At 61.6% G+C, this 82,656-nt stretch carries 74 protein-coding genes and 5 pseudogenes; 32 read left to right on the top strand and 47 right to left on the bottom strand.

All coding sequences use genetic code 11. The features are described from left to right. Positions 1–368: hypothetical protein (locus C5L10_RS34195; protein ID WP_205837101.1), on the top strand; the 368-nt coding region annotated here is incomplete at its 5' end. A 280-nt stretch (positions 369–648) separates the two neighbouring features. After that, positions 649–927, top strand: coding sequence for a BrnA antitoxin family protein (locus C5L10_RS27730; protein ID WP_105432294.1), 279 nt, complete (start codon positions 649–651; stop codon positions 925–927). A gap of 289 nt (positions 928–1,216) precedes the next feature. On the opposite strand, the gene C5L10_RS27725 is transcribed toward C5L10_RS27730, so the two are convergent. From C5L10_RS27725 to C5L10_RS27715, 3 genes are all read right to left on the bottom strand, one after another. Further along, on the bottom strand, positions 1,217–3,433 hold the full coding sequence (locus tag C5L10_RS27725) for a 3-hydroxyacyl-CoA dehydrogenase NAD-binding domain-containing protein (RefSeq protein ID WP_105432293.1): 2,217 nt from the start codon (positions 3,431–3,433) through the stop codon (positions 1,217–1,219). A 174-nt stretch (positions 3,434–3,607) separates the two neighbouring features. After that, the gene (locus C5L10_RS27720; protein ID WP_105432292.1) at positions 3,608–4,816 is read right to left on the bottom strand and encodes an acetyl-CoA C-acetyltransferase; all 1,209 of its coding nucleotides are present in this window, start codon (positions 4,814–4,816) and stop codon (positions 3,608–3,610) included. A gap of 108 nt (positions 4,817–4,924) precedes the next feature. Then, positions 4,925–6,718, bottom strand: a complete 1,794-nt coding sequence (locus C5L10_RS27715) for an acyl-CoA dehydrogenase C-terminal domain-containing protein (RefSeq protein ID WP_105432291.1) — start codon at positions 6,716–6,718, stop codon at positions 4,925–4,927. A gap of 492 nt (positions 6,719–7,210) precedes the next feature. On the opposite strand from C5L10_RS27715, the gene C5L10_RS27710 reads away from it, so the two are divergent. The 3 genes from C5L10_RS27710 to C5L10_RS27700 all read left to right on the top strand — a co-directional run bounded on the left by C5L10_RS27710 (position 7,211) and on the right by C5L10_RS27700 (position 13,107). Continuing rightward, entirely contained in the window at positions 7,211–11,128 is a 3,918-nt protein-coding gene (locus C5L10_RS27710; RefSeq protein WP_105432290.1) for an SEL1-like repeat protein, read from the top strand. Positions 11,129–11,377: 249 nt separating this feature from the next. Beyond that, entirely contained in the window at positions 11,378–12,304 is a 927-nt protein-coding gene (locus C5L10_RS27705) for a sulfite exporter TauE/SafE family protein (protein ID WP_105432289.1), read from the top strand. Beyond that, positions 12,304–13,107: a TIGR02186 family protein gene (locus C5L10_RS27700; RefSeq protein WP_105432288.1), complete on the top strand. Its 804-nt coding sequence runs from the start codon at positions 12,304–12,306 to the stop codon at positions 13,105–13,107. The genes C5L10_RS27705 and C5L10_RS27700 overlap by 1 nt, the downstream gene beginning before the upstream one ends. On the opposite strand, the gene C5L10_RS27695 is transcribed toward C5L10_RS27700, so the two are convergent. After that, on the bottom strand, positions 13,108–13,626 hold the full coding sequence (locus tag C5L10_RS27695; RefSeq protein WP_105432287.1) for a helix-turn-helix domain-containing protein: 519 nt from the start codon (positions 13,624–13,626) through the stop codon (positions 13,108–13,110). Between the two features lie 94 nt (positions 13,627–13,720). Here C5L10_RS27695 and C5L10_RS27690 point away from each other — a divergent pair, with 94 nt between their 5' ends. The 4 genes from C5L10_RS27690 (at position 13,721) to C5L10_RS33890 (ending at position 16,250) form a co-directional block, all read left to right on the top strand. Continuing rightward, entirely contained in the window at positions 13,721–14,281 is a 561-nt protein-coding gene (locus C5L10_RS27690; RefSeq protein WP_105432286.1) for a dihydrofolate reductase family protein, read from the top strand. Between the two features lie 123 nt (positions 14,282–14,404). Then, entirely contained in the window at positions 14,405–15,361 is a 957-nt protein-coding gene (locus tag C5L10_RS27685; RefSeq protein ID WP_105432285.1) for an alpha/beta fold hydrolase, read from the top strand. Positions 15,362–15,444: 83 nt separating this feature from the next. Further along, positions 15,445–15,882, top strand: a complete 438-nt coding sequence (locus C5L10_RS27680; RefSeq protein ID WP_105432284.1) for a universal stress protein — start codon at positions 15,445–15,447, stop codon at positions 15,880–15,882. Positions 15,883–15,998: 116 nt separating this feature from the next. Continuing rightward, the gene (locus C5L10_RS33890; protein WP_172717214.1) at positions 15,999–16,250 is read left to right on the top strand and encodes a hypothetical protein; all 252 of its coding nucleotides are present in this window, start codon (positions 15,999–16,001) and stop codon (positions 16,248–16,250) included. A 140-nt stretch (positions 16,251–16,390) separates the two neighbouring features. Here C5L10_RS33890 and pdeM read toward each other — a convergent pair whose 3' ends face one another. Next, the gene (pdeM, locus tag C5L10_RS27670) at positions 16,391–17,131 is read right to left on the bottom strand and encodes a ligase-associated DNA damage response endonuclease PdeM (protein ID WP_172717215.1); all 741 of its coding nucleotides are present in this window, start codon (positions 17,129–17,131) and stop codon (positions 16,391–16,393) included. 32 nt (positions 17,132–17,163) lie between these two features. Then, the gene (locus C5L10_RS27665) at positions 17,164–19,698 is read right to left on the bottom strand and encodes a ligase-associated DNA damage response DEXH box helicase (protein ID WP_105432281.1); all 2,535 of its coding nucleotides are present in this window, start codon (positions 19,696–19,698) and stop codon (positions 17,164–17,166) included. Positions 19,699–19,792: 94 nt separating this feature from the next. On the opposite strand from C5L10_RS27665, the gene C5L10_RS27660 reads away from it, so the two are divergent. Beyond that, on the top strand, positions 19,793–20,293 hold the full coding sequence (locus C5L10_RS27660; RefSeq protein WP_105432280.1) for an Rrf2 family transcriptional regulator: 501 nt from the start codon (positions 19,793–19,795) through the stop codon (positions 20,291–20,293). Positions 20,294–20,339: 46 nt separating this feature from the next. Continuing rightward, a complete protein-coding gene (locus C5L10_RS27655; RefSeq protein ID WP_105432279.1) occupies positions 20,340–20,804 on the top strand; it encodes a carboxymuconolactone decarboxylase family protein in 465 nt (154 codons plus the stop codon). 33 nt (positions 20,805–20,837) lie between these two features. Here C5L10_RS27655 and C5L10_RS27650 read toward each other — a convergent pair whose 3' ends face one another. Together C5L10_RS27650 and C5L10_RS27645 are read right to left on the bottom strand one after the other, a co-directional pair. Further along, entirely contained in the window at positions 20,838–21,479 is a 642-nt protein-coding gene (locus tag C5L10_RS27650) for a YitT family protein (RefSeq protein ID WP_046635608.1), read from the bottom strand. A 105-nt stretch (positions 21,480–21,584) separates the two neighbouring features. After that, positions 21,585–22,523, bottom strand: coding sequence for a class I SAM-dependent methyltransferase (locus tag C5L10_RS27645; protein WP_105432278.1), 939 nt, complete (start codon positions 22,521–22,523; stop codon positions 21,585–21,587). Between the two features lie 127 nt (positions 22,524–22,650). Between C5L10_RS27645 and C5L10_RS27640 the strand changes: the two genes are divergently transcribed. From C5L10_RS27640 to C5L10_RS27630, 3 genes are read left to right on the top strand one after another with little or no spacing between them, the layout of a single operon-like run. After that, a complete protein-coding gene (locus C5L10_RS27640; protein ID WP_105401683.1) occupies positions 22,651–22,917 on the top strand; it encodes a DUF6460 domain-containing protein in 267 nt (88 codons plus the stop codon). Position 22,918: 1 nt separating this feature from the next. Beyond that, complete coding sequence (locus C5L10_RS27635) at positions 22,919–23,407, top strand: CAP domain-containing protein (RefSeq protein WP_105432277.1); 489 nt, start codon at positions 22,919–22,921, stop codon at positions 23,405–23,407. Between the two features lie 3 nt (positions 23,408–23,410). Next, entirely contained in the window at positions 23,411–24,769 is a 1,359-nt protein-coding gene (locus C5L10_RS27630) for an MATE family efflux transporter (protein WP_105432276.1), read from the top strand. Here the strand turns inward: C5L10_RS27630 and C5L10_RS27625 are convergent. Both C5L10_RS27625 and C5L10_RS27620 read right to left on the bottom strand, forming a co-directional pair. Then, on the bottom strand, positions 24,745–25,836 hold the full coding sequence (locus C5L10_RS27625; protein ID WP_105432275.1) for a quinone-dependent dihydroorotate dehydrogenase: 1,092 nt from the start codon (positions 25,834–25,836) through the stop codon (positions 24,745–24,747). The genes C5L10_RS27630 and C5L10_RS27625 overlap by 25 nt on opposite strands. Continuing rightward, the gene (locus C5L10_RS27620) at positions 25,833–26,183 is read right to left on the bottom strand and encodes a DUF952 domain-containing protein (protein ID WP_205837100.1); all 351 of its coding nucleotides are present in this window, start codon (positions 26,181–26,183) and stop codon (positions 25,833–25,835) included. The genes C5L10_RS27625 and C5L10_RS27620 overlap by 4 nt, the downstream gene beginning before the upstream one ends. A gap of 82 nt (positions 26,184–26,265) precedes the next feature. Here C5L10_RS27620 and C5L10_RS27615 point away from each other — a divergent pair, with 82 nt between their 5' ends. The 3 genes from C5L10_RS27615 to C5L10_RS27605 all read left to right on the top strand — a co-directional run bounded on the left by C5L10_RS27615 (position 26,266) and on the right by C5L10_RS27605 (position 28,308). Then, positions 26,266–26,685: a hypothetical protein gene (locus C5L10_RS27615; RefSeq protein WP_105432274.1), complete on the top strand. Its 420-nt coding sequence runs from the start codon at positions 26,266–26,268 to the stop codon at positions 26,683–26,685. A gap of 87 nt (positions 26,686–26,772) precedes the next feature. After that, complete coding sequence (locus tag C5L10_RS27610; RefSeq protein WP_105432273.1) at positions 26,773–27,420, top strand: response regulator transcription factor; 648 nt, start codon at positions 26,773–26,775, stop codon at positions 27,418–27,420. Positions 27,421–27,642: 222 nt separating this feature from the next. Further along, a complete protein-coding gene (locus tag C5L10_RS27605) occupies positions 27,643–28,308 on the top strand; it encodes a helix-turn-helix transcriptional regulator (RefSeq protein ID WP_105432272.1) in 666 nt (221 codons plus the stop codon). 33 nt (positions 28,309–28,341) lie between these two features. On the opposite strand, the gene C5L10_RS27600 is transcribed toward C5L10_RS27605, so the two are convergent. Further along, a complete protein-coding gene (locus C5L10_RS27600; RefSeq protein ID WP_205837099.1) occupies positions 28,342–29,217 on the bottom strand; it encodes a transporter substrate-binding domain-containing protein in 876 nt (291 codons plus the stop codon). Positions 29,218–29,556: 339 nt separating this feature from the next. On the opposite strand from C5L10_RS27600, the gene C5L10_RS27595 reads away from it, so the two are divergent. From C5L10_RS27595 to C5L10_RS27580, 3 genes are all read left to right on the top strand, one after another. Further along, positions 29,557–29,829, top strand: coding sequence for a DUF982 domain-containing protein (locus tag C5L10_RS27595; protein WP_105432271.1), 273 nt, complete (start codon positions 29,557–29,559; stop codon positions 29,827–29,829). A gap of 684 nt (positions 29,830–30,513) precedes the next feature. After that, entirely contained in the window at positions 30,514–30,783 is a 270-nt protein-coding gene (locus C5L10_RS27585; protein ID WP_105432269.1) for a hypothetical protein, read from the top strand. Positions 30,784–31,111: 328 nt separating this feature from the next. Next, positions 31,112–31,954 (top strand): DMT family transporter, encoded by an 843-nt coding sequence (locus tag C5L10_RS27580; RefSeq protein ID WP_105432268.1) that lies wholly within the window; start codon positions 31,112–31,114, stop codon positions 31,952–31,954. Between the two features lie 191 nt (positions 31,955–32,145). Here the strand turns inward: C5L10_RS27580 and repC (C5L10_RS27575) are convergent, their stop codons facing one another. From repC (C5L10_RS27575) to repA (C5L10_RS27565), 3 genes are all read right to left on the bottom strand, one after another. Continuing rightward, a complete protein-coding gene (gene repC / locus C5L10_RS27575) occupies positions 32,146–33,420 on the bottom strand; it encodes a plasmid replication protein RepC (protein WP_105432267.1) in 1,275 nt (424 codons plus the stop codon). A gap of 153 nt (positions 33,421–33,573) precedes the next feature. Further along, a complete protein-coding gene (repB, locus tag C5L10_RS27570; RefSeq protein ID WP_105432266.1) occupies positions 33,574–34,575 on the bottom strand; it encodes a plasmid partitioning protein RepB in 1,002 nt (333 codons plus the stop codon). A 4-nt stretch (positions 34,576–34,579) separates the two neighbouring features. Further along, the gene (repA, locus tag C5L10_RS27565; RefSeq protein ID WP_105432265.1) at positions 34,580–35,773 is read right to left on the bottom strand and encodes a plasmid partitioning protein RepA; all 1,194 of its coding nucleotides are present in this window, start codon (positions 35,771–35,773) and stop codon (positions 34,580–34,582) included. Between the two features lie 732 nt (positions 35,774–36,505). Between repA (C5L10_RS27565) and C5L10_RS33885 the strand changes: the two genes are divergently transcribed. After that, on the top strand, positions 36,506–36,832 hold the full coding sequence (locus C5L10_RS33885) for a hypothetical protein (protein ID WP_172717213.1): 327 nt from the start codon (positions 36,506–36,508) through the stop codon (positions 36,830–36,832). Between the two features lie 770 nt (positions 36,833–37,602). Here C5L10_RS33885 and C5L10_RS27550 read toward each other — a convergent pair. Beyond that, positions 37,603–38,481: an MBL fold metallo-hydrolase gene (locus C5L10_RS27550; protein WP_105432263.1), complete on the bottom strand. Its 879-nt coding sequence runs from the start codon at positions 38,479–38,481 to the stop codon at positions 37,603–37,605. Beyond that, on the bottom strand, positions 38,474–39,973 hold the full coding sequence (locus tag C5L10_RS27545; protein ID WP_105432262.1) for an aminotransferase class V-fold PLP-dependent enzyme: 1,500 nt from the start codon (positions 39,971–39,973) through the stop codon (positions 38,474–38,476). The genes C5L10_RS27550 and C5L10_RS27545 overlap by 8 nt, the downstream gene beginning before the upstream one ends. A gap of 98 nt (positions 39,974–40,071) precedes the next feature. Between C5L10_RS27545 and C5L10_RS27540 the strand changes: the two genes are divergently transcribed. Both C5L10_RS27540 and C5L10_RS27535 read left to right on the top strand, forming a co-directional pair. After that, positions 40,072–40,554, top strand: coding sequence for an Lrp/AsnC family transcriptional regulator (locus C5L10_RS27540; RefSeq protein ID WP_105432261.1), 483 nt, complete (start codon positions 40,072–40,074; stop codon positions 40,552–40,554). A gap of 255 nt (positions 40,555–40,809) precedes the next feature. Beyond that, positions 40,810–42,681, top strand: a complete 1,872-nt coding sequence (locus C5L10_RS27535; RefSeq protein ID WP_105432260.1) for a methyl-accepting chemotaxis protein — start codon at positions 40,810–40,812, stop codon at positions 42,679–42,681. A gap of 350 nt (positions 42,682–43,031) precedes the next feature. Here the strand turns inward: C5L10_RS27535 and C5L10_RS27525 are convergent, their stop codons facing one another. The 8 genes from C5L10_RS27525 to C5L10_RS27490 form a co-directional block, all read right to left on the bottom strand. Then, positions 43,032–44,588: a flotillin family protein gene (locus tag C5L10_RS27525; RefSeq protein WP_105432259.1), complete on the bottom strand. Its 1,557-nt coding sequence runs from the start codon at positions 44,586–44,588 to the stop codon at positions 43,032–43,034. 22 nt (positions 44,589–44,610) lie between these two features. After that, entirely contained in the window at positions 44,611–46,089 is a 1,479-nt protein-coding gene (locus C5L10_RS27520; protein ID WP_105432258.1) for an aldehyde dehydrogenase family protein, read from the bottom strand. 12 nt (positions 46,090–46,101) lie between these two features. Next, positions 46,102–47,445 carry an ATP-binding cassette domain-containing protein gene (locus tag C5L10_RS35025; RefSeq protein ID WP_105432257.1) on the bottom strand — a complete coding sequence of 448 codons (1,344 nt, stop codon included), beginning with the start codon at positions 47,443–47,445 and terminating at the stop codon, positions 46,102–46,104. Further along, positions 47,438–48,169, bottom strand: a complete 732-nt coding sequence (locus tag C5L10_RS27510; protein ID WP_046606564.1) for an ABC transporter ATP-binding protein — start codon at positions 48,167–48,169, stop codon at positions 47,438–47,440. Before C5L10_RS27510 ends, C5L10_RS35025 begins: the two co-directional genes overlap by 8 nt. Continuing rightward, positions 48,166–49,107: a branched-chain amino acid ABC transporter permease gene (locus C5L10_RS27505; RefSeq protein WP_105432256.1), complete on the bottom strand. Its 942-nt coding sequence runs from the start codon at positions 49,105–49,107 to the stop codon at positions 48,166–48,168. Before C5L10_RS27505 ends, C5L10_RS27510 begins: the two co-directional genes overlap by 4 nt. After that, positions 49,104–49,970, bottom strand: a complete 867-nt coding sequence (locus tag C5L10_RS27500) for a branched-chain amino acid ABC transporter permease (protein ID WP_105432255.1) — start codon at positions 49,968–49,970, stop codon at positions 49,104–49,106. The genes C5L10_RS27505 and C5L10_RS27500 overlap by 4 nt, the downstream gene beginning before the upstream one ends. A 63-nt stretch (positions 49,971–50,033) precedes the next feature. Next, entirely contained in the window at positions 50,034–51,236 is a 1,203-nt protein-coding gene (locus tag C5L10_RS27495) for an amino acid ABC transporter substrate-binding protein (protein ID WP_105432254.1), read from the bottom strand. A 44-nt stretch (positions 51,237–51,280) separates the two neighbouring features. Next, a complete protein-coding gene (locus C5L10_RS27490; protein WP_105432253.1) occupies positions 51,281–52,726 on the bottom strand; it encodes an aldehyde dehydrogenase family protein in 1,446 nt (481 codons plus the stop codon). 145 nt (positions 52,727–52,871) lie between these two features. Between C5L10_RS27490 and C5L10_RS27485 the strand changes: the two genes are divergently transcribed. Next, positions 52,872–53,795 (top strand): helix-turn-helix domain-containing protein, encoded by a 924-nt coding sequence (locus C5L10_RS27485; protein ID WP_105432252.1) that lies wholly within the window; start codon positions 52,872–52,874, stop codon positions 53,793–53,795. 153 nt (positions 53,796–53,948) lie between these two features. Here the strand turns inward: C5L10_RS27485 and C5L10_RS34540 are convergent. The 3 genes and pseudogenes from C5L10_RS34540 to C5L10_RS27475 form a co-directional block, all read right to left on the bottom strand. Next, a pseudogene (locus tag C5L10_RS34540) lies at positions 53,949–54,217 on the bottom strand (VapC toxin family PIN domain ribonuclease); the annotation flags it as partial. Then, positions 54,207–54,947, bottom strand: coding sequence for an autoinducer binding domain-containing protein (locus C5L10_RS27480; RefSeq protein WP_105432251.1), 741 nt, complete (start codon positions 54,945–54,947; stop codon positions 54,207–54,209). The gene C5L10_RS27480 and the pseudogene C5L10_RS34540, both read right to left, overlap by 11 nt. Positions 54,948–55,040: 93 nt before the next feature. After that, a complete protein-coding gene (locus tag C5L10_RS27475) occupies positions 55,041–55,745 on the bottom strand; it encodes an autoinducer binding domain-containing protein (protein ID WP_172717212.1) in 705 nt (234 codons plus the stop codon). Between the two features lie 243 nt (positions 55,746–55,988). Here C5L10_RS27475 and C5L10_RS27470 point away from each other — a divergent pair, with 243 nt between their 5' ends. From C5L10_RS27470 to C5L10_RS27455, 3 genes are all read left to right on the top strand, one after another. Further along, a complete protein-coding gene (locus C5L10_RS27470) occupies positions 55,989–56,354 on the top strand; it encodes an acyl-homoserine-lactone synthase (protein ID WP_172717211.1) in 366 nt (121 codons plus the stop codon). 147 nt (positions 56,355–56,501) lie between these two features. Then, on the top strand, positions 56,502–57,695 hold the full coding sequence (locus C5L10_RS27465; RefSeq protein WP_105432248.1) for a DUF1173 domain-containing protein: 1,194 nt from the start codon (positions 56,502–56,504) through the stop codon (positions 57,693–57,695). A 699-nt stretch (positions 57,696–58,394) separates the two neighbouring features. Continuing rightward, a complete protein-coding gene (locus tag C5L10_RS27455; RefSeq protein WP_105432247.1) occupies positions 58,395–58,673 on the top strand; it encodes an HU family DNA-binding protein in 279 nt (92 codons plus the stop codon). Between the two features lie 69 nt (positions 58,674–58,742). Here C5L10_RS27455 and C5L10_RS27450 read toward each other — a convergent pair whose 3' ends face one another. From C5L10_RS27450 to repA (C5L10_RS27385), 13 genes and pseudogenes are all read right to left on the bottom strand, one after another. Continuing rightward, positions 58,743–59,072 (bottom strand): hypothetical protein, encoded by a 330-nt coding sequence (locus tag C5L10_RS27450; RefSeq protein ID WP_105432246.1) that lies wholly within the window; start codon positions 59,070–59,072, stop codon positions 58,743–58,745. Between the two features lie 56 nt (positions 59,073–59,128). Beyond that, entirely contained in the window at positions 59,129–59,452 is a 324-nt protein-coding gene (locus C5L10_RS27445; RefSeq protein WP_105432245.1) for a DUF736 family protein, read from the bottom strand. Between the two features lie 610 nt (positions 59,453–60,062). Further along, positions 60,063–60,479 (bottom strand): annotated as a pseudogene (locus C5L10_RS27440) (hypothetical protein). Then, on the bottom strand, positions 60,469–60,729 hold the full coding sequence (locus C5L10_RS27435; protein ID WP_105432244.1) for a type II toxin-antitoxin system prevent-host-death family antitoxin: 261 nt from the start codon (positions 60,727–60,729) through the stop codon (positions 60,469–60,471). Before C5L10_RS27435 ends, C5L10_RS27440 begins: the two are co-directional and overlap by 11 nt. Positions 60,730–60,809: 80 nt before the next feature. Beyond that, a complete protein-coding gene (locus C5L10_RS27430) occupies positions 60,810–61,751 on the bottom strand; it encodes a DUF2493 domain-containing protein (protein ID WP_105432243.1) in 942 nt (313 codons plus the stop codon). 325 nt (positions 61,752–62,076) lie between these two features. Continuing rightward, the gene (locus C5L10_RS27420) at positions 62,077–63,126 is read right to left on the bottom strand and encodes a toprim domain-containing protein (RefSeq protein ID WP_105432242.1); all 1,050 of its coding nucleotides are present in this window, start codon (positions 63,124–63,126) and stop codon (positions 62,077–62,079) included. Between the two features lie 12 nt (positions 63,127–63,138). Further along, a complete protein-coding gene (locus C5L10_RS27415) occupies positions 63,139–63,762 on the bottom strand; it encodes a strawberry notch-like NTP hydrolase domain-containing protein (RefSeq protein WP_105432241.1) in 624 nt (207 codons plus the stop codon). 112 nt (positions 63,763–63,874) lie between these two features. Next, positions 63,875–65,065: a DUF932 domain-containing protein gene (locus tag C5L10_RS27410; protein ID WP_105432240.1), complete on the bottom strand. Its 1,191-nt coding sequence runs from the start codon at positions 65,063–65,065 to the stop codon at positions 63,875–63,877. A gap of 73 nt (positions 65,066–65,138) precedes the next feature. Further along, positions 65,139–65,795 carry a hypothetical protein gene (locus tag C5L10_RS27405; RefSeq protein ID WP_105432239.1) on the bottom strand — a complete coding sequence of 219 codons (657 nt, stop codon included), beginning with the start codon at positions 65,793–65,795 and terminating at the stop codon, positions 65,139–65,141. Positions 65,796–65,868: 73 nt separating this feature from the next. Then, entirely contained in the window at positions 65,869–67,974 is a 2,106-nt protein-coding gene (locus C5L10_RS27400; protein ID WP_105432238.1) for a ParB/RepB/Spo0J family partition protein, read from the bottom strand. 347 nt (positions 67,975–68,321) lie between these two features. Next, on the bottom strand, positions 68,322–69,629 hold the full coding sequence (gene repC / locus C5L10_RS27395; protein ID WP_105432237.1) for a plasmid replication protein RepC: 1,308 nt from the start codon (positions 69,627–69,629) through the stop codon (positions 68,322–68,324). Between the two features lie 194 nt (positions 69,630–69,823). Then, on the bottom strand, positions 69,824–70,825 hold the full coding sequence (gene repB, locus C5L10_RS27390) for a plasmid partitioning protein RepB (RefSeq protein ID WP_105432236.1): 1,002 nt from the start codon (positions 70,823–70,825) through the stop codon (positions 69,824–69,826). After that, on the bottom strand, positions 70,822–72,036 hold the full coding sequence (gene repA / locus C5L10_RS27385) for a plasmid partitioning protein RepA (RefSeq protein WP_105432235.1): 1,215 nt from the start codon (positions 72,034–72,036) through the stop codon (positions 70,822–70,824). Before repA (C5L10_RS27385) ends, repB (C5L10_RS27390) begins: the two co-directional genes overlap by 4 nt. Positions 72,037–72,764: 728 nt before the next feature. Between repA (C5L10_RS27385) and C5L10_RS34525 the strand changes: the two are divergent. Continuing rightward, positions 72,765–72,989: pseudogene (locus C5L10_RS34525) on the top strand (hypothetical protein); the annotation flags it as partial. A gap of 759 nt (positions 72,990–73,748) precedes the next feature. Next, positions 73,749–74,884 (top strand): annotated as a pseudogene (locus tag C5L10_RS35020) (IS256 family transposase). 151 nt (positions 74,885–75,035) lie between these two features. Here C5L10_RS35020 and C5L10_RS33880 read toward each other — a convergent pair. The 3 genes and pseudogenes from C5L10_RS33880 to C5L10_RS34510 all read right to left on the bottom strand — a co-directional run. Further along, the gene (locus C5L10_RS33880; RefSeq protein ID WP_172717210.1) at positions 75,036–75,194 is read right to left on the bottom strand and encodes a hypothetical protein; all 159 of its coding nucleotides are present in this window, start codon (positions 75,192–75,194) and stop codon (positions 75,036–75,038) included. Between the two features lie 199 nt (positions 75,195–75,393). Further along, on the bottom strand, positions 75,394–76,311 hold the full coding sequence (locus C5L10_RS27370) for a recombinase family protein (RefSeq protein WP_105432234.1): 918 nt from the start codon (positions 76,309–76,311) through the stop codon (positions 75,394–75,396). Positions 76,312–76,693: 382 nt separating this feature from the next. Next, positions 76,694–77,250: pseudogene (locus tag C5L10_RS34510) on the bottom strand (integrase); the annotation flags it as partial. Between the two features lie 126 nt (positions 77,251–77,376). Here C5L10_RS34510 and C5L10_RS27355 point away from each other — a divergent pair. Beyond that, a complete protein-coding gene (locus tag C5L10_RS27355) occupies positions 77,377–77,757 on the top strand; it encodes a hypothetical protein (protein ID WP_105432233.1) in 381 nt (126 codons plus the stop codon). A 270-nt stretch (positions 77,758–78,027) separates the two neighbouring features. On the opposite strand, the gene C5L10_RS27350 is transcribed toward C5L10_RS27355, so the two are convergent. Further along, positions 78,028–78,180 (bottom strand): cold-shock protein, encoded by a 153-nt coding sequence (locus C5L10_RS27350; protein ID WP_105436959.1) that lies wholly within the window; start codon positions 78,178–78,180, stop codon positions 78,028–78,030. Between C5L10_RS27350 and C5L10_RS34750 the strand changes: the two genes are divergently transcribed. Further along, a complete protein-coding gene (locus C5L10_RS34750) occupies positions 78,142–78,267 on the top strand; it encodes a hypothetical protein (protein ID WP_256384739.1) in 126 nt (41 codons plus the stop codon). The genes C5L10_RS27350 and C5L10_RS34750 overlap by 39 nt on opposite strands. 84 nt (positions 78,268–78,351) lie before the next feature. On the opposite strand, the gene C5L10_RS33875 is transcribed toward C5L10_RS34750, so the two are convergent. Then, the gene (locus C5L10_RS33875; protein WP_172717209.1) at positions 78,352–78,852 is read right to left on the bottom strand and encodes a hypothetical protein; all 501 of its coding nucleotides are present in this window, start codon (positions 78,850–78,852) and stop codon (positions 78,352–78,354) included. 184 nt (positions 78,853–79,036) lie between these two features. On the opposite strand from C5L10_RS33875, the gene C5L10_RS27340 reads away from it, so the two are divergent. Beyond that, positions 79,037–79,600 carry an alpha-ketoglutarate-dependent dioxygenase AlkB gene (locus C5L10_RS27340; protein ID WP_172717208.1) on the top strand — a complete coding sequence of 188 codons (564 nt, stop codon included), beginning with the start codon at positions 79,037–79,039 and terminating at the stop codon, positions 79,598–79,600. A 568-nt stretch (positions 79,601–80,168) separates the two neighbouring features. Here the strand turns inward: C5L10_RS27340 and ampC are convergent. Together ampC and C5L10_RS35015 are read right to left on the bottom strand one after the other, a co-directional pair. Next, the gene (gene ampC / locus C5L10_RS27325; RefSeq protein WP_105432229.1) at positions 80,169–81,362 is read right to left on the bottom strand and encodes a class C beta-lactamase; all 1,194 of its coding nucleotides are present in this window, start codon (positions 81,360–81,362) and stop codon (positions 80,169–80,171) included. A 1,193-nt stretch (positions 81,363–82,555) separates the two neighbouring features. Continuing rightward, positions 82,556–82,642, bottom strand: coding sequence for a DUF982 domain-containing protein (locus tag C5L10_RS35015; RefSeq protein ID WP_371411978.1), 87 nt, complete (start codon positions 82,640–82,642; stop codon positions 82,556–82,558). Positions 82,643–82,656: the final 14 nt, after the last annotated feature.

Here is an 82,656-nt window from a genome sequence, read left to right as displayed (position 1 = left end):
GGCGGGGAGCTGTAATGGCGGAACTTGGCTTGGCCAAGCCGCAGCCGGAACGTGGCAGCCTGAACAGTCCCTTTCGATGGCGTGACCGCCTTCATAGCACAGATGCAGGAGTTCCTTCCTGCTTTGCGGGAGATGAAGGCGATGCGTCAGGCTTCCGCCTGAACATCACGATCTGGCGGTTGTGGACCGGCGCGACATCCGACGCTGGCGTGGTGGAGACGAGATGGCGTTCAAGCACGTCTGCCGACTTTGACGCCGCGGCTAATCGCCAGCGGCGCCGGAAGGCGCCGGTTTCGGAAAGCATTTTCCTCCTTCATTATTCCTCCTGCCTCGAACCCGGTATACATTATGGCAATATACATCGATGATCGATTGGAACAGATTACCGGATTCGAGGGGACGGAGGAAATGCCCGTAAGAGTGCCGACAAACACGACGTCAGCCAGAGCGAAGCGAGTCGGTGTTTTTTAACGAACCGCTGCTGATGGTGCCCGCTCTGAGGCATAGTTTTTCACAGCAGCACGTTCATGCGCTTGGTCGCACCGATGACGGAAGGTTGCTCCATATCACCTTCACGCTTTGGGGCAAACGAAACGACAATCCGGGTGATTTCCACCCGGGATATGAGCCGGAAGGAGCGAAGCTATTATGAGCAGAAGGCCTGATCCCGTGGCGCACTTCAGTACCGAAGCCGAAGAGCGGGCTTATTGGGAACGCCATGATTCCGCCGATCATATCGACTGGAGCAAGGCAGCGAACGTGCGATTGCCGAACCTGAAGCCGTCGTCCACGTCAATTTCGTTGCGCCTGCCCAACTCGCTTCTGGAGCAGATCAAGGTCGCCGCTGGCAAGCGTGGTGTCCCATACCAGTCGCTGATCAAGATCTGGCTTACCGAGAAGATCGATACATCTGGAGCAAAGCGATAATCGCTCGAGCCGGCTCGGGACACGGCAATGAGGGATCCCGGTCGGCCAGGACGTGGCGGCCGGAAGCCTCAGCCGCTAGAACCCCAATAGATCGGCCGTGAGCACGATTTTGCCTCCTATCGGTACAAAAGGCGCACGGGGTCGATCTTCGCCAAAGAGTGCGCCTATTGTATCCACGCAGCCGCCGACGGCGACGAGCATTGGGGGCCTGGTTCCCCAGACGCCGCAGCCGTTCCATACGACCAGCACGGCCCGCTCCGGCCTGTCCTTGGAACGTTTGTTCGCAGCCTTACGCCGCCTCCCCCACCTTCGCGTATGGATCGAACCGGCCATAAAAGGTCTCGCCCTTCGCCGCCATGTCCTTCAGGAGCGGCGTCGGCTTGAAGTGCGGGCCGTAGCTTGCGGCTAGCTTTTCGCAGAGCGCGACAAAGTTCTTCACGCCCATGCCGTCGATGTAGGAGAGCGTGCCGCCGGTATAGGGGGCGAAGCCGAAGCCGAGGATGGAGCCGACATCGGCTTCGCGCGGATCGGTGACGATGCCTTCCTCGACGGTGCGGGCGGCTTCGAGCGCGATCGTCACCAGCAGGCGCTGTTTCAGGACGTTGATATCCACCTCAGAGGCCTTTTTCTGCGGATAGAGGGTCTTTAGCTCGGGCCAGAGGAATTTCTTGGCGGGCTTGGCCGGGTATTCGTAAAAGCCCTTGGAATTCTTGCGGCCGCGGCGGTCGAACACGTCGACCATCTGGTCGACCAGCGCCATGTGCTCCGGCTTGACCGCATTGGGGCCGAGATCGGCGATCGAGGCCTTCATGATCTTCTGGGACAGATCGACGGCCACCTCGTCGTTGAGCGACAGCGGGCCGACCGGCATGCCGGCCATTTTCGCGGCATTTTCGATCATCGCCGCCGGCACGCCTTCGGTCAGCATGTCATAGGCTTCGTTGATATACCGGAAGACGCAGCGGTTGACATAAAAGCCGCGGGTATCGTTGACGACGATCGGGGTCTTCTTGATCGCGGCGACGAAATCGAGCGCCACGGCCAGCGCCTTGTCTCCCGATTTTTCGCCGAGGATGACCTCGGTCAGCATCATCTTTTCGACCGGCGAGAAGAAATGCACGCCGATGAACTGGTCGGCCCGCTTCGAATTCTCGGCAAGGCCGGTGATCGGCAGGGTGGAGGTGTTTGAGGCAAAGATGGTGGTTTGCGGGATGACCGCTTCCACCGCCTCGATGACCGCCTTCTTCACGGCGCGATCCTCGAACACCGCCTCGACGACGAGGCTTGCATCGGACAGCGCCTGGTAATCCGGCGTCGGGGTGATCAGCGAGAGCAGCTTTTCGCCCTCTTCCTTGGTCATCCGGCCCTTGCCCACCTGGTCCGCCACCAGCTTTTCGGAATGGGCCTTGCCCTTGTCGGCTGCTTCCTGGGTCTGGTCGATGAGGGTGACGGGAATGCCGGCGGCGGCCGTCACATAGGCGATCGAGGCGCCCATGAAGCCTGCGCCGACAACGCCGACCTTGGAGAATTCCGTCTTCGGGATACCGGCCGGGCGGCGGGCGCCCTTGCCGAGTTCCTGCATCGAGACGAACAGCGAGCGGATCATCGAAAATGCTTCGGTGGTGCGCAGGATCTCGGTGAAATACCGCTGCTCGACCTTGAGGCCCGTATCGAAGGGAAGCTGCAGGCCTTCATAGACGCATTTGAGGATGGCAAGCGCGCCCGGATAGTTGCCGGCGCTTTCGCGGCGCAGGATGGCGGGGGCGGCGGGCCACAGTTGGGCTGCGGCCGGCGTCCAGATGCCGCCGCCGGGGACTTTGAAACCCTTCTCGTCCCAGGGGGCGATGGGCTTCAGGCCGTCCTTGATCATCTGCTTGGCGGCGTTGATCAGCTCGGCGGGTTCGACGACCTGGTGCACGAGGCCCATGGCCTTGGCGCGCTGGGCGGTCAGTGACGAACCCGTCGTCATCATCTGCAGGGCATCCTGAGCGTTCGCCAATCGCGGCACGCGCTGGGTGCCGCCGGCGCCCGGGAAGATGCCGACCTTGACTTCCGGCAGCGCGATTTTCACCGACTTGGAATTGGCAGCGACACGGCCGTGGCAGGCGAGGGACAGTTCGAACGCGCCGCCCATGCAGGTGCCGTTGATCGCAGAGACCCACGGTTTGCCGTTGGTCTCGACCTTGCGCCACAACCACGACATGCGCCCGGCGGCATCGAACAGTTTTTGGGCGGCGGCGGCCGGATCCCTGGCCTGTTCCTCGGCGAGCATCGAGAACATCGACTTGATCATGGTAAGATCGGCGCCGCCGGAGAAGGACGACTTGCCGGACGTGAACACGACGCCCTTGACCGCCGCATCCGCAACGGTCGCGTCGACGATCGCGTCGATCTCGTCCATCACCTCCATGGTGAAGACGTTCATCGATTTGTCGGGCATGTCCCAGGTAACGAGAGCAATGCCGTCGGCGTCGGTTTCGACGGTGAAGTTCTTGTAGGTGCTCATGATGGGATTCCTCTTCCCTGAAATTTCTGTGGCGTGCCGAACCGCCCCCTCACCCGGCCTCCGCTTCGCTCGGCCACCCTCTCCCCAAGGGGAGAGGAGGATCGGAGGCGTTGCGGCAATCCCTCTTCTCCCCTCGGGGAGAAGGCGCCGGCCGGCGGATGAGGGGGTTTCCCCTCAAACTCTCTCGATAATCGTCGCGGTGCCCATGCCGGCGCCGATGCAGAGCGTGACCAGCGCGGTGTCGAGATCGCGGCGTTCCAGCTCGTCCAGGACGGTGCCCAAAATCATCGCTCCGGTGGCGCCGAGCGGGTGGCCCATGGCGATGGCGCCGCCGTTGACGTTGATCCTGTCGTGACTGATCTCGAACGCCTGCATATAACGGAGAACCACGGCGGCGAAGGCTTCGTTGAGCTCGAAAAGGTCGATATCGGAGATCTTCATGCCGGAGCGGGCAAGCAGCTTTTCGGTGACGTCGACCGGGCCGGTCAGCATCAGCGCCGGGTCGGAGCCGATATTGGCGAAGTGGCGGATGCGGGCGCGGGGTTTCAGGTTCATGGCTTCACCGCCGGCCTTCGAGCCGATCAGCACGGCTGCGGCGCCGTCGACGATGCCCGACGAATTGCCGGCATGGTGGACGTAGTTGATCCGCTCGATTTCGGGATGAGCCTGGATGCCGACCGCTTCGAAACCGCCCATTTCGCCCGGCATCTGGAAGGACGGGTTGAGCGAGGCCAGCGACTGCATGTCGGTGGTCGGCCGCATGTGCTCGTCGCGGTCGAGAATGGTCAGGCCGTTCTGGTCCTTGACCGGAATGACCGAGTTCTTGAAGTAGCCGGCGTCCCAGGCCTTGGCCGCGCGCCTCTGGCTCTCGACCGCATAGGCGTCGACATCGTCGCGGGTAAAACCGTATTTGGTGGCGATCAGGTCGGCCGAGACGCCCTGCGGCATGAAGAAGGCGGGGAAATTGACCGACGGGTCCATGTACCAGGAGCCACCGGACATGCCCATGCCGACGCGCGACATGCTCTCGACGCCGCCGGCAATGACGATGTCGTCGGACCCGGCCGCGACCTTGCCGGCCGCGAAGTTGATCGCGTCGAGGCCCGAGGCGCAGAAACGGGAGATCTGCATGCCGGGCGCCCTGGTGGAATAACCGGCCTCGAAGGCAGCGGCCTTGGGGATGACGGCGCCGGCATCCATGACCGGATCGACACAGCCCATGATGATGTCGTCGACGGTGGCGGTATCGAGGCCATTGCGGTCGCGGATCGCTTCCAGCGTCTTGGCGGCGAGACGCACGGACGGCACTTCGTGCAGCGCCCCGTCCTTCTTGCCGCGGCCGCGCGGCGTGCGGACGTGGTCGTAAATGAAGACTTCGGTCATGGTGTCATCTCCCTGGGTGGCAATTTATATTGCCTCAAATCTCGGACATGGGAGAGAAGACCCTCCCCGGCCCTCCCCACAAGGGGGAGGGAGCGCGCCGGCGCAAAATCAAAACGCGTCGGCGGCCAGTTCCATCACGCTGTCGGCGCCGGCTTCGATGCGGACTTTCCGCATCGCGGTTTCCGGCATGATCTTTTCCATGAAGAACTTCGCCGTGACCAGCTTGTTCTTCAGGTACTCGGCGCGGGCGTCGCCGGCGGCAAGTCCGGTCTGGGCCGCCTTGGCGATCTTGGCCCACATGTATCCGAGCGTCACGATCCCGAACAGGTGCATGTAGTCGGTCGAGCCGGCGCCGGCATTATCGGGCCTGGCCATGGCGTTCTGCATGAACCACATGGTGGAGGCCTGCAGGTCGTTCAAGCCCTTCTTGAGACCCTTGGTGAAGGGCGCCATGTTTTCATCAGTGCGGTTCTCCTCGCAGAAATCGCCGATCTCCTTGAACATGGCCATGACGGCGCGGCCGCCGTTGAGCGCCAGCTTGCGGCCGACGAGGTCGAGCGCCTGGATGCCGTTGGCGCCTTCGTAGATCATGGTGATGCGGGCATCGCGAACATACTGGCTCATGCCGTGTTCCTCGATATAGCCGTGGCCGCCGAAGACCTGCTGCGCCATGACGGCATGCTCGAAACCCTTGTCGGTCATCACGCCCTTCAAGATCGGTGTCGCCAGGCCGAGGAGATCGTCGGCGTTCTGGCGCTCGGCCGCATCCGGCGAACGGTGGGCGATGTCGGATTTCAGCGCAGTCCACAGCAGGAAGGCCCGGCCGGCCTCGTTGAAGGCGCGGATGGTCATCAGCGTACGGCGGATGTCCGGATGAACGATGATCGGGTCGGCCTTCTTTTCCGGCACCTTGGCGCCCGACAGCGAACGGCCCTGGATGCGTTCGCGGGCATAGGCGACGGCGTTCTGGTAGGCGGTCTCGGCAATCGACAGGCCCTGCAGGCCGACGCCGAGGCGCGCCTCGTTCATCATCACGAACATGGCGGCAAGGCCCTTGTTCTCAGGCCCGATCAGGAAGCCGGTCGCCTCGTCATAGTTCATGACGCAGGTGGAGTTGCCGTGAATGCCCATCTTGTGTTCGATCGCGCCACAGGTCGCGCCATTGCGCTTGCCCAGTGATCCGTCGGCATTGACCAGGAACTTGGGGACGATGAAGAGCGAGATGCCCTTGGTGCCCTCGGGCGCGCCTTCGATGCGGGCGAGCACCAGATGGACGATATTGTCGGTCATGCCGTGCTCGCCGGCGGAGATGAAGATCTTCTGGCCGGAAATCTTGTAGGACCCGTCGCCTTGAGGCACCGCCTTCGACCGCAGAAGGCCGAGATCCGTGCCGCAATGGGGTTCGGTGAGGTTCATCGTGCCCGACCAGGTGCCGGCGACCATGTTCGGCAGGTAGGTCTTCTTCTGCTCCTCGGAACCGTGCACGAGGATCGCGGCAATCGCACCCTGGGTGAGGCCAGGATACATCATCAGCGACATGTTGGCGGACGACATATATTCGCCGACGGCGGCATGCAGCGTGTAGGGCAGGCCCTGGCCGCCGAATTCCTCCGGCACGGCAAGGCCGATCCAGCCGGCCTGGCAATACTGATCATAGGCCTGCTTGAAACCCTTGGGCACCGAGACCGTGCCATCCTCGTGACGGATGCAGCCCTCCTGATCCCCTGAGAGGTTCAGCGGAAAAAGCACATCCTCGGCCACCTTTGCAGCCTCCCCGATGATCGCTTCCAGCATGTCGGGCGTGGCATCGGCAAAGCCCGGCAGATTGCCGTAGCGCTCAAGGCCGAGCACATCGTTGAGAATGAAAAGCGTGTCGTTTACCGGGGCCTTGTACACTGGCATGTCGAGCTTCCTCCAAATCCTCGTCGGTGGATCGCCCGGTGCCTTCGGCTCTCGGAAAGATCCGCATTCTTTCTCCCACAAATAATTGACGTTCGCGTAAACGTCAATTGCGTGCAGCGGGAACTTTAACGATCTCCACCATCGCCGTTCCTCCGTCCCGCGCATAGTCTTAACGGGCCGAACAGTTGTGAAGCTGGATGGGAAAGCGCGAAGATAGAGCCGGCAGGCGGGAACGTCATCACCGCAAAGGACACCGAGCGTGTCGAAAAGGTTAAAATGTTCGTTCGGGTTAACGACTTGTTTACTACGTTTAAGGAAATAGTGGGTTCTCTGGCGACGCGGTCCATTTACCTCAAGATGTCCCGCGTCCGCTGAAATGGCAAGTCCTGCGTAAGGCATCTCTAATATATGGCCGATTGGCGGGAATTCCGTATCCCCTGAAACAAGGTCGTCACGAGAGCCAGCAGGTACAACGTCGAAACGAGCGAGCACATGAACGGATCACGATCGAGCCCTTCCCGTCCCGGCGACCGCTCTTCCCTGGATGCGTTGAACCGCACCATCGAAGGGCTCGAGGCGCGTATCGAGGGGTTGATGTCGGGCACTGCACGCGACGGCCGGGCGCCCAAGCCTGCCGATCCGCGCCAGGAGCGCCGGCCCGCCCCGGCTCCTGCCTATCGCGAACCGCCACTCGCTAGCGACCCGCTCGCCCAGATCCGCGAGCGCCAGCGCATGCTCGAGGCCAGCCGCGACCGTGCCGCTCTCCCCGAGCGTCCGCGAACTCCCGAGCTGCGTCGCGAAGAGCCACGTTATGCCGAACCTCGCCGGACCGAGCTGCGCCCGCCGGAAGCCTACCGCCCGCCGGCCCGTCAGGCCCCGGTCCGCGCCGAAGCACCCCGTTACGCCGAAACGCGCCCCATCGCGCCCGCACCGCGCCGCGAAGAACCCCGCCGCCCGGCCGCACCGCCGCGCTTGCCGGCGCCGCAGCAGCCGACCGACAACGGCATGCGGGACATCGCCCAGGCGCTGGTCAGCCTACGCCAGGAGCTGAAGCAGGATATTTCCGACAGCGTCGGCCGCGAGATGACGGCGTTGCGCTCCGAGATCCGTTCGATCAGATCCATCGCCGAAGACCAGAACTTCACCGAGGACCTGCGCGGGGACCTTGCCCGGCTTGCCGAAGGCATCAGCCAGCTCGGTCACCAGGCGACGCCGGAGGCCGCCGGCTTGCGCCACGAATTCGAGGAACTGCGCGCCGTCATGGGCGGCCTTGCCCGCGAAGATTCCGTGCGGCGGATGGAAACCCGCTGGCAGGGACTCGAGGATCGCATGCACGGTCTCGACTCCACGGCCCTGCGCGAAGAGCTCGTCTCGCTCGCCTACCGCATCGACGACATCAAGGGCCAGCTTGGCGAAATGAGCGACAGCCCGGTGATCCGGGCGCTCGAACAGAAGCTGATCACGGTGGCGAGCGCCATGGAACAGCTCGGCTCACGCATGCAGCCGAACGATTCGGTCATCGCCGAACAGTTCGCGACATTGGACGAGCGGCTGGACGAGATCAGCCGGGCGATTGCCGCCGGCAGCCGCGCCTCGTCCTCAGCCTCGATCGACCAATCCTTCCTGCAGCGGCTGGACGGTCGGATCAGCGCGCTCGCCGACCAGATCGATGCGATCAGCCGGGCGACCCATACCCGGTTCGATCCGACCGAAGCGCTGTCCGCCCGCATCGAGGCCTTGACCGGCCGCATCGAGGAACTCACCGACGAACAGGCTGCAATGCGCCTGGAGGAACGGCTCGAACAGCTTTCGCTGATCCTGGAACAGGCCCAGAAGCCTTCCCAGGACCCGGATCTTTCCGCCTATCTGGCCGATATTTCGCGCAAGATCGACGGTCTGGAGCAGGGTAGCGTCAGTGACGTGCTTGCCGAACGGCTCGACTATCTTGCCCGCCGGATCGAGGAAGTCGGTCACCAGCCGCAGGCCCAGTCGGCGATCGACGAAAACGCCTTCGGGCGGATCGAAGACCGGCTGACCGACATTGCCGCCCGGCTTGACGAGGCAACGGCGTCACCGCGCGGCGACGATGGCGCGCTTCGCAGTCTCGAAGACCAAATCGCCCATCTTTCGGTGCTGATCAGCCAGCCACAGCAAGGTGCCGGCGCCCTTCCCGCTGAATTCGAAAACCGCATGACGGCGCTCGAAAGCTATATGGCGACCAATGACGAATACATCATCGAGGCCGCCCGCCAGGCGGCCGAGACGGTGGTGGAAGCCTATTCGCGAAACGGCGTGGCGGGCGGCCCGGGCGTCGCTGCCGACATGGCGGCACTTTCGGCGCTTGCGGACGACCTTCGCCATCTTGAAGACCTGACCCGGCATTCGGACGACCGCACCCACCAGACATTCGAAGCCTTGCACGGCACACTGGTGCAGATCGCCGACCGCCTGGACGGCATGGAAGAACGGCTTGTTGCCTCCGCGCATGCGGAGCGCGATCGCCATCATGAAGAACCGGCTCGTTACGAAACCCGCCCTGCCCCGGCCATGCCGGCGGCCGCGCAGCTTTCCGTCGCGGCAGCCGAAGAGCTGATGCGCTACGAGCTGGCTGAGGCCGAGGCGGACGAACAGCCGGCAGCGGCCTTCGGTCACCGTGCAAAAGCCCCGGAAGAAGCGCCGTCCGACGAAACGGTGCTTCGCGCCGACTATGCCGACACGAAAACCGCCACAAAGGACAATCCCACCCGGGAGAAGGCCGCCAAGTCCAGCCTTCTGACCGAGCTTTCGCGCCGCTTCCTGCCGGGCGGCAAGGCCGAGGCGCCGAAGGGTGGCCGAACCGTCATCGAGCCGACGCCGCCACTCGACCCCTCCGACGTGCTGCCGGCGGATCGCGAAAACGACCTCCTGGAGCCCGGCTCCGGCGCACCCGACGTCAAGAAGATCCTCGAGCGGGTTCGCGCCAGCCAGGTCGCCGGTGAATTCGACACCGACCGGACGAGCGCCGCGGAACGCGCCGACTATATCGCGGCCGCCCGCCGCGCCGCCAAGGCCGCTGCCCAGGAAATCGATCCTTCGCAGGGCGGTTCGCCCTCCAAGGATTTGCGCAAAGCCGCCAAGGCTTCCGCCAACAAGGGTTTCGGCGCGATGCTTTCGCAGCATCGCCGTCCGATCCTGATGGCCGTCGGCGCCGTGCTTCTGGTGCTGATGGCGATGCCGCTCGCCAAGACGCTGACAAGCGGCACGAAGGCTCCCGCAGCGCCTTCCCCGACGATCGAGACCCCTGCCCGGCCGGCCGCACCGGCCAATATGAGCGGCAGCAACGGGATCCCGACCGTCGAGGATCAGGCGGCGACCGACGGCGCCGAAAGCGACGCGGATATCGCCGCCGCGCCGACGCGACCCGTCGAACAAGCGCCAGCCCCGGCGATGGCCAGCCATCTTACCGATCCGCGCCCGGCGACGGGCCAGCCCTCCGCGATGGAACCGGCCGGCAACCCGCTTCCGGCCCAGAACAGCTTCGCCGCCGTGCCCAAGGCCGATGCTCCGGCCGCGATCGTGGTGCCGGTCGGCATCGAACCGAAATCGCTTGCCGACGCGGCCGCTGCCGGCGACGCGAACGCGCTTTTCGAGATCGGCGCTCGTTTCACCGACGGAAAGGGCGTCAAGAGCGACCTCTCGGAGGCCGCCAACTGGTACAAGCTCGCCGCCGACCGCGGCCTGGCGCCGGCGCAGTACCGGCTCGCCAACCTCTTCGAAAAGGGCACGGGCGTTTCCCGAGACCTGACCAAGGCGATGACCTATTACAAGCAGGCCGCCGAGGCCGGCAATGCCAGCGCCATGCACAATCTCGCAGTGCTCCAGGCGTCGGGTGCCGCCGGCCAGCCGGACTATGCCGCGGCCGTCTCCTGGTTCGCCAAGGCCGCCGACTTCGGCGTCGCCGACAGCCAGTTCAACCTCGCCATCCTGCTTGCCCGCGGCAACGGCGTGAAGCAGGATCTCGAGGAGTCCTACAAGTGGTTCGCGGTCGCGGCCAAGGGAGGCGACAAGGACGCCGCCCAGAAGCGCGACGAAGTGGCCAACGCCATGCGCAAGGAACAGCTCGAAAGCGCCCGCGCCAAGGTCGACCAGTGGAAGGTGAAGCCGCTCGATCCGAAGGTCAACTCGATCAATCTCCCGGATGAATGGGCATCCGGCAAGCCGCTCACCACGGCTTCGATCGACATGGAAAAGGCGATCCGCAACATCCAGGCGATCCTCAACAAGAGCGGTTTCGACGCCGGCACCGCCGACGGCAAGATGGGCGCCAAGACCGTGACCGCCATCAAGGCCTTCCAGACTTCGGTCGGCCAGGAGCCGAACGGCAAGATCACCGACGCGTTGGTCAAGGAACTGCTGGCCAAGAACAAGTAAGTCTACTTACCCGACCGGGATCGGGGAGTTGCGCGATATTAATCACGCCATCACAAAAACAGTAAAATTGCCGCATTATCCGGCACTTGCGAATTGACTTGCGGCAGCGCCCGGGCGCATGACGGGTGACACCCTTCATGCCCTGTTCACACGGCATGTGAGATCACGTTCCCATCGCCGCAACGGGCGGACAACCACATCGCGAACCGCCCGCGAGGGCGTCGCGTTTTGCCGTGTCGAGGTTCTGCCGTGACTGTCTACCTGCCGATCGCAGAGCTGTCGGTGAACATCTTCATCATTCTGGGCATGGGCGCGGCCGTGGGCTTTCTCTCGGGCATGTTCGGCGTCGGCGGCGGCTTCCTGATAACGCCGCTGCTGATCTTCTACAACATTCCGCCGGTGGTGGCGGTCGCGACCGGCGCCAACCAGGTCGTCGCCTCGTCGATTTCCGGCGCGATCACCCATTTCAGGCGCGGCACGCTCGACATGAAACTCGGTTCGGTCCTGCTTGTCGGCGGGCTTGCAGGCGCGACGGCGGGTGTCTGGGTCTTCTCGTGGCTGAGGCGTATCGGACAGCTCGACCTGTTCATCTCGTTGCTCTACGTCGTGCTGCTGAGCTCGATCGGGGCGCTGATGCTGCAGGAAAGCGTCCGGGCGATGCGCCGGGCGAAGAACAACAATCCGCTGCCGATCAAGCGTCCCGGCCAGCACAACTGGGTGCACCGGCTGCCGCTCAAGATGCGGTTCAAGAAATCGAGGATCTATCTTTCCGCCGTCCCGATCGTCGGGCTTGGCTTCGGCATCGGCGTGCTAACCTCGATCATGGGCGTGGGCGGCGGCTTCATCATGGTGCCGGCGATGATCTATCTCCTGCGCATCCCGACCAACGTGGTCGTCGGCACCTCGCTGTTTCAGATCATTTTCGTGACCGCCTATACGACGATGGTGCAGGCGGCGACCAACTATTCCGTCGACATCGTGCTGGCGACGATCCTGATGGTGGCGGGCGTGATCGGCGCGCAATACGGGGTTCGCGTCGGGCAGAAGTTGCGCGGCGAACAGCTGCGCGCGCTCCTGGCGCTGCTCGTGCTTGCGGTCGGCATTCGTCTGGCGGTCGGGCTGATCGTCACGCCGGACGACGTCTATTCGGTCGCGGTCGGGGGGATGTCCTACTGATGCGCCGTTTTCTCCGCACCGCCCTCCTGCTGCCGCTCCTGGCGCTCGCCTTCCCGGTCGAGGCGCAGGTGCCGTTCGGGCAGGCATCGGGCGTGAAAGAAGGGCTGGAGATCGGCACTTCGACCAGCGAAATCGCCATCGCCTCGGATTTCCGCGGCGCCGACCTGACGATCTTCGGGGCGCTCACCAATGCCGACGAGCTGTTCCTGGCGATCGGCCAATACGACGTGGTGGTGACGCTCGAAGGGCCGAAGGACTATGCGACGGTGCGCAAGAAGGAGCGCGTCTTCGGGATCTGGATGAATACCGAGGGGCTGACCTTCGAACAGGTGCCGGAAAGTTACTCGCTCGCCAGCACCAGGATGATCGACAGCATCGACGAGGCGCCAAGCCTCAACAATATCGGGGTCGGCATCGACCACCTGGCGCTGAACCCGGTCGGCTACATCCCCGATTCCGGCATGATCGGCGAGTTCCGCGACGCTTATCGGCGCCTGAAGCTGTCGAACGGGCTTTATCAGCGCGACACGAGCGGCGTGCGCTTCGTCTCGTCGAGCCTGTTTCGCGCTTCGCTGAAACTGCCGGCCAATATCCCGGACGGGATGCACATGGTGCGCGCCTACCTGTTCAAGAGCGGCCAGCTGATCAACCAGCGGGAAATGCCGCTGCGGGTGGTCAAGACCGGCATCGAACAGGCGATCACCGACGCCGCCCACGACCGGCCGCTCGCCTACGGTTTCCTCTGCGTGCTGATCGCGATCATCACCGGCTGGGGCGCCAGCATCGTCTTCCGCAAGGACTGATCATTCCGCCGCATCGGCCGCCGCCGCGTTGCGGGCGACGACTTCGAGATAGGCGGCGCGCAGGCGGTCGAACACGGAAGGTTTGCCCGGATCGCGCGGCGCATGCAGATGCAGGACGCGCAGTTCGGCCATGAACTCCTCCCACAGCGGCCGACCACCCTCCTCCAGCAGTTGCGCGCGGATCGACAGCTCTTCGGACACCGGCATGAAACGGCGGCCCCAGGCGCCCATTTCCGCAAAGATCGGCACCAGGCGGATCGACATCTCCGTGAGACTATAGATCCCCTTCTGCTTGTGGCTGGGGTCGTCCTCGCGGGAAAGCAGGCCCCGCTCGACCAGCCGCTTCAGCCGGTCGGCAAGGATGTTGGACGCGATGCCTTCCTCGGAATTCTGCAGCAGTTCGCGAAAGTGACGGCGATTGCCGAACATGATGTCGCGGATGACGATCAGGCTCCAGCGGTCTCCCAGAACCTCCAGCGTCAGATTGATCGGGCAACCCGACCGATACGTGTCGTTCATTTTTTTCTCCAATACCGCTTGCATTCTACAATCAGTTTAGTTAGCTTTCAACTGCTTGTTTTTTGCAACTGGTTTAAACGCGATGGAGGATGACATGAGAAAGCTGGTGGTCTGGAACCTGATGAGCCTCGACGGTTATTTCGAGGGGGAGAAGCCGTGGGATCTCGCCTTCCACAACTATGCCTGGGGGCCGGAACTGGAAAAGCTCTCCGAACAGTTCGGCGAGGAAGGTGACCTCCTGGTGTTCGGCCGCAAGACCTACGAGGGCATGGCGGCCTATTGGCCGACCGCCGACGAAGGCAGCAAGGTCAAGAACTACATGAACAATATCGCCAAGATCGCCGTGTCGAAGACGATCAAGGACGCCCCTTGGAACAATAGTCGGGTTGTCGCCGATCCGGTTGCCGAGCTCACCAGGCTGAAAGGCGAGGGCGGCAAGACGATCTTCATCTTCGGCAGCGCCGAACTTGTGGCCTCGCTGATGAAAGAAGGCCTCATCGATGAATATAGACTGTGCATCGCGCCGGTGCTTCTCGGTTCTGGCAACCCGCTCTTCAAGAAGGCCGAACAGCAGACCGAGCTCAAGCTGCTGAGCTCGAATGCGGCGGCCAACGGCGCCGTGATCCTGACTTACGCGGTGGGCAAGGCGGCCTGACGTCGCAGGCGATGGACCGGCTGCGCTGCGCGGCCGGATCTTCACATCTGCGCCGCCTTCTCCCTTCGGCTAATTGCGCCTTACCGAGCGCGATATATGGTCGCCGTTCCAGGGAGAAGGACGATGACCGATACGGACTGCAAAGCACCTGCGGAGCGGGAAAACGAGGGCGACGCACTTTCGTCGCGCCCCGCCGGGGAGCCTGTCGGCATGGCCTGCCGGGACGGCATCACTCTCCACGGACACTTCTGGCAGGCACGGTCCCCGACCATCGGCAGCGTCGTCGTCAATCCGGCAACCGGGGTGCTTGCCCGTTATTACCACTATTACGCCGACTTCCTGGCGGGCGAAGGTTTCGATGTGCTGACCTACGACTATCGCGGCATCGGCCTTTCGCGGCCCGAAAGCTTGAAGGGATGCCGCTATCGCTGGCGGGAATGGGGCGAGCAGGATTTCGACGCGGCGCTGAGGTTCATGGACGTGGGCCGGCCGGGGCAACCGCTTTACGTGGTCGGCCACAGTATCGGCGGTTACCTGCCTGGGCTTTCGCCGACGGCCAACCGCGTCGACCGGATGCTGACCATGGGGGCGCAATATGCCTACTGGCCGGACTATGCCAGCGGCCATCGCCTTCGGCTGTTTCTGAAATGGCATGTGGTGATGCCGGTGCTGACTGCCGCCTTCGGCTACTTCCCAGGAAAGCGTCTCGGATGGCTGGAGGACCTGCCGGCGGGCGTGGCGAACGAATGGAGCTTTCGCGGCGCACGGATGGAAACGACCCACCCGGCAGCCGAACGAGGCGATGTGTTGCGGCGGTTCGAAGCGGTGACGGCGCCGATCCTGGCGGTGACGATGTCGGACGACGACATCGGTACGGTGTCGGCAATCCGGCGCACGCTCTGTTATTATCGCAATGCCCCGGTGACGCAGGTGTTGCTGAAGCCGGAGGATTACGGCCTGGCCGCCATTGGACATTTCAGCCTGTTCCACTCCCGGCACCGGGAAGGCTTCTGGCAGGATAGCCTTCGCTGGTTGCGGGACGGCATCAATCCCTGGCCCGGCCATGTGATGGCGTCGTAACGCCCCGGGCCTGCGGCTTGCGCTGGATCAACGAATGATCCCGGGCAGCTGCGATAATGTCACCAGATTAAAAGGAGGCACAGATGTTCAAACATGTTCTCATCCCGACCGACGGCTCTCCGCTTTCGACCAGCGCGCTGGAAAAAGCGCTCGACTTCGCACGCGAGATCGGCGCGGAAGCCACGGTTCTGGTGGTGATGGAACCGTTGCAGGTCCTGACGCTCAATCCGACCGGCATGGAAGTCGCCTACGCGGAATACGACCGCCAGAATAACGAGGCGGCCGACGGCATTCTCGTCGACGCGAAGGAAGCGGCGAAACAACGGCTGGTCGCCTGCGAAACGGTAAAGCTTGGCAGCCTCGATCCGGCGAGCACCATCGTCGAGACCGCCGGCACCTACCATTGCGACGTCATCGCCATGGCCTCGCACGGCCGCTCCGGTTTTAAGGCCTTCATGCTCGGCAGCGTGACGATGAAGGTGCTGGCGCATTCCAAGACGCCGGTGCTGGTCTATCGGTGAGATCTGGTCTACGCCGGCGCTGGCTGCGGATGTTCGTTCAAAACCGGCCGGTCATGCGGTGCTTTACACCTTCGATATTGCGGCGCACAATACTCCCTTGGCCCGGGGGACAGCGAATGATGACCGTATTTGAAGGCCTAAAAGGGGAACTCGCCGCCGGCACGACAGTCTTGGCGCTGGTCGACTACAATGTCACCGAATTTCGCGACGGCGACAGTTGCCGTTATGTCGGGCGCGTTCGCACCAAACCGTCCATTCTGCGAACTGCACTGAACTCTCCGAGCCTCCGGCTCGGCGGTCACCGCATAACCCTCAATGCGGTCGAGCATGAAGATTGGGTATCGTTTCATCTGGACAGGTTTCCCTAAGCGGAACGCTGATTGTTGGATCTGGTGAGATCGTAATCGTCGTCAGTCCAGCCTGTTCGGCGTCGTCAGGGCTGTCGATGATGGATGGCATCCGCGTCCGCGCATGGGGTAGGGCGCCTGGACAGGTTTAAACCAGGCGGTCAGCCGATCAGATTGCCGTAGCGGACCGAATAGATGCGGTCGCGGCCGAGGAGGTGCGCGACCAGGGCCTCGCGGTCGAACAGGCCGTGCATGGCACGGTGACGCAGGTCGAGGCCGCCGGCAAGCACGCCGAAGGCCGGCATGAGGAGGCGGTTTCCGTCGCTGGCGAAACACGGGCGGCGGACGGATTTTTCGCGGCGGCGGACGGTGGCCGACGGATGCAGGTGGCCGGCGATCTCGCCCTTGCTTCCCCCTGGGCCGGAAATCAGGCTCGGCTCGTGGCGGAAGACGAGGCCGCCATGAAAGAGTTCGTCGGTGCAGGTGCCGGGCAGGTCGACCGTGCCGTCCGGATCATGGTTGCCGTTGATCCAGACCCACTCGCGGCCGCGCGCCATGGTCGTGATCAGCGAACGCAGGTCGGCGGCAAGATGCTCCGATCCCTTGCGATCGTGGAAATTGTCGCCGAGCGAGACGACGATCTTTGGATCGTAGCGGGCGATGACGGCGGACAGGATGTTGAGCGTGGCGATCGTGTCGTAGGGCGGCAGCATCATGCCGCGGCGCGCAAAGGCAGCGCCCTTTTCCAGATGCAGGTCGGAGACGACGAGAATGCCGGTTTCGGGCAGGTAAAGACCTCCGAGCGGGTCGCAGACGGCGAGAACGCCGTTCACGACGATCTCTTCCGCACCGGTTGCGGCGGGCCCTCCTGAAATCGTTCGCGCCAAAGCGAGGCGGTGCATCAATTCAATGTCTTCCAGTCCAGCGTACCGCATCAGCCGAGAGCCTCCGCGATCAGTTCGTCGGCGGCTTCCTGCAGCACCGCGTCATGCGCCTCGCCCGGAACGCTCTCCTTGCCGATTTCCAGCATGATCGGAACGGCAAGTGGCGAAACGCGGTCGAGATCGCGGTGGGTGATGTGCCCCCTGATTCGCGCCAGCATATCTCCTAATCGGGCAAGATCCAAAAGACCGGATGCCGCATCCCGCCGTGTCGCCTCCAAAAGCACGTGATCCGGCTCGTGGCTGCGCAGCACGTCGTAGATGAGATCGGTCGAGACGGTGACCTGCCTTCCGGTCTTTTCCTTGCCCGGATGGCGCCGCTCGATCAAGCCGGAAATCACGGCGCAATTGCGGAAGGTGCGTTTGAGCATATACGATTCGTCGAGCCAGGCCTCGAGGTCGTCGCCGAGCATGTCCTCGTCGAAGAGGTCGGAGAGGCTCAAGGCACCGGCGCGGATCATCGCGCCGATATCGTTGAGGCCCCAGATGGCCAGCGAATAGTCGGTGGCGACGAAGCCGAGCGGGCGGGCGCCGGTCCGTTCCAGCCGGCGAGTGAGCAGCATGCCGAGCGTCTGGTGGGCGAGCCGTCCCTCGAAACAATAAGCGATCATGAAGAACCGCTTTCCGCGCGGAAAGGTCTCGATGAGAAGTTCATCCTTGGCAGGCAGCATCGAGCGTTCGCGCTGGATGTTCAGCCAGTCGCGGACCTGGTCCGGCAACACGCCCCAGCGATCGGGGTCGGCGAGCATGCCGCGCACCTGGTCGGCGAGATAGGTGGAGAGCGGAAACTTGCCGCCGGCATAGGCGGGGATTTTCGGATCCAGCGAGAAGGCGTTGGAGACGAGGCATTCGTTCTCGCGGATGCCTTCGAAGCGCAGCACCTTGCCGGCGAACAGGAAGGTATCGCCCTGCACCAGCTGTTCGAGGAAATATTCCTCGACCTTGCCGAGCGACATGCCACCCCGCCCGACCGTGCCCTTTGCCAGCCCTTGGGCATTGCGCTTCACCAGCCGGACATTGAGCTCGGTCGCCTCGACGATTGTGCCGAGGTTCAGGCGGTATTGCTGGGCGACCGCCGGATTGGAGACCCTCCAGCGGCCTTCCTTGGTCTTGCGGATCTTGGCGTAACGCTCATAGGAGCGCAGCGCATAACCGCCGGTCGCAACAAAATCGACGATGCGCTCGAACATCTCCCAGGTAAGGGTGGCATAGGGCGAGGCGCTGGTGATCTCGTCGTAGAGTTCGACCGGATCGAAGGGTTCGGCGCAGGCCATGCCGAGCACGTGCTGGGCGAGCACATCGAGCGCGCCCTCGCCGACCGGGGGCGTATCCTGGGCGCCAAGATAATTGGCATCGAGCGCCGCCTGGCACTCCATTACCTCGAAACGGTTGGCCGGCACCAGGATCGCCTTCGACGGTTCGTCCATCCTGTGGTTGGAGCGTCCGATGCGCTGGGCGAGCCGCGAGGCACCCTTCGGCGCGCCGACATGCACGACGAGATCGACATCGCCCCAGTCCATGCCGAGATCGAGGGTGGAGGTGGCGACGACGGCGCGCAACTTGTTGGCCGCCATGGCGGCCTCCACCTTGCGGCGCTGCCCGGCATCGAGCGAACCGTGGTGCAGCGCGATCGGCAGGTTGTCCTCGTTGATCGTCCACAGCGTCTGGAACAGCAGTTCCGCCTGGAAGCGGGTATTGACGAAGATCAGCGTCGTCTTGTGGCGCTTGATCTCCTCATAGACCTCGGGGATCGCGTAGGTCGAGACATGGCCGGACCAGGGGATGCGGTCCTCGGTGCGCATGATGGTGATATCGGGTGCCGCGCCGCCTGTGACATGCACGAGGCCGGCGGGCGCGGTCGGGTGTTCACCCTGGGGCACCAGCCAGCGCTGCAGGTCCATGGGATCGGAGACGGTGGCCGAGAGGCCGATCGTGCGCATGTGGGGCGCATGCCGGCGGATGCGCGCAAGGCCAAGCGACAGGAGGTGGCCGCGCTTGGAGGTGACCAGCGAATGCAGTTCGTCGAGGACCACGTATTTCAGGTCCTTGAAGAAACGTTCGGCCTCCTTGTTGGCCAGCAGCAGCGCCACCTGTTCCGGCGTGGTCAGCAGGATGTCCGGCGGGTTTAGCTTCTGGCGCTGGCGTTTGGCCTGCGGCGTGTCGCCGGTGCGGTTTTCGATCGAGATGTCGAGGCCCATTTCGAAGACGGGCTTCATCAGGTTGCGCTCGATATCGACCGCGAGCGCCTTCAGGGGCGAGATGTAGAGCGTGTGGATGCCGGTGAAGGCGGAGCCCGGCGCGATCCTGCCGCGGCGGGTGAGGTCGGTCAGCGACGGCAGGAAACCGGCAAGTGTCTTGCCCGCACCGGTGGGCGCGATCAGCAGCATGTTTTCGCCCGATGTGGAGCGCGACAGCAATTCCAGCTGGTGGGCGCGCGGCTGCCAGCCCTTCTCCGCGAACCATTTCTGGAACGGCCGGGGCAGAAGCGCGGCGTCACGGCCGGTAGAGGAGGTTTCGACGATATCCACGCCGCTAAGTTAAGAGAAACCGCGCGAAAAAGAAGGGGCTTGACGCCGGCGCGATAATCGTGGATAAATTTTATCCACGATATGGAGATGAGCGATGAAACTCGGCGACGGTGTCGAACAGGCGATCCACAGCATCAGCATGATGTCCAGCCTTACCGAAGGCGGGGTCCTGTCGGCCGCGGCGTTGGCGGAATTCCACGGGGTTTCGACCAGCTACCTGCTGAAACATCTCCAGGCGCTTTCGGGCGCCAGGCTGGTGGAAACGGTGCCGGGTCCGAAGGGCGGATACCGGCTCGCGAAGAAGCCGGCTGAGATCACGCTTCTCGATATCGTGCTTGCCGTCGAAGGACCGGCGCCAGCCTTCCGCTGCGCCGATATCCGCCAGCGGGGCCCTAACCCGCTGCCGGGTCGGTATTTCACCAAACCCTGCGGCATCAACGCCGCGATGCTGAAGGCCGAAAAGGCCTATCGCGCCGAGCTCGCCAAGGTGACGATCGCCGACATCCTGGCCGACCTCAACGCAACCGACGACGGCGGCATCGCCGCGCGCGGCTGCGCCTTCCTGGAAATCAATGAACGCAGAACCGCCCGGTAAGGGCTATAGGCACGCCGAAGGTGGCCACAACTCAAGGAGAAGACCCATGCAGCCTCGTCTGAATTTCGCCAACGCTTCCGAGGACGCCTATAAGGCCGTTCTGGCCCTGGAAACCTATGTTCAGAAATCAGGCCTCGAACGCCGCTTCATCCATCTGATCAAGCTCAGGGCCTCGATCATCAATCACTGCGCCTATTGCATCGACATGCACGTCAAGGAAAGCCGTCACGACGGCCTCTCCGAGCAGTGGATCAACCTGATGAGCGCCTGGGAGGAATCGCCGATCTATGACGAAAAGGAGCGCGCTCTTTTGACATGGGTGGATTCGGTCACCAGGGTGGCCGAAACTCATGTCCCCGACAGCGCCTATGAGGCCCTGAAAGCGCATTTCACCGAAGAGGAAATGACCAAGATTACAGTCGCGATCGGCGCCATCAATGTCTGGAACCGGCTCTGCGTCGGCTTCCGCGCGATGCACCCGATCGACAAGCCGGCCAGCAGAGCTGCCTGATTGGGGGCCCTCTGGTCAAAGCTTCCGCCTCAATCACCGCGCGACGATATACCGGTCGGAGCGGTGATTGATGGCCAGCACGAGATTGAGCACGACGGCGCCGAGCACCGACCAAGCGACGGTGATGGGCGAAACCACGGCAAAAGCGCAGAGCATGACGCAGAGATCGAAGGCGAGCTGGATGAGGCCTGCCTGGATGCCGAAGCGCTCCTGGATATAGATTGCCAGGATGCCGACCCCGCCGAGCGAGGCGCGGTGGCGATAAAGCCCGAGCAGGCCGTAACCGAGCACCAGGCCGCCGAGCAGGGCTGCCCAGAACGGGTGCAGGTACTGGATCAGGAAGAAATGGCTCTCCAGTTCGGTGATCACCGAGACCAGCGCGATGGCGATGAAGGTCTTCAGCGAGAAGGCGAGGCCGAGGCGCTTGAACGACAGGTAGTAGAACGGCAGGTTGACGATGAAGAACAGCAGGCCGAACGAGATCCCGAACGCATAATGCAGCAGGAAGGCGACGCCCGCCGTGCCGCCGGTCAGAAGACCGACCTCGTTTAAGAAATAGAAGCCGAGCGCCGACACCATGGCGCCGATGAAGAGGCCTTGCCCATCTTCCAGCAGCGTGTGTTGTGCCGGATCGGCGCTGTAAAATCCGAGACCGCGCCTCTGCTGCTCAGCCAATTTGAACCCCTCAGGTTTTCGGTGATACTGCGCTGCAATAAAACCGTCGGCAAGGGTCTTCAAGTGTTCATCGGCGGGCGCGGAAAAAAGCAAGAAACGGCGGGTTCAGCTGCGCTTTTTCGACAGAAACAGAATGCCGCGGATGGGTTTTCCGGCATCCATGCGAATGACGGTGTTTTCCACCTTGAGCAGATCGAAGCCGAAGCGGGAAAGCAGCGCGCGGATATAAGCCTCGCAATGGGCGTAACGCAGGGAATCCCGCAACACAAAACCCTCTCCCTCGCCCGCATCCTCGACCGAGAATGCGAAAAGACCAGCCGGCGACAACAGCTCAAGCACCAGCGGAAAGACGGTTTCGAGCGAGCCCAGATACATCAGCACGTCGGCCGCCGAGACCAGATCGGCGCGGTGGACCGCCAGCTCGCCGAACAGGCCGGTATCGTGCGATGCGAGGCTGAGATCGGACTGGCCGAGATGGTCGTAGAGGCCCTTGGCCTGCGCCTTCGCCAGCATGTTGAGCGAAAGGTCGAAACCTTCGAGGCGCCCCGTCCCCCCACGGATTTCGGCACCGAACAGGCCGGTGCCGCAGCCGAGATCGATCGTATTGCGGAAAGGCCCGTGCGGCATGACCAGCGCCGCCAGCTTGGCGGGCACGCAATAGCCCAGCTTTTCGACGAGCGCCGTGTCGAACCGGTCGGCATAGTCGTCGAACAGGCCTTCGACATATCGGCTCGGCGGCCGGTCGGGCATCTGCTCGGCGCCGATCAGCGCGAGTTTCAGGCGGGCCCCAAACACATCGTCTGGCCGCAGGGCCAAGGTCTGGCGGTAGGCGTCCGCTGCCGTGCCGAGACCGGCCTCGTCGCGATATTCGCCGAGCCGGAACCAGCCGGCGGCCCAGCCGGGTGCCAGTTCCAGCGCCTGTTCGATCAGCTCGGCCGCAGCCGCGAAATCTCCGCCCTCCGCCAGCATGCGGGCGTAATCGGCGCGGCGATCGGCGGTGGCATCGCCCGAGGAGAATTGGCTGGAAAACGGGCTGGGCGGCATGGATGATCCTCGGAGGTGGAGGTTCTTTGCCGAAGCCACAAAAAAACTCAAGTTCTATCTGAGGGGAAACGCTTGCGGTGGCAACGGCTGCCGATTATCTCTCATGGGCAATTCGGAGAAGGACAGGATGGCGGACGGGGTCAACAAGTTCCTGGGCGATACGCCAGGTCGCACGATCATCAAGCTGATCGTGGTGTGCCTGGTGGTGGGTTTCGTGCTGGCATTCTTCGGCTTCACGCCGGACAATATCGTCGACACGATCCGCTACTGGTTCCTGGACCTCTGGTATAACGGGTTCCGGGCGCTCGGCCGGGTCGGCAATTATCTTGTGCTCGGCGCGATCATCGTCATCCCGATCTTCGTCATCCTGCGCCTGATGAGCTACCGCCGCTGACATGACTTCACTGATCAAACCTTCACGGCGGGACCTCCTCGTCTTTTCCGGCATGGCGCTGGTGCTTGCCGGCTGCTCCACCACATCAGTCCTGACCCCGACTGCCGGCGCCGAGGACGAGACCCAGGCAGCCCTTGCGATGGTCAACAGGCTGCGGCAGAACCGCGGCCTGTCTGCGCTGACGCTCGACATGCCGGCGCGCAAGGCAGCCGCCCGACAGGCGGTTCGCATGGCGAAAGCCAATGAGATGAAACACCTGATCGGTTTCGGCGACAGTTTCGGCGCCCGGATGAAGAGCAGCGACGTGGCGCTGCCGGCGGCGGAAAACATTGCCAGCGGGCAGGATACGGTCGCCGCCGCAGTGCATGCCTGGATCGATTCGCCCAAACATCTCGAAAACATGCTCGGCTCCTACCGGGGGCTTGGGGTTGCCATGGCACGGACCTCGGTTGGCGCCCGGCCCTATTGGGCCATGGTCCTTTCCGGCTGACCCATGGAGAGCGGGGGGCGTAACCACGAGACCGGGGTGGCCAGGCCGTTCGACGTGACGCACCGGCTGGTGCTCGGGATTGCCATTCCGATGACGCTCGGCTTCCTGACGACGCCGCTGCTCGGCCTCACCGATACGGCGGTGGTCGGGCAACTGGGCCAGGCGGAAGCGCTTGCGGGTCTGGCGATCGGCGCTATCCTCTTCGACCTCATCTATGGCAGCCTCAGCTTTTTCCGCACCTCGACCACCGGGCTGGTGGCGCAGGCCTTCGGCCGCGGCGACCGCCGGGAACAGCAGGCGGTGTTTTGGCGAGCCTTTCTGAGCGCGCTCGGCCTTGGAGTGATCATGCTGGCGTTCTCGCCACTGATCCTTCGATACGCGCCGGACCTGATGACCAGCGACCCGACCGTTGCCGAGGTGACGCGGCACTATTTCGGTATCCGGGTGCTGACGAGCCCGGCAACCTTCGCCAATTTCGCCATCCTCGGCTATGTGCTCGGGCGCGGCCAGGGCATGCTCGGGCTGACGCTGCAGATCATCCTCAACGGCACCAATATCGTGCTCGCCATCCTGTTCGGCCTGGTGTTGGGCTGGGGTGTGGCGGGCGTCGCCTGGGCGACCGCGGCGGCGGAAGTGACCGCCGTGGTGATCGGCCTCGTCATCGTCAGCCGACAATTCTCCGCCGGCGACCGGCCGACGCGGGCGGACATTTTAGACGCCGCCAAGCTGCGCCAACTCTTCCAGCTCAATGCCGACATCCTGATCCGCTCGCTGATATTGAACGGCGCGTTTGCGGTACTGACCCGCGTCGGGTCGAGCTTCGGGGCGGTGACGCTGGCGGCCAACGCGGTGCTGATGAACATCTTCATGCTCTCGGCCTTCTTCCTCGACGGGCTGGCGGGTGCCGCCGAACAGCTCGCCGGCCGGGCGGTGGGCGCCCAGTACCGACCGTCCTTCGATCGGGCGCTGAAGCTGACTGGCCTCTGGTCTTTCGTGATGGCGGGCGTGGTCGGGCTATTCTTCATCGGCTTCGGCCAGCCGATCATCCAGCTTCTGACCACGTCGGAAGCGGTGCGGCAGGAAGCCTATGTCTATCTCGGCTGGGCGGCGGTGACGGGGCTCACCGGCGCGCTCGCCTTCCAGATGGACGGCGTGTTCATCGGCGCCACCTGGTCGCGCGAGATGCGCAACATGATGCTCGTCTCATTTGCGGGCTATTGCGTCAGCCTCGCCGTGCTCGTGCCGATGATGGGCAATCATGGGCTCTGGCTGTCGCTCAACCTGTTCCTGTTGATGCGCGGCTTCTTCCTGGCGGCCATGGTGCCGCGCAAGGCGCGTCAGAGTTTTGTCCCGGCCCATTGATCGAGGCGGGTGTCCCGCAACTCGCGGACCGAGGAGACTTTTTCCCGATCGAGAAGGCCCGAAAAACCCTTGACGATCGTCGCCGGCAGGCCAGGCCCCTCATAGACCATGCAGGAATAGAGCTGCACGAGGTCGGCACCAGCGCGGATCTTTTCCAGCGCATCCGCCGCGCTCGAGACGCCACCGACGCCGATAACGGCGAGGTCCGGGCCGACGCGCTTGCGCACTTTTGCAAGGACCGCGGTCGAGCGCTTGAAGAGCGGGGCGCCGGAAAGACCGCCCGCTTCCTTCGCCTGGGCCAGGTCCTTCAGTCCATCTCGGGCGAGCGTCGTGTTGGAGACGATCAGCCCGTCGAGCGGATGCGCGGTCGCCTCGGCCGCGATATCGTCCAGGCCCTCCTCCGTCAGATCGGGTGCGATCTTCAGGAAGACCGGAACGGTCCGGCCGTGGCGCAGCGCCTCTTCGGCGCGAGTGGCCAGCACGGCGTCAAGCAGCGCCTTCAGGCTGTCGCGCGCCTGCAGATCCCGCAGGCCCGGCGTATTGGGCGAGGAGATGTTGACGGTGAAATAGGTAGCGAGTGCGTAGAATTTTCGGATGCCGGCGACGTAGTCGGCAACCCGATCGGCCGCATCCTTGTTGGCGCCGATATTGACGCCGACGATGCCCGGCGCGTTGCGCCGCGCGGTCAGGCGCGTGAACGCCGCCTCATGGCCCTCGTTGTTGAAGCCGAGCCGATTGATGACGCCGCGGTCCTCCACCAGGCGGAAGATGCGCGGCTTGTCGTTGCCCGTCTGGGCCTTCGGCGTCACCGTGCCGATTTCCGTAAAACCGAAGCCGAGCTTCAGCATCGCATCCGGCACCTCGGCATTCTTGTCATAACCGGCCGCAAGCCCTATCGGGTTCGGAAACCGAATGCCGGCGACAGTCTGGGCAAGCCGCGGATCGAGGGCCAAGCGGCAGGCGGGCACGAGGCCGGTTTTGAGAGCGGCGATCGACAGGCCGTGCGCAGTTTCCGGATCGAAAACGAAAAGGCTGCGCGAGGCAACTCCTGCAAAGGGGCCGATCATGGCATTTTCTCCGGAAAGGCATGCAGGCCATCGACGCCGATCAGCAGCGGCATTTCCCAAAGGACGGCCGAAACAGGCAGGGTGCCATAAAGATGCGGGAAAAGATCGCCGCCGCGGGAGGCTTCGTATTTCAGCGCCTCGCCGAGACTGGGCGCATTGACCGCGACCAGCATCAGGCCGGCGACGCCGGCAAAATGCAGCCTTGCGGTCTCCTTCGCCTGCGTGCCGGTTGAAAAATGGATATAGCCGTCCTTGAGGTCGATTTCGGCGCCTTCGAAGACACCTTTTTGCTTTGCCTGGCGCCAGAGCGTTTCCGGCACGATCTTGTACACTATATCCGTCATCATCAACTCTCGGGGACCTGCTATCCTCCGACCGTTTGCCGCAAAGCCCGGCGCTTGTCCACCGTTACAGCAGGAGGACCACGATATGAAAGTGCTCGCATTGATGACTTGCGTACTGCTCTTGCCCGTTGCCGCCTCGGCGCAACAAGCGCAGACGAACCGTTTCCAGCTTCAGCGCACCGAGACTGGCATCGTTCGGCTCGATACCGAAACCGGCGCGATGACGCTTTGCCGCGACGAGAACGGCACGCTTGCCTGCCGCATGCAGCCCGACGAGAGGGCAGCCTACGAACAGGAGCTCGACCGGCTGGCCAAACGCGTCACCGCGCTCGAGGAGCGGCTCAGCAACATTCCGCCGGACGCCTTGCCGAAGGCGCTGCCGAGCGATGCGGAAGTTGACCGCTCGCTGTCGATCATGGAGAAGTTCATGCGGCGCTTCATGGCGATCGTCGGTGAGTTTGCGGACGAGCGGGAAGCCGATAAACCACAACCCAATCGTACGTGATCTCCCGCACTTGTTTCGGGTCTTGGAGAGGTTTACAACTTTCTAAGATTCATTGGCACGACTATGCTCTTGGGAGGGGGCGTGGACATGCAGACACTCACGATCATCATAGCAGACGACCATCCGCTGTTTCGCGGCGCGCTCAGCCATTCCGTGCGGGGCATTGGCGAAGAACTCGTGATCATCGAGGCCGGCGATTTCGAGGCAGCGCGGCGCGCAGCCGAAGACAATCCCGATGTCGACCTTATGCTGCTCGACCTTGCCATGCCGGGCGTCAGCGGCTTTTCAGGACTGATGTCGCTGCGCGCCGAATTTTCCGGCCTGCCGATCGTCATCGTCTCGGCCAGCGACGATTGCGCCACCATCCGCAGGGCGCTGGAACTCGGCGCTTCCGGCTTCATCTCGAAATCCTCCGGGCTCGACGATATCCGCGCCGGCATCCAGACGGTGCTGGAAGGCGGCATCTGGGCGCCGAAAGACTACCTCGCCGGACCGGAAGAAGATTCGGGCCTCACCGAGATCATCGAACGGCTGAAGACGCTGACGCCGCAGCAGAACCGGGTACTCTCCATGCTCGGCGAAGGACTGCTCAACAAGCAGATCGCCTATGAACTCGGCGTCTCCGAGGCGACCATCAAGGCGCATGTCTCGGCAATCCTCCTCAAGCTCAATGTCGACAGCCGCACCCAGGCGGTGATCAAGCTCGGCAAGATCAACATGGCGCTGGTGGCCTGACACGGGGCTACGACTGGAACAGGATTTTATTCCTCTCGTCCCTTTACGCGAGGCGGAGGTTCCGTTAAAATTCGGGGTGCGCGCGAGCCGGCAACCCGCTGGAGCGAGGCGTTCAAGAGTCCGGTCGACAAAAGTCGGACCGGTAGGGTTCTGATCGAGAGGTTCGCAGAGCGCTGGATTGTCCGGCCTTGTCTCGCGCACCGGTCACGGGTACGGACGACGATGCTGTCACATGATACGATCTGGAGCGCGATCGATACGCTCGCCCAACGCCACCAGCTAACGCCTTCCGGGCTGGCGCGACGCGCCGGCCTCGATCCCACCTCGTTCAACAAGTCGAAACGGCTCGGGCCGGACGGTCGGCTGCGTTGGCCGTCAACGGAATCAATCGCCAAGGTGCTCGAGGCAACGGGCGCCACGATCGACCAGTTCATGAGCTACCTCCCCGCCGTTCCGGGCCGGTCCTCGATCCCGGAAGGTAATTTCCCGCCGCAGAACGGCTCCATCCCGCTGCTCGGTTTTGCGCAGGCCGGCGCCGGCGGCTTTTTCGACGATGGCGGATTTCCGGCCGGCCAAGGTTGGGACGTGGTGGAGTTTCCGGTCGATCCGTCCCGCAAGGCCGGCGTCTATGCGCTGGAAGTCCAAGGCGAATCGATGATGCCGCTTTATCGCGACGGCGACGTGCTGATCGTCGAGCCCGGCGCCCAGGCGCGCCGCGGCGACCGCGTGGTCCTCAAGACCAAGGAGGGCGAGGTGATGGCAAAAGTGCTCGCCCGCCAGAGCGCCCGGACGGTGGAGCTGGTCTCCCTCAATCCGGAACATCCGAGCCGCACCTTCGACCTGTCCGACGTGGAGTGGATCGCCCGCATCATCTGGGCGAGCCAGTGAGTAAGTGCGTCGGAAACTGCTCCTACCCAGCCATCAATAAAGCCCGTTCGGGAAATAGCGCAGGTAGATATCCTGCAGCCGGCCGTTGCGCGACAGGACGCCGAGCGCCTGGTCGAAGGCGGCAGTCAGGAGCGGGTCGTTCTTGCGGAGCATGATCGACAGGCCTTCGCCGAGGAATTTCTCCGAGAGATAGGGGCCGTCGAAGAGGGCGCAGCATTTCGCCGACCCTTCGCCCGCTACCCAGAAGGGTAGTCTCAGGCCATCTGAAAAGGCGGCATCCACCTTGCCCGTCTTCAGGGCCTCCAGCACCGCCTCGTAGTTGTCGAACGGGGTGGCTGCGATCTTCGGGAAAAAAGCCTTCAGCATCAGCTCATGGGCGGTACCCCTGACGACGCCGACCGGCTTGCCGGAAAGCGCTGCCGCGGTATCGCCGTCGATCCTGGCCTTCAGGTTGCGGGCGAAACGCGCCGGCACGCCGAGATAGGGCCGCGAAAAGGCAAATCGCTGGCGCCGCTCGGGCGTCACGGCCATGCCGGCCATGACCGCTTCGCCGGCGCCACCTTCCAGAGCCTTTTCCAGCTCGTCGAAAGGCAGTGCCTGGATCTGGCACTTCCCCTCGATCTTCAGCTCGGCGCAGATTTCGCGGGCAAGGTCGACATTGAAGCCGGCAAGCCTGCCGGTCTGGTCGGCAAAATTGAACGGCGGAAAATCGATGCTCGTCAGAATGCGAACCCGAACGACAGTGGAAAGATCAGGACGGGCGAGCCGTTCCTTGGCATCGAACATCAGGGGCAGCGGACTGCTGCCTTCGGCAGCACGAGCAGGGACCGCGGCGACAACAATCCCCGCGGTTAGAAGGCAAAGCCGCAGAAGACTGAATAGCCGCTTGATTTTTGGGGACGCGATCATGGGATGCATCTTTATGGTTCAGATCGGCAAAGGGTGCGGCACTGTCTGCGGGCGGTGTAGCAGAGACATGCGCTTGAGGGAATATCCGCTAGCAGGAGATCGCCGAAGCATCAAGGCAAGCGGTACCAAAGGAGAATGTCCCGATGTTCGAAAAAGGCCTAGCCCAGGGGGGACGAGAAGTCTCGGTGGTATCCGCAACCTTACCGTCACGACTCTCTGCGGCCGCTAGGCTCGCGTCCTGGGAGCTACGCCTTTTTAGTTAGCTCGGGTGAATTGGCTTTTGGTCTCGAAAGACGGAAAGTCGCCCTGGGCCTCATGATAAGCTAGAGGGAAGGAGCTATGACCGACATAATCCCCGTCTCGTTCGGCGCGCGCTGGCAAATTCCAGTCTGTCTCATACAGCAGAACAGGGTTAGAACTATATCGGGCCCTGCGGAAGCCATCCGCTACATGCGAACATATTTTGACGAGCAATCCCTCCCGGCCTATTCCCGGGCGTTGGATGTCTGCTTCGCCGCGCTTCGGTGCGAAACGGAACTGGATATCGCGAGAACATTCTTCTTGGCTGCCTATGAAGAAGAATTGGAAGCTCGAGGAGCATTTTCATGCTGAATGGCCTCACCTCGACCAACCCCTTTTTGTAAGGATGACGCAGCGTGGAGGATGCTTTCCACCAATGGGCTTCGCGACTTGTCCAGGCTGCGTCGCGATGCGGCTGCGCCATAGACGTCGGTGAAGACCTTATGGTGAATCCAGACTTCCGCCGCTCATAGCAGCACAGTTCCTCTTCAATCGCATTCGCCAGTGGCTCAACGATCACCGGCATCCTTCCCGTAGCGGCCGCTGTAGATGCTCGGTTTCTTTGCGCGGAACAGAAGCCAGGGATTGACCTTTCCCGGCTTGGTGAGGGTCGTCGGTATTCCTCTTGACGGATAGGAGAAACGATTTCGTTGGGCGAGCGAGATTTCGACTGGAGTGCTCTCACTTTTCATCATCGACACGATCAACAACCTCGGCAGCGACCTGATCTTCCTCGGCCTGGGCGGGGTCCGATGGTCGAGCACGAACGGTGACTGGTCGGCTGGCGCTGGATCGGCGTGCCGCTCCACTGGATGATGACCTCGGTCGCCGCCCGGCGGGCGGTGATGATCGAGCTGCGGTCAAGAGCCTTCTTCCGGAACAAGGCGCCACATCAGCCGACCGGCAAAAGAAGCTGATCCCTCAGCCAGGCGTGGCATGCCGGAACATTTCCGCTCCCCGGGCGTCAGGTAGAAGGTCCTGACAATGGAGGAGACAATGCACACCTACTACCGTTATCACGGCGGCACGCCCCTGCCCGGCGCGCTTATCATCAAGTTCTATCACTCCGGCGACGAGATCCGCGGCTTTATCCGCAAGATCGCCGAGCCCTCCGAAGACGACGCGATTTTTCCGGGAGAGGAAATGGAACCGGAAGCCGCCTTCCGGATGGCCGAGAACAAGAACCGGGGAGCAGACACGCCGCCGATCTTCGTCGAGCTTTCGGAAGGGGTTCAATGGGATCCTGCCTGGGGCAGATTGATGTGATGTCGGAGGCTGAGGCCGCGGCGCCCCGTGTCGTGCCTTCACCGCGCAATTCGAGACTGCGCGTGTGCCACCTCTTCGTGCAGCGGAGAACTGAGATAACCGGTCGCGCCGATCTGCCCCTCCCGCCAAGTCATGGTCCCCGTTAGCAGGGAGGCGAGGATGCTTCGAAGTGGACTATTCACAACGACAGACCTTCCGTCGTATCTACCCCGGCCAGGACAACGCCGCCCCGGTGCATGGCCGAGCCCAGTTGTGATCCTCGTGCTGCTCGGCGGGAAGAAAGACATACGTGGAAAATAAGCAGTCAAATATCAGGGCGGCCGCATGGATGATGACATCCATCGCATTGCTCCTGCTCATGGCCGTCTCGGGTCGTGCCGTAACCCGTGAGATCGACGTTTTTCAGGTGATGGAGATGCGCTCCGTCATCGCCTTCTTCATGCTGCTGCCGCTTGTCCATCGCGAAGGCGGCATCAAGGCGATGCGAACCGGCATCCTGCCAAGCCACATAGGCCGCAACGCTGCCCACTATGTCGGCCAGTTCGCTTGGCTGATGGGGCTTACGTTGATCCCGCTGGCGCAGGTCATTGCCATCGAGTTCACCGCCCCCATCTGGGCAGCTCTGATGGCCGCGGCATTTCTCGGGGAACGGCTGACATGGCGTAAAAGCGTGGCGATCCTGTTTGGTCTGGTCGGCGTGGCACTGATCGTGCGCCCGGGCGCAGCGGCGCTCAACCCGGGTCACCTCATCGTGCTCGGAGCAGCCTTTGTATTCGCCATATCCTTCATCACCACAAAGGCCCTGACACGTTCCGACAGCGCAACGAAGATCATCTTCTGGATGCTCGTCATTCAATCGATCATCGGAATAGTACCTGCCCTGAACGTTTGGGTTTGGCCGTCTGCAGCAACGTGGCCGTGGATCTTCCTGATCGCGTTTACAGGTACATTCGCTCATTATTGCATGGCGAAAGCATTGTTCCATGCCGACGCAACGGTGGTGATGCCGATGGACTATCTGCGCGTGCCGTTGTCGGCCCTCCTTGGTTACCTCCTATATGCCGAAGCCATCGACAGCTTTACGGCGATTGGCGCGGCGCTGATCCTCGCAGGCAACCTTTTCAACCTGCGCCGACCTAACGCCAACCGGATACAGGCCACTCCGTCCTGATGGTCGTCGGCAAAAGCTGCCCTATACCGCGTCCGGGTCGTTCTCCTTGAGCAGATCCCTGGCTGATGCCGGATCATCCGCTATGCCTGTGGGCGGTTTCATTCGCAAGTATCGTAAATAACCGCACACCCCGTCGACGGCAAAACATGCCGATCCTGCATCCTCAGTAGTCTCGAGCGCTTGCATCACGCTCAACCCGCGCGCCGACGACCGGGAACGCCTGCTCGCGCAAGGGCCATCAGCATCGGACCGACAGCGAACTCGCCTCTTTCGGTACGGCGGGTGAGATCGCACAGATAGCCGCCGGCAGAGTTGATGTGCCCTCCCCTCTCGAGAATGCAGGCAATGACGGTCGCGGCATTTTCCCTCCCCATCGCCATACACGCTTGGTCATAGGCGGTAGAACTGACCCCAAGCATGGTACGGACAACACCCGTCGCCTCCATCAGTTCGCGCCAGTTGTCGATCCTCCCGCCCGGCCCGTAGTCTGCGATCTGCGGGCAGGCCTGGAGCACGAGCCCGAGCGGGAAGGATTGCAGAGGTCTTTCGGCTAAACCGCCGTTGCGGGACGCTCTTTCCCTGGCTTGGTTACCTCCGACGGGGCCACTTAGCGGCTGGGGGTCATCCGGGAAGGGGGCGACACACGTGTTCTCCGGGCACGGTTCAGATTCATAATGGTATTTAAGGTTGGAACTCTGTTTGTGGCGCTCAATCTGAGACTCTCTGGGGTCGATTTTTTGCGTTTTTACTCGAATTTCCAATATGTTGATAATCTTGGAGCGCAACATTTCCATCTCCTCCAGAACGGGAGCGATGGTTTTGACGGTAGCGACACGCGGAATCCGCCCCGCCAGCGTTCGGAACATGTCGAGGATCGACGCCCAATCCCCGGGAACACCTTCGTCGAAGGCTGCGGCAATCAGCTTGGCGACGTCACGCCGGCAGACAGTGAGCCGGTCGCGGGCAATCCGCAGCAGTTCCCGATCGGCGACCACCTGCGCGGCCAGGCTTTCGATCTCGGCTGCACGCGCCAGAAGCGGTGCGAGGCTGAAGCCGAACGCCTCGTTGATCTCTCCAGCCCGGCTGCGACGTGCATAACGTTTCCCGTTCGGGCTATCCTTGCGCAGGATCAGACCGGCACCGATGAGAATGGCAAGATGTCGCCTGAGGGTCGCAGCCGTCATGCCACGGGCGCGGAGAGAGAGCTGGGCGTTCGAAGGGAACACGACGAGGCCCCTCGCCTCGGAAATCTCGTCCTCCGGGTAGAAGGTCAAGAGCGCATCGAGCACCGTCAAGGCACGATCGGTCACGCCCAGCGACGGCCGTGCCTCGCAGACGGCTCTGAACAGTTTCCATTTGTTAAGGATAATTCCGGGTTCGATCGTCTCGGCAAGTTGCTGATTTACCAACATGCCAAGCGACATCGCCCGCCGCCCGAAGGGCGTCGTCACATACCTACTCTCCATCTGCCTTCACTTTCGCTAAGGCAAAAGAAATCCGCACGCCCAAACGGCGCCTAAACTCTTGACAGTGATTCGAGGAAATGCGATTCTGGATTTGCTAAGATCTGAGAAGGGCTTCCACGACCATGTCGCTTGGGGGCCTTTTTCTTTTGCGGTTTACGCTCCTTTATTCTGTTGGAATTCAGCAAAGAGGCCCTGGAGCCTCTCCTGCACGAATTGGTCAAACCCCGGCGCGGCCTTGTTATCGAAAACAAAGGTTGCGCTCGATGCGTTCTTCTTGAACTGAACCGGAACTCCGGAAAGTTGCGCGTTGACGGCGGGATGCTTGGTTAATGCCGTCCTTTTGTAGGCCAGCGCTAGTGCCCGATGAAACCGCTCGTCACTTGATAGCGGCGGGGAGTTGTCCGCGGACAACTCTGCCAGAACCATATCAGATTCTACACTCTCGAGGCGCTCCCCCAATTCCAGCCAGCGCCTGCGGCCGATCTCCGGTGCCGCGCCAATGACCGTGATCAGGGCGATCGGCACCTGCCGCGTCACGATCAGCATCTTGGAGAGCGCCGCCTTATCCACACCCAACGCCGCCATGATAATATCGCGGGTAAACCCCCGTTGCTCGAGCCGCAAAGCGAAAAGCGCCCGCTCGATATAGGACAGGTTGGTTCGGGCGCTGTTTTCCTGCCCTTGGCTGACCACCAGCTGATCATCGGTGAGTTCGCGGACAACTGCCCGTACACGGATGCCAAGTTTCTTGACCGCTGCCAGCCGACGATGGCCGTAGGCAACCTGATAGCGGCCTTTCGTCTGCGGGTGGGGCCTCACCAGGATTGGCACCTGCTGGCCATGCTCGCGGATCTGCTCCACTAGCTCGTTCAACTGAACGGCGTCGATCGCCAGTCGATCTTCGACGAAGGACGCGTCGATAAGGCCAGGATCGAGCTCGACGACAATCTGGCCTTGGGCCAGCTGCCGTTCAAGATCGTTCGCCCGTTCGACCTTCTCGGTGATGTTGCCGAGCGTCTTAGTGATTCCGCCAACAGGCGCCGGATTGCGGGCCTGAGGCACAAAGCCTGCGATAGGGCGATTGTCCCTCAGGGCAGTGGGCTCGGGGCGGAGCGAGGTGGACGAGGATATCTCGATGAGGTTTTTTCGTGCCATCTACTTACTTCCTTCTCCACGTGGATCGGATATGGGCCTCGATCTCTGCATTCACCAGATTGAGCGACTCCCATGCCCGATCGTAGGTGCCACGGACAAACAGCGACCTTTCCACTTCGTAGAGCGTTTGCTTCGTCACCCCAGCATCGGCGATGGCTGTCGATTTCAGCATTGCATTCTGAAGCATGCGGTTGCCAAAGATGGCGCGCATGAAGCCTGTCATCTGGCTTTGCGGGCCGTCATTGGGTTCAAATCTGGTGACGAGGTACCGCATCCAGTCGTAACTCGTCCGCCCCCCCGCCCTTTCGACCACGGACATAAGCTCGCTCGTCATGGTCAGGAACTGGGACATCGACATAACGTCGAGCATTTGCGGATGTACGGTGATTAACACCGACGTGGCCGCGCAGAGCGCCGACATCGTCAGGAACCCGAGCTGCGGCGGGCAATCGACGACCACGACATCATAGAGGCTTTCGATCTCGGTAAGCGCCTGGCCGATCCGGGCGAAGAACATCGTTTCCGCAGTTCCGGATGCCATTGCCTTCGGGGTCTCGTGCTCGAACTCCATGAGCTCAAGATTGCCAGGGATCAGGTGGAGATGGGGGGTGTAGGTCGCGCGCACGATATCGGCGATCGGCCGTGGATCTTCATACCGGATCGCGCCGTAGAGCGTCTCTGCCTCGCCGACGTCGAGTTCCGGCTGATGGCCGAACAGGGCCGAAAGGGAAGCCTGTGGGTCGAGATCGACCGCCAGGACGCGGTAGCCTCTCAAGGCCAGATATTGCGCCAGATGCGCGGCAGTGGTCGTCTTGCCCGAGCCGCCCTTGAAGTTCATCACCGACACGATCTGAAGCTTGTCGGCGCCCTTGCGGGCCGGGACGTATTTCGGCGTCCCGTTGCGTTCGTCGAGAACCCGGCGGATCCGATCCATATCTTCCGCACCATAAAGGCGCCGGCCATTGGCAAGCGGGTCCGGGCCGTGCCCCTCGGCTGCGACCTGCCTGAGATAACCCTCGCCGATGCCAATGAAAGCCGCAGCCTCGGCAGGCGAAAAGAGCCGCATCGTCTTTTGGGAAAGAGGCGGGAAGATTTTGGCCTGGTGCTGCTGGAGTTGATAGGACAGCTCCAGCGCGTCTGTTGCCAGAAGGGAAGGAAGATGCTCTTGATCGTCCTGAATAACGGGACTCAGCTGCATTTGATGTTTTCCCGGTTAACTGCGCAATTTCCACAGAAAGCGCTTTAACTGCGCAGTTATATTATGCGCCGATTCGCTACCGATTGACAAACGCTTAACCAACCTGGAATTTGCCTGGCTTTCGGACAATTGCAGCCCTTGATACATCTTTGGTCGCCCTGCAACAGTGATGGGGCGGCCGGATTGGCGTGCCAGCAGTAGTCCGCGGACTACTGCTGGCATCCTCCATGCGGAAGCGTATCCCTAAAATCCGATTTCATCGGTAGTCCGCGGACAACTGCGATGCCTGCGAAAACTCGCAACGTACAGACGGTGCAGCTCAACTCACAACGCGCGGATAAGTGGCTTGATCAAGCTCGATCGTGAACGCGGCGAACGCCGAGACAACCTGTTCCTGTGATATGCCCGTGTGAATGGGGCCGGCTTTGACACCGAGCGGTTGCCATTCGGTCGAAGGCGTCGCGGACTTTGCCCCGCTCATTCGACGGTTGGAGAGGGCGGACCGGGTGAAGAATGGGGCCGGAAAGGCCCTCTCGGGATCAAGCCAAGCAGGTCCGAAGGTTCGCTCCGTTCATATTGAGGAGGAGATTGAGAGCGGGATATCCAGCAGCGGGAACGAGCGAGGAACTTGAAATCTGGAGGCACGGTTTTGGCCGTCAGCCAAAGCCGGAGCGGCCCTCGCAGCCGTGTGTGTGTGCAGACCGCATCCTCCGCCGGGCACGGGGCACATCCATGCTCGGCATGGTGAACCGCATGATTGAAAGCCGCGAAAGGCGGTTCTTCCTCCGAGAGAATGTCGCCGCTGTTGTGGAGGAAATCTGCACCGCGGGGCCTCTCAGCGCGCAGATGACCGCGTGTATTTTGATCGTCAGTCGGCTGGGGCGCGACAGGGACCGCCCTCTCGATCCCACTATTGTCGTCGCGGCCTGCTTGTGGGCGCGAACGGAGGTGGTGTCGATCATCTGGATGTCGCCGTCATCGGCGGCGGTGACGGCATCCATCATCCCGTTTCACACGCCCGCCCTTCGCCATCGTAAAAACGATTGCAGCAGGTGGTGAATGGCCCATGGCAGGCAGCAAATCGGGCCATGGTAGCGGGTCGCAGAACCACACGATGCGGTTCAACAAGCAGCAGTGTCCACGTGAGAAACGCCTCTGGACTGGTTCGGTCGAAGCGGTTGGATCACGCGCCACTCAAAGTCGGTTAGATCATTTAGGACAGAGCATGAAATGGAACTTGAGGCGACCGAACGGGTCCGGCTGCAGGTTAGCGGCGGGCTGTTACCCAGTCTCGGAATGCCTCAAGACGCGACCGAAGGTGAAGGGGGCCGCCAGCGCCACGAAGCACGTTGCCTCCGTCCAACACGTCCACGAGCCGTCTTTATGCTCTTAATTGTGCGTGCTCCGATCGAGCGTCTTGCCATCGCAGTCGGTGCCAGCGAGATCGATCGCCAACGATCAGCCGGGTTGTCAATAGTATTGATGGAAGGGCCAAAAATCGTATTCCCATTTTCCATCGCATTGCGCTTCGTACCAGCGCGCAAACAAGTCACGAACGTCCATTGCTCCACCCTATATGACAGGCATCCGGGGGAAAGAACTGACCTACCGGCTAGCGAATGCCCCGTTGATGAACGCCGAGGATCTCCTGGGTCATTTTAAATAGCTGCGGGCAGAGACCAATGCATCGACGGCTTGCGACGGGGCTCCGTTGAGGCTGTGGGCCTCTCAACACCTGAAATTTATGATCGACACACTGTGCGGTTTTTACGGCGATGGATGCCGGAAACTGCACGCATGGCTGAGAAGTAAGACGGGTCGTCCAGCGCTCAGGTCCAGGCGCAGCCTTGAAACGCGCCGATGGGCAGCTTCAGGTATCGCATGCCGTTGGCTTCCGGTTCCGGAAGCTGGCCGCCATTGATGTTGACCTGCAGCGCGTGCAGGATCAGTTTCGGCATCGGCAGGGTGCGATCCCGCCTTTCGCGAAGGGCGACGAACTCGCCCTCGCCGGGAGACTGCTTAAGATGGATGTTCTGCGTTCTCTGGTGCTCTACCGTGCTTTCCCACTGCGGCTGCCGGCCGCCGGGCTGATAGTCGTGTCCGACGAAAACCCGCGTATGTCCGGGCAGGGCCAGGATGGCCTGGATGCTTGACCACAGAGCACTTGCGCTGCCGCCCGGAAAATCCGTGCGGGCCGTGCCGCCGTCCGGCATGAACAGCGTGTCATGCACGAATACGGCGTCTCCGGCGACATAGGTGATCGACGCAAGCGTATGGCCGGGCGAATACATGACGCCCACATCGAGGTTGCCGATGGAGAAGGTTTCTCCATCGGAGAACAAGCGGTCCCACTGGCTGCCGTCGACAGGCAGGTCTGGCCAATTGTAGATCTGCGCCCAGATTTTCTGAACATCGATCACGTGAGCACCGATCGCCATCGGCGCGCCGGTCACGCTCTTCAGATAGGCAGCCGCCGAGAAGTGGTCGGCATGCGGATGAGTGTCGAGGATCCACTCCAGGCGCAGGTCGTGCCGGCGGACATGGTACAGCAGGGCATCGGCGTTATGGGTCGCCGTCGAACCGGACTTCTCATCGAAGTCGAGAACCGGATCGATGATGGCGCAGGCCCTGGTTTGCGGGTCGCTCACCACGTACTGGATCGAACAGGTACGCGGATCGAAGAATGCAGCGACGTCAGGTCTATGCATAACTGGCCTCCCGAAGATCCGGTGTACGCGGAGAAAAGATCGCCCGAGCGGGATCGAATGTATAAATTTCGGTATAGGAGGTCGCATCCCGCGCCAGTTGCGCGACAGATTGAAGAATGAATTGGACGGTCTCGTCCGAAAGCAGAACGCTCAGATTGAGCCGCGTAAAGCCCGGCTTCTCGATCTCGTTGCCGCTCAGGATTGCCTGCCTGATCCGCTCCGACGTCTCGGGATCGATCGACAGCAGCCGGTGCACATACGGGCCTGCGCAGGCGCAGCCCCCGCGGGCCTGAATGCCGAACCGGTCGCTGAGCATGCGGGTGACCAATTGTTGATGAACGTAGCCGCCCTTGCCGTCCCCGATGCGAAACGAGAATATCGGCAGGCGCGCCATCGCGGCGGAGCCCAGAAGCTCGATCTGCGGCACGTCCTGCCAGGCGGCGAGTGCCCTTTGCGTGAAGTCGTCGTTCCGCCGGCGGATTTCCTCCAAGCCGATCGCGTGCTTGACGAGGAAGACAAGTGCCGCACGAATGTCACCGACGACATTGGGCGTTCCGGATTCTTCACGGGCTTCCAGGCTGTCGCTGTAATCGTGGCAGGTGGGCGACACGAATTTGACGGTGCCGCCGCCCGGCCAGGACGGTTTGTTGGTGACGACGGCGTCATGCCGCACGATCAGCACGCCGGAAGCCCCCGGGCCACCGAGGAACTTGTGCGGCGATACCACGATCGCATCGATCTCGGCGCCCTGCACCGGCGTCATCGAGATCGGCATGTAGGGTCCGGCGCCGGCATAGTCCCAGACGATCTTGGCGCCCGCCTGTTTTGAGAGCCTGGTGACGGCGGCGACGTCGGTGGAGATGCCGGTTATGTTCGATGCGGCTGAAAACGAGCAGATTGTCATGTCGGCACCAGTGCTCTGAAGGGCCTCGTCCAGAAGGACAAGATCCGGACCGCCGCCGCTGCCTTCTGGAATTTCGACGATCTCTGCGCCGCTCTCGCGCCAGGGCAGGATGTTCGAGTGATGCTCGTAGGGTCCGACGATCACGCAAACCCGCAGACCGGCAGCGATCGCATCGGTGATGCCCAGCAGGTGGACGAGTCGATTGAGGCCAGCAGTCGCGCCGGATCCCGCAAAAATGGCGGCATGGCGGCTATCTGCTCCGCAGCATTCTTTGATGACCGACCGTGCCTCACGTCGCAGGCGGGTCATCATCCCCCCGCAATAGGAGGCTTCCGTATGGCTGTTGGCGTAATAGGGGAGAACCTCATCGAGAACAAACTGCTCGACCTGCCTGAGCGCCCGTCCCGAGGCGACGTAGTCGGCATAAACGAGATCCTTCAAGCCGAACGGCCCGTCGACCTTCGCCCTCGAACCGATCAATCCGTCTTTCAACGCGCTGATCGGATCGGCGATCTCGAGGCTGCTTCTGAACTTGCCAAGGACGGTGACGAGCTCCTTTGATGGATTGAGATCGGCCTGTTCACGCATCGTCGGTTCTCCAGACAGCAATTGACAGCGACTATAATCTCGACCACCGTCTGAAAACTTCACCTATTTTTCAGGCAACAGGCGGAAATGCGGGTCACATGATCGATAAATCCGTAAATTTTGATCATATTGATCTGAAAATCCTGACCTGCCTTCAGCGCAACGCCGCACTCTCGCAACGGGATCTGGCCGAACAGGTGGGGCTTTCGCAAAATGCCTGCTGGCGCCGGCTCCAGCGGCTCCAGTCAAGCGGCGTGGTCGGCGGTTCACGCGCCGAGGTCGATCTCGAGATGTTGGGCTTTGACCTGACGGTCATCGTGATGATCCGGACCCGTCACCATTCCAAGGAATGGTCCGAGGATTTCCGCAAGCATGTCGACCGGCTGCCGGAAGTCATCGATTTCTATCGGATAGGCGGAGACTGGGATTACCTGATCAAGGTCGTCACCCGCGGAATTTCAGGCTACGACGCCTTCTATCAAAAGCTCATCACCAATTTCGACCTGGCGACCGTGACCGGATTTTTCGCCATGGAAGCCATCATTCGCAATCGGGCCGTGGACCTAAGCCGCCTGAGGTGAACGCACGAGGCCTGTGTGGCCCATCCCCTTATCGGTCAGCTCAAGCCTCTCCTGCGTTGACGCGAATGAGGCCATATTCGCGGTTTCACCAAATACCGGTTGGGGATTGGATGCAGCGGCGCGGTCTTCCGCGACGAAAGGGGGGCGAGACGGGCAATGTATTTTAGTTAATTAGAAATTATCGATATGGTGCGACATTTTGCCCTGACGATCGAGCCGGTCGTCCCTAAGCGCCTTTGATTGGAGAGCCGCAGCATGAACCGCCCAAGCATCAAGCAAGCCCTTGTCCTGAAGCTGTCGATTATCAGTGTGTTCATGATTGGTTTATCCTATATCTCCCTCAGTACGATCTCGACGCTTAGCGCCAATGCGGAGCAGATCGGGACCTTCTGGATACAACGGCTGTTGACGGCTCGTGAGATAAAAGGTGATTTCCTCGATCTCAAGCTTGTCTATGCCAGCTACATCCTCGACGATACGGCAGAGGAGCGGAGTATCGGGAAGCGAAAGATCGACGCCGCTGTCGCTGCAGTCGAAAAGGTTGTTGGCGACTACGAAAAAGGCGTCCGGACTGAGCGCGGGAGGGAACTGATCAATCGGATCAAGCCGGAGTTCAGCAAATATCGCGCCTCGGCTGAGCAGATGGTTGCACTTCATAACAGCGGAAAGACATCGGAAGCGGTTCATTTATTCAAGAAGGATATGGAGTCGCAAGCCGAACTGGTGGACAAGGGGGTAACCGATCTGGTTGCGTTCATCCTCAACCAGGCTGAAGGCTTTGTGGCGGCAAGCGGTGCCTCCGCAAAGTCCGCTTTCCTGCAGACGGCGGCGATCGCCGTGCTTGCGGTGCTCATAGTTCTCGCCGGCATCGTGTTTGCGATATCAGGCGTCGCGAATCCGATCCGAAGGATCACCTCCGCGATGAAGCAACTGTCGGACGGAGACCTTGATAGCAATATTCCTTACGCCGGGCGCGCCGACGAAGTTGGTGAAATGGCCGGTGCAGTGGAAGTTTTCCGTCACAATGCCCTCAACGTCGTCAGGCTCGAGAATGAAGCGGCTGAATCCCGCATCGAGATGGAGACGGCGCGTGTTGCCGCTCAGCAGCGCGCAGAACGGGAGGCCGAACAATTGCGCTTCGCGACCACGACATTGGGCGGAGGTCTGCAGCGGCTTGCGGCGGGCGACATCTCATTTCAGCTTTCTGAGCAATTTGGGGCCGAATACGAGGCCCTGCGCGAGGATTTCAATGCTTCGCTCCGCCAACTGGGCACTACAATCGGTGCGGTACTCCAAACCGTACAGAGCATAGACAGTGGGACCGGTGAGATTGCATCCGGTGCTCAGGACCTTTCCAAGCGCACAGAACAACAGGCGGCCTCTCTCGAGGAGACGGCCGCTGCCTTGGATGAGATTACGTCCAATGTCGCGATGTCGACGAAACGCACCGACGAGGCACGCAATGTGGCCCTAGAAGCCAATGCCAGCGCCAAACGGTCAGCGGCGGTGGTATCGGAAGCCGAGAAAGCCATGCGGCGCATCGAAGACAGCTCGCAGCAGATTTCGAACATCATCGGCGTGATCGATGAAATCGCCTTCCAGACGAACCTTTTGGCGCTCAACGCTGGTGTTGAAGCCGCCCGTGCGGGTGAGGCGGGCAAAGGTTTCGCAGTCGTCGCACAGGAAGTCCGCGAGCTTGCCCAGCGGGCTGCTCAAGCGGCCAAGGAAATCAAAGGGCTCATCCAGAAATCATCGGCCGAAGTGGAAAATGGCGTGAAACTGGTTCTCGAAACCGGGACGTCGCTCAAGTCGATAGGTGAGTACGTTGTGCAGATCAATCAGGTCATGGATGCGATTGCCACTTCGGCGCGCGAGCAATCGACCGGACTCGCCGAAATCAATACGGCCGTCAATCAAATGGACCAGGCGACGCAGCAGAACGCGGCGATGGTCGAGCAGTCGACAGCCGCTGTCGCTTCGTTATCGTCGGAGGCGAGCCGCCTGCGGCATCTTGTCAATCAGTTCCAATTGGAGAGCGACAATACATCCAATAGACAGCGGATCGGGCGGCCCCTGCAAACCGGCCGGCTAGTGGAAATCGCTCCCCGCCGCGCGAGTCAAAGATGAAGCGCGGCCCTTGTACGGGCGCCAACTTCGCCTTTGCCCTACAACTGGCTTCCTGAGGCGGAGGTCGTACCACGCGACGGGCTTCGCAACGCCACTTCTCGCCTCGACCCGGTCAGCCAAAAAGAGGTCATCTCCTTCCTGCAGGAGAACGCCGCAGAGACGGGGCTCGCCATCGTGTTGGTCACCTCACGACCGGGATATTGCCAAGACGATATCCACACGGATCATCGTTCTCGGCGACCGTGAAGGAAAAACCGTGAGGTCGTCGGCTACGGCGCCATCGGATATCCCCGTGGTCTCGATCGACGTCGTTCCCTACACGCATGCTCGATTGGCTGAGAACGCCTTTCTCAACTCTTGCCCCGCTCCTCGGGAACGAGGCTTTCCAGATTCAGGCCAAGCGCATCGCCGAGCTTTTTCATGGTGGGCAGGGTCACGGCCATGTCGAGGATCGAGCTTACGGTCTGGTCGACGGGGGAGGCCATGCGTTCGCCGGCCTCACCTGAGCGGCCTAGACCGGTGATGTGGTTGATCGAGATGCCCTTGATCTTCTCGGCCGGCTTGACCATCTCGCCGATGATGGCGGGCAGCGCGGCTAGCCGCGCCTTTTCCATCTCCATGGCCGCCAGTTCCGGCGAGCGGGTGTTTTCCGCCTCAATCCGGGCAGCCTCGCCGTCGGCCTCAGCCTTCTTCTGGATGCGCAGCGTGTCAGCCTCGTCCCGGCGGATCAGACCGCGGGTCTTGGCGGCGATCTGGTCGCTTTCGGAGGTGATGCGCACGCGCGTCGCCTGCGCTTCCGCATCCTGTTCGGCCGCCAGCAGCGCAAGCCGCTTGCGGCGCTCGGCCTCCGCCACCTGGCGCACCGTCTCAAGGTTTTCCTCCGCGGTGATCACGGCCGCGCGCGCGTCCGCCGCCTCCGCCTTGGCCTGGCTTTCCTCCTGGCTCTTTGCCGAAATCAGGATGGAACGATCCTGCTCGGCGATTTCAAGCGCACGCGCCTGATTGATCTCGGCCTCGCGGATGATCTGCTCGCGGGCGATAGAGGCCGACTGGATGGCGCGTTCCATGCCGATGCGGGCTTCGGCCGCCGCGGTCTCGGCCTCCGCCTTGCGGCGGGCGACTTCCGTCAGTTGCTGTGCCAGCAGCAGTTCGATCTCCTGGGTCTGCTGAATTTCGGCGCGACGCTGTTCCAGCTCGATTTCCAGCTTGCGTCGGTTGGAATCCACCTCCGCGCGGCGCACGCTGACCTGGCTCTCGCCCTCGATCTCCGCCCGCTCCTTCTTTGACTTGGCAATGACCTCGGCGAGCTTGCGCATGCCCACGGCGTTGAAGGCGTTGTTTTCGTCCAGAGCCGAGAACGGCGTCTGGTCGAACGACGTCAGCGAGACGCTGTCTAGTTGCAGGCCGTATTTGGAAAGAGTGCCCGAGAGGGCTTCATGCACCTGTCGCACAAATTCCCCGCGGTTTTCATGCAGTTCGTCCATGGTCATCTGGGCGGCGATGGCGCGCAATGCATCCACCATCATGCCGTCGACGAGGGATTTGAGTTGATCGGCCTGGAAGGTGCGCCGGCCCAGCGTCTGCGAGGCCCGCACCACCGCGGCTTTTTCCGGGACAACCGAGGTGTAGAACTCGGCGCCGACATCGATGCGCATGCGGTCCTTGGTGATCAGGGCGCTATCGCCGGTGCGCGTCACGTCCATGCGGATGGTCTGCATATTGACGCGTCCGACCTCATGAAAATAGGGGATCGCCAGCGTGCCGCCGTCGATTACCACCTTGCGGCCGCCGATGCCGGTGCGCACGAGGCTCACCTCATTGCTGGCCCGCTGGTAGAACAGGGCGGCCAGCACGATCAGGATGGCCGCTAGAATGAGTAGGATGATGATCCAGCCCAGAGCGCTCATGGAAAAGTCCTTTCGATGCCGGTCAGAACTGCGGCGGGAAATGGCGGCCGCCGCGATCCAGGGTGATCCAGCGCAGCTCGGTGAAGGCGTCAAGCGACCAGCGCCCGCCATATCGTCCGACGCCGCTGGCCTTGGTGCCGCCGAAGGGCACATGCGGCTCGTCGTTGATATTCTGGCAGTTGATGTGGCAGATGCCGGTTTCCAGCCGCTCGGCCAGCCGCAGCGCCCGCGCCTCGTCCTTCGACCACACCGCGGCGGTCAGCCCGTATTCCGTATCGTTGTTGAGCGCTGCCGCCTCGCCATCGTCGCGGAACGGGCAGACCACGACCACAGGCCCGAAGGTCTCGTCGTGCCATATGTTCATGGAGCTGTTGACATTCGTGAGCACGGTCGGCTCGACGAAATTCTCCCAGGCACGGCCGCCGAGCTCCACCCTGGCGCCTTTGGCCACCGCGTCGTCGATCAATGCCTTGACGCGAAGCGCCTGGCGGGTGTTGACCAGCGGGCCGATGACATTGGAGGGATCGTTGGTATGGCCAGTCTTGAGCTTGCGGGCGCGCGCCAGGAAGCGTTCCATGAACGGTTCGAAGATCTTCTCGTGCACCAGCAGCTTTTCCGTGGACATGCAGACCTGGCCCTGGTGCATGAAGCTGCCGAAATTGGCGGCCCGCGCGGCGGCGTCCAGGTCGGCATCCTCCAGCAGGATCATCGAATCCTTGCCCCCCAGCTCGACGCAGACCTTCTTGAGATAGGCGCCGCATTTGGCGGCGATCTGGCGGCCGACGGCGGTGGAGCCGGTGAAGCTGATCGCCTTGACCTTCGAGTTGCCGATCATCTCGTCGCCCACGGCGCCGACGCTCTCGCGCGAGCAGGTGACGACATTGAAGACGCCGGCCGGTACGCCGGCTTCCTCGAGGATTTCGGCAAAGTAGAGGCCGCCCGAATAGGGTGTATCCTCCGAGGGTTTCAGCACGATCGTATTGCCGACGGCAAGGGCTGCGGCAAAGCCGCGCGAGGTCAGGATGCCCGGCATGTTCCAGGGGCTGATGACGCCGACCACCCCGAGCGGAAAGCGGGTGGCCATCATGAACTTGTGGTGTTCGGATGGCAGCACGTCGCCGATCGACTGGTAGCAGAGCGCGGCCGCAGAACGGAACACTTCCGCCACGTAGCCTGCCTCGAACATGCCTTTGCCCTTCCAGCCGCCGCCTTCGGCCATGGCCGCGGCACAGAAGTCCGCCTTGCGATGATCCCAGACGTCGGCGATCTTCAGGAGCAGGTGCGCGCGTTCGTGAAAGGCACGGCCCGCCCAGTCGCCGAATGCCGCCTGGGCCGTATCGATCGCCCGGCGCATGTCGGCAGCGGAGCCGTCCGGGATACGCGCATAGACGGAGTTGTCGGAGGGGTTGAGGTCCTCGAAGGTGCGGGCGGCGGGCACCCATTGGCCGCCGATGAACATGCCCCTGACGGAGGGCGTGGCGGACGTGACGACATCAAGCATAATGCAATCTCCTCAGTTGCGGTTGGGATCGTGGCGCCATGCCCGAGCGCGGGCAGCGGCTTCCTCGATCTCTTTCAGGACGGATTTCAGTCGATCCTGGCTGTTGCCCATCTCAAGGGAGGGCGAAGCCGGATAGGATGGCGGGACGGCGGAATGGCCACGTGGCGGCGCGGACGGCATGGCGGTGCGGTGTTCGGCCCGGCTGGCGCGGCTGGCCTCGGCGATGATGTCGCCGAGCGACAAGCCTCCGAGTAGGGCATCCGCCGCGCCGCGCATGGCGGGGGCAGGGGATGCGACCGGACGAGGGATGGAAGCAGACCCGGCTGGTGTGGGCCGCCCCTCATCCCCCTGCCGGGACCTTCTCCCCGCAGGCGGGGAGAAGGGAGAAGCCGCGGCGTTTCCGTTCCCCCTCGCCCGGTTGGCGGGGAGAGGGTCGCCGAGCGTAGCGGAGGCGGGGTGAGGCGCGGCCGCATCCCGCCGCGCCGCCGTTGGCAGGGCGGCCAATACGGAAGCGGCGATATCGGCCGGTGATGCACCCGATGTCCGTGGCGGGATATACGTGGGAGTTGTGGAGTGGGTGGGTGTGGACCCAAGCGCAGTTGGCGTCGCCGTACGCGCGCCCGGCCGTTGACCTGATGCCGACGCCTTGCCTCCGCCCAGATAGGCGGCCTGCACCGCCGGATCGTTGCGCAGGTCCTGCGCCCGGCCCTCATGGATGATATGGCCATTCTCCAGCAGATAACCCCGGTCCGCGATGGCCAGGCTCTGCTTGGCATTCTGCTCCACAAGCAGGATGCCAATGCCGGTGTCGCGCACCACCTTCAAGGCCTGGAACAGCTCCTTGCAAAGCAGGGGGGAAAGACCGAGCGAAGGCTCGTCCAGTGTCAGCAGAGCGGGGTTCGACATCATCGCGCGGCCGATCGCCACCATCTGCTGCTCGCCGCCGGACATGGTTCGCACGATCTGCTTGCTGCGCTCCTGCAGCTTGGGAAAGAGCCGCAGCACGCGCTCCAGGTTGCCGGCCTCTTCGTCGCGGGCGCGGGGTGCATGGGCTCCGAGCCGCAGGTTTTCGGCAACCGACAGGTCGGCGAAGACACCTCGGCCTTCCGGCACGAGAGCGATGCCTTCGTCGACGATCTTGTTGGCGGCAAGCCCCAATATATCGCGGCCCTGCATGGTGATCGTGCCGGTCGCGCGTCCCTCGCAGATGCCGGAGACGGCCTTGAGAAGGGTGGATTTTCCGGCGCCATTGGCGCCCAGGATGACCACGATTTCGCCCCGGCCGACCTTGAGCGATGCGCCTTCCAGCGCACGGTGCTGGCCGTAGGAGACAGACAGTCCCTTCACCTCAAGCATCGTCGTCGTCTCCCAGATAGGCGCGGATCACGGCAGCGTCGGACAGGACTTCGGCGGGTGTTCCCTCGGCGATCTTGGTGCCGGCGGCCATGACGACGCAGCGGTCGCAGAGCGAGCGGATCGCATCCATCACGTGCTCGACGAGGATAACCGTCCGGCCTTCGTCGCGCAGGCCGCGGATCAGGCGTATTCCCTCCTCCAGTTCGGTCGGGTTGAGCCCGGCAAGCCATTCGTCCAGCAGCACGACGCCCGGCTCTCCGGCGAGCACGCGGGCCAGTTCGACGCGCTTGGTGTCAATATATGTCAGTTGCCCCACCATCATATGGCCGCGGCCGGCCAGACCTACCTTTTCCAGCATGGCCTCGGCGACCGCATCCGCCTCATGGCCCCAATGGCGGCGATGGCCGAAGACCGCGCCGGCCTTGACGTTTTGCAGCACGGTCATCGAGGGCAGCAGGCGCACCAGTTGGAAGGTGCGAGCCACCCCGCGCCGCGCGATATCCTGCGCGGCCAGATGGGTGATGGGTTGTCCCCGCAGGCTGATCGCCCCCGAGGTGACGGGAAAGGCGCCCGAAATCAGATTCAGCGTGGTCGATTTTCCCGAGCCATTCGGCCCGATCAGGCCTAGCACCTGATGTTCGGTCACGTCGAAATCCATGCGGTTGACGGCCACTAGACCGCCGAAGCGCTTGGTAACGCCGCGAAGGGATAGAAGCGCAGTCATGCATAGCCCTCCGCCGACCGCATTCTCCTGGCTGCCAGATCGATCAGCCCGACGAAGCCCTTGGGCAGCAGGTAGACGATGACGAGGAAGCAGACACCGAGAAGCAGGGTGGTCTGGTTGGGGAACGACACGGAGATCGCCTCCCACATGAAGGTGAAGGGGATGACGCCGACGAGCGGTCCCCACAGCCGGCCGGTTCCCCCCAGGAGCGCCATGATCACCACCTGGAAGGACAGCATCGGCGAGAAGGCGAGCGACGGCTCGATATAGACATAACGCGGAGCGAGCATGGCGCCGGTGATGGCGGCCACAGCACCCGGCACCATGAACAGCAGGATCTTGGCCCGTGCCGTGTCGATGCCCGAATGGCGCGCAACCGCCTCGTCGTCGCCGATGATCCTGAGCGCGAAGCCCAGCCGCGAACGGCCGATCAGCCAGCCCAGCAGCCAAACCAGCGCGGCGAGCCCCAGCAGCTGCCAGTAGATGTGCATCTCGCCGATCGAGGTCAGCACGTAGATGCCCTTGGTGCCGGAGATGTTCTGGCTCCAGGTGATGATCTGGCGCACGAATTCGGCCAGCCCCAAGGTGAAGATCACAAAGTAGACCCCCGACAGGCGCAACGTCGCCAGGCCGACAAGGGCGGCCATGACGGCACCGCTGACGCCGGCAATCGGCAGCAATGTCCAATAGGGCAGATACTGAATGCCGATGCCGGTCACATAGGTGCCGACGCCGAAAAACGCGGCACTTGCGAGCGAGATGTAATGGGTCGGCCCGGAAAACAGCGCCCAACTGGTGGCCAGTACCGTGTACATGGCAATGGTGACGCCGATGCTCAGGCCATAGGCGCCTGCCGTCCAAGGGAGGCAGGCCGCAATGGCGAGCGCTATGGCGCACAGCGCCAGATTGCCCCAGTCGCGAGAGGAAAGAGCGTTCATGTGGTCGGCCTCCCGAACAGGCCCTGAGGGCGAAACAACAGGATCACGACGAACAGCAAATAGGCGGCGGCCAATGTCAGGCCGGGATCGATCAGGCGGGCGACGAAGGTTTCCAGCAGGCCCAGCAGCAGGGCCGCGACGATCGTGCCGCGCACGTCGCCCACACCGCCCATGATGACGATCACCAGCGCCTTCAGCGTGAAAATCACGCCCGTCGAGGCATCGAGCGTGAGGAACGTCGAGATCAGTGCGCCGCCGGTGGCCGTGACCGCACCGCCGAGCGCAAAGGCCAGTGCCGCCGTGCGCCGGACATCGATGCCGACCAGCCGCGCGCTTTCCGGGGCAACCGAGATGGCGCGGATCGTCATGCCGGCCCGGCTGCGGTTGAGCCACAGCCACAGCAGCCCGCAAACGACGACAGCGGCCAGAAACGCCGCGACACGATTGGCGCCGTAGGTATCGCCCAGGATATGGACGGGCTCCGAAAGATAGGAATAGCTGAAATAATCGCCGCCGAAAAAGGCCAGCATCAGGCCGACGGCCACGAAGGACAGACCGAAGGTCGTGAGGATAGAATCCACCTCCAGCTGGCCGCGCGATTTGGCGCGCTTTACCAGCGGGCGCAGGAAAATCAGATAGATCAGCCAGTTCAGCAGAAAGGCGACCGGCGCCACGACGAACACGGTCAGCAGCGGGCTGATCTGGCTTCCGGTCCAGAACCAGAAGGCCACGAACCCCCCAGCCACCAGCATTTCGCCGTTGGCGAGGTTCATGATCCGGGCCATGCCGTATTGCAGGTTCAGGCCCATGGCGATCAGCGCATAGGTTCCGCCCAGCAGTAGCCCTGTTATGAGTATGTCCATGCCATTCCCCGGCTTGAAAGATGCCCGGGATCCGGTTGCGGATCCCGGGAATGCCTGTTGCTTTTACTTCCAGGCAGCCTTTTTCCGCACGTCGACAGCGCCGTCGCGACCGGTCGAGGCCACGCCCTTGAACACGCCGCCCTGCCACTGGCCTACCGTCCAGAACGAGGGGTTGTTGTTGTGTCCGTCGAACTTGATCGGGCCGATCACGGTGTCGAAGCTGTTTGCCTTGATGTGCTTGATGATGGCGGCATTATCGAAGGAACCGACAGCCTCGATCGACTTTTCCAGGACCTGGAAAGACGAATAGACCATGGCGCTTGCCCAATAGTCCGGCTTGGCGCCCGTGATCTCTTCGTGGCGTTTGGCATAGGCCTTGAAGGCCTCTCCGTCGGCATTGACACCGCCGATTCCCAGCACACCGTCGACCGCTGTGCGGAACCGGCCCGCATAGGCCGGGAATGCGGTGGCGACGGCGGTGAAGAATGCACCGACCTTGAGATCTTCGACAATTGCCTGTTCGGTCAGCGCGAAGGTGTCTGGCGGATAGGACCAGGCAATGAAGGCATCCGGCGCGGCGGCCTTGGCGGCCTTCATGACCGGCGACAGGTCCTGGGTGCCGAGCGGATAGGACGTCTCGTAAACCAGCTCGAAGCCGGCTTTCTTGAAGGCGGGCTTGGCCTCGTTCATCAGTTCGATGCCGAAGGCGTCCGCGACGTTGACCATGGCGAGCTTCTTGCCGATATCGCCCCGATCGCGCAGCTTGACCATGGTGTCCACCACACCCTGCACCACCGGCTTGGCGCCGCCAAGCGTGATGAAGACGTTGGGGAACTGAGCGGATAGGGCATCGGCCTTGTCGGTGGTCGCCGTCGAGGTGATCATCGGCAGGCCGTAGCGTGCGTAGATCGGTGCGGCGGCGAGGTTGAGGCCGGTCGAATAGGGCGGAAGCACGATCTTTGCCTTGTCCTGGTCGACAAGACGCTGCACGGCCTTGATGGTTTCGCCCGGATTGGTCTGGTCGTCGTATTCTATGGCTTCAAGCTTGTAGGTCTTGCCGCCGACCTTCAGGCCGCCGCGACCGTTCACGTCGCTGATCCAAAGCTTGACGTTCGGCCAGTAGCTGACCGCCGCCCCGCCGGCCAGAGGCCCGGTTTTGGGCGCAACCGCGCCGACCTTCAGAACCTCCTGCGCCATGGCCGGAGCTCCGGCAACGCTGGCTGCAAGCGCCAAGGCGGCCAGCCGGGTAAATGTCCTGCGTTTCATTCTCTTCTCCTCCCGTTGTTGCATGCTAAGTCCGTGTGGCGGGCTCATCCGACTTGGTCGGGCAGGTCCCGTTCGGTCATCCACTGGATTTCGGTGAACTCCTCGATCACCGCCCTCCCACCAAAGCGGCCGTAACCGCTTGCCTTCACGCCCCCGTAGGGCATCGTCGGATCGTCGCAGACCGTCGTCCCGTTGATATGCACCGCCCCGACTTCTATCCGTCGCGCGATTTGCCGTGCGCGCGGCAGGTCAACCCCGAAGACGGCGGCCGTCAGGCCGTATTCCGTATCGTTGGCAACGGTCACGGCCTCGTCGGCATCCGCCACCCGAACCACCCCGACCACCGGGCCGAAGGTCTCTTCCTCATAGATCCGCATGCCGTAGGCGACATGGTCGAGTATGGTCGGCTGTATCAGCGTGCCGGCATTCTTCCCGCCCGTGACCAGCACCGCACCCTTGGCCAGGGCATCGTCAACCAGGCCGTGGAGGCGCGCCGCCGCCTCCGGACTGATGACGTGACCGTAGAGCGGCTGGCCGGTTGCCGGATCGCCGCACAGCCGGTCGGCCTCCACTTTCAGCCGGGCAATGAAGCTGTCGGCCAGGCTCTCCTCGACGATGATCCGGTCTGTCGACATACAGACCTGGCCCTGGTTGAAGAAAGCGCCGTGGGCGACCGCCCTGGCTGCTCCATCCAGATCCGCATCGGCGAGCACGACCGATGATGCCTTGCCGGAGAGTTCCAGCAGGCAACGCTTGAGATGCCGCGCCGCCATCTCGGCGATCTGCCTGCCGACCCGGGTCGAGCCGGTGAAATTCACGCGCCGCACGGCCGGATGGGCAATCAGCGCCTCGACCACGTCATGGGCATCCTCGGGTGCGCTACTCACATAGTTCAGCACACCGTCCGGCAGGCCCGCATCGATCAGGATCTGTGCCACGGTCTCGTGCACCTTGGGGCAAAGCTCCGAACCCTTCAGAACCACCGTGTTGCCAAGCGCCATCGGCGCTGCAACCGCCCGGACGGCCAGGGCCACCGCCGCATTCCATGGCGCAAGCCCCAGGACCACGCCAGCCGGCCGGCGGAACAGGCGGTAGCGAACGCCCGGCGGCCCGCCTTCCACCTCATCGTCGCGGATGGCATCGACGAGGCTCGCAGCCTGACGCAGGGTCGCCTGGGCAACCTCGACATTGAAGTGGATCCATTCGGGAGTTGCGCCGACCTCGAGATGAGCGATCGCGCACAAGCTGTCGATGCGGTCCATCAGCAGGTCCGCCCCGCGCAGGAGCAGCGCCGAGCGCTCCTGCGGTCGAAGGCCGGACCATGCCGGAAAGGCTCCGGCAGCAGCATCGGCGGCGGCTTCCGCTTCCGTTGCACCGAAGGCCGCGGCCTGCGTCAAAACCGTTCCCGTTGCCATGTCGCGGCGTTCGTAACTGCGCTCATCCAGCGCGGAAACGGACGCTCCACCGACGATACCCCTCGCTACGAACATACGTCCTCCCAAACGGCCGTTCGTTGATCCTCCCGCCGCCCGTCTTGTTTTATTTTTTTCAGGGTTGCGGGCCCTATTTTGATTGACATCGCCGCGGAGTAAATGACGTTCTGTGGGAATGTATTTCCTCGTTGTGGGGTTTTAGATGCCCGACCGTAAACGGCTTCCATCCGCCCCCGCCCCGCGGCCGGAAGCACCTGTTCGCGCCGAGCGGTTCCGGGCAGCGCTGCAGTCGCGCGTGCTCGGCCGGGCGGGTCTTGGCGACGCGGAAAACTTCCGGGCGCTGATCCTCGAAAAGGGCGAGGCGGCTCTGCGCGACGGGGATGAGCTGGTTCTTCCCCTGACGGGTCCGGTCATGGGCTGGATACCCTGGCGGGACTGCATGCGGCTGGAATTGGGTGCCGGCGCGCAGGGGACCCATCTGCTGCTAGGTGCTTCGACGCTCGACCGGGTCCTGCAGCGTCGGGCGGAAGCATCCCAGCTGCGCTTCATGGTGGAGCGGTCCTCGTTCATGCGGCTGAGTGCCGACAACAGTGCCAGCGATGCGGTCGCCGCCTGCTTCACCGGCATACTGGCCGAAACCCTTCGCCCCGGCCCGATGTCGGCGGCCATGGTGGAATCGCTGCTGCACATTCTGCTCGTCCACCTTCATCGCAACCTGCCGTCCGGTCATGGCGCGGGCGCGCAACCCGGCGCCCCTAAGACGCTTTCCAGCCAGTTCACCGCGTTGGTCGAAAGCCATTTCCGCAAGCACTGGACGGTCGCCCGCTATGCCGGCGAACTCGGCATTTCGCGCGACCGGCTAAACGACATCTGCCTGCGCGCCTATGGCCGGCCGCCGGCGAGGCTCATCCGCGAACGGCAGCTGATGGAGGCCCGGATTTATCTTGCGAGCTCGCCCCTGTCGCTGGGGCAGGTCGCCGGTGTCCTCGGCTTTGCCGGAGCCGCTCAGTTCAGCCGGTTTTTCAAGTCGCTGCAGGGCCAATCGCCTGCGCGCTACCGCCTCGATCTGAGCCGCTTCAGCCAGGTCGACGCGTCAAGCCAGAACGCCCTTCACGCTTGGCCGTGATAATCCCGAACATGAGGTCGGGAACGCGTGAAGAGGGTGGACAAGAGCGAGGTAGCCGTTGGCACCAGTCCCAGGCCTGATGCGAATGGGTTGATTATCTCGCTATCGTAAGTCTTTCTCATTGTCCGTCACCACGACGCGGTCGTTCGCCTACGCTATGGCTGCGATGATGGTCTCGAGACCACGGCGCGACCGATCTTTTGCTTTTCCCTCCGCCATCAAGAGCGCCGACATGAGAGTCGCCTTTTCGTCGGACGGAAGAATACGATCGGCAAAGAGAGCTTGCGGCCCCTAGTCACCGGTGAACCAAGTCTCGAGAGCTGTTCGTTTCTGCCCGCACGCTTCTCCAGGATGCCTCGACGGATTTCAGCCACAGTTGGGCATGCGGTAAATAGATCTTCGCCCGACTGTTTAGCTATCCATGACCGGACGGTATGCCTTCGGGTTGGGTCCCGGAATAAGCTTCAACCGCGTCGCATGGACAGCGGCCTGTGCACTCGTACTGGCGTTGAGCTTCTTCCGCGCATTGGACATGTGAAAACATACGTTGGAATACTTCATCCCTTCGATGGTCGCGATGTCTCGAAACGATTTTCCCTGAGCATACCATGTCAAACAGACGGCTTCTTCAGGCTTCAGCTGGACAAGCATGCTTCCGTTTGCGCCGCGACGATTTCGCAGTTGAGCATGGATATGTCCGACGGTCGCGGCCGCTAAAACGGGGTCAATTTCAAGACCACTTGTCACAGCATCGTGGCGAGAGGCTACCGTGAGGATTGCAATTCCTCCAAGACCGATCGAGATCGGGAAGGATAAACCGGACCGGATATTGAACTTGGCTGCACGGGTGAAGAAGTCATCGATCAGCCGATTTTGGTCATCGCGGTAGTTTGCGGCTGACCAGTGGAACGGACGCAGTATCTCCCGCGCTTTTGTCACCACGGGGTCGATGGAAAAATAGGATCTTATCATATAGTCCGATTGCCAGGCGGCAGGATAATTCGACCTCGCGCAGATCTTGGCGCCGAGCCCCAGATATGCGTAATATTCATACCCATAGTCTCGTGTCAGCGCAGCGAGGGAGGCTTCAAAACTCGCGCCTGTCTCGGTGGTTTCCAGCGCATCACTCAGCGCCTCCAACAATCCGCTCATAGCCGTCCTCTTCTGTTTTTGAAGGCCTGATACGGTACAGCAACGACCCTCCTAAGGCCGCATTGGGTGGCAGACTTCCGCGACTATTTCGGATCAGACCAAATTCAAGGTTGTCGCGATGGCGGTCGCCTGCTGCAGGGTCATGGCGTCCAACCGCGCTCGTGCTTCGTCAAGATGGAAACGAACAGAGCTCTTGGCGAGACTGAGCAGCATTGCGATCTCCTCCATCGTCTTTCCTTCTGCAGACCACTTCAAACATAAGGCTTGCCGTGGTGTAAGCCGTGGAGTGGCCGTCGCTGTGGGTACTGCGTCAAGCAAAGTGAGATAGGCATGCACGAGCGTCGCGGCCGTCGCTGCCTTGATAGGATCGTCGAAATCTCCAACAGCAAAGCTCGTTTGCCCAGAAGCGAATGTCAAGATGGCGCTCGACCCGAACCCCACCGAAATCGGAATGGAAATTCCCGACCTGATACCGAGTTCTGCTGCTTCTTCGAAAAACCTCAGGACCTGACGCGATGGTCTGGCTTGAGGCGCCGCGCTGGACCAGGAAAACACTTGCATTTTTGACATCGAGATTTTGATCACCGGATCTATCCGGGAATAGGAACGATCGAAATAGCGCCTTTGCCAGATTAGCGGATAATTCGAAAAGGCATAGGTTTTTGCGCCTCTTAGGCGCAGATAGCAGAAATATTCAAATCCCCATCGCGCCGTCACTCGACGCAGCACGCGTGACACGTCACGCCGATCGCTGGCAAGGGACACTTCCTCTATCAGTCCATCCAATTTATCGCTCATCGGCCACCTCGAAGTGCTCATCTCGGGTTTGACTGGATACTTCGCGCCAAAACTACACCTCCTGGCGCGGGTCACGACCGGGCAAATTGAGGGTTGTCACGCGCATTTGATGACACATGATCATGTTTGCATCACGAACTTCGCCATCCGCCGCTTTCGGAAGCCGGAATCCCCTCAAAAATGAGAGCTTATCAAGCTACCCAATCAAGGCTCGAATGCAGTTTTCAAACCCGCGAGGTCGTCATGAAGATCATTGCCCTGCAGCCGTCAAACCACCATGCCGAGCAAACCCTGCTTCAAAAGATGTTCGCGCTCCGCGCACGCGTGTTCCAAGGCCGTTTGAACTGGGATGTCACCGTAGTGGCCGGCGAGGAGCGTGACGAGTTCGATGAACTGGACCCCCATTACCTGCTCGCCGTCGGAGCGCGAGATGACGTACTGGGAACAGCCCGCCTCCTTCCAGCAATGGGGCCGACAATGCTGGAAAGGAAGTTTCCAGCCCTTTTGCCTGAGGGAAAGCTCGCCCCCCATAGCCGAATGGTGGAGAGCTCCCGATTTTGCGTCGATACCTTTTCGCCCAGCAGATCAGAATTTGTCGCAGCGGAGTGAAACGCAGTGGAGAGAAATTTGGAGGGGCCGTGCGGCCTTGAGCTGGCTTTGCCCGTCCGGCACAATCGGCCGATCTGAACAGACAGGTTTTCCTGGCGTGTGGCACCCATATTCGCCGTCGCCTGACGCTCGGCCGGAGCTGTTCGCATGAGGCGCTTCCTGCTCGATGGCACAATCCTAGAAGAGGGTGATGAAGGCTTTCAGGATCTGCTGATCCGTGCCTATCGCGGCAAGGTTCGCCCGCTTTGCCTCTGCTGCGACCCGCCGGTCCCGATGTATGTGACCGATATTGGCGACCAGCTGGTGATCAAACGCATGCCGCTCTCGGGCGGCAAACACGATCCGGCCTGCCCTTCCTACGAACCGCCCTATGAGCTCTCCGGTCTCGGGCCTCTGATGGGCGGTGCGATCAGGTTCGATCCGACTTCCGGTACCGCATCGCTGAAGCTGGACTTCTCGCTGTCGAAGCGCGGCGTGGTCTCAAGATCAAACGGCAGCGCCGGATCAACCGGCAGCGTGAGGAACGAGACCAAGAAATTGTCCCTGCGCGGGCTGCTGCATTTCCTCTGGCATGAGAGCGGGCTGACGGAATGGACGTCGCATTGGGCAGGCAAGCGGCACTGGTGGCAGGTCTATCACCATCTTTGTGAAGCCGCTCAGCGGATGGAGGTTCGTGGGCAGGCACTGGCCGACCGGCTGCTCATTCCCGAACCGTTCCGCGCCGGTGACAAGGCGGCGATCGAGCAGCGCCGGGCCCAAAAACTTACGGGCCTCTTCCAGGCGGCCGGTTCGAAAAAACTGATGGTGCTGGTTGGGGATATCAAGGAATTCGCGGAGGCGCGCAGCGGCCGTCAGGTCGTGATCAAGCATATGCCGGGCTTTCGGCTCTATCTCGAACAGCCCGCATGGCGATCCCTGCAACGGCGGTTCGAAACGGAGCTGATGCTGTGGCAGAGCACCGGGACATCGCACCTGATGGCGATCATGACGATCGGGGGCACGCCAGCCGGTATTGCCACCATCCACGAGATTGCCCTGATGGCGGTTACCGAACACTGGCTGCCGATCGAGAGCGCCTATGAACAGCTGCTGGTCAATCGCCTCGGCCGCCTGCGCTCCAAGTCGGTAAAGGGGTTGAGGTTCGATCTCCCGCGCATTCACCCGTTCGCCAATGCGATCCTGCAGGACGCCGGGCCTCTGCCCTGCGCGCTCTATATCGTCCCCCCGGATGCCGGCGATGACTTCCAGGCCGCCTTGGGCGAGATGATCGAGGCGCGGCCCGATCTGGCATCGTGGGTCTGGCAGGTCACCGAGGGTGATATGCCACCGCTGCCGGCCTAGGTGGTCATCCCATTCGTCCTCGGCACCGTCGAACAGCCCGTTATAAATCTCTAGGAGCGCATGGGTGATGCCCGCGCGAGGGCGTTTCCCGCGTCACGAACTTCACCTCGGTGCCGTCCCTTTCGCCAGCTCGAACCCCGTTCTCCGACGATCTGCTTGGCGGCCTCGGTTGCCCGTCGGTCGAAACCTGCGCGATTGCCGATCGCGAGTGCGTCGTCCATTGCCGACCACCCGTTGATGGAGACGACGTCTATCGCGTCTCGTCAATGACCGCCACATTCATCAAGGTCGTGCATCGAACCGCCTCCACCGATTCATAACAGTCGTTGGACGCGCTGGCGTCTCTTTGTCATGGTTTGACCCGGCGACTTACACCTTCCGGCTCTAGTGTCAGCGCATCGACGCGACGAAAAACATGGCGCGGTATTAGCCCTGTCCATGCAGCCGACCCTGTTCGGAGAGATGGCCGTGGTACGCCGCTGGAGCCGGATCGGATCGCGTGGCGGCTAAAGTTTACAACGGAGCGTGAGGCTGCGATGCATTTCCTGGATTTCGACCGCAGGAACCGTCAGCAGGGCTATCGACCCGTTGGAAACTGTGGAAATCCGGGGTTGTCGAACGCTTCTTCGGCATCGCATCAATGACAGGCCGACTTCCGCCTGTCAGGGATTTCGGATCAACTTCGATGCGGAGAGAAAAATGACGACCACAAATGAAATCGCAGACAAGATCGCTGGCGAACACAGCCTGACCAAAGCACAGAGCAAGGCGATTGTCGAAGCGGTGATCGCGTCGATCACCGAGGCAGCTATCGCCGGCAACGAAACGAGCCTCCCGGGGTTCGGCAAGTTCAAAATCAAAAACACGCCGGAACGCGAAGCTCGCAATCCGGCAACCGGCGCGACGATCAAGGTGGCAGCTGCTAAAAAGCTAGCCTTCACGCCGGCCAAGGCTCTGAAGGACGCGCTGAACAAGTAAGCTTGTAAGGAGAGCATAAAAATAGCCCGGTTCGTGACCGGGCTGTTATTTTTGGGAATACGCCGCTCATCAGGGAGCACCATTGTTGAGCAAATCCTCAACGGTCGTTTCGCTGACCGGCCGGACTGCTTCACCGCGATGATCGTCCAGCACCCTGTGAAGCGTACCAGATGCAAGCGGCAGGAAGTCAAAGCCTTGATTGACAGCTGCAGCGCGCAAGGCTGCAAGCGTCTCGAATTCCTGATATTCCGTACCAAGCCAAAGTTCGAGATCCTGGCCGTCGGAACTGGCGAAAGCCTGAAGGAAGAACGTCTGCAGAGGGCGGTCATAGCCGATAGTAGCGTCTGGGTCGGAATGGCGACACGCGGTTCGGGTAACAGTGATCGTATAGCGGCTCATCACGGCCTCCTTTGTTTGACGGGGACGCCGGCCCTTGGCAGGGCCGGCGGTTGGCTTCAGGCCGGGCTGTTCCAGAGGATGACTTTCTTGCCGGGCTCGCCACCGGGTGCTGGGGCGACATTGCCGAAGATCACGCCGATCTCGGGCGCTTCCAGTTTCGTGGAGATGTATTCCTCGCCGGTCTGGCGGGAGATGCGGTTCCACGCGGCGCCGATTTCGAAACCGGTCTTGCGGTGGATGATGCGGTAGTCGGGTGCTTCCTCGCTCGCCTTGTTGGTGTTCGGGACGATGGCGATCGGGGCGTTGACCCGGATGGTGGCGAAGATGCCTTCGAGTGTGCCGTCTGTCTTGGCGGTGAGGGTTGCGATCGTGGTAGCCATGGGATTGTCTCCTTCGTTGCATCGGGACCATTCCCGATGGCGCCCGAAAAAGGGGCCGCGCCGCAGGCGTCACCGCAGCGTAGCGAAGGGCAACCCCTTGCGGGTTGACGCTGATTGCGGCCGGTCCCTTAGAAAGGCGGCATAAAGAACGGGAATGGTCTTTGATTGCGACTTCGACAGGAGACCTCACCGTGGCGGCCGTTTGCTGCGACGCGGACTGCCGCGCTCGTGACATGCGTCGGTGGTGTTCGGGTCAGCGGACGCTGGCCGTCAACCAAGCGGACGCGGCGCGATAGATCAGCACCGTCCTCATCCATCCTCATCGTCAAAGACGGCCTTGAAGCGGACGCTCGAACCCTCGGCCTCTCCTGACCCAACTGCAGTTCTGCGGAGCAGGAGCGCGTGACGGACCTGTTTTCAAGGGATGTCGCCTTGCGGTGCAGCGATGCGGCATCGAGATCGATCGAGAACCGCCCGCGATGCGCCGGCCAATTACGCGATCGTGGCCGCGTCAACCAGATAGCGCCAGAGATGCGCCATGGCGGAGACGGGTTCGGGAGGGCGATGGGGGACAAGAAGGGTAAGAAGCGGCATCAAGCGGCGGCAAGTCTCAATCGAGCCTGTTGACCCGGCCGGTTCGGCCGCGCGCCTCGGCAAACAGTCTGGCGATCTTCACCATGAAGGGTTTGCTGAGCGGCCGAGGATGTCCTGATCGGGCTCAATGTACCAGGAGCGCTCGACAATATCGTAATTGTATTCGTCGACCATGATCCAGCACTGCTTCAGGTCGCCAAGGCCGGCACGCTTGCGCTCGATCTCCGGGATCTCCAGAGCGATGCGACGCGTCTGTTGCGGCTGCGTGGTAATCACGAGAAGGGCCAGGTGGGTGTTTCCGCCGGCGGCATTGCGGATGGCGACGACGACGCAGACGGGGCGCTGCTTGCGGCCCCGGTTTCGCCGCGCGCTGCTGCCAGGCCCACAGGTAGGGATCGGAGATGACCTCGCCGGGGCGGAATTCACGGCTCATCGTCGTAGCCTTCGCCACGCGCCAGCCGATCGAGCTCCTCGTAGAATAGTTCTGCATGCTCGGCGGGCATCTTCGAGATATGATAGGCGCGGCGCGGGTCGCCACCGCTGCGCATGCGCTCATAGTGCTCGTAGCTCATTAGCACGAAACGCGGCTTCTTGTGCCGGGTGAGCATGACTGGCTCGCGGCTCGCCGCATCGGTGATATCGCCGATTTGTTTGTTCAGGTCGCCTGTCGTGAACTGCTTCATCGCTATGGTCTCCACATTATTCACATATATCCCATCGTCTCCATGTTTTCCTTCTTTTCCATATTTGCAGGAAACGGCGCTCACGCGCCGTCTCCTGATGCCTGCCAGACCGGGATGCCGAGGCGACGCGCCTTGTCGGCGAGATTGCCGGTGATCCCGTTTCCGGGAAAGACGATCAATCCCGCGGGCATGACCGAAAGCATCTCGTCATTGCGCCGGAACGGCGCAGCCTTGGCATGCTTGGTCCAGTTGGGCTTGAAAGCGATCTGCGTCACCTTGCGGGCTTCAGCCCAGCAGGCAGCGATACGTTCGGCGCCTTTTGGCGAGCCGCCGTGCAACAGGACCATGTCGGGATGCTTGGCATGAGCCTGATCGAGCTTGGCCCAGATCCGCTCATGATCGTTGTAGTCCATACCGCCAGAGAACGCGATCTTGGTGCCGGCCGGGATCAGCACTTCCGTCTCGGCGCGCCGGCGAGCGGAGAGAAAGTCGCGGCTATCGATCACCGTCGCAGTCATGTTTGCGTGGCTGACCTTGGAGCCGGTGCGCGGCCGCCAGGCGGACCCGGTTTGCGCCTCGAACAGATCGCCGGAAACATCGCGCATAAACTCGAAGCTGTTGCGACGTTCCAGCAGCGTGATGCCCTCGGCGATGAGGCGCTCGAGCTCGACGCTCTTGACCTCCGACCCATCCTGTTCGCGCTGGCCAGTGCGCTGCGCCTCCTCGTTGCGATCGAGCTCGCGCTGGATGCGCTCGCCGGCACGGTGAAAGAGATTGGGGATCGACCAGAACAGGTCTTCGAGATCGGGCTCCAGCCGGGTATCGCCGAGCATTTCGAAGAGGGCGTCGAAGATGGTGGTGAGCGAAGCCCGGACGACCGGCTCTTCGGGCAATGGCCTGGGATCGGGCTCGTCCTGGAAGGGACGATAGCCATGCACCTGCATCTCGTAGATGAAGCGGTCAGTCGGCGAGGAAGCGTGGTGGGGCTCGAAGCCGTCGCCGGGGGGAAGGATAGGGTCCATGATCGTTTCCTTTCAATTGGCCGCGCCTCTCGCGGCCTGACGGCGATCCCTGTCCACGCCGGGCCTGGCCGGAACCGCGGCGGATCGCGCCGCGGCCCAGCGCAGCGCCGGGCGGGACGAGAAGGTTTCTTGGGAGGCGCGAGGAATGCCGAGCCGCTCGTGCGGCCCGGCAGGGGAAGAAACCTGAGCAACCCGCTGAAGGCCGGGACGGGTGTGGTATGGGTCGCCTCTCGGCAGGCCACGGGTGCGCCCGCCCAGAAGAACCTCATGGACCATCCTTCGCAGCGCAGCCGCCAACCGTGGCCGCCCTCCCTTCCCGTCAGCCTCACGCCGGCAGAAAGGCGATCGCATCTTCCGGGACCAGTTGAGCCCGCAGGCTCGCGGTCAACCGGTCCGGCCCCAGCCAGCGCAAATCCTCGTTGAAGTCGCCGAGCTCGGGTGACAGCACCAGCGGCAGGATGCCTCGTTCCTGCGCTCGTCGGCTCAATCCCTCGATTCCACGTCGGCCGGCGGCGTCTGCGTCGGCAGCGATGTAGATCCGCAGACATCCGGGCGGAAACCGAAAGGCGGCAAGATGATTGGCGGTCATGGCGGCCACCGTGGGCATGCCGGACATGATCGCGACAAGCGACAGCATGGTTTCCAGGCCCTCCCCCGCCGCCATGACAGGAACGGGTTCATCGACAGGAAAGCCAAAGCGCACACCATTGCCGAGCAGCCGACCAAGCGCGCGGCGGGGATCGTCCACCTTGGCCTTGCCGACGCCGCCCGGGTCGAGCCCTGTGGCTAAATACGTGCGGTGGACGCCGGTGATCGCACCAGCGTGATCGGTCACAGCTGCGACCAGTGCGGGATAGCTGGACGTGAGGCCGGTCGCCAGATCCCGATAGTAGCAGGAGGGATGGAAGCGCAACGCTGCATGGATCGACGCCCTCAGGATGGCGCGCTCGCGCAGATAGCCGTCGGCAAGCGTGCCCGCCAACGGCTGCGTCATCCGAAGCAGGCGCCGTGCACGTTCAGCGGCGGGCCGCTCGACCGGTGCTGCATCACTGGCGTCACTACGACGGGACGAGATCGGCTCTGGTTGGGGCAGGCTGAGGAAGTGACGCGCCTCCTCGGCAACGTCGCGAAAATCGACGAGGCGGCAGCTCTCACGGACAAGATCGAGCAGATCGCCGAACTGGCCGGTCGCCGCATCTGCCCATCGACCGGCACGTGGGCCGGTCAGATGCACATAGAGAGACCGACCTTCGGTGTTGCCGACATCGCCGACAAGCCAATAATTGCCGGCCCGGCGGCCGGCGGAGAGATAGTGGCGGCAGACCGCCTCCGCGTCTTGCGCGAGACGGTCCGCCAGATCGCAGGCGGAGAGCATGGCAGACCTCCGTCACGACCGGCGCGCGGTATCGACAAGGCGATGACGCTGCATCAACTGCGTGAGGATTACCCGAGCTTCGTCGGTCGTCGGCACGAAGAAACGAAGATTCCAATTGATCATCTCGGAGAACAGGCCGATCGACCGCAGCCAGTCGCCCATGCCATCCGTGAAGCCGGCACGTTCGATGTGGTATTCGCTCATCACCCGCACCCGGTGCAGCGTCATATCGCCCGCAAGGCCGACGATCGAGGATCCGTTGACCAGCGACGCCCAGACCTGTTTTGGCGCGATCAGCGTATTCTGCTCGATCCCGAAGTTGCGGCAAAGTCCGACAAGCCGGTCCGGTGCGATCACTCGCCCGACGATCCGACGAACGTCGTCCACCTGGAGACGCCGTACCTGGCCAGGTTCGTGCGGCGGCAACGTCCAGATCGGCAGCAGCAGTTTGCTGGAATCGTAGATGCGCGCCTGTTCCCCGGTCAGCTCATGTTCGAGGATTTTGTATTCGACGCCCTCGAACGACAATGAGCGCGATGGATAAGGACCCATGGCCTTCAGGTCGCGCGCCAGCACCTCCATGGCGGCGCGCAGCGGCGTGTCGAAATTTGTGCGGGCATGATCGGGCATAGCCATTGGGGTGCTCCAGACAGAAAGATGCCCGGTGCTTGACCGGGCCCTGGGATGACGATGATGGGGTTTTGAAGACGCGGCTGGAGTTTTGAAGCCCAACCGCGGATGAAAATCGTCAGGCGGTGCTCTCGAGCAGTTTTTTCGCCTTGCCTTCAAGATCCAGGCGCGTGTCCTGATTGGTCTGGCCGCGTGCGAGCGCGGTGATGCCCTGCACAAAATCGAAGATCGACTCGGGCGGGCGGCCTTCTTCAGAAAGAACTGTTTCGACGATCTTGCCAGCCTCCGCTTTCGAGAAGCCGCGCCGGCGCAAGAAGCTCTGGCGATCCTCGTCATCTCGCGCGACAATGCGCTCGCGAGCTGCCTTGATGCCGGCAACGAACAATGCGGGAGAGGAATTGGCAAAGCTTGTCAGTGCGGGTGCTGCTTCCCGGGCGAAACGATCGGCCGCGAATTTCGAGTGCCGGATGGTGATTTCCTCAAAATTTTCGCTGCCCCAGATGTTCCGATTGGCACACACGGCCCGAAGGTAGAAAGAGGCAATGCCGAGCGTCTTCGATCCGACTTCGCTGTTCCAGGCATAAAACCCCCTGAAATACAAATCAGGTTCTCCGTTGCGAAGCCGCCCGGCCTCGATGGGATGGGTATCGTCAACGAGAAACACGAACACGTCTCGATCCGAGGCATAGAGCGTGGTCGTATCCTTGGAGATATCGACGAATGGATTGTGAGTCATGCTGGCCCAGTCGAGAAGACCGGGCACCTTCCAGATCGTGTCGCCGGTCCCGTTGCCGGCAATTTTCATGACCGCCGACACGAGTTCATGGTCCCAAATCCGCCCGTATTCCGGGCCGGTCACCGCCCGTAGTTCGACACGACCCTCCTCCATTTCGAGCGTCTTCACCAGTTCCGCACGATGATTGAGCAGACCGTGCTGCAGGTTGATCGCCGCGAGCGGCGCCGGAAGCTGGCGCATGTAGGTCGCCGGCGCGCCGACCAGGCTGCAGAGCTGTCCGTAGCTCCAATGGGTCGGCGCGATCGGCTGATGCCGGCCGGGAACGACGAGTTCGAGCCGCTCGGCATTGTCACGCGTGGCCTCGACCCGGATCGCAGCGCTTTCGACGGTTCGGGCATGGGCGCGCTCGGCCCGGGACCGAACGGTTTCGTAAAGCTCCGTCAACGACAGGAACCGCTCGTCGTCCGGACGGGAAAACCATTCGGACGAGACCCGGCCGATACGTTCGCCGCGCGAGATATCGACCTTGAAGCCGGAGGACACCGGCCGCGTGCTGGGGGTTAAAGTGTTCATTGGAGTGTCTCCTGAAAAACAAGCACCGGCGCGGTGGCCGGGCAGGGTTGAGGAAGTGGAGTGGATGGTTCAGTCAGTCTGGATAAAGACGCCGATGCGCTGCCCGGATCGCTGCAAGTGCTGCCTGGAACTCGGCATTGCCGACGACGTCGGAGAGATCCATCGTTGTCGCGATGTTGAGGCACGCCGCATGGATTTCGTCGTCGGTCACCGCCGCCGGCGATAGCGCACCGAAACTGCGGTCGACATCCAGCACGGCGAGGATCGCACGGCGAACCTGATCTTCCTGTAGGCAAGCGAGGACATGGCTTGCCTTTTGTGGATCGACAGGCTGATCGGGGTCCGGCACGCGGGCAAGAATGGCTTCGCCCCGCGCAATCTCCCAAGCCGAACGCGCGAGCCAGCCGGGTGATGGTGGCCGCGCTGCGCGCGCGTCGTCGAAGAAGATCTTCAGCAGGCCGAGCAGGATCTCGAAATGACGTGCACGTCGCTCGACGGCTTCATAGAATTGCGAGGGCACCGGGATCGACGGGCCGGTATACGCGCTGTGCGTGCCTTCCCAGACGCCGGTGACATGGACTTCGCCGGGCGATTCGTCATGTTTCTCGGCGATATCCCAATTGGTGTCCTCGATGGCCGCGCGGCAGGCCGCCTCGAGCGTCTCGGCGGGGTAGGTGCGATGCCGGAAAATCGGCAAATGGTAGGTGGTTTCGATCGTAAAGTCGGGCATTGGACTGCTCCTGAAACTGGAAACGGCCCGGTCTCCTTGCGGAGCCGGACCGTGGGTTGATCGCAAAAAACGACTATTCGGCCGCGTCGGGGTGCTGCTGCTCGTCGAGTTCGTCCGTCGGCGTGGACACATCCCCCGCATCATCGGCCAGGAATGCCGGAAGACCGGGTTTCCCGGTCTCGTTTGCACCCTCATTGGAAACCTGGCCGGTATCGCTGGTCGCCCCCTCGACGGAAGCGACGTTTGCGACGAGACGGAGAGGTTCGGGAAGCCAGCCGCTGCCGGTCATCAGCCGTTCGGCCTCGCGGGCCATATCGGCCTTATTGAGATGGCCGATCAGCTCCGCCGATGGATCGCCCTTGACCTCGCGGACCGCCTGCAGAATGCGACCCTTGGTGACCCGGCCGAGATAGTTGTCGGCTGTCGGCACCCAGCCGGCCTCAACCATGTCGAAGCCGATCGAGCGGGCCAGGAGATCGGCATGCGCGAGTGCGCGAGTGCGATTGTTCCACGGCTCGACGACAGCGTTGATCGACAGGGAGGCGCAATGGGCGAGCAGCGCCTGACGGCTCACCTCGTCAAGTGCGACCAGAAACGCCCAGAGGTCGTTCGGGTCCTTGGGAAGATCATGCCCCCAGGCCTCCTGCCTCTGGTCGATTTCCTTGGCCCATACAGTGTCGCCAAGCCCGGGGGTCTGGCTGAACCGAGCGCTTTGCAATGTCAGTTCCAGGCACGAGTCCGAGCCATAGAGATAGAAGGTTTTCAGCACGAAGGCATGCAGCACGGCGATGAAGGCCATGAGCGGATTGTTGGCGAGCGCGTTGCGCAAGGCGATGGTCCGTGCTGCGGTCAAGTCGAGAACAAGACGATCGGGAAGGGGCTCGATTGCCTCGTCATCGTCGACTGCGTGATCGACCACTCCGCTCGGTGCCGCGGCTGCCGACGAGTTGCTGTCTCCACTGCCGTCGGCAGCGCTTGAAGCGATATCTGGCCGTTGCTCGTCTTCCGGTCGCACGAAACCGCGGTCGATCTTGAGTTCGCCACTGGCGGCGAGCGAGATGAAGACACCACCGCGGACGACATCTTCAGGCTCGAACACATACGGCCGGTCGTTCAGCCGATCCAGGTCGGCGGCAAGCCTTTCGAGCTTCTGTCCTGTCGTCTCCGAATATTTACTGGCCTCGGCATATTCGCCGTCGAGCCTGTCGTATCCGGCGCGGATGCCGTCGTGGCGGGCCAGTTCCTCCTCGGTCATCTCGGCCTGGGTGCTGTAGACGCGGCGAAGGCCGGAAGTGTGGCCATACGGGAAGTCGAACGCCGTCTCGACCCATTTCCAGCCCTCCGCTGACCGGATGACTTCGGCGTCAACCTTGAGTTTTTCCATGGCAAGCTGTTCCAGCAATGCCGGATCCTGCAGCCATCCGCCCTGATCCTGCTCGAACAGGTCGCGCATCACCACGCCGCCGGCTGCTTCATAGACGTCAATGCCGACATAGACGGCGCGACGATCGGCGGCGCGGACCGCGGTTTCCGTCAGCAGGCGTCGGATATAGTATGGCTCGCGGCTATGCGAGCGCGAGATCGCATCCCAGACCTGCTCCTGGCGAACGTGATCGTTGGAAATCGAAAAGGCCATGATCTGCTCAAGCGTCATCTCGTCTTCGCCATAGAAGTCGAGGAGTCTTGGGGAGACGGAAGCAAGCCGCAGGCGCTGTTTTACGGTTGCGACCGAGACAAAGAACCGTGCGGCGATTTCTTCCTCGCCAAGCCCCTGCTCCCGAAGCGTCTGGAAGGCGCGGAACTGGTCGAGCGGATGCAGGCTGAGCCGCTGGAGGTTTTCTGCGAGCGAGTCCTCGGCCTCGAGCGTGTCCCCCTTGCTGACGATGCAGGGAACGCCTGCGGTTTTTGCCAACCGCTTCTGGGAAACCAGCCGTTCGAGCGCACGGTAGCGGCGTCCGCCGGCGGGGATGCGGTAGATGCCGGTCTCGTTGCCATCCGCGTCAAGCTCAGGACGGACGTTGAGGCTGGTCAGAAGACCACGATGGGCAATATCTTCCGCCAGTTCCTCGATAGAAACGCCGGACGTTACTTTGCGGACGTTCTGCTGGCTGAGCACCAGCTTGTTGAAGGGAATATCACGGGCTACACTAAGGGTGACATTGCCTGTCGCCTGTACCATGGCGGTTTCTCCATGACGGACCGGTTGGAGCCTCTCTCCAACCCTTCTCAATCCGTCACAGCTTTTCCCTTCCCCCTCTCACTCTCCTTCTCCCGCCATGCTCCACCCTTCCTTCGGCACCCAGGATTGGTACAGGAACGAAACTCGCTGCTAGGTCTCATCGGTTTTTTTTGAACATGCATCGCCGCCGGGATGTCGTTGTACTCTTCGTAGGAGGTTGTGGCCGGTTCCAGTGCAAGCAGCAGAGCTTTACCTTCCCACGGTTCCACCAACATCTTGTCCGGAAGGACCGCCTCGGCCGCGTTGCGGCAAGGCGTTGGCGCGCCGAGAGACTAGCCTTGGTTGCCTCAACCGCTACGGACTCTGATTGTTCTTGTCGCTTGCGAGGGTGCTGCTTCGTTTCGCGATATCAGTGCCTTGGACTTCAGCAGGGCCGAAACCATCGGTTTGATGGTGAATTGCCGCTGTTTGGCTCGTCTGGTGAGATCGCGCAGGTAAGCACCCGCAGAGTTGATCTGCCCTCCCTTTTCGAAGATACAAGCAATGGCGGCGCCAGCATTTTCCGGCCCCATGACGAGGCAGGCTTGCTGGAAGGCCGATGGACTTATCTGAAGCATTGATCGCAGGACGGCTGTCGCTGTCAGGAGGTCCCGCCAGGATCGGATCGAACCACCGGGCCCATAGGGATGGATTTCAGTGCATGCGCGCAGCACAGTGTCCAGCGCGACTGTCGGTTTCAAGGATTGGACCGGATCTGCCAGAGCCTCCTCGACCGACCGGTCCTTCTTCTTCGCAAGCTCAATGGTCGCCGGTGAGTCACAGGTTCTGATCGGTGGTGCTTCTTGCCCTGCTTCAGATTCATTTAAGGATTGTGTTTGTGAATCCTGTATGTGGCGCTCAATTTGGGACTCTCTGGCGCACATATTTTGCATTTTAGTGTGGTTGTCCAAGAGTTTGACGATAGTCGTGCGAAGATCGATCAAACGGTTTAGTAGAAACTGGAGTTCGTCGAGTGACGGCCGACGGGGCAAAGATGCAAGGAAGGTGCGGAACCGGTCGTGAAGCTGGTTCCATTCACCGTCCACACATCCGTCCATTGCCAGCTGGATAAGCTTGGTGATGTCGCGCCGGCAGAGGCTGATCCGCTCCCGTGTTGCGTGGAAATACTCACGGTCGGCGGTAATTTTGGCGGCGAGGCCTTCGATCTCCTTTGCGCGGGACAACAGCGGAGCCAGATTGAAGCCGAAAGCTTCATTGATCTCCCCTGCCCTGCTTCGCCGGGCAAAGCGTTTGCCGTTGGCGCTATCTTTGCGGAGGATGAGGCCGGCGTCGACCAGAGCGGCCAGATGGCGTCTCAAGGTAGCAGCAGTCATCCCCCTTGCCCGTATCGAAAGCTGGGCGTTTGACGGAAAGACAATCAGGTCATTCGCCGCGGAGAGCTCTTCGGACGGGTAGAACGACAATAGAGCATCAAGGACCGATAGAGATCGATCAGACACATTCAACTCCTCTCGAGCCTCGCAGACGGCTCGAAAGAGCTTCCATTTGTTTCGTTTGGTATCTGGCGCTGATTTGCTGGTTTGTCGTTGCCGTGCCAATAAGGCAAACGTCATCGACCGCCGCCCAAAGGGCGTCGTGACATGTCCACTGTCCATTTCTTCACCTTTCAGAAGGCAAAAGAAATCCGCTCACCAAAAAACGGCGCCAAGACTCTTGACTGTGATTCGTGGAAATGCGATTCTCGATCTTGCTTAAGGACTTGAGGAAGGCTTCCACGACGGGAACGTTTTGGTGGCCTTTTTCTTTGCGCTAATGCTCCTTTGATTGAGATAAACCTCTTTGCCGGGCCTTACTTCACGCGGTCCGATTGATGATCGTACTCTCGTACGAGCTCAGGCATTCGTTCTGCTAACCAGCTGGCGAACGCATCTTCCTTTTTTGGGATGGTGATTGTGGTACCCGAAGAAGAGTTTTTCATTCGTCCGAACAGCCGGTCGCCGAGCGTAAAGTTGACCGCTTCGGGAGCCGCGTTCGGCTCTGTAGCGATGATGCCGTTGGCTCTGTCGATGGCCATGCCGATACGGCCGGCACCATCTTTCGATTGGAACTCGGTCGTCTCCAGGAGCTTGCGAACAGCAGTAATCTTGCGGTCGTCTTTTAAAAGCTCGGCAAGAGTGGTCCATTTCGGACGGCCGACGGATTTGGCGCGACCGATGGCAAAGATGATGTCGGTCGGAATGACGGATGTAACCCGAAACAGGTGTGACACGGCAGCTTCGGACAGAGCCAATACTGGGCAGATGGCGCGATGAGATAAGCCGGCTTCCTTTAACTGAACTGCCCACATCGCCTGCTCTATCCAAGTCAGGTTCTCGCGCACGCCGTTTTCGACGGCCTGTTCTTCGATGAGCTGGCGATCCGTAAGACTTCGGACATGCGCCTTTATCTTGACCGTCTCCGGTCGCTCGGCGTCTGCCATCAACGACTTGACCGCTGCCAAACGGCGGTGGCCGTAGGCGAGCTGGTAATGGTCAGGTTTGGTTGGATGTGGCCGAACAAGGACAGGGATCTTCTGTCCTTCGGAGGCGATCGAGGCCTTTAAGGCCTCGAGTTCGGCTTCGGCGTCTTGATCATCGTTGAACCGGTCCTGATAGGGTGAACGCTCGATCCTCGACGGATCGAGCGACAGGATGCTGTCCTCACCAAGGTGAGTGAGGGATTTCCCTACGTTGGTGATGACGGGCGACGAATGCCGCCTTGCGGGGATAGGGTTTTCAGAGGCGTTGGCTTCAACCGATTCGCCGCGATTGACGGCCTCCTCGGCCATCCGTTGCAGGATGCTCTTCTTCATGTGCTTCGTCCCCAGACCTTGTGAGCGAGTGCCAGGATTTCGAAATTGACCCGATCGGCGCTTTCCAGCGCGCGCTTGAGTGCTTCCCTGCCGACTTCACCTGACTCCAGTTCATAAAGGGACTTTTTAGCCACAGCTGCCCCGGCAATTGCGGTTGATTCGAGGGCTTCGGCCACAAGAACGTCATCACCAAACAGTCGCCGCATCACGCCGCCCATGTATTTTTGTGGGCCGTCGTTCGGGTTCACACGCGTCAGCAGGAAACGGAAGAAGTCATGCTCAAACTTGGCTCCGAACTGAGCCAGCACTTCGGAAAGATCGGAGATCATGATCAGAAATTGATTGCACGAGGCAACGTCGAGCATGGCCGGATGCACAGTTATGATAAGCGAGGTCGCCGCATACAAGGCTGCAAGTGTCGAGTAGCCAAGCGAAGGCGGGGTATCGAGAATGACGAAATCGTAGCGATCATCGACGGTAGCTATCGCGGTATTGATCCGTTCAAAGAAGAGTCCAAGTTCGTCGCGGGTTTTGGATGTCAGATAGTTTGGCGTGTCGAACTCAAAGTCCATCAGTTCAAGATTGCCCGGAACGAGATCGACGCCAGGGAAATAGGTCGGTCGGATTACATCCCGGAATGAACGTCGTTCGTTGTCATAGCGTATCGCGGCGTAGGCCGTCTCGTTGTCGCCGAGATCGAATTCGGGCTGAATGCCGAACAGGGCCGTCATCGAGGCTTGCGGGTCAAGATCGACGCAAAGAACCCTGTAACCCTGTAAGCCGAGAAAATGTGCAAGATGGATCGACGACGTCGTCTTTGAACTTCCTCCCTTGAAATTCGCAGTCGCGAGGATCTGCAGCTTTTCGCCGCCGCGGCGATATGGCAGGAGGTGTCCGGCGTCGTCGGGTCGCATCGAAGCGAGAAATGCACGCAGTTCTCGGACTTGCTCGACTGTATAGGTCCGGCGGTTGTTCTCTGCTCTGTCGGGAACAGGCCCCTTCCCTTCAATGGTCAGCTGGCGCAGAGTGCTCTCAGGCACGCCGAGGAGACGAACAAGATCGACGGTTGAGAAGGTCCTGGAAAATGTCTTTCGCGCTTCGGGCGGATAGACCGCCTCCCGCATATCGCGAAGTTCCGCAGAAAGCTTCGACGTGTAGACGCCGATTTTCGATGCGGTATCTGTGACGCTTCTAGATGCCACCTGCTGCATCCGATCCTCTTGACGGTTTCATTCACTTTACGCGGTAGTTTCCGTCATGATTGGCAGAGGTCGTCCGATTCCACAAGCCATTTTTAGTTAATGGAAAATAAACACCCTGTGGCGCTGGTCCGGGGATATGCATCGCGAGTTCCCTACACGAACTTTACAGCTGTAAAGTTCCCCTCCCCTTCGTGGCAAGGCTCGACTTTACAGCTGTAAAGTTGGAGCAATCCAATAAGGGCACCCGTTGTCCGAATCCCGACGCCAATCCGACAAGGGGCTGGATTGTGCCGCTGGTGGATTGACCAACTGGCGCTGCGCATTCGCTTTCAGGCAAGTCGTTTGACGCCTTCGAAGGCGAACAGGCGGAGGTTGTCGATCGCATTGAGTGGCCCCACCCAGTCATCACCGCTGAGGTTCCGGTTGATGAAGCAGGGAGTTCTGCCGCAAGTGCCGGCCATTGGGTGCATCGGTTCTCTCACATCACTGACCGATCGCTACCGGTTGCCGTCCTCAGTCCAAGCGCTGGCGGTCGTGGCGTCTTGAGGTCCGGGCTAGACCTGGGATCGCCCCTCTCTCTCTTCGGACTTTGACGGTTTTGCCGGTATCGGCCCAATTTGTCGTCTGCGCTACGGCGCAATGGGATTGTAAAAGGAGCCAGCCGCAGTGGTTAGCGTGAACGCTGAAGTCCGAGTTATCCCGACCGATTGCCCAAAGCGGGCTACAGGCAGAACGAGATAAAAACGGGCACGCGGCAAGCTAACCGGCGCCGTACCGAACCGGACAAATATGAAGCACATCTCGCTGTGCAGCGCGCAGTGAAGGCCGGCGAACTTGCTAAGGATAGGTGCGAAGTCTGCGGCGGCTCATCCGTCGATGCTCATCATGATCAATACGACGAGCGGCTAAAGGTCTGTCGGTTTTGCCGCCGGCATCACGCCAGGCTACATCACTACGGCGAAGCTCGGTCTCGGCAGCGCACGGGGCGTTTTCTGTTGCTGACGTTCGCATCCCAGCAATTTGGAAACAGGGTGGCGTCCCACCAGCGCCGAGCGGGCCTGGGCCAAAACCCGGAGGATAGAGCCGCTGATCCCATGCGATAGCGACTTTCGTCGGCTGCCATTGCGACAACGGTCGATCCGCGACTGACGGATTCTCAAGAAAGGAGCCGTTCGAAGGCGCTTTCGCGGCTAGTCCGCGATCATTTGGACTCGGCGCCTGGAGGTGGCCGCACGCCATCAACAGCAAGGAGGTCGCGATCGCCCCAATGAAACACGAGGCCGGCCAGGATTTTCTCCATCGGACCGGGGAGCGCTTATCCGGTCGCGGCCATTCAGCGCGCAGCTCCGGGTCAAGCTCTGGTGGCGCCTTGCTACGGCCTAAGGCCGCCGATCTCGAACTCTGGCTCGACTGGAAGATGTAGCCGCTTGAGGCCGCGATCTTCCGCGCAATTCGGCAATCCACGAGGTGGGCTTGCACCTTCAGGATTGGGCTAGCTGTAGTCGAGGCTCTCGCAATTTGCTGCGGTGCCGCTCCGCTGGAGTCCAGAGGCCAATGCGAAATGCGGGGTTGCCCCAGGTGCATCGAGAGTGGCAAACGAGATGTCCGCGCCTCGAGGCCGTGGCTTGCCGATCCACATAACTCGCTTGCGCGACTGCCGATCGTGTCTCGTAGCGTGGTGTAGCTGATGGAATGGCCAACAGTGTTTTCCGGTAGGGTCGATCACCGATGACCGACAGGATGAACCTGCGCTCACACTCGTTGAGAAGAATGCCGCCGCCGATTTGTTACGCGCGATGATGGGCTTTGCTGCCGAGAAGCTGATGGCGTTGGAAGTCGGGGCGAAGACCGGCGCGGGCTACGGCGAGAAGAATGGCTTCGACTTGCCCAGCGTAACGGCTATCGCGACCGGGACTGGGAGACGCGGGCGGTCCACCGTCGAACGTCGCATTCCCAAGCTTCGCACCGGCAGCTATTTCCCGAGCTTGGCATGTCGGGCATCTCCAAGGGCCAAGTATCCCGGCCGTGCGAAGAGATCGACGACACGGTGAAGGGCTTCCTCGACCGACCCATTGATGGTGACTGGCCCTATTCTGGGTCGACGCGGCCTACCTCAAGGTCGGTCGCGGCGGGCGCATCGTCTCCGTTGCCGTCATCATTGCGGTGGGCGTCAACACCGGCGGCGCGAGGTGAAGTTCTTGGGATGGAGATCGGCACGTCCGAGGCTGAGGCGATCTGGACGGAATTCCTGCGCAAGCTGACCAGGCGGGGCCTACGCGGGGTCAAGCTCGTCGTCTCCGATGCGCACGAGGGCATCAAGGGAGCCGTATCGAAGGTGCTTCCCGCCACCCGCCAGCGCTGCAGGGTCCACTTCATGCGCAATGCTTTGGCCCAGCCGGAAAGAGCGGACGGCGCGTCGTGTCCGCCTTCATTGCCACGGCGTTTGCCAAGGACACGCCAGAAGCGGCAAGCGCTCAATAGCGCAATGGTGAGGCGGAAGCGCGAATGATCCAGTGAATCATTCGCCCGCCGAACGACCAGATCAGGCCGAAAGTGCCGAAGCTTGCAACAATCATGGACAGCGCCGAGCAGGAGGTGCTCGCCTACATGACCTTTGCCAAGGCCTGGACCACGTTGCACTCGACGAACCCGATCGGGGCGATTGAACCGCGAGATCAAGCGTCGCACAGAGGTCGTCGGCATCTTTCCCAACAGTGACGCCATCGTGCGCCTGGTTGGTGCGCTATTGCTCGAACAGAATGACGAGTGGGCCGTCCCGCGGTCCCGCTACATGACACCTGAGACCATCGCCACGATGAGCGATGATCCGCTCATGAGCCTGCCAGCCGCAAGCTGATCCATTCCCGGCTCTGTCCGGAAGGGCACCGCGAGCGCCGACGCTACACCATTCCTTGGGACACGATCGACAGCAAAGTCAGCAGCCAATTCGGAGGCGAGCCAATCAACCGAGAACTGATCGATGCAAGGGCAATCTTGACCCCTGCATTCTACGCTCGGGCAAATCCTTCTTTGACGCCTGGCGCTAGACGCAGCTCCGACAGATCACCAGTCAGGCTGGCGCTACCAAGGGAAGCGTCCCATTCCAGCATGGCTTCACGTCCGGCGGCGATTTCATCCTGCGAAGGAAGAAGCTCGAAGGCGTCCATTTCCACCGGGCGGGCTATATTCCGGGCGATGCAGTCGCAGATGTTTTACCACGCAGGCTGGTTCCGTCCACGTCGACCGCGGCTAATTTGATGGCGCTGATCTTCGATTTCCTTGTCGTTTCCTCGCGTATCGCAGAAAGAGGACCCCTTTTGCGCAATGTCTCCGGTTGACGCTTTCCCGCGAGCATAGAGCTGGTGGCTAGTGCCGAAGGAGCCCAAATCGGAAGGCTTCATCCATTAGTGCCTTGACCGACGAAGGCTGCCATCTACGGCCGCCGCGGACGGGACGTTCCCCCATCTGATCCAACTGGTCGGCAATGGCACGTAGTGACAAGGTCGGATCCGCGATGGCGATCGCTGCCACAAGCTTCATGAGGCGATCCTCTGGTGGCCGGCGGGGAGACCGCGCAAGCAGTTCCGGATCTGCGAGCTTTTCCTTGACCATCCGATGGACGGCGCGGCGCAGCCGCTCGACTGTCCAGTCGTGACCTCTGCGGTTGAGGATCTGCACCACATTGTCCCAACTATGTTGCGGGCGAAGCTGCTTGACCGTCGGAAGCCATGTTTGGGCGGACGTGGTCAGCTGTTCGAGGTAGAGCTGGTTTCGGGCGGCGGCCGCAGCTTGGATAGCTTCCGGGCGCCGCTCGCGGAGGCCGGGATTGCCGGCGATCCGACCTCGGGCTTTGGCTGCCTTCATTCCCGACTTCGTTCGCTCCGCGATCAAGGCACGCTCGAGCTGGGCCACGGCGCCGAGGACCTGTAGCGAGAACATTCCCTGCGGCGTCGAGGTGTCGATCGGATCGTGGAGTGAGCGGAAATGGACGCCCCGCTTTTCCAGGCCCTCAATCACGTCGAGCAGATGGCTGACAGATCGTGCCAATCGGTCCAGTCGAACGACGACGAGGACGTCGCCGGCGGACAGCTCTTTCAACACTCTGGCCAGAACAGGTCTGACGCGAGAGGCACCGGATCCATGCTCCTGGTGGATACGGTCGCAGCCGGCCGCCCTTAGTTCGCCTACCTGGGCGTCAGTCATAGGGTCGACAGTTGAAAAGCGCGCGTAGCCGATCAATCGGCCGGGCAGGGCAGGGACGGTGCCTTTCAGCGATTTTGCCATGGAATTCCGGCTCGATTCCGTGTCGTTGTTCAGATAAACAATGCGTCGATAAACGATCCTTTGCAAGCGTGTTTTTATGGCCCAATAGCCGCTTGCCAGACTCAAATCGCGGTTGAGGATTGGCGATAATCCTCGGGATTGGCAAACGCGCGCCAGCGGCCCCCTGTGGCGAATTTCGAGTGGCAGTGCGAACCTGAGCAGGGTCGAGGGCGCATACCGCTGATTGCTCCGCAAGACGGCAAAGCCCCGCCGCGCGATGGCATGCCGGCATCTGCGATATTGATGGCCGCACGCCACGAGTTGATATTTCCTGCAAAGGAGACTGCGATGGCCGCACCACAGCTCTCTGTCCGAAGCTCAAAGGCATGGGACCTGGCTCACCGCCTAGCGGGAGGATCTCGATCCAGCCCCGACGGTCATCCGCCTGATCGCGGCCGACGTCAAGTCCTACGATCTCGGAGCGGCGCAGGCCGCCGCAAAGCCGACGAGCAGCATCGCGCGGTCGCGCATACCCCTCAATGTGCCGCGACGAGGGTCTCGAGCATGGCGATCAAGTCCTATGGAAGTACGGCTTCCTTCTGTCGGGAAGGGGCGGCGTGGGTATTGCGGATGCCGGCGAGCACAGTGGCGGCGTGCCGCACTGGGCGTAGTCCTAAGACGGCGAAGAGAGACGGCGTTCGATTGTGGTGAGCGAATTGGGCTTGCGGCCGGCCGTTGCGGCGCCTGACGCGCGGGCGGTTATCTAGAGGCCGACGACCCCGGGATCCGGGGGAGGGGAGCGAGGGTCTGTCGGTGGCACCAGGCGATAAAATGCTCCCAATCGGAGGCGTTTGCCTTGCGGGTATCGGCGGAGCCGGCGGCCTCGACATCACTGCGGGCCTGATCGGCGAAGCGCTCAAGGTGCGCCGGCAGGGGAGGGGGGTGGTTTGCAGGCAGCATAGCGGCACGATCGGATCCGGGTGGTCGTGCACCGTCGGCCATGATCACGCCGCCCCGACGTCGGTTTGAGAAAGGTCGTTGCCTTTGAACAGCAGCGATTAGCCCGAGTGGGATTCCGGATCGTTGATGCTGAGGCTCATTTTCGGCAACCTATTATCTCGAATTATAGCCTTCATTTATTTCTACAAAACTCGCTCCTCTCACGAATACAAAATAACGTCCGATGATGCATTATCGATCGTTTTATCGGTCGGACGAGCCGTGCGGTTCGTTGCGCTATTGCTGACGCAAACCGCGCACATGAACTATGCGCCGCATGAATTCGGCTTCCCCTTCTGTTTCGACGATATCCAGTTGGTCCCTGGCCTGCCCGGCTGGGCGTTGTTGCGCGGCCGCGACATCAGCGAGTCCAGCGCCGCCTTCGCCGCGATATTGTCCTGGAAGCGGCGGCAGCACTGGAGCGATACTCTGAGTGGCAGCGGACGATCGAATTTCTCTCATCCGTAGGCGACTGCTGGAACGGTCATCATTTAAAGCAAGACCTTAGTCCGCAGCGACTAGCGATAACCTCTCCGCAATTTCGCGCCCCTCGATCTCCGCGAAAGGCGTTGACGAGCCGGCGGCCGTGGGAGTGTGGACCCTTCGGTCGCCGATCCGTTTTGGCGACAGCCTGCACTCCAGCACCTTTAAGCAAAAGCACATTCGTCAACCATTCCCATGAGATCGGTTGACGAAAGCCGAGGCTGAGCATCAGCCAATCGGTCACGGCGGACCCGACTAGAGGGCGCGAACATTCTCCGCCTTTGATTTTCCGGTTTTCCGGTCCTGGCCGATTTCGTAACTCACGCTTTGCCCTTCTCTTAGAGTGCCTCCGCCCTGGACGGCCGACACGTGTACGAATACATCGGCCCCACCGTTCTCTGGCGTTATGAAGCCAAACCCTTTGTCGTCATTGAAGAACTTCACATTGCCATTAGCCATCCCGATCCCTCATCTAAAGCGAGCTTAAAGCGTTGACGGGCAAAGATGTAGAGGCAACAGGCGCTCCCGTCTATACCGGCCGGTTCTTTGTCGCCAAATAGAGGCGATCAGATAGTCTCGTCAGGGCGGGCCAAGGAAAATCGGCCCCGCGAGGACGATGACGATCGCGCCGCAGGAATGGCTTTCCGGTGGCGTGCCAAAGCCCGGTAACTCGCAACTGTTCGTCAGGGAGCCCGATGCATGCACGGAATACATGGCGGCCATGATTTGCTCACTCGCTTGCGGGACCCCATATACCCATAAACTATCCAGGTGAGTTTCAACAACGATGCGATTCCTTCGCGGCAGTGGCTGAGCGACGGCGTCCGCTAAGGAGACAGCATGGAAGGAATTGCCAAAACCCTTGTGGAAATGGATGCCGTCGAGCGGTTCCAACTGCTTGACACCGTCACCGACGCGCTGAGGCATGCTGCTGGTCAAGCCGAAGAACAGGGCGATACTTGCTTCGCCGCCAATTCGAGATGTCTGGCGGGTGCGATCGCAGGATGCGCCGATGATCCGGAAGGAGCAAACCTGGTGGCCATCGAGCTCCTGCTCAGGCAGGGCGTCATGCTCCTGCACCTATATTCGAACAGGTCGAACGTGCGGCTCGTGCTTCACTAGCTCAATCGACAACTGTGCGATAGCAGAGGCTCCGGGAGCCGAGAACATTTCCCTCGGTGTGGAGGCGATGAAACCGATCCGACCACACATGTTTCATCGGCACGTGTCTAAAGAATCGCAGCGAAGAAGGATGGTGATGCCAATGCAGGCAGATTTGTTTCAGGAACAGGCGCCCGCTTTTCCCGACGGCTTCCGGTATTCGCCAAATGTGGTTCCTGCGGACATGCAGGCCGACCTGGTGCGCCTTATCAACGAAATGCCGCTGAAGCCTTTCGATTTTCATGGCTATGAAGGCAAGCGGCGTGTTCTCTCCTTCGGTTGGAAGTTTGATTTCGACACGCAAAGCCTTCGTCAGACTGAGCCGATACCTGACGATCTGCTGCCAGTCCGCGACATCGCTGCCCGCTTTGCCGGCATTCGACCTGACAGTTTGCAGCAGGTACTGGTGACGGAATATGAACCTGGCGCGCCGATCGGCTGGCACAGGGACAAGGCGGCCTTCGCCCGGGTGGTCGGCCTGTCGCTCCTATCTACCTGTATGTTCAGGCTGAGACGGCGAGACGGCAGCAAATGGGAACGCTTCTCCAAGCCAGCGGAACCCGGCTCGGCGTACCTGCTGTCAGGACCAAGCAGGAGTGAATGGGAGCATTCCATCCCGCCTGTTGAACGGCTGCGCTACTCGATCACGTTTCGTGAGCTCAGGTGACGCGGTCGCCAGCCAGCGGAGTTCCATACCGACTCTGCCGCCTGCTATCGCAGCGGGTCCTCAGCGCTCTTTCGTTTGCGATTTCGCAAACCGCACGCCCACCCCGCCGTCTTCGTCGGAGATAAATTCCACCCCGGCATTTCAAATGTGACGCGTATCACTTCTAATGTCGAGGCATGGCTGGAGCGGCCTGCTTCAATTCGAGTTACGGTAGCCGGCGTGATATTCGCATTCTTCTCTAGATCGCGGACGACCCAATATAAGGCTGCTCTCGCCAACCGGAATTGATCGCCCGTACCACATTATAACCTCGAGATTTTGTGAGGTCCGCATGCGATCTGAGGGAAGGTAGGTCAAAGGGCTTCCTGAAGCTTGTGAAGCGTGATCCAAATTCTCGGACATTGGTTCCTATGATCTGAGCTTTCGTATCAATGTCCGGCTCCGCGACTCAACGTCGAACCGGCCGGACCGTGCTCATCGAACGCGGCGTAGCACCTCTGGCGGAGCTTCGGAGTGCTGGCGTGACAGAAGCTCGGACTAGCAGGTTCCGGGCGCCTACCCCCGGCTTCTAATGCTCCTGTAAGGTCTCGACGGCTTTGAGGATCGTGAAAGCCGCCTTAATGCGAGCCGGAATGGGGAAGTTACGGTTTGCCAAGAGCACGACTCCGATCCGCCGCTCTGGTACAAAAGCGGCGTACGCCCCGAAACCGCCTGTGGATCCCGTCTTATTGAGAAGGATCTCATCCCCGGGTTTTTCCGGCGGATTTAGCCTGACAGCTGGTTGGGGTTTAAGCGCCATATCGGACGAATTGCCCTTAAGCACGGTGTCGAGCGTCGTGGGCCAGGCGTAAAGCTCCCATCCGAGTGACTGGTACATGTCGCCCACTCGGTAGTACCCGATCTGCATCGATTCCATGGCCTTTTGAAGGGACGGCTCCAACCGGGAGGGATCGATATTCACTTCAAGGAAGCGTAGTAGATCCGCGGCCGTGGTTTTTATGCCGTAGGCCTGTGCGTCGAGCGCGCCAGGCGTTATCCGAACCGGTTTGCCAGCCTTGTTGTAGCCAAAGGCGTAGCTCCTGATCTTTGCCGTTGGTACGTTCAGGTAAGTCCTCTTCAGCCCGAGGGCCGGCAGAAGTTTCTCCTCCATCAATGACGAAAATGGCTTCCCAAGACTTTCCGCCGCGAGATACCCAAACAGCCCGATGCTGGGATTGGAATAGACGCGGTGCGTGCCCGGTTCGTAGCTAGGACGCCAACTACGATAAAAGCGAGTGATGTCGCGATTGTCAGCTACCTCGTCTGGGAACTGGAGTGGCAGGCCGCCCGCAGTGTAGGTGCCGAGGTCGAGCAGGTTGACGCGGTCTAAGGCGCTGCCCCGAAGGGCAGACATATGGTCACCGCCCTTGTCGAAAAATGAAAGCTTGCCCTTTGCCTGCGCGTAGGCACCGAGAGTAGCGGTGAAGGTCTTGCTGATAGAGCCTATCTCGAACAGCGTGTCGTCACCGACAGGAACTGCCTTCTCCCGGTCGGCGAGCCCATAGTTCCAGACAAAGCTGCGCCCATTGATTGTGACGCCGACGGCCATTCCCGGGATGTCATTCTCTGACATCAATGGCTTCATGGCTTTGTCAACGGCGGTCGCAATCCGCCGTTCCGTTTCATCCGCTCTCGCGCCGCCAGGATTGAAAGCGGCGACCAAAGCCAGTGCGATGGCATGGCCGGCAGCGACCGTGCGGTTTGCTGAACCAGAAAATCTCATAGCTAGAGGCTCTTTCCTTGAGAGTGGCGTCGGCCGGTCCTTGACCTGAAACCGATTTACCGGCCACTGCTGCGTCGAACAAATGAAGACTTCTCGGCAGAGGCATTAGAAATTCTTGGCCTTCTCCGCGCCGCTTCGACCCCGTTTCAACCTGCCGCGTTCATGTCCATGTAGGCTGGTTCGAAGACATGACCATCCGGGTCTGCAAGGCTGCTGCGCAGATACACTGCGACGCCAATTCGGTCGCGACGATGTTCGCATGACGGCACCGATATCGATGTCTCGCGCCTCACTCACCTGGTCCGGCGGTCAATATACGGTTTACCCGGGGGTTTTCGCACGCACGAGCCTCAAGGACTTCGGCGACCGCAACGCCGTTGGGGGCAAAAGTCGGGGTTAGCGTGAAGTGGTAGTGTAGCAGATCGTGTCAGCCGGGATGGCAGCATGCCCATCACTCCGCCATATCGGAACAAAATCGACAACTGAGAGTTACTCGATGAGCAAGGGGATCAATCATGGGTACATATGTTTTAGTCTTTCTGTTTTTTGCTGCCATCTTCGCCTTGGCAATCCTCATTTCCTATCTGACATGCCCGCCGCTGCCGGACGATTAAGGAAACGAGATTACGGAACCAATTGCCTTCTGTTGCATTCTCGGGATGTCGCGAGGGCAAATCCCCCGTCCCCAAATAGATTGTTCGTCGCCCTACGAACACGCTCTCGCGACACCCGCACCTCAGATGCGCCAATCCGCCACACTGCATTAGCTTGCGCTCATGAATGCCGCCCGCCATATCCACGCCGCGGGCGCATCGCCGGGTACTCTCCTATCCGCGTGCCCGTCGCCCGGCACAGGGATCAAGCACGGCCTGTGTCGGGCTCCTCCACTACACGTCCGGGCTCGCGAAGGTAGGCGGTGACCTCATCCTTGAGATGGTCTCGTTCGCCGAATGCCGAGGAGAAGCTCGATCCGGCGGTAAGCTTCTCTGTCAGCCGGATCGACCGGTTCAGCCAGGACATAGCCGATTGTCCCGATCGCCTGGAATGTTGCTGCCGGCTTCAATCATGGCAGCCACGAAGGCTTCTATTTCATTTTTGGGCATGACGGTACTCGAGGCCATTTGGTGCGCGGTGCCACGGGTAGAATTGCCAGCGATTGGTCTTCGGACCCTCCGACATGTTTATCCTCTACCTCAGTTGCCACTGATATCAAGGTCGGCTTCCTCCGCAGCTCGCAGGAACGCAGCCCGCGCTTCCGCCACTGGTCGGCCACCACTCATGACGTCGAGGAAGA

The sequence above is a fragment of the Neorhizobium sp. T6_25 genome (assembly GCF_002968555.1).
GTDB lineage: Bacteria > Pseudomonadota > Alphaproteobacteria > Rhizobiales > Rhizobiaceae > Neorhizobium.
Note: the sequence above shows the minus strand (reverse complement) of the source record. Positions and strands in the feature narration are given on the sequence as shown.

Coding starts and splice junctions, on each gene's coding strand:
- repB (WP_105432266.1), bottom strand. CDS start 34,575: ATGGCACGAAAAAACCTCATCGAGATATCCTCGTCCACCTCGCTCCGC.
- C5L10_RS27475 (WP_172717212.1), bottom strand. CDS start 55,745: ATGAGCGATAAATTGGATGGACTGATAGAGGAAGTGTCCCTTGCCAGC.
- C5L10_RS27545 (WP_105432262.1), bottom strand. CDS start 39,973: ATGCGTGAACAGGCCGATCTCAATCCATCAAAGGAGCTCGTCACCGTC.
- C5L10_RS27605 (WP_105432272.1), top strand. CDS start 27,643: ATGCTGTCACATGATACGATCTGGAGCGCGATCGATACGCTCGCCCAA.
- C5L10_RS27500 (WP_105432255.1), bottom strand. CDS start 49,970: ATGGACATACTCATAACAGGGCTACTGCTGGGCGGAACCTATGCGCTG.
- ampC (WP_105432229.1), bottom strand. CDS start 81,362: ATGAGATTTTCTGGTTCAGCAAACCGCACGGTCGCTGCCGGCCATGCC.
- C5L10_RS27715 (WP_105432291.1), bottom strand. CDS start 6,718: ATGCCAGTGTACAAGGCCCCGGTAAACGACACGCTTTTCATTCTCAAC.
- C5L10_RS27400 (WP_105432238.1), bottom strand. CDS start 67,974: ATGGTACAGGCGACAGGCAATGTCACCCTTAGTGTAGCCCGTGATATT.
- C5L10_RS27525 (WP_105432259.1), bottom strand. CDS start 44,588: ATGAGCGCTCTGGGCTGGATCATCATCCTACTCATTCTAGCGGCCATC.
- C5L10_RS27640 (WP_105401683.1), top strand. CDS start 22,651: ATGGCGGACGGGGTCAACAAGTTCCTGGGCGATACGCCAGGTCGCACG.
- C5L10_RS27725 (WP_105432293.1), bottom strand. CDS start 3,433: ATGAGCACCTACAAGAACTTCACCGTCGAAACCGACGCCGACGGCATT.
- C5L10_RS27355 (WP_105432233.1), top strand. CDS start 77,377: ATGCTGAGGCTCATTTTCGGCAACCTATTATCTCGAATTATAGCCTTC.
- C5L10_RS27620 (WP_205837100.1), bottom strand. CDS start 26,183: ATGATGACGGATATAGTGTACAAGATCGTGCCGGAAACGCTCTGGCGC.
- C5L10_RS35025 (WP_105432257.1), bottom strand. CDS start 47,445: ATGCTTGAGGTGAAGGGACTGTCTGTCTCCTACGGCCAGCACCGTGCG.
- C5L10_RS27445 (WP_105432245.1), bottom strand. CDS start 59,452: ATGGCTACCACGATCGCAACCCTCACCGCCAAGACAGACGGCACACTC.
- C5L10_RS35015 (WP_371411978.1), bottom strand. CDS start 82,642: ATGAGTGGTGGCCGACCAGTGGCGGAAGCGCGGGCTGCGTTCCTGCGA.
- C5L10_RS27470 (WP_172717211.1), top strand. CDS start 55,989: ATGAAGATCATTGCCCTGCAGCCGTCAAACCACCATGCCGAGCAAACC.
- C5L10_RS27415 (WP_105432241.1), bottom strand. CDS start 63,762: ATGGCTATGCCCGATCATGCCCGCACAAATTTCGACACGCCGCTGCGC.
- C5L10_RS27340 (WP_172717208.1), top strand. CDS start 79,037: ATGCAGGCAGATTTGTTTCAGGAACAGGCGCCCGCTTTTCCCGACGGC.
- C5L10_RS27540 (WP_105432261.1), top strand. CDS start 40,072: ATGATCGATAAATCCGTAAATTTTGATCATATTGATCTGAAAATCCTG.
- C5L10_RS27450 (WP_105432246.1), bottom strand. CDS start 59,072: ATGAGCCGCTATACGATCACTGTTACCCGAACCGCGTGTCGCCATTCC.
- C5L10_RS27690 (WP_105432286.1), top strand. CDS start 13,721: ATGAGAAAGCTGGTGGTCTGGAACCTGATGAGCCTCGACGGTTATTTC.
- C5L10_RS27730 (WP_105432294.1), top strand. CDS start 649: ATGAGCAGAAGGCCTGATCCCGTGGCGCACTTCAGTACCGAAGCCGAA.
- C5L10_RS27595 (WP_105432271.1), top strand. CDS start 29,557: ATGACCGACATAATCCCCGTCTCGTTCGGCGCGCGCTGGCAAATTCCA.
- C5L10_RS33880 (WP_172717210.1), bottom strand. CDS start 75,194: ATGGACGCCTTCGAGCTTCTTCCTTCGCAGGATGAAATCGCCGCCGGA.
- repA (WP_105432235.1), bottom strand. CDS start 72,036: ATGCAGCAGGTGGCATCTAGAAGCGTCACAGATACCGCATCGAAAATC.
- C5L10_RS27485 (WP_105432252.1), top strand. CDS start 52,872: ATGCCCGACCGTAAACGGCTTCCATCCGCCCCCGCCCCGCGGCCGGAA.
- repC (WP_105432267.1), bottom strand. CDS start 33,420: ATGGAGAGTAGGTATGTGACGACGCCCTTCGGGCGGCGGGCGATGTCG.
- C5L10_RS27535 (WP_105432260.1), top strand. CDS start 40,810: ATGAACCGCCCAAGCATCAAGCAAGCCCTTGTCCTGAAGCTGTCGATT.
- C5L10_RS27635 (WP_105432277.1), top strand. CDS start 22,919: ATGACTTCACTGATCAAACCTTCACGGCGGGACCTCCTCGTCTTTTCC.
- repB (WP_105432236.1), bottom strand. CDS start 70,825: ATGAAGAAGAGCATCCTGCAACGGATGGCCGAGGAGGCCGTCAATCGC.
- C5L10_RS27660 (WP_105432280.1), top strand. CDS start 19,793: ATGAAACTCGGCGACGGTGTCGAACAGGCGATCCACAGCATCAGCATG.
- C5L10_RS27370 (WP_105432234.1), bottom strand. CDS start 76,311: ATGGCAAAATCGCTGAAAGGCACCGTCCCTGCCCTGCCCGGCCGATTG.
- C5L10_RS27700 (WP_105432288.1), top strand. CDS start 12,304: ATGCGCCGTTTTCTCCGCACCGCCCTCCTGCTGCCGCTCCTGGCGCTC.
- C5L10_RS27685 (WP_105432285.1), top strand. CDS start 14,405: ATGACCGATACGGACTGCAAAGCACCTGCGGAGCGGGAAAACGAGGGC.
- C5L10_RS27410 (WP_105432240.1), bottom strand. CDS start 65,065: ATGAACACTTTAACCCCCAGCACGCGGCCGGTGTCCTCCGGCTTCAAG.
- C5L10_RS27510 (WP_046606564.1), bottom strand. CDS start 48,169: ATGACTGCGCTTCTATCCCTTCGCGGCGTTACCAAGCGCTTCGGCGGT.
- C5L10_RS27405 (WP_105432239.1), bottom strand. CDS start 65,795: ATGCCCGACTTTACGATCGAAACCACCTACCATTTGCCGATTTTCCGG.
- C5L10_RS27600 (WP_205837099.1), bottom strand. CDS start 29,217: ATGATCGCGTCCCCAAAAATCAAGCGGCTATTCAGTCTTCTGCGGCTT.
- repC (WP_105432237.1), bottom strand. CDS start 69,629: ATGGACAGTGGACATGTCACGACGCCCTTTGGGCGGCGGTCGATGACG.
- pdeM (WP_172717215.1), bottom strand. CDS start 17,131: ATGCACCGCCTCGCTTTGGCGCGAACGATTTCAGGAGGGCCCGCCGCA.
- C5L10_RS27580 (WP_105432268.1), top strand. CDS start 31,112: ATGATGACATCCATCGCATTGCTCCTGCTCATGGCCGTCTCGGGTCGT.
- C5L10_RS33890 (WP_172717214.1), top strand. CDS start 15,999: ATGATGACCGTATTTGAAGGCCTAAAAGGGGAACTCGCCGCCGGCACG.
- C5L10_RS27710 (WP_105432290.1), top strand. CDS start 7,211: ATGAACGGATCACGATCGAGCCCTTCCCGTCCCGGCGACCGCTCTTCC.
- C5L10_RS27505 (WP_105432256.1), bottom strand. CDS start 49,107: ATGAACGCTCTTTCCTCTCGCGACTGGGGCAATCTGGCGCTGTGCGCC.
- C5L10_RS33885 (WP_172717213.1), top strand. CDS start 36,506: ATGCTCGGCATGGTGAACCGCATGATTGAAAGCCGCGAAAGGCGGTTC.
- C5L10_RS27610 (WP_105432273.1), top strand. CDS start 26,773: ATGCAGACACTCACGATCATCATAGCAGACGACCATCCGCTGTTTCGC.
- C5L10_RS27465 (WP_105432248.1), top strand. CDS start 56,502: ATGAGGCGCTTCCTGCTCGATGGCACAATCCTAGAAGAGGGTGATGAA.
- C5L10_RS27655 (WP_105432279.1), top strand. CDS start 20,340: ATGCAGCCTCGTCTGAATTTCGCCAACGCTTCCGAGGACGCCTATAAG.
- C5L10_RS27625 (WP_105432275.1), bottom strand. CDS start 25,836: ATGATCGGCCCCTTTGCAGGAGTTGCCTCGCGCAGCCTTTTCGTTTTC.
- C5L10_RS27645 (WP_105432278.1), bottom strand. CDS start 22,523: ATGCCGCCCAGCCCGTTTTCCAGCCAATTCTCCTCGGGCGATGCCACC.
- C5L10_RS27420 (WP_105432242.1), bottom strand. CDS start 63,126: ATGCTCTCCGCCTGCGATCTGGCGGACCGTCTCGCGCAAGACGCGGAG.
- C5L10_RS27630 (WP_105432276.1), top strand. CDS start 23,411: ATGGAGAGCGGGGGGCGTAACCACGAGACCGGGGTGGCCAGGCCGTTC.
- C5L10_RS27680 (WP_105432284.1), top strand. CDS start 15,445: ATGTTCAAACATGTTCTCATCCCGACCGACGGCTCTCCGCTTTCGACC.
- C5L10_RS27520 (WP_105432258.1), bottom strand. CDS start 46,089: ATGCTTGATGTCGTCACGTCCGCCACGCCCTCCGTCAGGGGCATGTTC.
- C5L10_RS27480 (WP_105432251.1), bottom strand. CDS start 54,947: ATGAGCGGATTGTTGGAGGCGCTGAGTGATGCGCTGGAAACCACCGAG.
- C5L10_RS27720 (WP_105432292.1), bottom strand. CDS start 4,816: ATGACCGAAGTCTTCATTTACGACCACGTCCGCACGCCGCGCGGCCGC.
- C5L10_RS27490 (WP_105432253.1), bottom strand. CDS start 52,726: ATGTTCGTAGCGAGGGGTATCGTCGGTGGAGCGTCCGTTTCCGCGCTG.
- C5L10_RS27430 (WP_105432243.1), bottom strand. CDS start 61,751: ATGGACCCTATCCTTCCCCCCGGCGACGGCTTCGAGCCCCACCACGCT.
- C5L10_RS27695 (WP_105432287.1), bottom strand. CDS start 13,626: ATGAACGACACGTATCGGTCGGGTTGCCCGATCAATCTGACGCTGGAG.
- C5L10_RS27435 (WP_105432244.1), bottom strand. CDS start 60,729: ATGAAGCAGTTCACGACAGGCGACCTGAACAAACAAATCGGCGATATC.
- C5L10_RS27550 (WP_105432263.1), bottom strand. CDS start 38,481: ATGCATAGACCTGACGTCGCTGCATTCTTCGATCCGCGTACCTGTTCG.
- C5L10_RS27585 (WP_105432269.1), top strand. CDS start 30,514: ATGCACACCTACTACCGTTATCACGGCGGCACGCCCCTGCCCGGCGCG.
- C5L10_RS27615 (WP_105432274.1), top strand. CDS start 26,266: ATGAAAGTGCTCGCATTGATGACTTGCGTACTGCTCTTGCCCGTTGCC.
- C5L10_RS27455 (WP_105432247.1), top strand. CDS start 58,395: ATGACGACCACAAATGAAATCGCAGACAAGATCGCTGGCGAACACAGC.
- C5L10_RS27495 (WP_105432254.1), bottom strand. CDS start 51,236: ATGAAACGCAGGACATTTACCCGGCTGGCCGCCTTGGCGCTTGCAGCC.
- repA (WP_105432265.1), bottom strand. CDS start 35,773: ATGCAGCTGAGTCCCGTTATTCAGGACGATCAAGAGCATCTTCCTTCC.